The organism is Pseudooceanicola aquaeponti (assembly GCF_050897975.1).
Lineage (GTDB): Bacteria > Pseudomonadota > Alphaproteobacteria > Rhodobacterales > Rhodobacteraceae > Pseudooceanicola.
This window is the reverse complement of sequence record NZ_JBPAXY010000003.1, coordinates 113,465-224,833: the sequence shown is the minus strand read 5'-3', so window position 1 is coordinate 224,833 and position 111,369 is coordinate 113,465. Positions and strand designations below refer to the sequence as shown.

The following is a 111,369-nucleotide window of genomic DNA, read 5'->3' as shown; positions in this document are numbered from 1 at the left end:
CCGGTCTCGGCCAGCACCACCTCTTCGAAGGTCTTGGCGGCAACGCCATAGTGGCTGTCTTCCGCCAGGGCGTAGCCGATCTTCACCTCGGTCTGAGCCGCCGCCGGCAGGGCGAAGGCAACAAGGGCGCTGGAGGCAAGCAGCGCGCGGGTCACGATGGTCATTGGGTATCCTCCCTTAGAACTCAGCCCTGCGGCGCCTGAAAAAGCGCCGCAGATCCGACAGGATACGTACCACAACGGACGGCAGGGAAAACCCCGTGGCTTAGCTTTTCGGCAACTTTCGAAAGAATTTTACCAGCTCCGGGACATAGGCTTGCGCGTGACCGGCCTCGACCGTTGCGGAAAGTGCCGAAGAGATACCATCGGCGATGGTCTGCTGGGCGCCTGCGGCCTCGGACATGGCGCGGTAATAGTCGATGTCCTTCTGCGCGTTGGCCACCGCGAAAGGCAGCGCGTCGCGGTTGCCTTCGGTGATATAGGGTGCCAGCCGGTCCAGCGCCGCCGAGGCGCCGCCGCCATTGGCCAGCACATCGACGAAGGCCTGCGGGTCGACCCCCGCATCCGCCGCCTGGGCCGCGGCCTCGGCCAGCAGGGTCATGAAACCGACCGAGACGTAGTTGTGCAGCAGCTTCATCCGGTGGCCGTGGCCCAGGGGGCCCACATGATCCACCGCCTCGGTGAAGGAGACCAGCACCGGACGGACCTGTTCCAGCACCTCGGCCTCGCCGCCGACCAGCAGGTTGAGGGTGCCCGCATGGGCATGGACGGCGGTGCGGGTCATAGGCGCGTCCAGGTAATGGCCCCCGGCGGCGGCCACGATCTCGCCCATGCGCTGCGTCGACTCGGGCAGCGCGGTCGAGCAGTCGACCACCACCGCGCCGGGTTTCAGCGCCGAGGCCAGGCCGGTCTCGCCGGTGACGATGGCCTCGACCTGGGGCGAGCCGGTGACGCAGAGGATCACCACATCCGACACCGCCGCCACCTCGGCGGGGGTGGCGCAGGGGGTGGCGCCCAGGCCGGTGATCTCATCCACCGGCTGGTTGCCGGGATGGTCCAGGAAGCTCAGTTGAAAGCCGCCGCGCCCCAGGACGTTGCGGGCGATGCCATGGCCCATGAGGCCGACGCCGATGATACCGACATGCATGTGATTTCTCCTCGTTCGGGCGCGGGACCTTGAGGCCCGGCGCGGGCGGGACGCACAGCCCTTGGCGCGCGTCCCGTCGATGCTTGGACGGCAGGGCACCCGCCCTGCCCCGACCTGGTTTCCGGGCGCGGGGCGCCCGGGCGGCGATCAGTCCGCGTTGATCCAGATCGCCTTGGTGTCCAGGTATTCCTCGACGTGCTGGCTGCCGCCCTCGCGGCCATAGCCCGACATCTTCATGCCGCCGAAGGGCACGGCGGGGTCGATGGCGTGGTACATGTTCACCCAGACCGAGCCCGCCTTCAGGCGATGCGCGAGCTTGTGCGCGGTGCCAAGGTGGGTCGAGAAGACCCCGGCGGCCAGGCCGTAAGGCGTGGCGTTGGCACGTTCGACCACCTCGTCCAGCGTGTCGAAGGGCATCGCCGAGATGACGGGGCCGAAGATTTCCTCGCGCGCGATGGTCATCTCGTCGGTGACGCCGCCAAAGACGGTCGGGTGGAAGAAGTGACCGCCCGCGAACTTCTCGCCCTCGACCCGGGCGCCGCCGGTCATCACCTGGGCGCCTTCATCGGGACCGACAGAGAGGAAGCCCGAGATCCGTTCCGCCTGGCGGGCCGAGATGATCGGGCCGATCTCGGTCCCCTCTTCGATGCCGTGGCCGATGCGCAGGTTGGCGGCGTATTCGGCGACGCGGCGGGTGAACTCGTCGTGGATCTCACGCGCCACGAAAAGCCGCGAACCGGCGATGCAGATCTGGCCCGAGTTGGCAAAGACGGCCATGGCGGCGACCGGCACGGCCTTCTCGATATCCGCGTCGCGGCAGACGATGACGGGCGACTTGCCGCCCAGTTCCAGCGAGACATGCTTCAGGTTGCCGGTGGCCGCGCGTGCAATCGCCTGGCCGGTGGCCGTCGAGCCGGTGAAGACGATCTTGTCGACGCCCGGGTGTTCGGCCAGGGCCGCGCCCGCGTCCGAGCCATAGCCCGTGACGATGTTCAGCACCCCATCGGGCAAGCCGCACTCCTGCATGATCCGAGCGATCATCAGCACGGTCAGCGAGGCCTCTTCCGAGGGTTTCAGCACAACGGTACAGCCCGTGGCGATGGCCGGGGCAATCTTCCAGATCGAGCCCGCGATCGGGGCGTTCCACGGGATGATCGCGCCCACGACACCCACAGGTTCGCGCACGGTCTGGGAATAGATCTCGCCCGGGAAGGAATTGGGGATGGTCTGGCCGTGGATCGACACCGCCTGCCCCGCGTAGAAGCGCAGCATCCCCAGCACCCGGCGGCTGTTGCCCAGGGTCCGTTGCAGCGGCATCCCCATGTCCAGCGTGTCCGACAGGCAGAGGCTTTCCCACTCGGCCTCGAAACGCTCGGCGATCTTCAGCAGCAGGTTCTGACGCTCGAACGGGGTCCATTTGGCCCAGGGGCCCTCGAAGGCGCGGCGGGCGGCGGCGACGGCGGCGTCGATGTCGGCCTTGCTGCCCTTCGGCACGGTGGCCAGAAGCGTCCCATCGGCGGGGTTGCGGGCATCGAAGGTCTCGCCCGTCTGCGCCGCGACCCACTGGCCGTCGATGATCATCGGGCGGAACCCGCCGTCGTAAAGCGCCGCAGCCGCGGCTTTCCAGTCTTTCATCGTCTTTCCTTCCGTCTCGCGGCGCGCCCTTGCGGGGGCCGGGCGATCCCTATGCATAGGGACCGTCTTCGCGCCATGTCTAAGCAGAGCGGCGGCGGATTGACCAGAGCAAAGCGGACGGGCCTGTCGCCGCCCCCTGCCCCGCCGTCAACCGGCGGGGCGGCGGTCGGGAAGGGCCAGGGCCGGGTCAGCCGCGCGCGGCGCGCCAGGCGGCCAGGGCCTCGGGCTCGTCGGTCTGGAAGACGGTAACCCCCGCCGCCATCAGCGCGCCCCAGATCGCATCGGGATCTTCCAGCGCCGCCGCGTCGGTCAGCCCGCATTGGGCGACGGGCGTCAGCGTGTTGACCCACAGGGTCAGACCGGCCTCGGCAAAGGCCGCGCGGTTGTCGGCGATGGTGGCCAGGTCGTCGAACTCGGTCTCTACGACGCGGGCGCCGGTGCGGGCCAGCCGGGCGATGCGTTCGGCCACGATGTCGGCGGTGAAACGGGTCATCGGCATGACCATCACACCGTACTGCGCCTCCAGCGCCGCCAGGCGTTCGGCGTCGGCGTCGCTGTGCACAGGGATCTTGATATCGACGTAGTCCTGCATCCCGGCGGCAGCGATGGCGGCGCCTGCGGCCTCCATGTTCTGGGCGGGGGATTTCACGTCCACGTCCAGATAGATGCGCCCGTGGGCGGCCTCCAGCGCCTCTTGCAGGGTCGGGATGCGGTGCTCGGTCGGTGCCGCATCGCCCCGCCCGTCGCCCGCCCGCAGCGCCAGGGCGCTCAGCTCGGCCCAGGTCAGCGACTGCGCCTCGACCGCCAGGCCGGTCATCCGCGTCAGGGTCTCGTCATGCATCAGGAACAGCACGCCATCGGCGCTGCATTGCACGTCGATCTCGACCACCTCATAGCCCGCCTCGGCGGCGCGCAGGATCGAGGCGACGCTGTTTTCCGGCGCCAGGTGCCAGGCGCCCCGGTGGGCGATGATGGCCGGGCGCAGCGGCAGGTCGGAGACGAAATCACGATAGGTTTTCACGGGACTTAGCTTTCGATGGAGAGAAGGGAAACGGGCGGCGGATCAGCCCAGGGTGACCCAGAGGGGCCAGTGGTCCGAGCCGGTGGCGGCACTGTCGATCCGGGCGGTGCGCACCTGCGGCGCCAGATCCGGGGTCAGCAGGCAATGGTCGATGCGAGTGCCGCCCTTTGGCGAGGTGGCACCCGCCGCCTCGGGCTGACCGGCGGCGACCCAGGCATCGACCAGCCCGTCGCGCGGGCAAAGGCGGCCATGACGCGGCACCACGGGGCCGACCAGGGCGGCATATTCGGCGCTGTCATGGGTAAAATTCAGATCGCCCATCAGGATGGCGGCGCCAGGCATCGGCGGCTCGGCCTCCTCGATCCAGCCGCTGGCGGGATCGGGATGACCCCCGCACCAGGCGCCGCCCTCGGCGGGCGCCCGGGCCAGGATGGCGCGGATTGCCTCGACCTGCGGCAGACGCGTCGCCATACCCAGGTGGCTAAGGTGGGCGGAATAGAACCGGATGGGGCCAAGGGGCGTGGCAATCACCGCCTCCAGCATCCCCTGCTGGATCGAGTGGTGCCGCCGGTCGCCCCATTTCGGCAACAGGTGGTTGCGGCTAGACAGGATCGGCCAACGCGACAGGATCATCGTGCCAAACTGCTTGCGGCGAGAGATGACGCGGGCGCCGTCCTCGAAACTCGCATCCATATCGAGGTTGGCCCCATAGACCCAGTGGTGGCGCGGCAGCGCCCGGGCCAGCACCTCGGGGCCGTCCACCATGCCAGAGCGGCGCCAGAAGCGGTCAACCTCTTGCAGGGCGATCACATCGGCGCCCGCGACCTCGGCGGCGATGCGGCCCAGGTCATAGCGGTCATCGGCGCCCAGACCGTATTGGATGTTATAGGTGACAAGCTGCACGATCGGGGATCCTGAAAAGGGAACGCCGCCCACGCGCTACGGCGCGGGCGGCGTCGGGGGTCTTAGCGCTCCAGCGCGACGTGCTCGATGAAGGCCTGACGCAGTTCGGTGTTGAACGGGTTGGCGGGCGAGCTGACGGCGCGGGCGCGCATGTCGTTGGGGATCAGCGCGTGGCTGTCATCGGCGGCCGAGTTCATCGGCGCGGCCCCGAAGACCTCGTTGAACTTGGTCTGGGTTTCCGGGCTCGACACCCAGTTCATGAAGACCAGGGCGGCGGCGGGATGCGGCGCGTTGGCAGGGATGACGTTGACGTTGCCGCCACCGGTCATGCCGAACTCGGGGATGTAGAACTTGATGCGGTCCGACACTTCCTTCTCGCCTTGCAGCTTGAAGAGGTGATCTTCCCAGGCCGGCACCAGGGCGAATTCGCGGTTCGACAGACGGATCAGGCTGTCGGTGTTCGAGGCGGTGATGACGTAGCCGTCGGTATGCTCCAGGAAGAAATCCCAGGCCGGTTGCAGGGCGTCCATCTTGGCCTCGGTCACGTCACCGCTGGTGAAGTCGGCGTCGGTCAGGTTGCGGGCGACATGGGTGAAGAACGAGGGGCCCGAGCCGCCGTTTTCGTAGTTGAAGCCGAAGCGGCCCGGGTTGGCGTCCCAATAGGCGGCGAAGTCTTCGACGGACTGCGGCAGGTCGGCTTCGTCGATGGCTTCGGGGTCGTAGGCGATGCCGGTCTGGTTGCCCCAATAGGCCCAGGCATAGCCCAGACCGTCGAACCCGCCCACTTCGGTGGTCATGGTGGCGGCGTTCGGCAGCACCTCGGCCAGCGGGCCGGCCAGGGTGTCGAGGTTGAACAGCTCGATCCGGTCGGCGCCCATGGCCAGCAGGTCGACATCGCCGGTTTCGCGGCCCGTTTCGGCCAGAACCTTGTCGATGTTGCCCTCGTGGGTGCCCTCGGGGATCATCACGTCGATCCCGTATTCGGCGGTAAAGGCCTCGGCCAGTTCACGGTAGCGCGGCTGGAAGTACCAGACGAACCAGTTGACCGAGCCTTCTTCCTTGGCCTGGGCGACGATCTCGTCCCAGGATTTGGACATCAGGTCGTCCTGGGCCTGTGCGCCCGAGGCCAGGCCAATGGCGGTGGCGGCGATCAGAAGTTTGCGAAGCATCACGGGGTGTCCTTTCAGACGGTTTGTGCAGTGAGAAGTGACGGTGGCGGGGGTCATCCCTTGACGCCCGACTGGGCGGGATTGGCCGATTTCAGCAGCCGCTCGAGCCCGAGCATCAAAAGGACATTCGGGATCACCAGAACCAGGCTGACGACAGCGGCGTTCGGGCGGACGAAATTGTATCCAAGGTAGGAATAAAGGATCGACGGAATGGTCACGAAGTTGGGCGCGCCGACGATGAAGGCGACGGCGAATTCCTCGATCGACTGGATGAAGACGATGATCAGCGAGGCCAGGATCCCCGGCGCCAGGGCGGGCAGATAGGCCACCCGGACCCGCGCCCAGGGGCTGGCGCCCAGATCACGCGCCGCATCCACCAGGTCCATCCGCACATTGGCGAAAGAGACCGTCATCAGCCGGATCGCGTAGGGCAGGAACAGCACCGAATGGGCCAGCAGGATGGACAGAAAGCGCGAGTAGATCCCCAGCGAGAAGATCAGCGCCGAAAAGAAAATCGCCAGCACGAAGCCCGGGATCACCAGCGGCAGCAGGGTCAGCACCTGAAGCGCGCCCTTGCCGGGAAAATCGTAGCGGGCAAAGGCATAGGCCGTGGGCGAGGCCAGGATCAGCGTGGTCACCGCCACCGTGGGCGCCAGGATATAGGAATTGCGCAGCGCCATGGGCAGCGAGGTTGTGTTCCAGACCTCGATCCAGCGCGCGAAGGACAGCGCGGGCGGCAGCACGTCGGGATATTCCCAGCGCACCGACGGGTCCAGCAGCGACCACAGTATGGCCATGCCGAAGGGCACCACCAGCCAGATCACGCAGACCAGCAGCAGCAGACCGATCAGGATATTGGAAATACTCAGCATCCGGCGCAGCCGGGGGCGCGGGCCGCGCGCCGGGCGGGCGCCAGAGGGGGTATCGGAGGGGGTATCGGACAGGCTTACCATTTCAGACCCTTCAGGCTCAGACGGGCCAGTCCGGCCAGACCCAGGGCACCCACCAGTGCCAGGCCCATCAGAGAGACCCCGACCACGGCCGCCTGGTTCCAGCGTCCGAAGCTTGTTTTCAGGAAGACCATGTATTGCGCCATGGACTGGACGTTCGTCGGCCCCGCGGTGACCTGGAAGGCAAAGTCGCCGGCCGCGCCGATGAAGATGATGATCAGCGCCGCCTGCATGGCCTGCACGGTCAGCGGCGCAATCACCTTGCGAAAGCGCGCCAGCGGCCCGGCGCCCAGATCCCGGGCGGCGTCGATCACCTCGTCCGAGATCCCCTGCACCGCCCCGCTGAGCAGCAAAAGCGCCATCGGCATGTTCTTCCACAGTTGCAGGAAGATGACGCCATAGCCGTCCCGGTCGTTCTGGAACCGGATCGGCGCCTCGGTCAGGCCGGTCCACATCAGGAACTGGTTCAGCACCCCGTGATAGGCGATCACGTTCAGAAAGAGGAAGGCCGCCACCAGCCCCGGCACGAAAAGCGGCGCCTTCAGCACCGAGCCCACCACCAGCGAGCCCCGGAAGGGTTTGCGCAGCCAGATGGCCAGCGGATAGGCCAGCACGATGGAGCCAAGCGCGCTGGTGATGGCGATATAGGCCGAATAACCCAGCGAGCGGCCAAACTGTTTCGAGCCCAGCACGTCGCGCCAGTGCTCCAGCGAGAAGCCGCTTTCGCCCGACAGGTTGTAGTAGCCAAAGCTTTGCGCCACGGCGATGTAGAAGACCGAGCCGATCATGATCAGGATCAGCCCCAGCCCCGGCGTCAAGAGCGCCAGCAGGGTCAGATTGCGGCGCCAGGTCATGCCAGCGCCCCACGCACAAAGCGGATCCGCTCGGGCGGCAGGCGGAAGGTGACCTCGGCCCCCTCGGCGGGTGCAGCCCCCGCCACATGCAGCCGTTGCAGGCCCAGATGGGCCTCATCGGCGGCGGCCACGTGCAGCTCGGTATGGGCGCCCTGATAGGCGCGGTCGCGTACCACGCCGCGGATCAGGTTCTCGGCCTCAGTGGGTCCGCTGATCAGCTCCACATCCTCGGGGCGCCAGCAGATGAAACTGGCCTCGGGCGCGGGTGGCACCTCGGCCTGCAACACGCCCAGGGGGGTGCGCACCCGGCCCTGGCCCAGATCCTCGAAGGGCACCAGATTGGCGGCGCCGATGAAGTCGGCGACGAAGGCGGTTTCGGGGCGGGCGTAGATCTCTTCCGGGCTGCCGATCTGATCGACCCGGCCGCCCTGCATCACCACCACCCGGTCCGACATGGCCAGGGCCTCGGACTGGTCATGGGTCACGTAGATGGCGGTAAAGCCGATCTCCTTTTGCAGTGCGCGGATCTCGCGCCGGACCTGGTCGCGCAGCTTGGCGTCGAGGTTCGACAGCGGCTCGTCGAACAGCACCACCGCCGGGCGCATGGCCAGCGCCCGGGCCAGGGCGACACGCTGCTGCTGGCCACCCGACAGCCGATTGGGCAGCTTGTCGCGGTGCGCCTCCAGGTCGACCTGGCGCAAGAGGCCTTCCAGGCGCGCGCGGCGCTCGGCCTTGGGCACGCCGGCCTGGCGGGGGCCGAAGTCGATGTTCTCGGCCACGCTGAGGTGCGGAAACAGCGCGTAGGACTGAAAGCACATGGCGGTGTCGCGCTTTTCGGGGGGGGCGGCGGTCACATCGGCGCCGCCGATCTCGATCGTGCCGGTGGTCGCGTCGTAAAAGCCCGCCAGGGTCTTCAGCAGCGTGGTCTTGCCACAGCCCGAGGGCCCCAGAAGGGTGACGAATTCGCCGGGCTCGACCACCAGGTCAATGTCGCTGAGGGCCCGAAACCCGTCTTCGAAGACCTTGCTGATCCCCTTGGCTGCCAGTGACGCCATTTTCTCCGCTTTCCTGTCCCGGAACCGGCTTCCCAGACGGGGCGATTCCAATTAAGTTCACGGCGTAAATAAAATTGACGGGTAACCGGTCAGTGACATCAACACGAAAGATTTGTGACCCCGGCTCGATGGCCGCGCTGGCCGATCTGACCGCGTCGGAACGGGCCATCCTGTCGCTGTTGCGCCGCCGCCCCGGGGCCAGCCGGGCCGAGATCGCGGCCGAGCTGGGCCTGTCGCCCGCCCTGTTGACCAAGGCCGTGGCCACCTTTCTGGAGGCCGGGCTGGTGGAAGAGGAACGCGCCCGCACGCCGCGCGGCCGGGGCCAGCCCGCGCGCCACCTGCGCCTGCGGGCGGGTCAGGTGGCGGGTTTCGGCGTCAGCCTCTCGACCCGGGGGATCACCGTCGCCGCCCAGGATCTGACCGGCGCCGCCCTGGCCCGGCGCTGGCTGCCGGTCCCGGCCACCGAGACCGACGCCGCCCTGGCCGCCACCTGCGCCGCCCTGGACGAGATGCGCGCCCTGACCCGCAGCGCCGCGGGCATCGGGGTCTGGCTGCCCGCGCTTCAGGATCTGTCGGGCGCGGTGGTCGAGGTGACCCCCTCGCAACGCGCCATCGACCATGCCGCCTTCTGCGACCGGCTGACCCGACAGTTCGACGCCCCGCTGTGGCTGGAATCCAGGGCCTCGGCCTATCACGAGGCGCTGCAACCGGGCGAGGAAGAGCGGATCGTCTACATGCTCTACCTCGACTATGGCATCGGCGGCAGCCTGATCGACCAGCTGCGCCTTTATCGCGGCAGCTTCGGCGAGGCCTCGAATATCGGCGCCATGATGCCCGACGCGGGGCCGCGCCCCTCGTTGCCCGATCTGACCGCCTATCTGGGTCTGGCCCCGGAAGGGCTGAGCGACGATCTGTTGCAAGAGCTGGGCCGGGCGCCCACCCCGGCCCTCACGCGCTGGATCGAAAGCCGGGGCGCGACGCTGTCGCTGCCCCTGTCGACGGTGGTGCATCTGCTGAACCCGGCGGTGATCATCCTCGGCGGTCTGTTCCCGCGCCCGATCCTGGAAGGGCTGGCGCGGCAGGTGCGGCTGGATCTGCTGGATCACCCCGGGCGCCGCCCGCTGACCAAGCCCGAGCTGCGCGTGGCCCAGGCCTGCGGCCCGGGCGCCATGGGGGTGGCCGCCGCCTCGGTGCCGCTGGTGCACCGCCTGGCGCCGTCGCGCCGCAACCGCCAGTGGATCGTCCACTAGGCCCGCGCAGGGGCCCGGGCCCCACAGTTTGCAAAGCGCGTGATCGCTTTGGTTTGCAAATTCACCGCCCCGCCCCCTGTGGGCCGTCAAACCGTTGAAACACGAGGCATCCATGCTAGGTCGGAAAGGACCGACCGGGCGACGCGCGCGCAGGCGCCCCGCCCTTCGCAGCCATGGGACAGCAGATGCGTTTTCAGATCGACCTCGACCTGCACTATCAGTTCGACCAGGCCAACACCGTCTTCCTGGCGGTCGAGGCCGCCTATTGCCCGGGCCAATATGTCGAAAGCGAAGAGATGCAGATCGACCGCGCCGAGCTGAGCCGGATTGCCGGCGATGACGGGCTGGGGCAGCGGATCTGGGCCCAGGTGCCCGCGGGCGAGATGATGCTGCGCTATCGCGCCACGCTGGACGTCACCCGCCCCAACCTGGCGCTGGAGGGGATGGCGGCGGCGCCCCTGCACCAGATCCCCGGCCCCGTCGCCCCCTATCTGCGCCCCTCGCGCTATTGCCAGTCGGACAAGTTCGGCGCCTTCGTCGGCAACCAGTGGGGCCATCTGGCGGGCGGCACCAAGGTGGCGGCGATCCGTCAGTGGATCCAGGACGAGCTGTCCTATGTGCCCGGCAGTTCCGACAGCGACACCCATGTGCTGGAGACTTTCGCCAGCCGTCAGGGGGTCTGTCGCGACTATGCCCATATGATGTGTACCATGGTGCGGGCCGCCGGGATCCCGGCGCGCATGGTCGCGGTCTACAGCCCCTTTGTCACCCCGCAGGATTTCCATGCGGTGGCCGAGGTCTGGCTGGACGGCGCCTGGCATCTGGTCGATGCCACCGGCATGTGCCTACCCGCCGACATGGCAGTGATCGCCGTCGGGCGCGACGCCTATGACGTGGCCTTCATGGACAGCCAGGCCCCGGCCCGGATGCTGGGGCAATCGGTGCAGGTCAGCCTGCTGTAGCGCGCCGCCCCTCGACCCGTCGCACCCCGCAACAAGAAACCCGCAACAAGAAAGGGGTGCCGCATGGCACCCCTTTCCCCGTCCCCTGACGAAGGCCAACCTTTCAGCTGGCCACACAGACCGGCGCGTTCGGGCCGCGCCGGTCGGACCGTCTCAGGCGGCGCAAAGCACCCCACCCGAGACGGCATCCGCATCCGCAAGCACCGCCACACCGCCGCGCCGCCGCAGGGCGGTACGGGCCGCCACGACGCCGCTGTCGCGCAGGACCGCTTCGGCACATCCGGCCTCGGCACCGGCCAGTTGTGCCATCGCGGCATCCACCGCGTCAGTCAGCGATTGCAGCGAAGCGGGGCGACGGGTGGACAGGGTCTTGCGCATGGGTGGGGTCCTTTGCGTGATCAGGGGGGCGGCGGCGACCCGGCTCTCTCTCGGGTACCGCCCTGTTACCAATCTTTTACAGGGCCGAACGCCTGTATGCAGGCACACAACCGGACAAATCCGCGCCCTTCTGGATAGCCCCCTATCCCTTCGGATAGGTCCCCCTCGCCCGGTGTCCCGCCCTGCCCCGGGACATGCAACCACAGCGATAAAGCCCGCAATCCGACACCCGCGCGGCCGGGGCCGCCCGGGCGACTCGGGTGCCTGCCCGCCCCGCCGTGCAGCGCGGGCGCGCGGGCCTGCCCGTCGGACGGGCAGCGGATGCGCGTTCTCCGCCTGTGCTGCGGCGCAGCGCTTGACCCCACCCCGCCGCCCATGGTCTTTGACCGGCGAAGCGGGCGCCGCGCCCACGCCCCCGGCCCCGGCCCCGGCCCTGCCCGAGAAGGACATCAGCCCCGTGATCAGACGGCTTTACGACTGGACCATCCGCATGGCGGATCACCCGCAGGCGCTTTGGGTCCTGGCCCTTGTCTCTTTCGCCGAAAGCTCGGTCTTTCCGATCCCGCCGGACCTGCTGATGATCCCGATGATCCTGGCCCGCCCCTCGCGCGCCTTCATCGTCGCCGCCGTGGCCATGGCGGCCTCGGTCGCGGGGGGGATGCTGGGCTATGCCATCGGCGCTTTCGCCTTCGACAGCATCGGCCAGCCGATCCTGGAAAGCATGGGCAAGGCCGACGCCATGGAGGAGTTCAACGCCACCTTCAACGGCGCGGGCTTCTGGGCCGTGCTGGGGGCGGGCGTCACCCCCTTCCCCTACAAGGTGATCACCATCATGTCGGGCTGGACGGGAATGCCGCTGACCACATTCGTGGTGACCTCGATCGTGGCGCGCGGCCTGCGCTTTTTCATCGTGGCGGGTCTATTGTGGAAATTCGGGTCACCCGTTCGTGACTTCATCGAACGCCGCCTCGGCCTTGTCTTCACCGCGTTTTTCGTCATCCTGATCGGCGGTTTCCTGCTGGTGAAGTACCTATGACATTCAAGATGAAAAGCGCCCTTGCCGGGGCCGGATCCGCCGCCCTGCTGCTTGGGGCCTGGGGCTCGCAATTTATCGGCGGGCTGGCGCCCTGCCACCTGTGCCTGGTGCAGCGCTGGCCCCATGCCATCGCGGTGCTGATCGCGCTGGCCGCCGTGGCCACCGGCCAGCGCGCTCTGGCCCTGCTGGGCGCCCTGGCCGCCGTGGCCACCGCCGTGGTGGGGATCTACCACACCGGGGTCGAGCGTGACATCTTCGAGGGGCCGACCACCTGCACCTCGGGCAGCGCGGGCGCGCTGACCCCCGACCAGATGTTCGATCAGATCATGAATGCCCCGCTGATCCGCTGCGACGAGGTGGCCTTCGAGTTCCTGTCGCTGTCCATGGCCAGCTGGAACGCGATCCTGTCGCTGGTCCTGGTCGGTGTCTGGCTCTGGGCCTGGCGGCGCGGCTGAGCAGCAGGGGCGCCGGGCAGCGCCCGGATGCCCCGCCCATGCGGTACTGGCTAACAGAAGAACGGATCTCGGCATGAACGGGACTGAGCGCCGAAGCACTCGGGCAGTTGCCGAAACATGAGTTAGAGATCCCATAGAGCCCGACAAGCCCCTGCCACGCCCGCTCACGCAATCGCGATCCCCCCGCCTCGGCTTTGCCACCCTGCAAAAGAAAAAGGGGAGGCTTGCGCCTCCCCAAGGGTGATCTGACCGGGCTCTCTTATTCGCCTGCTCGATTATGACTTGCCTGTCCCGGTCAGCGTGCCGTGTGGTCCGGGGGCGACGCCGCGCCGCCCCCTGTCTCGCTCAAGTTCGCATTGGCTCAGCTACAGCCAGAGGTGCCGCCGCAGGTGTTGCACTTCATGCAGGTGCCGTTGCGCACCAGGGTGTAGTTGCCGCATTCGCCGCAGGCCTCGCCTTCGTAGCCCTGCATCTTGGCCTTGGCGCGGGCGTCCATCGTGGTGGTCGAGGCGCTGATCGCGGTGGCCGAAACGCTGGTGACCTGGGTCGCGACGGCGCCGGTCGGGGCCATGCGCGCGCCCTCGCCGAAGCCGCCGTTCATCACCAGCAATTCCTGCGGCACCCGCTTGCGCAGATAGCCGGTCGAAGAGATATGTTTCAGCACTTCCAACGACTTGCTGGCCGCGGTTTCGCTTACTTCGCTGACATTGGCCTCGACCTGCTCCTCGCGCTTGTCCAGATCGTCGAAGCTGGCGCCCTGGGGTTTCACATGGGCCAGGTCGGTCCGGTCGAGATAGGAGACGGCCAGTTCGCGGAAGATGTAGTCGAGGATCGAGGTGGCGTTCTTGATCGTCTCGTTGCCCTGCACCATCCCTGCCGGTTCAAACTTGGTGAAGGTGAAGGCATCGACGAATTCCTCCAGCGGCACGCCGTATTGCAGGCCCACCGAGACGGCGATGGCGAAGTTGTTCATCATCGCGCGGAAACCGGCGCCTTCCTTGTGCATGTCGATGAAGATCTCGCCCAGCGAGCCGTCCTCATACTCGCCGGTCCGCAGGTAAACCTTGTGCCCGCCCACGCTCGCCTTCTGGGTATAGCCCTTGCGGCGCATCGGCATCTTCTCGCGACCGCGCGCCACTTCTCGCACGACGATCTTTTCGATCACCTTCTCGGCCAGAACGGCGGCCTTTTCCTGCGGCGTGCCGCTTTCCAGCACCTCGGCGGCCTCGTCGTCATCCTCGACCAGGGCGGCGGCCAGGGGCTGTGACAGCTTCGACCCGTCGCGATAAAGCGCATTGGCCTTCACGCCCAGGGAATGCGACAGCTCATAGGCCGCCTTGCAGTCCTCGATCGTGGCATCGTTGGGCATGTTGATCGTCTTCGAGATCGCCCCCGAGATGAAGCTTTGCGCCGCCGCCATCATCTTGATGTGGCTGTCGACCGAGAGGAAGCGTTTGCCCTTCTTGCCGCAGGGGTTGGCGCAGTCGAAGATGTGGTAATGTTCGACCTTCAGATGCGGGGCGCCCTCCAGGGTCATGGTGCCGCAGACGTGGTCGTTGGCCGCCTCGATCTCGGCCCGGGTAAAGCCCAGGTGGCGCAGCATGTCGAAGCTGGGATCGGTCAGCTTGGCCGCCGGAATGCCCAGGGTCTGGGTGCAGAACTCTTCCCCCAAGGTCCACTGGTTGAAGACGAAGCGGATGTCGAAGGCCGATTTCAGCGCGCCGTCGATCTTTTTCAGCTCTTCGGGGCCGAAGCCGTGACCCACCAGCGAGGTGGTGTTGATGCCCGGGCAGTTGCCCAAAGAGGCATGGCCCACGGCGTAGGAGACGATCTCCTCCACCTGCGCCGGACCATAGCCCAGCTTGGTCAGCGCGGCGGGAACAGAACGGTTGATGATCTTGAAGTAGCCGCCGCCCGCCAGCTTCTTGAACTTCACCAGGGCGAAGTCGGGCTCAATCCCGGTGGTGTCACAGTCCATCACCAGGCCGATGGTGCCCGTGGGGGCAATCACGCTGGTCTGGGCGTTGCGGTAGCCGTGCTTTTCGCCCAGGCGCACCGCCTCGTCCCAGCTGGCCATGGCGACCTTCACCAGCTCGGGCTCGGGGCAGTTCGCCAGGTCCAGCGGCACCGGCTTCACCGCCAGACCCTCGTAGCCTTCGGTGGCGCCATAGGCGGCGTTGCGGTGGTTGCGCATGACCCGCAGCATGTGCTGCGCGTTGCGGTCGTAGCCGGCGAAGGCGCCCAGCTCTCCGGCGATCTCGGCCGAGGTGGCATAGGCGACGCCGGTCATGATGGCGGTCAGCGCGGCACCCATGGCGCGGCCCTCGTCGCTGTCATAGCCCAGCCCCATGTTCATCAGCAGGCCGCCGATATTGGCATAGCCCAGACCCAGGGTGCGGAAATCGTAGGAAAGCTGCGCGATTTCCTTCGAGGGGAACTGCGCCATGGTGACAGAGATTTCCAGGGTCAGGGTCCACAGGCGCGTGGCGTGGATGTAATCCTCGGTCTGAAAGGCGCCGTCCTTGAGGAAGGTCAGCAGGTTCATCGACGCCAGGTTACAGGCGGTGTCGTCGAGGAACATGTACTCGGAACAGGGGTTCGAGCCGCGGATCGCCCCGTCTTCGGGGCAGGTGTGCCAGGCGTTGACGGTGTCGTGGAACTGGATGCCGGGATCGGCACAGGCCCAGGCGGCGTGCCCGATGTCTTCCCACAGGTCGCGGGCCTTGATGGTCTTGGCCACGGACCCGTCGGTGCGGTTGATCAGCGCCCAGTCGTCATCCTCCTGCACCGCCTTCAGGAAGGCATCGGTGACCCGGACCGAGTTGTTCGAGTTCTGCCCCGCGACGCTGGCGTAGGCCTCGCTGTCCCAATCGGTGTCATAGGTGGGAAACTCGATGCTCTCATAGCCCTGGCGGGCATAGTCCAGCACGCGCTTGATATAGGTCTCGGGGATGGCGCATTTCTTGGCGTCGCGGATGGCGGATTTCAGCGCCGGGTTCTCGGCCGGTTCATACTGATCGCCATCGGCCCCGTCGAAGCTGCGGATGGCGGCGAAGATGCCGTTCAGCTTCTCTTCGTGCATCTTCGAACCGGCGACGATCGAGGCAACCTTCTGCTCTTCCTTGACCTTCCAGTTGATGTATTCCTCAATATCCGGGTGGTCGGCATCGACGATCACCATCTTGGCGGCGCGCCGGGTGGTGCCGCCCGACTTGATGGCGCCTGCCGCGCGGTCGCCGATCTTGAGGAAACCCATCAGGCCCGAGGATTTGCCGCCGCCCGACAACCGCTCGCCCGCCGCGCGCAGCGAGCTGAAGTTGGTGCCGGTGCCCGAGCCGTATTTGAACAGCCGCGCCTCTCGCACCCACAGGTCCATGATGCCACCCTCGCCCACCAGATCGTCGGCGACGGACTGGATGAAACAGGCGTGGGGCTGGGGGTGTTCATAGGCCGACTTGGACTTGGTCAACTTGCCGGTCTTGTAATCGACGTAGTAGTGACCCTGCCCCGGCCCGTCGATGCCATAGGCCCAGTGCAACCCGGTGTTGAACCACTGCGGGCTGTTCGGCGCGGCGCGCTGCGTGGCCAGCATGTGGCGCATCTCGTCGTAATAGGCGCGGGCGTCTTCTTGGGTCGTGAAATAGCCGCCCTTCCAGCCCCAATAGGCCCAGGCGCCCGCCAGCCGGTCGAAAACCTGCTTGGAGGAGGTCTCGCCCCCCAGCTCGGCGCCCTCGTCCGGGACCGAGCGCCAGAGGAACTCGGGCACATCCTTTTCGCGGACGCGCTTCAGCTTCGAGGGCACCCCGGCCTTGCGGAAATACTTTTGCGCGATGACGTCGCTGGCCACCTGGCTCCAGCTTTCTGGCACTTCCAGCTGATCGAGGTGGAAGACCACGGTGCCGTCCGGATTGCGGATCTCGCTCGTGGTGGTGATGAAGGAGATGCCCTGGTAGGCGTCCTGCCCGGCCTGCGTAAACTTGCGTTCGATCTTCATTCGTCTAGCGCCCCAAAAGCTATGTACCTGACACAATCGGGACCGCTGCCACCTGCCTAAGGCCACGCCCCCACGCGACGCCGGGGGGAGGGCAGGCAAAGCAAGGGTGATGACCGCCCAAGGGGCGGACCCGGGCACCAAACACGCGCCCTGACTGACCTTTCAACTTTGCCCGCGAGGTCACAATATCTAGTGGATCCCCAGCCTGCCGGAACAGTCTGTGGTAAAGTCGGGCATTTTTCAACGCGGTTTTTACGTGAATTTGATCTTGACGCGCTTGCCGCCGGACGGGCCGATTCCCGCATCTCGGGGCCAGCCGGGAAAAGCCTTTCGGCACAGGGGGATTGGCCGATCCCCTCACCCACAGCCTGAGGTCGCGCAGGTGTCACCCAGAGGTCACCCCGCCCCGGCCCGAGGCGGGGTGACCACCATATGCACAGGGTCTATGCCATAAGAACCACCACATATGGCGAAAGGCGCCCTTGCGAATATGCGGCCCCGCGCCCCCGGGGACGCGAGGCGGAGAATCGCTCAATGCGGATCAGCCGATCATCCGTGCCATGACGTCATCGCGCTTGACCCGCTTGTGCCAGATCGCGGCGCCCGCATGGCCCAGGATCAGCAGCAGCATCAGCAGGGCCAGCGGCCCATGGGCGGCCGCAGGGGCCGTGGCCCAGTCGATCGCCACCTCGCGCGGGGCGAAGACCTGGACGCCGAAAACCTCCAGCCCCCGGGTGCCACCCCAGGCCCGCAAGAGCGCCACCGCGGGCACCAGCAGCATCAGCAGGTACAGAAGGCCGTGGCCCGCCTTGGCCAAAAGGCCCAGGGGGCCGCGCTCCTGCGCCGGACGGCGGGCGGCGTTCAGCACCGCCCAGATCAGGCGCAGCACCACCAGCACCATCAGGAGCACCCCCAAGGGCTGGTGCGTCGGCCCGACAAAGGCCGCCACCGCCGAGCTGCGCCCCAGGGCGTTCGAGGCCATCATGCCGATGATCTGATAGAGCAGCAGCGCCGCCATGGCCCAGTGGAACAACCGGCTGACCAGGCCGTAGCGGGTAGGATCGTCCATCAATCCCGGTCGTCGTGTCGGTGCAGGCATTTCATCCTCCATGCCGTGGCTGCGCGTCTCCGGGGGTGATACGTACACCCCCGGATTTTCCGTCGCAGAAATCGGCCCCCGGCGGAGGAGGACATGGGCGCGCGGGTCAGTTGGCCGCAGGGGCGCCCGCCGGGGTCTGGCCCGGGGTCAGGGCGGCCTGGATCAGGCGCAGCTGCGCGGGGTGGGCACGGGCCATCTCTTCGGGGTGCCATTGCACCGCCAGGATGTGGCGCGCCGCATCCTCGACCCCCTCGACCAACCCGTCGCCAGTGGTCACGGTCGCCCGGAAATTCCCGGCCAGACGCGCCACGCCCTGGCGGTGAATGCTGTTCACGCCGAAGGGTGCGGGGCCAAAGATCTCGGCCAGGCGCCCGGCGCGGGCCTGCACCTGATGGGCGATGGCGTCGCGCGGCAGATCGGGGCGATGCGCGTCCTGCCAGGGACCGGCGGCCAGGTTCTGGCTCAGGCTGCCGCCGAAATAGACGTTGAGGAACTGCATCCCCCGGCAGATCCCCAGGATCGGCAGGCCCCGCGCCAGCGCCTGGTCGGCCAGGGCCCATTCGGCGGCGTCGCGCGGCTCGTCCACCGCCTTCTTGATCGCCGGGTCCAGATCCTGGCCGAAGCGCGCCGGATGCACCGCCGCGCCGCCCGCAAAGACCACCCCCGCGATCTCGGGGGCCAGGACCGACGGCCCCTGCCCCGGCACCATGGGCACCGGGGCAAAGCCCGCGAGTTCCAGCGCCTCGACATAGGGGGTGACCGGCGTGGACGCCCCGACCGAAACCGCGATCTGCGCGCGCTGTGCCATGCTCTTGCCTGCCTTTCCTGCCCGGGGTCCGGCCCCGGATGGTATCGCAAAACTGAATACATTGCCGACTGGTCCGACCCGGCCATCGCAGCGACGGCGGGGCCCTCCAGCCCGCAGGCAAGGCCGATACCGCGCCCCGTCCTGCCCGCCGGTGATCGGGCAGCGCGACACCAAGGGCAATCCTATTGAGAAAACTTATGGATCTACCCTGTTTCTCAATAAGGTTTTCGCCCCTCGCGCCGCCCCCTAGACCGGGGTCATGCCCTCCGGTGCGTCCGGGCGGCGCAAGACCGAAGGAGAGACCCCGTGCAAGCCGATCCCCACCCCGTCGCAGAGGCCCCCTGGCTGCCGGTCACGGTCACCTCTCCGGCTGCGCCGCGCCTGCCGCTGATCGTGTCCTTCCCCCACAGTGGCGAGACCTATCCCGCCGATTTCGGCTATCGCGCCGAGCTGACCCGCGATCAGATCGACTATCCCAACGACAAATATGTCGACGAGCTGTTCGGGGCCGCCAGCGCCCTGGGCCTGGCCACGGTAAAGGCCAACTTTCCGCGCACCTATGTGGACGTGAACCGCCACCAGCACGACATCAGCGCCGCCATGCTGGAGGATCCCGACAGCTGGTACGGGCGGCTGCAACCCACCGCCGAGGCCTCGGGCTCGACCCTGTTCTGGGCCCAGGCCAATGACGTGCCGATCTATGACCGCAAGCTGAGCCAGACCGAGGCCAAGCGGCGCATCGCGCGCTATTTCGTACCCTATCACCAGGCGCTGACCCGGCTGATCGAACAGACCCGGCTGACCTTCGGCGCGGTCTATCTGCTGGATTGCCATTCGATGATGCGCCGCGACAGCGCCGCCCGGGGCGGCGCCGAGCGGCCCCAGGTGGACATCGGCACCCGCCATGGCCAGTCCTGCGCCCCCGAGATAGCCGAGGCCCTGGCCCAAAGCTTCCGCGCCCAGGGCTATGACGTGGGCGCCAACCGGCGCTTTGCCGGCGGCGAGATCACCCTGCGCTACGGCTGGCCCGAGCTGAATCAGCACGCCGTCCAGGTCGAGCTGCGCCGCGATCTCTACATGAACGAAACGACGCGAGAGCGGTCCGACCGCTTCGCCAAGATGCAGATGCACTGCACAGAGGCCCTCAAGAGCCTGATGGACGCCGTTGCCCGACGAGAAGGCATTGACCTTGGCGCCCGGACCCTTCCTTCCACCTGATATCCAACACAGAGACCCCCGATGAAGACACGCCATATCGCCCCCCTTTTGCTGACCACCGCCCTGGCCGCCGCCCCCGCCGCGGCCGAAACCCTGCGCCTGGGCTATGCCACCGCCCCGGTCAGCGCCGATCCCTTCCCCTTCAGCGACACCCAGACCGCCAGCCTGGCCGAACATGTCTTCGAGATGCTGGTCGACCTGGACACCCAGCCGATGCTGGCCACCGAATGGGAGTGGGAAAGCCCCACCACCTTCGTGATGAAGCTGCGCGAGGGCGTGACCTTCTCCAACGGCGCGGCCTTCACCGCGCGCGACGTGGTCTTCAGCACCTGCCGGATGATGTACCGCGTCGATGGCCGCCCGAACGTGCTGACCTCTTCGCTGGGGCCGATCACCAATGTCGAGCCGGTGGATGACCTGACCGTGCGCTTCACCACCACCGCGCCCTACCCGATCCTGATCCAGAAGCTGAAGTTCCTGAAGATCCTGTCGGCGGAAACCTATGGCGTGACCGATCCGATCGCCTATACGCGCGACGGCGACTGCAGCATTGCCGACCAGTACCCGACCCAGGCCGAGTTCGAGCAGGGCGAGGCCGCCATCGGCACCGGCCCCTATGTCTACGAAAGCTTCCAGCCCAGCGGTGATGCCGATCTGGTCGCCAATCCGACCTACTGGGGCGCGGCCCCCGAATGGGACCGGGTCGAAGTGCGCTCGGTCCCCAATGCGGGCGCGCGCACCGCGGGCCTGCTGGCCGGGGATTACGACGTGATCGACAAGCCCTCGGCCGAGGATCAGGCGGTGATCGCCGCCGACGCGGATTATGCCGTGACCTCGACGCCCGGTCTGCAAACCATCTTCTTGGTGCTGGACACCAACCCCGAGGGCGCCGTGGGGGTGACCGCCGCCGACGGCTCGGCCCCGCTGTCGGACGTGCGCGTGCGCCGCGCCCTGTCGATGGCCATCGACCGGGGCGCCATCGTGGACCGCCTGTTCCAGGGAAATGCCACCGCCGCCAACCAGTTCGCCCCCAGCTATCTGGCCGGCGCCGCGCCGGACATGCCCGATCTGGCCTATGACCTGGACGCCGCCAAGGCGCTGCTGGCCGAGGCGGGCTATGCGGACGGCTTCGCGATCCAGCTGTCGGCCCCCAATGCGCGCTACGCCAACGGCACCACCGTGGCCCAAGCAATCACCCAGTACTGGACCCGCCTTGGCCTTGACGTGACCCTGAACACCCAGCCCTGGGCCGGGTTCCGCAGCGAACGCGCCGATCACCAGCTCGGCGCCTTCATGTATGGCTGGGGCCACCCGCAGGGGCCGGGCCAGCTGATCTCGGGCGCCTTCGCGCAGCGCGATGCGGATCTGGGCCTCGGCTCGGCCAACTTCTCGTCCTATGACGATCCGACCTTCGAGGAACCGATCCGCGCCTGGGCGGTCGAGACCGACGCCGCCGCCGCCGATGCGCTGCTGGCCGAGGCCATGCAGGTGGCCATGGATCAGCTGCCGGGCATCCCGCTCTACTACAACCACGAGACCTGGGCGCATCGCGCCGATCTTGAGGTGACCAACGGCACCGCCGGGCGCACCCTGGCCAGCATGGTCCATTCGAAGTAAACCCACGACCCGCCCCCGCCCGCGCGCGCCGCGTGGCGGGGGCGATCCCCACGGAGCCCGGATCTGAATGCTGACCTACATCGCCCGGCGGATCGGACAGAGCCTTGTGCTGCTGCTGATCATGTCCGTCCTCGTCTTCTTCGGCATGTATGTCGTGGGTGACCCGGTCGAGGTTCTGGCCTCGGACGATTTCAACCAGTCCGACCGCGAGGCCCTGGCGGCGGCGCTTGGCCTCGACCGCCCGCTGCCGCTGCAATACCTGTCCTTCTTGGGCAATGTCGCCCAGGGGGATTTCGGCCAGTCCTTCGTCTATAACCGCCCAGTGCTGGAACTGATCCTTGAACGGCTGCCCGCCACCGTCGAGGTGGTGATGCTGGCCATGACCCTGGGTCTGGTGATCGGCGTGCCGCTTGGCATCTACTCGGGCCTGCGCCACCGCAGCCCGGCCACCAAGGCGATCAGCCTGGGCACCACGGTGGGCTATTCCATTCCGAACTTCTGGCAGGCGCTGCTGTTCATCCTGATCTTTGCCGTCTGGCTGCGCTGGCTGCCCGCCTCGGGGCGCGGCGACACGGTGACCCTGCTGGGCATCGACTGGTCCCTGTTCACCCGCGACGGGTTGAGCCATCTGTTCCTGCCGGCGCTGAACCTGTCCATCGCCATCATCTGTATGCAGACCCGCCTGACGCGATCCGGCACGCAAGAGGTGATGCACCAGGATTTCATGATCTACGCCCGGGCCAAGGGCATCCCGCGCCGCCGCCTGATCGGGCGCCACCTGATGCGCAATATCCTGATCCCCATCGTCACCATCACCGGGCTGGAGTTCGGCACGCTGATCGCCTTCTCGACGGTGACCGAAACGATCTTCTCCTGGCCGGGCATCGGCAAGCTGCTGCTCGATTCCATCTACAATGCCGACCGGCCCGTGGTCGTGGCCTACATGATCCTGATCACGCTGATGTTCGTGATGATCAACCTGGCGGTCGACATCCTTTACGCGCTGCTTGACCCGCGCATCCGTCATGCCTGAGGCCCCGATGTCCGACACCCCGTCCCCGATCCTCGGCCGCGCCCGCAAGACCTTTGGTCGCCATCCCCTGGCTCAAGCCGGGCTGGCCGGGCTGCTGGTGATCCTGGCCCTGGCCCTGCTGGCGCCCTGGATCGCGCCCCAGGATCCCTACGACCAGATGCAGCTGGACATCATGAACGGCCTGCTGCCGCCGGGGGCCGAAATGATGGACGGCTCGGTCGCCCGGCTGGGTACCGACTCGCTGGGCCGCGACATCCTGTCGGCGGTTCTCTACGGCAGCCGCACCTCGCTGCTGGTGGCGGTGATCTCGGTGCTGATCGGCACCACGGCGGGGGTCCTGCTGGGGCTCTTGTCGGCGCTGAAGGGGGGCTGGGTCGATAGCGTGATCATGCGGGCGGTGGACCTGACGGTCAGCTTTCCCGGCGTCCTGCTGGCCATCATGCTGCTGGCGATCTTCGGCGCGGGGATCGACAAGGTGATCCTGGCCCTGTCCATCGGCATCTGGGCCCAGGCGGCGCGGCTGGTGCGCGCCGTGGGCCAGTCTGAAATGAAGCGCGACTACATCGCCGCCGCCCGCCTGGGCGGGGTGGCCGAATGGCGCCTGCTGCTGCACTTCCTGCTGCCCAATTCCATCGCGCCGGTGCTGGTGCTGCTGCCCATGGCCTTTTCCGGCGCGGTGATCGCGGAATCCACCCTGTCCTTCCTGGGCGTCGGCGTGCCGATCACCCAGCCCTCGCTGGGGCTGCTGATCTCCAACGGCAACGACTACCTGCTGTCGGGCAAATGGTGGATCTCGATCGTGCCGGGCCTGGCCCTGCTGGCCATCGTTCTGTGCATCAACGTCGTCTCGGACCGGATCCGCGAACAGGCCAACCCCTATCTGCAAGGCAAGGAATGACCCGATGAGCGCGCTGCTGGAGATCGAGAACCTGACGATCCGCTACCGCCTGGCCGAGGGCGCGGCCTTTACCGCCCTGAACGCCCATTCCCTGACCCTGGCGCGGGGCGAGGTGCTGGGCGTCGTGGGCCAAAGCGGGGCGGGCAAATCCACCGTGGGCAAAGCTATCCTCGGACTTCTGGAAGAGAACGCCCGCATCACCTCGGGCCGGATCCTGCTGGACGGCCGCGACATCCGCCGCCAGGGCGCCCGGGCGCAAGAGGCGCTGCGCGGGCGGCGCATCGGCTATATCTACCAGAACCCGATGACCGCGCTGGACCCGGTGCTGACCATCGGCGAGCAGCTGCTGGAATCGATCCGCGCCCATACCGACAAGCGCGGCGCCGCCGCCCGCGCCTATGCCATCGAGCTGCTGACCCAGGCCGAGGTGCCGCAGCCCGAAAGCCGGTTGTCGAAATACCCGCACCAGCTGTCGGGCGGGCTGTGCCAGCGCATCGTCTTTGCCATCGCCATCTGTGCCCGGCCCGACCTGCTGATCGCCGATGAGCCGACCACGGCGCTGGACGTGACGGTGCAGAAGGCGGTGCTGGGCACACTGGAACGGCTGGCCCGGCGCGAGGGGATCGCCATCCTGTTGATCACCCATGACATGGGCGTGGTCGCCCAGATGTGCGACCGGGTGCAGGTGCTGCGCCATGGCCAGCTGGTCGAGGAAGGCGAGACACGGCAGATGCTGACCGCGCCGACGCAGCCCTACACGCAACAGCTGATCGCCTCGATCCCGCCGATGGACCGCCGGATCGAACGCTTCGACGTGCTGGAACAGCAGCAGGAGACCGAGGGCCGCGCGCGGGGCCTTGCCTATCTGAAGGCCGGCATCGCCGAGACCCCGGGCGGCGACAAGGCGGGGCCGCTTCTGTCGGTGGCAGGCCTGTCGAAGACCTATGCCCCCGACCGCGCCACCCCCGGCGCGGCACCCTTTCAAGCCCTGCGCGACGTGGGCTTCGAGGTCCGCCCGGGCGAGGCCCTGGGCATCGTCGGCGAAAGTGGCTCTGGCAAATCGACTATCGGGCGCTGCATCCTGCGCCTGCAACAGCCCGACGCGGGCGCCGAGATCCGCTTTGCCGGGCGCGACATCGCCAGCTATCGCGGCCGCGCGGGCACCCGGGCCCTGACCGGGGCGTTGCAATGCATCTTCCAGGATCCCTATTCCTCGCTCAACCCGCGCATGTCGGCGGGGCGCAACATCACCTATGCGCTGACCGCGCGCGGCGATCTGGGCCGGGCCGAGGCGCGACAGCTGGCGGGCGACCTGATGGAGGTGGTCCACCTGCCCCGCGCCGCCGCCGACAAGATGCCCCATGCCTTCTCGGGCGGCGAACGTCAGCGCATCGGCATTGCCCGCGCCCTGGCCATGCGGCCCCGGCTGATCTTCTGCGACGAGCCGACCTCGGCGCTGGATGTCACCGTGCAGGCCGAGGTGCTGAACCTGCTGAAGGACCTGCGCCAGGCCCTGGGCCTGACCATGGTCTTTGTCAGTCACGATCTGGCGGTCGTCCGTCAGATGTGCGACCGTGTGCTGGTCATGAGGGCGGGCCAGGTGGTCGAAGAGGGCCCGGTGGACGAGGTTCTGGTCTCCCCCGCGCAGCCCTATACGCGCGACCTGCTGGCCTCGATCCCGCGCCTGCGGTCCGCCTGAGCGGCCCCCAAACCGGCACGCCACCCGACCCGGCACTCGCCCCGAACGCAGCAAGTCCCCCCGTGCAGACCCGCAACATCCGCCGCCTGAAATATATCGAGGCCTTCACCGCCGTCATGCACACCGGCTCGATCTCGGGGGCGGCGCGCCAGATGGGCATGTCGCAACCCGCCGTCAGCCAGCTGATCGCGAATTTCGAAGAGGCCCTGGGCGCCCCCCTCTTCGTGCGCCGCAATGGCGCCATCTATCCCACCAGCCGGGCCGAAACCCTGCTGGATGACGCCCTGGATCTGCTCAGCCTGATCGACCGCATGGAAATGCGCATGGCGTTGAAGACCGACCGGCCGCTGTCGCATCTGCGCATTTCGGCCACCCTGTCGTTCATCAGCGAGGTTCTGCCCCGGGTCATCGCCGAGATGCGCGCGGCGGAACCCGAGCTCAGCTGTTCCGTCGCCTCGCACGCGGTGGACGAGATGACCCAGGCGGTGGCCGAGGGGCAGATCGACTTTGCCTTTCACACCCGGCCGCTGGAACATCCCGGCATCGTCAACATCCGCCAAAGCGACCAGCCCCAGGTCTGCATCATGCGCGCCGACCACCCGCTGGCGGAAAAGACCCGGCTGGAGGTGGCCGATCTGGGCGGCAATGCCTTCATCATGCCGTCGCGCCGCGATCCCTATTACCGCTACTACCGAGAGCTGTTCGCCCGTCACCGGGTCAACTACACCGTCGCCCTTCAGGCGCCCTTCGCCCGCTTCGCCATCGAAATGGCCGGGGTGCTGAACGCGCTGTCCTTCAACAGCGCCCTGATGGCGGCACTGGCCTGCGAACGGAACCCCGCCCTGACCTGGCGCCCGATCGAGGGGCTGGATGCGCGCACCAGCTATTACCTGTCCTATCCGGCGCTGATGGAGGGGACCCCGTCGCAGACCCTGATCCGCGATTGTTTCGCCCGGGTCCTGGATCGCGTCCACCCGGGCCTGAGTCCCCGCTAGGGGCCCCCCGCGCCGGATTAGACCTGCGCCCGCGGCGAAACCTGGGGCGCGCCCGAAACCGGATCGGCATAGACCTCGGCCTGGATGTCATAGACCCGGGACAACATGGCGGGGGTGACCACCTCGTCCGGGGCGCCCGCGACCTGCACCGCGCCGTCCTTCATCACCACCAGATGATCGGCGTAGCGCGCCGCCTGGCCGATGTCGTGCCGCACCACCACCACGGTGCGCCCGGCGGCGGCCAGCTCTGCCAGCAACTCCAGCGTGTCGTATTGATAGCGGATGTCGAGGAAGGAGGTCGGCTCGTCGAACAGCATCACCGGCGTGTCCTGGGCCAGGCACATGGCGATGAAGGCCCGTTGCCGCTGGCCGCCCGACAGGGCGCTAAGCGGGCGATGGCGCAGCGCCTCGACGCCTGCGCGGGCCAGGGCGCTGGCCACCGCCGCGTGATCGTCCGGGCGGCGGAGGCCCAGAAGGTTCTGATAGGGCGCGCGGCCATAGTGCACCAGCTGCTCGACCCGGATGGCGGGCGGCACCACCGGCGATTGCGGCAACAGGGCGACGTGGCGGGCAATCTGCCGCGGCCGGGCGCGGGCGATGTCATGGCCGTCGATCTCGATCCGGCCCCGGCGCAACGGCAAGAGCCCCGCCATGGTGGAAAACAGGGTCGACTTGCCACAGCCGTTCGGCCCGATCAGCGCCGTCAGCTTGCCCTGCGGCAGCTCCAGGCTGATGTCGCGCAGAGCAAAGTCGCGGTAGCCCGCGCTGACGCGGTCCAGGGTGATGGTCATGAGGCGGCCCCGCGTTTGCTGAGCAGAAGGAAGACGAAGAAGGGCGCGCCGAAGAGCGCCGTCAGGATCCCGGCCGAGATCTCGATCGGCGGCGCCAGGGCGCGCCCGGCGGCATCGGCCAGCACCACAAGGACCATGCCGGTCAGCATCGCCACCGGCAGCAACCCGCGGTGATCGCCGCCGACCAGCTGGCGGGCGATATGCGGCGCCATGAGCCCGACGAAGCCAAGCGCGCCGACGCTGGCGACCGAGACGGCGGCCAGCGCCGTGGCCAACAGAAGCAGCACCGCGCGCTCGACGCCCACGTTGACGCCCAGCCCGCGCGCATGGCGGTCGCCCAGCCGGATCAGGTCCAGCCGATAGCTGAGCGCCAGGGCGATCAGGGCCAGCGGCAGCAGCACCGGCGCCACCGTCGTCACATCCGCCCAGCCCCGCGACCACAGGGATCCGGTCATCCAGACCAGCGGCGCCGAGAACTGGTAATCGGGCGCGGTGACCAGCAGGTAGTCGACAGCGCTGTCGCACAGGAAGCCCACGGCGATCCCGATCAGCGCCAGCCGCGCCGGGCTGGCCCGGCGGCGCAGCGAGGCCAGCCAGACGATCAGCGCCGCGATACAGCCCCCGCCCGTGGCCAACAGCGGCAACCAGCCGGGCGACAGCCCCGCGATCACCCCCAGACACACAGCCAGCGCCGCGCCAGAGTTGATGCCGATCACCTTCGGGCTAGCCAGGGCGTTGCGCAACAGGGCCTGAACGATCGCCCCCGACAGGGCCAGTGCCCCGCCGGTGACCAGCGCCAGCACGGTGCGCGGCAGGCACGAATTCCAGATGATGAAGTCCTGGCGCGGCCCGTCGAGACCAAAGAGCGTATTGCCGATCACCGCCCAGGGCACCCGCACCGCCCCCGCCGAAAGCGACCAGGTGGCGGCCAGCATCAGCAACAGGGTCAGACCCGCGGCGACAACCAGCGCCCGGGCCGCGCCCGGCACGCGGACCTCGATTTCGGGGTCGATCCGGGCCGCGCTCATTCCAGCGCCTCCGAGGTGATGGTGAGATAGAGGAAATAGGGCGCGCCGATCAGCGCCGCCACCAGGCCCACGGGCACTTCGGCGGGCGCGGTCAGCCATTTCGACAGCCCGTCGGCCACCAGCATCAGCGCCGCGCCCAGGGCGGCCGAGGCCGGCACCAGCACCCGGTGATCGCCGCCGAAAAGGGCGCGCGCCACATGCGGCACCACCAGGCCCACAAAGGCGATGGGACCGGCTACCGCCACGCTGGCCCCGGTCAGCGCCGCTGCCGCCAGCGCCCCCAGGACCAGGGTCAGCCGCGGATCGGCCCCCAGCCCCCGGGCCGAGGCATCGCCAAGCGCCATCATGTTCAGCCGGTGCGACAGCAGGCCCGTCAGGGCGGCGCCGCCCAGGCTCCACCCTGCCAGGGCGCGGGCGTCGGACCAGCGCATGTCGCCGATGTCGCCCACCGTCCAGCGCAGCACGTCGCGCGCCAGGTCATCTTCCAGCGTGTAGGCAAAGCGCACCGTGGCATAGGCGAAAGCGCCGACCGCGACCCCGCCCAGCACCATGCGCACCGGGTCGATCCGCCCGGAAAAGCCCCCCGCGATGGCAAAGGTGGCCAGCCCGGCGCCCAGGGCGCCGCCGATGGCCAGCGCGTCCAGCGCCAGCCCGGTGGCCGCCGGAAAGGCCAGCGCCACCACCAGCCCAAGGGCCGCGCCCTGGTTGACGCCCAGGATCGCCGGAGAGGCCAGAGGATTGCGGGTGATGGCCTGCAACAGCACCCCGGCCAGGGCCAGGTTGGCGCCCAGAAGGGCCGCGACGGCGGCCCGGGGCAGCCGGATGTCGCGCATCGTCGCCAGGGCCAGGTCCTCGCCACCGCTGCCGGTGATCAGATGCCACAGCGTCGCCAGCCCGACATCGGACCGCCCGCCCGTGGCCAGCGACCCGGCGGCGCCCGCCAGCAGGATCAGGATAATCAGGGCGACGGGGCGCAAGGCCCCGCCACGCGGCCGCAAGGGCTCAGCTGTCGCCGTCGTCATCCCCGCCCACGATCTGAAGGATATCCGCCGCCGTCAGCTCGGCCGCGACCATGCCGCGCAGGCGCGACCAGTTGTTGGCGGTGACGTAATGCACCTGATCGCTCTGCACCGCCGTCAGCGCCTGCCACAGGGGTTCCCCGGCCCATTCGTCGGTTTTCGAGGGATCGGTATATTCGCCCAGGATCAGCAGGTCGGGGTCCAGTTCGGACAGCTGTTCCAGGGTGGTTTCCACGTAGTTGGTCTCATAGACGCCGCCCTCGCCCGGGGTCATCTTCGAGGAGAAGCCCAGCATTTCCAAGAGCGAGCCGTTGTAGGAGACCGGCGAATGCAGGTAGAGGCCGGTGGCATTCACCACCCCGAACTGCGCCGCCACGCCCGCCGCATGGGGGGCGATCTTGGCGGCGTAATCGGCCATGGTGGCCTTGTGCGCGGCGATCCGCGCCGCCATCTCCTCGGGCTTGCCGATGGCCTCGCCGATAAGCTGCATCTGCGCGACCGATGCGTGATAGTCGCCGCCCAGGCTGTCCAGCACGATGGTGGGCGCGATCTGGCCCAGGGTCCCGTAGGCGGCGCTGTGGCGAGTGGTGTCGGCGATGATCAGGTCGGGCTGAAGCGAGGCGATCACCTCGAGGCTGGGGGTCTTGCGGGTGCCGACCGAGGTCCAGCCCTCGCCCAGAACCTCGCCGTAGACGCCCATCACCCGCTCGGCCTTGTTGTCGTCGGCGATGCCCACGGGCACCATGCCGACCGAGGCCAGCGCGTCGATGAAGCTGTATTCCAGCACCACCACCCGCTGCGGCGCATCGGGCACCTGGGTCACGCCAAGGTCATGGGTAATCTCGCCCGCCAGGGCGCCCTGGGCAGAGCCGAGGGCAAGCCCGGCGAGGGTGGACAGCAGGATGGTGCGGCGCGTCAGCATGGGGCGGACCTCTCCGGTGCGAAAGCGTGAATGACAGTCGGCTGGCGAGGCCCCTGGGCGCAGGGCCGGGGCTTGGCTAATTCCTGACAAAAAGAATTATCTTTCTTGACCGCCCCTGTCAAAGCGGATTTTTTGGCCCCCGACCCGCCCCGCCGCCGATGCCCCGCCCGATCAAGGATCTCCCATGCCGCCCCGCAGCTTTTGTTCGCAGTTCAGCCAGCTGGCCCGGGAAGAGGCCGCCGGAACCGGGGCGCATCCGGCGCGGATGATCCTGATCCTCTGGCCCAAGGGCCGCTGGATGCACCCCATGAGCCAGGCGCGCGACATGGCCCCGCCCCTGTCGGAGGCCATCGCCCGGGTGCGGGCGGCGGGCTGGCGGGTGAACCTGATCGACCGCAAGACCGGCCCGGCGCCCCAGGGCCAGGCGATGGTCTTTCCCGAGGGGTTGCACTACGCCACCACGCCCGAAACCCTGCCCGCCCTGCTGGACGCGCTTGCCGCCGAGGCCCCCGCCCCCCTGGCTGCCACGCCGATCTCTGCCCCGCCGATCCTGTGCTGCACCCATGGGGTGCATGACGCCTGCTGCGCCAAGTTCGGCCATGCCACCTACCGCGCGCTGGAGGCCGCCGCCCAGACCAGCGGCGCGCCGGTCGAGATCTGGGAGACGACCCATCTGGGCGGCTGCCGCTTCTCACCCAATGTGCTGGTGGTGGGGGCGATGCGCAAATATGGCCGGGTCATGCCCCGCGATGCGGCGCCGCTGCTGGCGGCCGAGGGCGCGGGCCGCGCCTACCTGCCCTGCCTGCGTGGCAGCGCCCATCTCTCGCCCGCCGCCCAGGTGGCCGAGATCGCCGCGCTGCGCCATCACGCGGCGCCCGGCGACACGGCGGCCCCGGCGCAGCGGGTGGATCAGTTGCACCTGTCGGCGGGTCAGGCCAGGTTCCGGGTGGAGACCGCCCAGGGGCAGATCGAGGTCACCTGCACCGAGGTCACCGTCGACAGCCACGATTCCTGCGCCGATCTGATGGCCGAAGAGGCGTTGAAATCGCGCCGCCAGTGGCGTCTGGCCGGACTGCGCGCCCTGTCTGATTAGCGATAACGCGGCGGCGGCGCGGGGGGAAAGCGATCCAGCCGCAACCGGTGGCGGGCATCGGTGGCACGGAAGGCCAGGGCGAAGGCCGCCGCCAGCACCGCCAGCCCGCTGGTGCCCGCGATCAGGAACATGATCAGCATCTGGAACTTCGCCGCCTCGATCGGATCGGCCCCGGCCAGGATCTGGCCGGTCATCATGCCCGGAATGGTCACCAGCCCGATGGCCGCCATATTGCTGATCGTCGGCAGCATCCCGGCGCGCACCGCGTCGCGCAGCACCGGCCCAAGCGCCTGGAACCGGGTCTGGCCCAGAGCCAGCCGCGCCTCGACCATGCGCCGGTCGGCAAAGAGCCGCGCCGTCATCGTGTTCAGCGTCAGCGCCACGCCCACCATGGCACCCCCGGCCACCATGCCGAACATCGGAAGCGCCACCCGGGGCGCCAGCCAGGGCTCGGCGCGCAGGATCCCCGCCAGGGCAGGCAGCACCACCAGCCCGCCCGCCGCCAGCATCACCGAGGCGCCAAGGCCCCCGGTCCACCAGCGCCCCGGGGCGCGCTCTTGCCGCAACAGCACCTCGTAGCCCGCGAAACAGGCCATCAGCGCCATGGCCGCCAGGGTCACCAGGGGCGAGGACAGGGCAAAGAGCCAGCGCAGCACCAGCGCCAGCAGGATCAGCTGCGCCACCATCCGCAGCGCGGCAATCGCCAGGGTCCGCGCCAGACCCAGCGACAGCGCCATCGAGATGGCGCCGTTCACCAGCAGCACCAGCGCCGCCAGCATCACCTCTTGCGGGCCCAGCACCGGGGTCATGACGCAGCCGCCCCCTGCCCCGACCCCGCCCCACGCCCGGGCACCAGCGCCAGCCGGTCGCTGGCCAGCCGCGCCACCTGGGCCGCGTCATGGGTGACCAGGACGATCCCGCCCCCGGCGCCCAGGAAGTCGCGCAGCAGCGCCTCGACCGCCTCGGTGGCCTGCGGATCCAGAGCCGAGGTCGGCTCGTCCAGCAGCAACACCCGCGGATCCCCCGACAGGGCGCGTATCAGCGCGCCGCGCTGGCGCTGGCCGGTCGACAGCCGCTCGACCGGGGCGGCCAGCAGATCGGGACCCAGCCCGACGCGCGCGGCCCGGGCGCGGCCCTCGGCGTCCAGGTGATCGCCCAGGGTGGGATGCCAAAAGGCGGTCTCGGCGGCGACATAGCGCACCCGGGCGCGCCAGGCGGGGGCGGCCAGATCGACCCGCGCGCGCCCGTCCAGCCAGACCTCGCCGGGGCCGGGGTCCAGATCGGCAATGGCCCGCAGCACCAGCGTCTTGCCCACCCCCGACGGCCCGGTCAGCGCCAGACAGCCCCCCGGGGCCAGCGCCAGATCGACGCAAAGCCCGTTGGCGGTGCCAAGATGACGGGTCTTCAGCAAAGGAGGGTCCTTCAGCATCGCCCCCTTTCGGGGCGCCTGCCCCGGTTCTTTCCCATTGTCTGTCCCATGTCCAGCGCCGCCCTGGAGAGCCGACGGCGCCCCGCGCGGATCTGCGAAAGGATGGTTGACCTCTGCCCCGCCAGGGCCGAAGGATCGCGGCGAAAGGATCCCTCTTTGCGCCTGATCTGCCTTCTCTGCGCCCTTGCCTGGCTGGCCGCCGGTCTGGCGCCGCTTCATGCGGCGGGGATGGCGGTTGCGGGGCATCACGCGTTTTGCTGCCCCGAAGAGGCAGGAGCCGCCCATGAGAATAGCCACGGCGGCGATGGCCCGGAGCTGCCGGGCGGGTCGGTCTGCGATCATGCCTCGCTCTGCCTCGGCCTGGTGCTGCCGCCGCAGCCCCCCGGCCCCCTGTCGGACCTGCGGCCCGCCAGCCTGCACTGGCCCGACGGCGGCCGGATCCCCGAGAGGATGCCGCAAGCGGCCGATCCGCCGCCGCCGCGCCCCTGACGTTGCGCGCCGCCGGGCCGCCCGGCCCGACACCCCGGGGCAGATGCCCCTTTTCCGAACGTCAGGACGACCTTATGAAACGCATCCTCTCTGTCTCCCTGGGCCTTTGCGCCCTGGGCGGTCTGGCCTATCTTGCGCTGCCCGCGCAAAGCCAGACGCCCCCGCCCGCCGCCCTGCCCCCCGAGGGCGCCGCCCTGGTGGCGGTCACCCTGCCCGCCCGGCTGTCACCAACCGCAGAACGCGGCCAACGCGCCTTCGACGCGGTCTGCGCCGACTGTCACGGGTCCGGTGGCGCGGGCAAGATGGGCTATGGCCCGCCGCTGATCCACCCGATCTACGAACCCTCGCACCATGGCGACATGGCCTTTGTGATCGCCGCCGCCCGCGGGGTGCGGGCGCATCACTGGCCCTTCGGCGACATGCCGGCCCAGCCGGACGTCACCCCCGAAGAGGTGCAGGCGATCATTGCCTATGTCCGCGAGGTGCAGCGCGCCAACGGCATCCACTGATCGCCGCCCCCTTCCGGCACCCAGGCGGCGCCCTTCCCGGCGGGGTCCACCGATCCCGCCGGACAGCCCGAGCACCGAGATCAACCGTGTCGCCCAGCCAGGTTTTAGGTTAAGTAGAAGAGATGACGACGCAGACCCAAGCCGCCCCGCCTGCCGATCCCCTGGCCACCCTGCGGGACGAACTGGCCGATTTCAGCGCCCACCAGACCGCCGAGGCCCGGCACCACTTCCTGGGCGGCATCGCCGCCTTGATGCACGCCCATAATGCGACCTGGATCGCCGCCGTGCGCATGGACGCCCTGCCCGAGGGCGACCCGCTGAACGGCTGGCGCCCGCGCCTGGTCGAACGGCTGAACGCCGACAACGACACCCGCGCCTTCCTGAAGGCCAAGGCCAAGCAAGTGCATGACGGCAAGCCCGATCCTGTCACCATCCGGCGGGTGACCGGGGCCGGCACCTTCCGCGTCCACCGGCTCTGCGACATCGCCCCCGAGGGCTGGCAGCAGTCCGACTATTATCAGGCGAACTACCTCGACCGGGGGCATCGCGATTCGATCTGGGGGGCGATCCCGATCAGCCATGACCTCGAGATCTACGTGGGCGCCTTCCGGGCGCTCGACCAGCCCTTCTTCAGTGCCGCCGAGGCCGCCACCTTCGCCACCGCGCTGAAGGGGATGAAGTGGTTCCACCTGCAACAGGTTCTGGGCGAAGGCATCCGCGCCGCCTCGGCCCCGCTGTCGCCGGGGGAACGGCGGGTGCTGCACGGGCTGTTGCAGGGGCTGAGCGAACAGGAAATCGCCTTCGAGCTGTCGAAAAGCCCGCATACGATCCATGACCAGGTGAAAAGCGTGTTCCGCAAATACGGGGTGCGTAGCCGCCCGGCTCTGATGGCGCTGTGGCTGGGCAAGGCGCTGTCGAGCCAGAAGCTGGAAGACAGCTGAGCGCAGGGCGCGCCCGGGCGGCGGAGGCCCGATCCGTCGCGGGGACGGATCGGACTGCCTGCGGTTACAGGATGGCGCCGATGGTCTTGGCCTTCTCGACCGTCTCCTGCCATTCGGTGGCGGGGTCCGAGGCCTCGACGATGCCGCCCCCCACATGCAGGAAGATCTGGTTGCCCGAGATGCTGGCCGACCGCAGATTGACGTAAAGCCGGGTGCCCCCGTCCAACCCGCGCGGGCCCAGGTAGCCGGTATAGAACCGGCGCGTCGGCCCCTCTTCGGCCCGGATGAAGGCCCGGGCCTCGGCCTTGGGCATCCCGCAGACCGCCGAGGTCGGATGCAACCGGCCAAGCAGCCGCCCGAGTGCCTCTTGCTGGCCCGCCGGGGCGCTGAAGTCCGAACGCAGGTGGCAGAGGTTGGCGGCGCGCACCGTGTAGGGGGCTGTTTCCTCGACCTGGTCGAAGCCTTCGGCGGCAAAGGCCTCGCGGATGTAATCGGCCACCAGGGCCTGTTCATCGACGATCTTCTGCGGCCAGGTCAGGCTGGCAATATCGGTGCCCGGCTCGGGCCATTGGGTGCCCGCCAGGGCCATGGTGCGCAGCCCGTCATCGTCGTTGGCCAGCAGGATTTCGGGCGTTGCGGTCAGCCATGTACCCGTCGGCCCCGAAGAGACCAGGCAGACGAAGGCATGGGGGTGCAGCCCGGCCAGGCCCTCGGCCAGGTCCAGCAGGTCGCGATCCTGCGGCAGGTCGCGCGGATCAATGCGCGACAGCACGATCTTTTCGCAATCGCCCGCGCGGATGCTGGAGACGGCGCGCTGCACGCGGCCCATGTAGGCGTCGCGATCGGTCGGCTCGGGGCTTTCGCCCTCGGGCGTCTTGAGGCTTGCCGGGATGTCGGCCGCCGGATCCGTGATCTGCCGCTGCGCCGCGCTTACCGGCTGGTCGACCAGCGCCAGCCCGTCGCGATAGCGCGCGCCCTCCTCTGAAATCAGCACATCGGCCAAGAGGGTCCAGGCCTGGCTGCCGTCTTCGGTATCGAAGGGCGCCATGACGAAACCGGGGGCTGTGCGGTCACCGAAAACCGGCCCGATGTCCGGCTGCGTGGTCGAGACCAGCACCGTGAAGGAGGACCCGAAGGGATCGCGCCACACGGCAAAGGGCAGCCCGGCGGCGCTGGCGCGTTTGCAGGCAGCGCGCTGCATGTCATTGATTGGCAATGGAAACCTCCTCGTTCGTCGGAGGGGAACTTGCGCGCGGGCGCCCCCTGTCGTCCAGAGCTAAGACTATGGCGAACCATAGCGCCCGGCTATGAGGCCCACCTGTCCGCTAGGTTTCATCCGGCAGACCCAGCTCTGTCGCGGCCTGCAACAGGCAGCGCCGGGCCTCCTGCACCTCGATGTTTTCGGCATTGTCCGACCGGCAGTGCAAAGAGATCGGCTGGCGCTGCGCCCCGGCCAGCGGCAGCACCTTCAGGGCGGGGTTGGTGACCCCCATGGCCGACAGCTCGTCCTGAAGGGCGATGCCGAACCCCTCGCGCATCAGATGCGGCGCGGTTTCGGCAAAGCGGGTCTCGATCGAGATGTTGGGCTCGATCCCCGCCTCCTGGAAGATCTGCCGCACCAGGGCGCCATGGGGCGTGTTGGGATGGAAGAAGATCAGCGGTTCCTCGGCGATGTCATGCACCGTCACCTCGCTTTTCGCCGCCAGCGGGTGATCCTGCGGCACCACGCAGACCATCCCCGCCGAGGAGATCCGGAAAGAGCTGATGCCGGGATCTTCCAGCGGGAAGATCGTGACCGTGCAGGTCCCCTCTGCCATCCACAGGTAATCGCGGTTCTGCTTCATCGACAGGGTGTCCATGCGCAGCTTCACCTCTGGCCTGCGACGGCGGAAGATCGACAGGCTGCGCGGCGCCAGGGCCTGGCTGACCGAGGGCGAAACACCCATGCGGAACATGGTGCCCTTGCCGCGCACCATGTCGTTGACCCGGTCGGTGATCTGCTCGAAGGCGGTCATCGAGGGGGCCGCCACGTCGAAGATCTGGCGGGCCAGCGCCGTGGGCCGCAGACGGGCGCCGGAACGGTTGAACAGCTGCACGCCCAGCACGTCCTCCAACCGGCGGATGGTGTTGGTCACCGTGGGCTGGGCGATGCCCAGCTGATGCGCCGCACCGCTGATGGATCCGGTCAACATGACCGCGCGAAAGACCTCAAGTTGCCGGAATGAAAGCAATTTCTGCCCCGTCTTCTGTCGCCTGCGCGAGGGGATGGTGGAAAAGTCTCTGTCTTGACAGAGATCTCACATTAGGACGTTCTGCGCGGCGAAGTAAATTCCGAGGTGCCCCGACATGCCCAGTTCCCCGACCGCCGCCGCCCGCCTGGCCTATATGATCGGTCATCCGATCGCCCACACGGCCATGCCTGCGGGCGTCAACGCATGGGCCCATGACAGCGGCACCGACGCGATCATGGCCCCCGTCGACGTGGCGCCCGAGGCCCTTGCGGGCTTCATCGCCGCTCTGCGCGGCACCGCCAATTGCGACGGCGCGGTGGTGACCGCGCCGCACAAGGTGGCCATGGCGGCGCTGGTCGACGATCTGACCCCGGCGGCCCGGCTGGTCGGCGCGGCGAACGTGGTGATCCGGGGCGCCGATGGCCGGTTGACCGGCGACAATACCGACGGCGCCGGATTCGTCGCCGCCCTGCGCGAGGCCGGGGCCGATCCGGCGGGACAGCGGGCGCTGCTGTTTGGCTGCGGCGGGGCTGGCGCCTCGATCGCCGCGGCGCTGGTGGCCGCGGATGTGGCCCGGCTGGAGCTTGTGGACCCCGACACCGCCAAGGCCGAGGCCCTGGCGCGGGCCCTTGGCCCGGCGGTGCAGCCGGTCTGCGTGCCCGACAGCGTCGCGGCCCATGACCTGGTGATCAACGCCACGGCCATCGGGCTGGACGGCCATTCCTCCGTGCATCCGCTGACCGGCCTGCGCCCCGAGGCCACGGCGGGGGACGTGGTGACCAAGCCGCCGGTGACGCCCTTCCTGCGCCAGGCCGAGGCCATGGGCGCCCGGATCCAGCCCGGCAGCGCCATGGCCCTGGCCCAGATCCCGCTTGTCCTGCGTCTCTTCGGCTGGACCGAGTGACGCCAATCCGATGCAAAACCATAGCCTCACGCTATGGGCTTCGACTGAGTCCGGGCTTTTCGTTCCCGCGGGGCTGGTCCAATGTTGTGCTCCCTGCCGGGGCGTCCTATCGCCCTGGCATCGAAAATAAACTCTGGGAGGAGTTCCATGACTTTCGCTAACATGACCCGCCGGGCCTGGCTGGCCGGCGTTGCAGGCCTGTCGCTGCTGTCCGCGACCGCTGCCACCGCGCAGGAAAAAGACGACGTCGTGCTGGGCGCGCTGCGCTTCACCAGCCACGGGGCCGGTTTCGTGGCCTTCGAAAAAGGCTATTTCGACGAGGAAAACCTTAACGTCTCCTTCGAGTTCTTCCAGGCGGCGCAGCCCATTGCCGTGGCCACCGCCAGCGGCGACGTGGACTTTGGCCTGGCCGGTGTGACCGGCGGCATGATGAACCTGGCCGAGAAGGACGCGGTGCGCATCGTCGGCGGCGTCCTGCATGAGAAGAAGGGCGTGGACGGCATGATGGTCATGGCCTCCAACCAGGCCTATGCGGACGGGCTGGACACGGTGCCCGAGATCAAGGGCCATTCCATGGCAATGACCCAGGTCGGGTCCACCTTCCACTACATGACCAGCCGGATCGCCGACGCCGAGGGCTTCGACATCTCCGACGTGCGCCTGGTGCCCCTGCAAAAGGTCGGCGCGATGGTCGCGGCCCTGAAATCGGGCCAGGTCGACGCCATGATCATGGTGCCGCATATCGCCAAGCCGCTGGTCGAGGCGGGCGCCGCCAAGGAACTGGGCTGGCTCTATGACTATGCCGAATACCAGATCTCGACGCTCTTCACCTCGGTGGACAACATCGAGAACAACCGCGACATGGTCGAGCGGTTCATCCGCGCCTACGCCAAGGGCATCGCCGATTTCAACCGCGTCATGCTGGCCGAGAACCCCGACCCGGCCGAGCTGGACGAGATGACCCGGATGATCGCCAAATACGTGGCGCCGGACAAACCCTATGAAGAGGCGATGGCGTCGATCCAGCAGGGCGCGATGAACCTGAACGAGGGTCTGGCCCTGAACATGACCGACGTCGCCGCGCAAATGCAGTGGTTCAAGGACCAGAACCTGGTCGACAGCGACCTGGCCGTGGACCAGCTGGTCGACGACAGCTTCGTCGAAACCTACTGATCTCTGAACGAGGCTGATGACATGGACCTTCGCGTCGAGAACCTTTCGCATTCCTACAATGATCTCGAGGTGCTGCGGGATCTCAACCTGACCATTCCGCATGGCGAGATCGTCTGTGTCATCGGCCCGTCCGGCTGTGGCAAGTCCACCCTCCTGCGTCTGCTGGGCGGGCTGGAGAAACCCAGCAAGGGACAGATCCTGCAACTGGGCGAGGCGCCAAGCGGCTCGCTCAACCCACTGACCTACGTGTTCCAGGACTTCGCCCTGCTGCCCTGGCGCACGGTCGAGGGCAACATCTCGCTGGTGCTGGAACCGCACGGCCTGACGGCCGAGGAAAAGGAACGCCGCATCGCCGACGTGCTGGAGCGCACCCGGCTGAGCGATTTCCGCAAGGCGGTGCCCAAGCAGCTGTCGGGCGGCATGAAACAGCGTGTGGCCATTGCCCGGGCGCTGGCGGTGAACCCCGCCGTGCTGCTGATGGACGAGCCGCTGTCGGCGCTGGACAGCCAGACGCGCGAGCTGCTGATGGACGACCTGGTAGGCCTGTGGCAGCGCGAGCCCTTCACCTCCTGCTACATCACCCACAACCTGAACGAGGCGGTCCGCCTTGGGCACAAGGTGGTGGTGCTGTCGCGTCGCCCCGGCCTGATCCGCGAGATCGTCGACATCGACATCCCCCTGTCCGAGCGCGACGTGTCCAACCCCAAGCTCGCCGCGCTGCAACAGCAGCTGTGGGAGATGATGCGCGACGAGGCGCAGACCGCCGACATGGAGCTGGCGGCGGGCTGATCGCCCCGGCGCCGACCGACCGACACCGACACTTGGCCCCGGGCCAGGCGCACCGCCGCCGCCGCGCGCCCCGGACCACCGCCGGACAGACCCGCCCCCTACCGATCCGGGGCCGAGGACGTCCGCCATGCCCTTTCGTGAAAGGAACCCTTCATGAGTGACATTTCCACCCTGCCGGGCCAGGCCCCGGCGCCCGCAAGCCCAGAGGCCGAAAGTGCCAAGCCGGTCGTCTTCCGTGGCGGCGGCTTTGCCCCGAAACCGCGCAAGCTGGTGGGTCTGGCCGTCTTCGTCGTGCTGATCGCCCTGTGGGAACTGGGCTCGCGCTCGGGCGTGATCTCCTCGCTGGTGCTGCCCGCCCCCTCGGAGGCCTTTGGCGCCTTCATGGATCTGGCCAATTCCGGCAACCTCTGGCGGCACCTCTCGGCCTCGCTGCAACGGCTGGTGATCGGCTTTGCCTGCGGCGTCAGCCTGGGGCTGATCTTCGGCACCGCTGCGGGCCTCTCCTCGGTGGCCCGCGCCGCGATCACGCCGCTGGTCTCGGCCATCTTCCCGATCCCCAAGATCGCCCTGCTGCCGCTTTTCATCATCTGGTTCGGCATCGGCGAGGGTTCGAAGGTCGCCACGATCCTCTTCGGCTGCTTCTTCCCGATGGTCATCGCCACCTACAGCGCCATCGACAACGTCGACCGCACGCTGATCCGCATGGGCCAGAGCTTTAGTCTGTCGCGGGCCCAGATCATCTGGAAGATCGTCCTGCCCGCCGCCCTGCCCGGGATCCTGTCGGGCACCCGCATCGCGGCCTCGATCTCGATCATCCTGCTGGTGGCAGCGGAAATGATCGGCGCGGAATACGGCATCGGCGCCTATGTGCTGCTGGCCGGCAACCTGATGGCCACCGACCAGCTGATCGCCGGCGTGGCGATCCTGTCGCTGCTCGGGCTGACGGTGAACTGGCTGATCTCGCGCCTCGAAAACAACTTCCTCGGATGGAGAAACTGATGCCCCGTCACGAAACCGATTACGACGTTGTCATCGCCGGGGGCGGCGCAGGCGGCATCGGCGCGGCCCTTGGCGCGGCCAAGGCCGGGGCCCGGGTGGCGCTGGTCGAGAAATACGGCTTCCTCGGCGGGGCCGCGACCAACGCCCAGGTGCTGGCCTACTGCGGCTTCTACCATCAGGGCGGCGAGCCGGTGCGCGCGGTCTCGGGCGCCGGGGAACAGGTGCTGGAAGAGATGCGCGGCATGGGCGTGGCCTGTGATCCCTACCGCTCTCCGACCACCAACAACTGGATCGTCCTGCTGGATCCCGAACGCCTGAAGGTGGCGCTGGACCGGGTCCTGGCGGCCCATGGGATCGACGTCTTCCTGCATTCGCGGGTGGCGGCGGCCAGCCGCACCGCGCGGGCACTGGAAAGCGTGACCGTGGCCGGCATGGACGGGCGGTTCCGCCTGATCTCCGAAAGTTTCGTCGATGCCAGCGGCGACGCCAACCTGGCGTTGGTGGCCGGTGTGCCCATGCGGACCGGCGACAGCCAGGGCCGCATCCAGGCCTATACCATGCCGATCCGTGTCGGCGGCCTGGCCCCCGACACCAAGATCGACCGCGCCCTGATGCAGGCCGCGATTGCCGAGTTCAACGAGAGCTCGCCGCACAAGATCCACCGCACCGACGCGGGCATTTTCACCCGCGTTCCGGGCACCACGGATTTCTGGTGGCTGGTGGTCGACCGCGACATGCCCGACCTTTCCTCGAACAGCTTCACCCGGGCCGAGCAGACCGGGCGCGAGATGTCCCTGGGCCTGGTCGAGATCCTGCGCGCCCGGGTGCCGGGGTTCGAAAACGCCTGGCTGGCCCAGACCGGCCCGCAGATCGGGGTGCGCGAAACCCGCCACCCTGCGGCGCGCTACGACATCACCCATGACGACGTGTTGCAGGGGCGCCTGCGCGCGGACGGCATCGCCCGTGGCGCCTGGCCGATCGAGCTGCACTCGGAAGCGGGCAAGCCGATCTACGAACACGTCGGCGGCGCGGGCTATTTCCACGTCCCCTACGACGCGATCCACGCCCGCGACCTGGACAACCTTTGGTACGCCGGGCGGGTCATCGGCGCCGATGACTACGCCTATGGCTCGATCCGGGTCATGGGGACCGCCTTCGCCACCGGCGAGGCCGCGGGCGTTGCCGCAGCCCTGAACGCGACGGGCAAAAGCCCGGTGACCGCCGAGGCGGTGCGCCAGACCCTCCAGGGCAACGGCGCGCTGATCTAGGGCCCGCGCGCCCGATCTTGGGCCCAAGCCTCCAAAAGCGAGGCTTGGGCCAAACCGGCCTGCCGCCTGCCGCTCGGGCGCAGGCCGTCACGCCCGGATCCATGCGCTTCTTGCGGAGCGGCTTCAGTACTGCGGGAAGGTCTCCCGCATGATCCGGTTTTCCTGCCGAATACGCGCAATCAGAAGCACCAGGTAAAGCGGCAGACCGAAGAAGAGCGTGGCCCAGGCTTGCAGGACAATGGCGAAGCCGACGAGTTCCGGCACGATATTCAGGACGTAGTTCGGGTGTTTGATCCTGCGGAAGACCCAGTTCGTTTCCAGACGGTGATCCGGGGCGATGTAGAGCTTTACCGTCCAGAGGCGGCCGAGGGTGGCAATGACCCAGAACAGAGCGCAGATCGACAGGGCGTAGAGGCCGAGCCCAAGGCCTGTGAGCCAGCTGGGATCGCTCTGTCGAAGGGTGCTTTCCGCTATGGCGACGAGGTAATAGAGGACATGGGCGGCGGCGAGCGCCCTGGAGGTCCGGGCGCCGTGCTCGACTGCGCCGATGCTGCGCAATGCACGCTCATTTCGCTTGGAAATAGACAATGAGACCAGCCGTATCGCCACGGCCGCTGCACTAAAGATCGTCGTCAACATCTATTGCCCCCTGAGAGCAGTTTGCCCCCTCGCCTTTGACAGGGCGAGGTTCCTCTTTCGGTCTGGCGACACTTCGATCCCCAGCGAGTTGGCCTGGGGAAAGGGCGCACCGGCCCTCTCACCCGATTGCCTGAATGGCGCAGCTTACCCTGCCTTGGAAATCCGGGCGTAGATGATGTGCCGGTTCTCACCGAAGAACAGTTCGGTCTCGACCTCGAGCCCGGTGGTCGCCGCGTCGACGATCTCGCGCATCTGCGCTTCGTCTCGCAGCAGGAGGGACCAGTTCATGAAGGTTTCCATGTATCCCGCCGGGATGACCTCGGTGCTGAAGTTGCCGAACAGCAGCGTTCCGCCGGGCCGCACGGACGACAGCAGACGGCGCGTGACCGCGGCGGCGACGTCGAAGGGCAGATAGTCGTAGACGCCGGCGGAATAGACCAGGTCGAAGGCGCCGATGTCGTATTGCTGGGACATCAGGCCTTTGACGCTGCCGAACATCGGCTCGACCACGGTTCCGGCCAGATCCCGGGCGATGACCGCAAGGTTCGCCTCGTCCTGGTCCATCGCGATCCAGCGCGACAGCCGTTTGTCCGCCAGCGCCATCGACAGCTCGGCCTCGCGCAAATGACCGCTCGCGACGGTCAGAACATCGGCGTCCGGGCGACGGTCGGCGGCCTGGTCCACGAACTGCGCAAGGATTTCGCGCCGCTCCTGCACCGCAAGCGCGCTGGAGGACACGCTGGTATAGGCGTAGATGTCCTGGCCGAACGCGCTGCTGCCCTGCACCTCTGCCTGGGCGGCGGGGTGACGATAGAGCAGATCCAGAAGCACCCCATCCCCCGAGTAGCCGCGCGGTTTGGTGAAGGACCGGCGGGTGAAGGGATCGGCCATCAGCTTTTCACGGATCGGGTGGGCCTGCGCCATGGGGATCAGGCGGGCCCAGGTGTCAGCCGGGCAATCGCTTCGCAGGTCATGCAATTGCAGAACAAGGCATTCGACCAGATGGCCCGCGTCTTTCCCGCCGTTGAGGAAGAAGAGCGCCGTGTCGAGGATTTGCGACAGCTCGTCAGCCATCTCTGCGGGATTGTCGGGTTCGCTGATCGAGGCGGCCCGTTGCCTTTGCTCGCCCATTGCCTGGCGTTTTTGCCGATCCGAAAATTTCGCTGCCGTTTCCAATACACTGGTCTGCAAGTTGTTCGAGCGCATGGGCACTCCTTTCAATGTCGTCATGTTCCAGATGGGCGGCACCTAAGGTCACAACGTGTGCTCAAGCGTTGTCACCAGCGTGGTAGTTCACCGGAGCACCGTGTTTTTTGAGCGGGATCACGGGATCGTCATTGCCGCCCGCCGCAGCAAGCGTGTGGGAGGCAAGAGAGAGGGGAAAAGACGCGACCGAGGCCCAGTCCGTCAGCCTGGGCGGGTTGTTACGACGTCGAAACGCCCGATCCCGCCGCTCCAAACCCCACGCGCGGGCCGTGACAGGCGGATGAAACGGGGCGGCAGGTGCCCAACGGTCGTTTTCGCACGGGCGTCTTTCCGCCAAAGCCGATTGCGAGATGAAGTCGTTGGGTGATACGTGCCCAAAAACCTATACTTTTGAATCTATTTGGAGTCGCTTTATGCAAGTGACCTTGATCGGCGAGCTTCGCGTTTCTGATGAGGGACAGGACGCGCTGCTGCCTGCATCACGCAAGGCGCGTGCGCTTCTGGCTTTCCTCTTCGCAACGGCCCGTCCGCACCGGCGCGAGCGTTTGTGCGAAATGTTCTGGGATCTGCCCGACGATCCCCGTGCGGCGCTTCGCTGGGCCCTTTCCAAGCTGCGCCCAATCGTCGACAGGCCCGACCGCCTCCGGATCATTGCAGACCGGGAACGGGTGGAACTGGATACGGCCGATGTCGACGTCGATCTTTGGACGATCCACGACCGTATGCGCTCGCTCGATCAGGCGACGGTTCCCGAGCTTGAAGAGATGGCCCGGTTGTTCGATCAGACGCTATTTGACGGCCTCGACGGGGCGGGCAGCGATTTGTTCGACGCCTGGTTGCGCAGCGAACGCGAGGATGCCGAGGCGGCACGTGTCGCGATCCTTCAACAGCTGGCGACACACCCCCAGATCAGCGAGATCGCCGCGAAGAAATGGCGCCGCCTCATGGACACCGCCGGGCAGCTCCCGGCGAAGGCGCAGCGCCTCTTCGACCCAGGTCGGGAAGGAGCTGGGCGAATTGGCGATCACCAGCCCCTTCAGCCCGGCGGGGCGACGGACGGCATGTTCCGCCGCCAGCATCCCGCCCCAGCTTTGCCCCAGAAGACAATAGCGGTCGCGCAGACCAAGGTGATCCAGCAGCGTATCGAGTTCGTCGAGGAACAGTTCCACCGTCCAGAACTCCGCCCCCGCCTCGGGCAGATGGGTGGAGCGGCCATTGCCAAGTTGGTCATAGTGCACCACGGCCCGACCCGTTTCGGCAATGGCGCGGTAGGCATCGACATAGTCGTGGGTACAGCCCGGCCCGCCATGAGCCACGATCAGCGGCGGCGGCCCGGCGCGCAGGTCGCCCGTCACCCGATACCAGGTCCGGTGCCCCCGGAAGGGGCAATAGCCCTCTTCGCTGATCATCTGCTGCGGCATCCTGCCCTCCTTCGTTCCATCCCCCGATCCTGCGCCAACCGGCCCCGACCGCGTAAGCTGCAAGATCTTGCAGGCTGCCAGGGCCCGGCGCCGCCGCTAGCCTTGCGCCAAAACGGAGCCGATAGGATGCCCCCTTCCGACAGATCCCTGCGCCTGACCCTGCTGGGCGGCACGCCCCTGGCAGGCGCCTTCCTCTTTCTCGGCGCGCCGGACGTGGCAGAGGTGATGGCCGGTGCCGGGCTGCCCCTGCTGATCGTCGACCGCGAACATGCGGCGGCCGACCTCTCTGGCGCCCTGCATGAGTTGCGCGCCATCCGCTCTGTCTCGGACGCCTTCGTCCTGGCCCGCGCCCGCGACGGATCGCCCGGGGCGATCAAGCCGCTGCTGGATGCGGGCTTCGACGGGGTGATGGTCGCCGACGTGCGCAGCGCGGCCCAGGCCCGCGCCATCGCAGAGGCGGCGCGCTATGCGCCCCTGGGCCGGCGCGGGGCGCAGTTCACCGTGTCGCGCGCCGCAGGTTACGGGGCCGAAACGGGCCACCCCGCGCGGGCAAACGCCGGGCTGCTGGTGGCGGTGATGATCGAAAGCCGCGCCGGGCTGGAGGCCATCCCCGAGATCGCCGCCGTGCCCGGCATCGACCTGCTGTTTCTCGGCCCCTTGGACCTGACGACGGACTACGGCACCTTCGGCGACCTCACCTCGCCCGAACTGACGGGCGCCCTGCGCCGGGCCGAGGCGGCGGTCCGGGCCAGCGGCAAGATGCTGGGGGGCGCCTGCCTGCCCGGCGAAACGGCACAGGACCTTTTCGCGCGCGGCCATGCCCTGGTCTCTGCCACCTCCGACGTGGGCCTGCTGCGCGAGGCGGCCAACCGCGCGGTTCAGGCGATCCAGCCCTGACGGGTGGCCAGCGCCACCGCGTGAGAGCGGTTGCGCGCCCCCAGCTTGACCGCTGCCGCCTGAAGGTGCTTCACCACCATGCTTTCGGACCGCCCCAGCACATGGGCGATCTGCTTGGCCGACAGCCCTTCGGCGGTATGGCCCAGGCATTCCGCCTCGCGCGGAGACAGCGGCCCCCGCCCCGAAATCGAGCCGATCCGGTCCTGCAACCCGAAGGCCATCAGGGCAAAGCGCGCCAGCGCCGCCTCGCCGACCTCCGTCTCGACGAAGGCCGTCAGCGTGGCGAAGCCGCGCCCGGGCAGGTGCAGAGGCACCGTCATGCCGCGCCCCAACCCCCAGGACAGCAGCCGGTCCCGCACCTCGCCAACCTCGGGCCGCTCAAGATCGGCGGCGATGCGCGACGGCTCTCCGGCGTGATAGCTCCAGACGAAGGGTTGCAGCATCCGCGCCGCCCGCCCCTGCACCGGATCCGCCCGGTAAAGCGCCCGGCCACACCAATCCGCCACCAGCTGCTCGGCGCTGCCGCGCGCCTCGATCACCTCGGGCAGGACGAAATGGGCCGGGTCGGGGCTGAAGGGCTGCGGGGAATAGTCGTAGACCAGCCCCCGCACCCCCGCCCCAAGGGCCGCGAAGACCCGATCGACCTGCGCCCCCGCCGCGCCCATCAGGCAATTTCCTCGGCGCGGGCGGTCACCATCTCGCTGGCGCCGGACAGCTCTCCGATGGGGCGGCCCTCGACCACGCCAGCGATGGTGCGATCGGTCAGCGCCTGAAGCGCCTCGGCCTTTGCCAGCACGCCGTCCAGTTCTGCCACATGCAGGCTGACGACGCCCAGATCATCGGCCAGGATCGCGTCACCTGCCAGGACCGGCACGCCGCCGACCGAGACGGGACAGTTCAGCGCGCCCCCCTGCCCGGTCAACCGCGTGGTCAGCGCCGCGGCGCCACGACTGAAGACCGGCAGGCCAAGCTCTGCCAGTTCCTGCGTGTCGGTGTGGCAGCCGTCGATCACCACCCCGGCCGCCCCGGCATTGCGGATCGCCCGGGCCACGCCACCGCCCAGGCAGGCCGCGCGCCGGTCGCCGCGCCGGTCGATCACCAGCACGTCCCCCGGCCGCAGCAGGCCCGCCGCATGATGCAGAAGCGTGGAATCGAACCCCGGCAGGCAAAGCGTCACCGCGGTTCCCACCAGCCGCGACACCGGCGCCACGGGACGGATCTGCGGCGCCATCACCCCACGGTCGAGGAAATGCCCCAGCAGAACGGTCTCGAACCGGGCCAGTTGCCGAAGCCTGTCGGCGGCGATCATGGCGGGCATGGGAGCAAGGGAATAGGTCATGGGATCTCCAACTCGTTTTCCCTATCACGCAATAGAGACGCTGACCGGGTCCACTTGAAATAGCTGATCCACTCGATAGAGTTTTTCGATCACATCGGAGACCTCATGCAGATCCACAGCCTGCGCACCTTCTACTGGGTCAATCGCCTCGGCAGCTTCCGCAAGGCGGCAGAGGTGCTGAACATCTCGCAGCCCACCGTCTCGGCCCGGATCCGCGGGCTGGAGGAAGAGCTGGGCGTGCCGTTGATGCTGCGCGATGCGGGTCTCAGCCTGACCCCCCAGGGCGCAGAGCTGCTGGACTATGCCCGTCAGGTGCTGCGACTGACCGACGACCTGTCCTTCCAGAACGCCCCGCAGTCCCGGGCGACCCGGCTACGACTGGGCGCCAACGGGCCGGTGGCGGCCACCTGGCTGATGGCTCTGGTCGACCACATGGAAACGCGGCACCCCACCCTGCGGCTGGAGATCGAAGTGAACCAGAGCGCGACCTTGCTCAGGCATCTGGCAAGCGGTCAGCTCGATCTTGGCTTCCTCTCGACTGCGACCGCGCATCCCGAGCTGAAGCTGACCCCACTGGGGCAGTTCCCGATGATCTGGGTCGGTGCCCCCTCCCGCTACGGCGACAGGCTCGATGACGAGGCCCTCTCCCGCTCGCCCATCATCGGCTACAATTGGGACTCCCCGATCCACGACAGCACCCGCGCCCCGGCATTCGGCGCTGACCGGCATCATCGGTTCACGCACTCCGACAGCCTTTTCATGATGATCCGCCTTGCCGTGAACGGCATGGGCCTGGCGCTGGTGCCCGAACATTCGGTCCAGCAGGAGCTGGAAAGCGGCCAACTGACCCGGATCACCGTCGAACGCCCCCCCGCCCCCCTTGAGGTGTCCGCGGCGTCCCGCAGGGAAACCCTGTCTGCCCCGGCCCAGGACGCCCTGGCCTTCGCCTGTCGCGCCATGCCCCCGCGATAGATCACTCTTGGCCAGGCGGGCTTTGCCGTGATTTTCAGCCCCGTGCGAGTTGGCGTGAAAGGTCGCGCCCATGTCGGGGCCAGAGGGGCGACCGCGCAAGACAGACGCCAGGGTCGTCTTCGGATGGCGTTCCAGGGGGCGCAAGATGGCCTGCGCCGCCTCAGATCAGCTCCAGAAACGTCTTCTCGGCCAATGACAGGTGCCGCTCTTTGTGGCGCAGCATGTGGAACAGGCGCGGGGGCAGCTCGAACGCGACCGGGACCAGCCGGCCTGCGGTGATCGCCGGCGCCACCACCAGGGTGGATATGATCGCGGCACCTGCACCGGCCTCGACCGCGACGCGCACGGCCTCGTTCGATGGCAGTTCAAAGGCCACCTCGACATCCTCAATGCGCAGACCGCGTCCCGCCAGCGCGGCCTCACAGACCGCGCGGGTGCCCGATCCCGCTTCGCGCATCACCCAAGGCCCGGCCTTCAGATCCTCTGGGCCCGTGGGCGGCTGGACGGCCCAGTCATGCCCGGGCGCCACCACCAAGGCCAGCCGGTCCCCGCTCATGCTCTGGATGGCCAGCGCGGGGTCGCTGATCTCTCCCTCGACGAACCCCAGATCGACAGTGGCGGCATGAACCATCTGCGCCACGTCGCTGGTGTTGCCGACGGCCAGTTCCAGCACGACGCCCGGATGGTCACGGCGGAACCTCTGCATGAGCGGCGGCAGCCAGTAGTTCGCGATCGTCTGGCTGGCGGCGAGGCGCAGCGTGCCGCGTTTCATCCCGGCAAGATCGCCCAGCAGTCGCGTCGCCTGCTCGGCCCGGGCCAGGACGGCGCGCGCCTCGCCCAGAAACAGCCTGCCTGCGTCGGTCAGCACGATGCGCCGCCCGATCCGATCGAACAGCTGCACGGCATGACGCTCTTCCAGCGCGGCGATGGCGGCGCTGGTCGCGCTTTGGGTCAGATTGAGATGGGCCGCCGCTTGCGTGACATGCTCTCGCTCGGCGACGGCGATGAAAATGCGGAGTTGTTCGAGCGTCATGCGAGCCCCAGGATCAGGACGAGACTGAAAAGCGAGATGAAGACCCAAGCCCCGGCGCCCAGTAGCGCGGGACGCAGGCCCTCGGCCACCAGCTTTCGGAAATCCGTTTCCAGACCCATTGCGGCCAAGGCGGTGGCCAGAAGGAATTGGGTGATGCCGGTGGTGACACGACCGATCGCCTCGGGCACCCATCCCGTGCTGGCCAGACCGACCATGGCAACGAATCCCAGTACGAACCACGGCACAGGCGGGACCGCACGACCGACGTCCCCCCCGTCGCGGTGCAGCCTGCGAAAGACAGGCAATCCAAGGCCCAGCACCATCGGCGCCAGCATCATGACACGGGTCAGTTTCGCGATCGTGCCGAACTCTCCGGCGTCCTGCCCGCGGGCATAAGCGGCGGCGACGACCTGTGCGACCTCATGGATCGAGCTGCCGGTCCACAGGCCGAAGGCCTGCGCCTCCATGTCCAGCAGCCCACCAATCAGCGGCATCAGAACCATCGACAGGGAACCGAAGATCGTGACACAGGCGACCGCATAGGCGACGTCCTGATCCCGGGCACGGGTCACGGTGTTGACGGCAATCACGGCCGAAGCGCCACAGATCGAACTGCCTGCCGCGATCAGCTGGGTCAGGCCTGCGTCCACCCGAAGCACCCCTCCAAGCCAGGTGGTAAAGGCAAAGGTGGCCAGCAGGGTGGCAAGGATGATCACGACGCCGACACCGCCCACGGCGATAACCTGCTGCACGGTCAGTTGCAGCCCCAACAGGATAATCCCCGCGCGCAAGACCCGCTTGACGCTGAAGGCGGTGCCCGCTGCGGCGATGGCGGGGGTACCGATCAGGTTGCGAAACGTCATGCCAATCAAGATGGCAAGGATGAGAGGGCTCAACATGCCAATCGCAGGCATGTGGCGCAGCCCGAACGCCAGCCCCGCGATCAGAGCTGCAAGGACAAGGCCCGGCAGGACACGGCCAGGCCCCGAGTTCATCCATTGCCGCAAGACGCTGCGGGCCTTGCCCCGCCGGGGACGGAAATGTGCCAACTGAAGTTCCTCGCAAATCGTTCTGAGGCGTCGTTAGGCGGTCGCACCTTAACACAAAAGACGATTATTTTTGTCGAAACAATCGACAAAATCGAACAATAGAGCGGCGTCGGGATCATCTTGAGCCTGCCCCACGCGACAGACGCCGTCATCGACGCAAGGCGAAGCTTCACCAAAGAAGGGGGGGAAGGGCCAGGGACCGGGGCAAAGAAGACCGGGATGCGCTGCCCCAGGCGCTGACGCTCATGCCCCCGCGCCGCAGCCTTGGCAGAGGCAAGAGCATCGGCTTCGCAGCGTTCGATTTGCGCGATGGTGGCCAGCATTGGCAGGTCTTGAGCACAGATCCCCCGCGACCGGCGCGAAGCGAACGTGAAGGGGGTGAAGCTGTGGCGACGTCAGGAAACGGCCGGTCTGACGTCCGCTTCGACAAGCCAGCCCGTCTTGACGGAGGCGCCTTGCGCGTCATCGAGAAAGTGGTCGGGGCGGCGAGATTCGAACTCACGACCCCCTGTACCCAAAACAGGTGCGCTACCAGACTGCGCTACGCCCCGGACCGTGCGCCTCTCTAGCCGCTCGGGGCCGGGTTGAAAAGGGGCAGTTGCACCTGCCCCGGCAGCGGGTCCGAGGAAAGCCGCGCGGCCCTCACTCGCAGGGCGCGGCGGCCAGGCTCTGATCAATCGCCGGATGGCGCAGCACCGCGCCCTCGCCGATGCCCATGCGGGCCGCCAGACCGCCGTTGATCTCCAGCACGTACTGGCTGATGCCGCCGGGCAGGCTGGTTTCATCCAGCGGCTTGCCCTGCTGGATCGTGACCAGCGTGCCGGTGGCGTCGAAGAAAAGGATATCCAGAGGAATCAGCGTGTTACGCATCCAGAACGCCAAGGGCCCCTCGTCCTGGAAGACGAAAAGCATCCCCGCGCCCAGCCCCATGCTTTCGCGATTCATCAGACCCTGCGCGCGCTCGGCGGGCTCGTCGGCGATCTCGACGCGAAAGGCCTGCACCGCCCCATCGGGGCTGACGATCTCGGCCCGGTCCGCATAGCAGGCGGCCGAGGCCAGGTTGGCGCTGGTCAGAAGGGCCGCGAGGGCGGCGGAAAGACGTGCTGAAATCCGGGGCACTGCGAAGCTCCTCTCGCTGGGTCGGGCGGACCCTGCCACGGACGGCGCCCCCTGACCAGAGGCCCGACCGCAGAGCGGCGTCACGCCTGCGCGAGAGCGTCAGGGGCAAGGGCCTGGCTGGGGGCGGGCTGTTCCGCAGTCTGATCGGTCGTCTGGAGGCCATCGCCCGAAGTCAGCTAACGACTGGCGGCCTCCCAGGCGCAGATCTCGGTGGCCATGCGGCCGCGCTTGCCATCGATGACGCGCATCGCCACCGCCTCGCCCGGGGCCAGATCGGCCAGGCCAGAGGCGCGCAGCACCTCGACATGGATGAACACATCCTCGGTCCGGCCAAAGACATTGGCAAAGCCGAAGCCCTTGATCTTGTCGAACCACTTGACCCGTGCCGGCTCCATCGGAATGGCGTGCAGCACCTCCGGGTCCAGCGTCTGAAAATCCTCAAGCACGGCGGCGCCCGCCCCATCAGGTGGCGCGATCTGCAACACCTCGATGGCCTGGACCCCCCTCAGGGTCTTCTGGATCAGGATCTCCACTTTAGCGCCATCGGCGACCGAGCTTTGCCCGAAATTCCGCAACACATTGGCGTGCAACAGAATATCCGGCCCCCCTTCATCGGCGACAACGAAGCCAAACCCCCGCGCCGGGTCGAACCATTTCACACGGCCCTCCAGCTTCCGGGTGCTATCGTCCAGCTGATTCACAACATTCCCCGCATCTTACCGGTGCAGCCTGTCCCCACAGTAGCCGCTCCGGCACCCACATATTCCTTAACAACTACATTCACGTACCATCGGCAAGACTCTTCCCGCCAATTCTTTAACTCCTCAAACACCCTTTCGGACCCGTCGCCTGTGGCTCGGGCCCCTCAGGGGTTCAGCCGCTGCACCGTCCAGGCGCGTCCCGGCGCCTCTCGGGTCCAACGGAACCGGTCGTGCAGACGGAACGCACCGTCCGCCCAGAATTCGATCTCCACCGGGCTCACCTTGTACCCGCCCCAGAACGGCGGACGCTTGGGCCGGGGGCCATGCTGCGCGGTCACCTTGGCGACCTCGGCCATCAGGGCCGCCCGCGAGGCCAGCGGTCGCGACTGGCGCGACGCCCAGGCCCCCAGCCGGGACTTCAACGAGCGCGATTCGTAATAGGCGTCCGCCTCGGCCCCGTCAAAACGGGTCACCGGACCGCGCACACGAATCTGCCGCCGCAAACTCTTCCAATGCATGACAAACGCAGCTTTCCCTGCCACGTCAAGTTCATTGGCCTTGCAACTTTCGTAATTCGTATAAAAAACAAACCCGTCGTCCAGGATGTCCTTCAGAAGAACCATCCGCACATTCGGCAGGCCGTTGGCGTCGACGGTGGACAGGGCGATCGCATTGGGGTCGTTCACCTCGGCCCCCTCGGCCTCGGCCAACCAGGTGCGCGCCAGGGCGAACGGGTCCTCACCGGCAAAAATTCCCTCACGATCCGACATTGCTGGCTCCTTCTGTGCACAGGCGGTCACGGGCGGCCGCCTTCGGCGCGGGCAGGCTTGAAGCGCCCCGACCTATCGCTTAAGGGAGTTTGACCGAAAGTTACAGGGCGGAGCGCGACAATGCCGAACACTCTCATGGCGGGCAAAAAAGGTCTGATCATGGGCCTGGCCAATGACAAGTCCATTGCCTGGGGCATCGCCAAGGCCCTTGCCGATGCCGGGGCCGAACTGGCGTTCACCTATATGGGTGAGCAATTCAAGAAGCGGGTCATCCCGCTGACCGAACAGCTTGGCTGCACCCATCTTTACGATTGCGATGTCTCTTCCGAGGAAAGCATCGACGCCGCCTTCGAGGCGGTGAAGGCGGATCTGGGCGAGATCGACTTCATCGTTCACGCCATCGGCTTCTCGGACAAATCCGAGCTGCGCGGTCGCTACGTCGACACCAGCCGCGAAAACTTCAAGATGACCATGGATGTCTCGGTCTACAGCTTCACCGCCGTCGCACAGCGTGCGGAAAAGCTGATGCCGAACGGTGGTTCCATGCTGACCATGACCTATTACGGCGCCGAACAGGTGATGCCGCATTACAACGTCATGGGCGTGGCCAAGGCCGCTCTGGAGGCCTCGGTGAAGTACCTGGCCGAGGATCTGGGCAAGGACGGCATCCGCGTCAACGCCATCTCTGCCGGCCCGATCAAGACCCTGGCCGCCAGCGGTATCGGCGATTTCCGCTACATCCTGAAATGGAACGAGCTGAACTCGCCCCTGCGCCGCAACGTGACCATCGACGATGTGGGCAAATCGGCCCTCTACCTGCTGTCCGACCTGGCCTCGGGCGTGACGGGCGAAAACCTGCACGTCGACTCGGGCTACCATATCGTCGGCATGAAGGCCGTCGACGCCCCCGACATCGACAAGACCTGATCCGCGCGGCCCGACCGCCCGATCCCGGATGGAAACGGAGGGGCCCCGGCTCCTCCGTTTCGCGTTTTCCCAGCCCCTGCCCGCCCCTCTCTATCTGCCTGAGGCCTGCCCATGCTCTCTGTTCTGCTGACCGTCTTTGCCGTGCATCTGGTGGCCGCCATCTCGCCCGGCCCGGCGGTGCTGATGACCATGCGCACGGCGATCACCGGCGGCTTTGCCCGGGGCGCGGGCTTTGCCCTGGGCGTGGGCCTGGGGGCCGTGGCCTGGGCCGCCGCCGCCGTGCTGGGCCTGGCGACCCTCTTCGAGGTGGCGCCCCGCCTGCTGATCGCGCTGAAGATCGCGGGCGCCGCCTATCTGCTGCACCTGGCCTGGAAGATGTGGCGCGGCGCCGATCAGCCGCTGGCGCTGACGCCCGGCTGTGGCGCCACAACTGCCCCGCAGGCCCCAGGGGCCCGCGCCCTGGCGCGACTGGCCCTGCGCGGGTTGACCACCCAGCTGGCCAATCCGAAACCGGCGATCTTCTTTGGCGCGGTCTTCGTGACCATCGTGCCCCGCGACGCGGGCCCGGGCCTTTTCGCCGCCATCCTGGCCGTGGTCTTTGCCAACGAAGTGCTGTGGAACCTCGCCGTGGCACGGATTTTCTCGCTTGATCGCGCGCGCGCAGGCTATACACGTCTGAAATCCGCGATCGACCGCGGGCTGGGCGCGGCACTTGCCGCCCTGGGCCTCAAGGTCGCCGCCTTCTGACACAGCCGCCCCGGACCGCCGGGCGCCGCCCTGACGAAAAGGATCACCGATGGTCGACAACCGCCTGCCGCATGAAAAGGGTTTCCACGTTTCCTGGGACCAGATCCATCGCGATTCCCGCGCCCTGGCCTGGCGGCTCGACAATCAGGGCCCGCTGGACGGCGGCGCCTGGAAGGCGGTGGTGGCCATCACCCGCGGCGGCATGGCCCCCGCGATGATCGTCGCGCGCGAGCTGGACATCCGCACCGTCGACACGATCTCGGTGAAATCCTACCACTCGGGCGGCGGCAAGGCCGATCAGCGCCGCGACGCCGAGGTGCTGAAATCCCCCGACCCCGAGATGATGGGCGACGGCACCGGCATCCTGATCATCGACGACCTGGTCGATACCGGCAAGACGCTGGAACTGGTCCGCGCCCTTTACCCCAAGGCCCATGTGGCCACGGTCTATGCCAAGCCCCAGGGCCGGCCGCAGGTGCAGACCTTCATCACCGAGGTCAGCCAGGATACCTGGATCTTCTTCCCCTGGGACATGGCGCTGCAATACGTTGAACCCTACCGCGGCAAGGACTGACCTGCCCCCTTTCCAATAGCCAAACGGGCGCCCAACCGGGCGCCCGTTCGCATTTCGCCTCGCAGGCCCGCCCGCGCGGCGCGCTCGGATCAACGCGCCCCGCCCCCTCTTCTCGTTTGCCAAAAATATCCCGGGGCTGAGCCGCATCTCGGAAATCGTCCAGTGGACGATTTCAGCGGCGAAGGGGGCGGAGCCACGGAAGAGCCCGCGAGGGCTCAAGAGGGGGCAGAGCCCCCTCCCGCCCGGTCTCAGGCCAGCGCCGCCTTGACGCTGTCTTGCCAGGGCGTCGACTTGCGCCCGATCAGCCCTTCCAGCGTGGCGCCGCTGGCCTCCAGGTCGCCGTTCGCCGCATGGGCGGAACTGTCGGCCAGCATATGGGCCACCACCTCGGGCAGGCCCGCGCTCAGGTAGATCTCTTTCAGCTCGGCCTCGCTCATGTCGGCATAGGCCACCGGCTTGCCAGAGACGCGGGCCACCTCGGCGGCGAATTCGGCCATGTCGAAGCTCTCGCTGCCCGCCAGCTCATAGGTGCCCGCGGGCTGATCCGAGACCAGCACGGCGGCGGCGGCCTCGGCGTAATCGGCGCGCGACGCCGGGCTGTAGCGCCCGCTGCCGCTGGCCCCGATGATGGCGCCCGACTCGATCGACTGGCCCAGGGCGCCGGTCAGGTTCTCATTGTACCAGCCGTTGCGCAGCAGGGCGACGGGCAGACCGCTGGCGCCGAGCAGCTTTTCGGTGCCACGGTGATCCACCGCCAGCCACAGCCCGCTGTCATCGGCGCGCAGGATCGAGGTATAGGCCACCAGCTCGACGCCCGCGTCTTTGGCCGCGTCGATCACGCTCTTGTGCTGGCCGACGCGGTCGTTGCCCACTTCGCTGCCCGAGATCAGCAGCACCCGCGCGATGCCCTGCATCGCCGCCGCCAGGGCCGGGGCGTCGCCGTAGCTGCCGAAACGCACCTCGACGCCCTTCGCCTCCAGCGGTGCCGCCGCCTCGGGGCGGCGCACCAGGGCCACCACCTGATCAGCCGGCACCTTGGCCAGCAGGCTGTCCACCACCAATGCGCCCAGTTGTCCCGAGGCGCCCGTTACCAGAATCTTGCCGTTCATGATCTTGTCTCCTGTCCCCTGCCGATGGCCTTTCCAACGGTCTCTTGTCGGGGTATGGTCTCTTATCTAGACCGACCAACCGGCCCCGTGAAGGAGGCACTATTTCATGACAAGGGAACATCCGGGTAACCCCGTCATCCTGGACGCCGCCGCGCGCCAGATCCTGCAAAGCTTCTCGGAAAAGGCCGCCGCCCTGACCGGCCCCGACACCGCCGCCGCCGATCTGGCCAACTGCCCGGTGCGCGACGTGCTGGGCCGCATGGGCGATAAGTGGAGCCTGCTGATCCTCGTCGCCCTGTCGCAACAGCCGCACCGCTTCTCGGCGCTGCAACGGGCGGTTGGCGACATCTCGAAACGGATGCTGACCCAGTCGCTGCGGATGCTGGAACGGGACGGGCTGGTGTCGCGCCAGGTCTTCCCGACCAAGCCGCCCTCGGTGGAATACGCCCTGACGACCCTGGGCGAAGCGGCGCTGGTGCCGGTGGCCGGGCTGATCGACTGGGCGGCGGGCGCCCATGACGCGATCCGCGCCGCGCGCCTGCGCTATGACGCCGAGGCGGGCGCCTGAGCGGTCAGCGCATCAGCCAGCTGAAAGAGCGATGGATCAGCCCGCGCGCGCCCTGGCTGACCAGCGGCCCGTGGGCCATCAGCAACTGATCGGCGCGCCAGTCCAGCACCTGCCCAATGGCGGCCCGCGCCGCCTTGCGGTCGAGGAAGGACAGCCGGAAGCGCCAGGGCACCCGGGGATCCTCGCCCAGGATCCCGTCCAGCCGGGCGATCTGCTCGCGCCAGCCGCCGAACCAGCCGCGCGGCAGGTTCTGCATCAGATCGGCCACCAGCACCGTGCGGCTGAGCCGGTGATAGAAGACAACTTCGGTGGTATAGATATTGCCCGGCACCGGCACCTGGTCGATCTGCCCGGCCCAAAGCGGCGGCGCCTCGGGGCCCAGCTCCTGGCTTTCCGGCAGGTCGGGGCGGCGTTTGGCGATGCCCGGCGCCATGTAGATCCCGGCCTGCGGATAGGCCCGGGCCCAATCCGCCATCCAGCGTTCATGCAGATGATTGGGCGAGACCAGCGCGGTCACCTCGCCCAGCCGGTCCACATCGCGGCGCATCTTGTCGCTGAGCGGGGTCGGCGACCAGACCCAAAGGCCGCCATCGGCCAGCTGCGCCACCGCCATCCGCGTGGGATAGACGAAGCCCGCCAGGGCCGGGGCAACGGGCCCTTCATCGGTCCACAGGCCGTGGCCAAACGGCACAAGCATGTCTTTTCCCTTACGTCACCGTCGCGTCTGTCCCTCTCTTACCGCGCTTTGCCGCAGCGCGGCAAGGTTGCGGCGCACAACGTTGCGCAGCGCGCGCGGGTCTTCGCCGCCTCTTTTCCTTGCCCGGCGCCGCTGCTAGCCTTCCCGGCAACCCGCCGCCGCGCTGCCGCCGCTGCGGCCCCCAGCACACCGCGGCACCCCGGAGGGTCGGAATGTCATCCATCACGCGTACCAAGGCCACCTTTCTGCCCCCGGTGATGGAGGCGCGGCGCTGGCTGGACGGCGTCGATTTTCCGGCCGAGCGCCCGCTGATCAACGTCTCGCAGGCCGCCCCCGTGGCCCCGCCGCCGCCGCCGCTGATCGCGGCGATGAAAGAGGCGATGGACCGCCCCGAAACCCACCTTTACGGCCCCGTGCTGGGCCTGCCGGGCCTGCGCGCCCGCATCGCCGCCGACTGGTCGGCGGCCTATGGCGGCACGGTTTCCGAGGCCCAGGTGGCGATCACGGCGGGCTGCAACCAAGCCTTCTGCGCCACCATCGCCGCGCTGACCGGCGAGGGCGACGAGGTGATCCTGCCGACGCCCTGGTACTTCAACCACAAGATGTGGCTGGACATGCAGGGGGTACGCGCCGTGCCCCTGCCCTGTGAGGCCGACATGATGCCCGATCCTGCGCGCGCCGCCACGCTGATAACGGCCCGCACCCGCGCCATCGTGCTGGTCACCCCCAACAACCCGGCGGGCACCGAATATCCGCCCGCGCTGATCGCCGCCTTCCGTGACCTGGCGCGCGCGCGGGGCGTGAAGCTGATCCTGGATGAGACCTACCGCGACTTCCACAGCTCGGACGCGGCGCCGCACGACCTGTTCACCGATCCCGACTGGGACAATACGCTGATCCAGCTTTACTCCTTCTCCAAGGCCTACCGGCTGACCGGGCATCGCACCGGGGCCATCGTCGCCTCGGTCAAGCTTCTGGAAGAGATGGAGAAGTTCCAGGACTGTGTGGCCATCTGCGCGCCGCAACTGGGCCAGATCGCGGCGCTTTGGGGGATGGAGAACCTGGGCCCCTGGCTGGCGGGCGAACGGGCCGAGATCCTGGCGCGGCGCGATGCCATGCTCGCGGGCACGCAGCAGCTGGCCGCCGCCGGCTGGACCCTGCATTCGGCGGGCGCCTATTTCGCCTATCTGTCGCATCCCTTCGCCGAAAGCGCGGCCAGCCTGGCGCCGCGCCTGGTGCGTGACGCCGGTATCCTGATGCTGCCCGGCACGATGTTCACCCCCCCGGGCGATGACAGCGGCACCCGCCAGATGCGTGTCGCCGTGGCCAATCTGGACCGCGCCGGGATCACCGCCTTTCTGGACCGTGTCACCGCCTTCGCCAGCGCCTGAGGGCCGCGCTTGCCCCTTGCGAGGCAAGGCTTTAACAAGGCCGCAACGCTTTGGGCCCGCGCCCAGGGCCCCATTTCCGCTTGTCCGCGCAAACCCTTGCGCGCACAGCAAAAACCGGAGGTTGCCGCATGGCGAGCAAGAAATCCAACGGGCTGGTCTGGATCCTGATGGCCCTGCTCATTCTCGGGCTCGGGGGCTTCGGCGCCACCAGCTTTACCGGCTCGGTCAGCCGGGTTGCCTCGGTCGATGGCAAGCCGGTGCGCATCGACAGCTATTCGCGTGAATTGCAGGGTCAGATGAACCAGCTCGGCCAGCAGCTTGGCCAGGTGATGACCTTCGAACAGGCCCAGGCCTTCGGCCTGCCCGAGGCGGTGCTGTCGCGGCTGGTGGCCAACCGCGCCCTGGACGCCGAGGCGGACAAGCTGGGCCTGTCGGTGGGCGACGGCACGCTGCGCGACCAGATCGTGCAGATCCAGGCCTTCCAGGGCCCCGATGGCAGCTTCTCGCGCGACAACTACACCTTCGCGCTGCAAAATGCGGGCCTGAGCGAAGAAGAGTTCGAAACCGACCTGCGCGCCGAAACCTCGCGCTCGATCCTTCAGGCCGCCGTGGTGTCCGCCACCGAGATGCCCGCGATCTATGCTGATACCCTGGTGGGTTTCCTGGCCGAGACCCGCGCCATCAGCCTGGTGCGCCTGGGCGTCGATGCGCTGGATGCGCCGATCCCGGCCCCGACGGAGGCGCAGCTGCGCGCCTTCTATGACGAGAACATCGCCGACTACACCGCCGCCGAGAAAAAGCGCATCACCTATGCCATGCTCTCTCCCGACAGCCTGGTCGATGCCATGCCGGTGGACGACAGCGCCATCCGCCAGATCTATGAAGAGCGGATCGACCAGTTCGAACAGCCCGAGCGCCGCCTGGTCGAACGCCTGCCCTTCGCCGATGCCGAGGCCGCCCAGGCCGCGCGCGACCAGCTGGACGCGGGCGAGACCGATTTCGAGGCCCTGGTGGCCGGGCGCGATCTGACCCTGAACGATGTCGATCTGGGCGATGTCTCGCGCGAGGATCTGGGCGCCGCCGCCGAGGCCGTCTTTGCCGCCACCAGCGGCGACATCGTGGGCCCGGCCGACAGCGATCTGGGGCCCGCGCTTTACCGGGTGAACGGGGTGCTGGCTGCGACCTCGGTCGACTATGGCACCGCCGCGCTGATGATCCGCGAAGAGCTGGCCGCCGATGCCGCCCGCCGCGCCGTGCAGGCCCAGTCGGAACCGGCCGAGGATCTTCTGGCCGGGGGCGCCACCCTGGAAGAGCTGGCCGCCGAAACCGACATGGAGCTGGGCCAGATCGACTGGTACGCGGGCCTGTCCGACGGGATCGCCGCCTATGCCGATTTCGAGGATGCGGCCTCTGCCCTGACGGCCGAGGATTACCCCGAGGTGATGCAACTGGACGATGGCGGCATCTACGCCATGCGCCTGGACGAGATCGTGCCCCCCGCCCCCGAGCCCTTCGAGGATGTGGCCGAGCGCGTGGCCGACAACTGGGAGGCGGCGCAGACCGACGCCGCCCTGACCGCCAAGGCCCAGGCCATGATGGACCGCGTCGCGGCGGGCGAGACCCTGGAAGAGGTGACCACCGATCTGGGCCTGTCGCTGGCCCAGGAACCCGCCGTCACCCGCAACGGCGCCGTGCTGGGCACGCCCGCGGGCTTCAACGCCGAGGTCTTCGATCTGGCCCCGGGCGAGATGACCCTGTCGCAGGGCTTCGGCGCGGTGATCCTGGCCCGGCTCGACAGCGTCACGCCCCCGGCCGAGGACGACCCCCGCGCCAGCCAGCTGCGCGACCAGATCACCGCCCAGGTCTCCGGCGCCCTGGCGCAGGAGGTCTATGACGCCTATGCCACCCAGGTCCGCGCCAGCAAGGATGTGCGCATCGACCAGGAAGCGCTGAACGCGATCCACGCGCAGTTCCGCTAAGGCGCGGCCCTACACCTCGGGGCAGCGCGCCCCGGGCAGATGATCCAGAAACGCAAAAGGCGGGGGCCACAAGCCCCCGCCTTTTTCATGTCCGCTCGTGCGTTCTGCCCCGCTGGCCTGCCTGCCTCAGGGCGCCAGCCCTTCGGTCAGCACCGCCGAGACCGGCACCAGATGCACCTGATCGGCCCGGTCGGCCAGGCCCCAGACCAGCAGCGCCGAGACCGTCTCGGGGCGCAGCCGCCCGACCATCACCACGCCACCTTCCTGCCCGGCCTTCAGCGCCGCATAGTCCAGGAAGCGGCGGATCACCCGGTCATCCTCGCCCTGGGCGTCGAAATCGCGGAACAGCGTCGCGGCGGGCACCCCCTCGCGCAGCGCCAGCTTGCGCGCGGTGTCCAGCCCCTCGGGATACAGCAGCAGACCATGGCCGCTGGCGGCCAGCGCCTCGGCCAGCTGCTCGGAGGTGGCGCTGCCCCGTTGCAGCAGGCTCGGCCCCTCTTCCATCACCGCCACCGCCTCGGGCACCTGGGCGCCCCAGGTCTGGGCGGCGTTTTCCACATCCGCAGGGGTGGCGCCCTCGGGCAGATCGGCGCGCAACAGCACCTCGAAGCCCGCGGCGCGGTAGGCCTGCATCGCCAGGGCCGCGTCGGGGCGGCTGGCGTCGATGGCAAAGCTCAGCGGATAGGGGAAGCTGCGCAGCGAGTTGATGCTGACCCGGGTGTCGCCCTCGTCGATCAGCACGATGGCCATGCGCGGGCGCGGGTCGGCGGCGTCATAGGGGGCGGCGAAGGCCTCGATCGGCGGCAGAGGTACTGCTGCGGCGGCGGTATCAGTGGCGACAGCATTGCCCCGTTCGGTCAGCGGCCCGCTGGCCCCCTGTCCCGGCAGGCGCGGCGCGGCGCTGGCCTCTTCCTCGGGCGCGGGCGTCTGGATCTCGGGCGCGTCATCGCCGATCTGCGGCAGGCGCGGCGGCGCCACCGGCTCGGCGGCGGGGCTGGGCAAGGCGGCAGGGGCCGCAGCCCCCGCGCTTGGCGGCCCGGCCGTGATCGCGTCCAGATCTGCTTGGGGGAAACCTGCGGCGGGCAAGGTGATCTGGCCCTCGGGCGGCGTCGGATCCTGGGGCACGGCAGCGGTGCCTGTCTCATTGCCGACCTCGGTGCCTGTCTCTGCGCCCTCGGGCGTGGGCTCGGGCTGCGCCCCGGGCGCAGGGGCGCTGACCTCGGGCGTGGCGCCTGCGGGGCGGGCGGGATCGGCGGCGCCTTCCAGCAGCGGCGCGGGTTCGGCGCCGCCTTCGGTGCCCTGCGGCTGCGCCAGCGCCTGGGCCACGTCGGGCGCGGGCGCGCTGTCCGATTGCGCGGCGGGCGGGCTCGCCTCGGGGGCCGTCACCAGCGGGCGCGGCGCGGCGCTGCCCGGGTCCGTGGCGTCGCCTTCGGGCAGGACCGGCAGGGCATCGCCCGCGTCGCGGTTGAACTCGGACCCCGGCGCGACCTCGGCGGCGCCAGCCTGGGGCGGGGTTTCCGACGTGCCCTGACCGGGGCTGTCTTCGCGGGCTGCCTCGGCGCCCTCTTCCGGCGCGGGCGGAGTGGCCGTCGCGCCCTCTGCGGCGGGGTCCGCCTCTGTCGCCTCGGGCGTCCCGGCGCCGCTCTGCGGCGGCTGGCTGCGCGCCGGGGCGGGCAGGTAGCCCGGCGGCGGCGAGGTCAGAGACGCCGTTGCCAATGCCATACCGGACAACAGGGTGCCCCAGACGAAGCCTGAAATCGTGCCGCGTGCCACGTTGTCTCTCTCGCTCTCTCCGGGTCTTCCGCCCGGGCCTTGGTCGGGGATCCCCCCGTCTTGCGCGCCGATCCCCCTCTGGCCCCCTCTGGCGGCGGCGCCCGCCCGAACGGGCCTTGACGCTGCCCGGCTGGCGCGGGATCAATGCAACGCCCCGTCCCTTGGGGCGCGCCGAAACTATACCACCATATGCGCCCTCGGAAAGGGGGTGAGGAGAGCCCCAATGTCCGACGCCCTGAAGCCCCTCATCGCCGCCGCCGCCGACCGCGCCCTGTCGCGCGAGGAGGCCGGGCAGGCCTTCCAGATCCTGTTCGACGGCGAGGCGACCCCGGCCCAGATCGGCGGCTTCCTGATGGCCCTGCGCACCCGGGGCGAAACGGTCGAGGAATATACCGCCGCCGCCGCCGTGATGCGCTCGAAATGTCACCGGGTGACGGCGCCCGAGGGGGCGATGGACATCGTCGGCACCGGCGGCGACGGCAAGGGTACGCTGAACATCTCGACCGCGACGGCCTTCGTGGTGGCGGGCGCGGGCGTGCCGGTGGCCAAGCATGGCAACCGCAACCTCAGCTCGAAATCCGGCGCCGCCGATGCGCTGTCGGAAATGGGGGTCAAGGTGATGGTCGGCCCCGAGGTGGTCGAAAAGGCGCTGGCCGAGACCGGCATCGCCTTCATGATGGCGCCGATGCATCACCCGGCCATGGCCCATGTCGGGCCCGCGCGGGTCGAGCTGGGCACGCGCACGATCTTCAACATCCTGGGCCCGCTGACCAACCCGGCGGGCGTCACCCGCCAGCTGACCGGCGCCTTTTCCCGCGAGGTGATCCGCCCCATGGCCGAAACCCTGGGCGCGCTCGGGTCCAAGAAAGCCTGGCTGGTGCATGGCTCGGACGGCACGGACGAGCTGGCGATTTCCGGCATCTCCTGGGTCGCGGGGCTGGAGGAAGACGGCACGGTGCGCGAGTTCGAACTGCACCCCGAAGAGGCGGGCCTGCCCACCCACCCCTTTGAAGAGATCATCGGCGGCACCCCCACTCATAACGCCGCGGCCTTCCGCGCCCTGCTGAACGGTGCGCAATCGGCCTATCGCGACGCGGTGCTGCTGAATGCCGCCGCCGCCCTGGTGGTTTCGGGCCGCACCAAGGATCTGAAAGAGGCCGCCGGCATCGCCGCCGAAAGCATCGACAGCGGCGCGGCCCTGGCCAAGGTCGAGGCCCTGGCCCGGCTGACCTCGGCCGCATGAGCAACGCCGCAACCGATCCCCCCGCCCTGCCCCAGGGCCAGCCCGCCGCGCCCGGTCCCTGGGCCGATCTGCGGTTCTTTGCCGAGGACTATCCGCGCATAGCCGCCGCCCTGGCTGCGGACACGCGCCAGATCCTGCCGCCCGCGCCGCAACGTTTCGCAGCCCTCGCCGCCTGCCCGCCCGAGGCCACCCGGGTGGTCATCCTGGGCCAGGATCCCTATCCGACCCCGGGCCATGCCCACGGGCTGGCCTTCTCGGCAGAGCCGGAGGTGCGCCCGCTGCCGCGCTCGCTGGGCAATATCTACAAGGAAATGCAGACCGATCTGGGCGGCTGCCCCGCCAATGCCGATCTGCGGTTTCTGGCCGCCCAGGGGGTCTTGCTGCTGAACACCGCGCTGACGGTGCCCGCGGGCGCTGCCGGGGGCCATGCCAAGCTGGGCTGGTCCGCCCTGACCGCCCAGGTGCTGGCCCGCCTGTCGGACCGCCCCCGCGCCTTCCTGCTGTGGGGGAAACCCGCGCAGGGGTTTGCGCGTTATATCGCCGGGGAGGATCATTTGATCGTGATGTCCCCGCACCCTTCGCCCCTGTCGGCGCGCCGGGGATTTTTCGGCTCGCGCCCATTTTCAAGCGTCAACAACTGGCTTAGAGCGAGAGGGGAAGGCGAAATTGATTGGACCGGCGCCAGGTCCGCGACCGAGGGAGCCCAGAGATGAGCGAAACCGTTCTGGACCGCATCAAGGCCTACAAGCTGGAAGAAATCGCCGCCGACAAGGCCGCCAAACCCCTGGCCGAGGTCGAGGCCGAGGCGAAGGACGCCCCTGCCGTGCGCGGCTTTGCCGATGCGCTGCATGAGGCGTCACGCTCGGGCTATGGGTTGATCGCGGAGGTCAAGAAGGCCTCGCCGTCGAAGGGCCTGATCCGCGAGGATTTCGACCCCGCCGCCATCGCCGCCGCCTATGCCGAGGGCGGCGCCGCCTGCCTGTCGGTGCTGACCGACACGCCCTCCTTCCAGGGCGCCAAAGAGTTCCTGGTGCAGGCGCGCGAGGCCTGCGACCTGCCGGTGCTGCGCAAGGATTTCATGTATGACACCTACCAGGTGGCCGAGGCCCGCGCCCTGGGAGCCGATTGCATCCTGATCATCATGGCCTCGGTCAGCGACGCCCAGGCGCTGGAGCTGGAGGACGCCGCCCAGCACTGGGGGATGGATGCCCTGATCGAAGTGCATAACGAGGAAGAGCTGAGCCGTGCCGCCGCGCTGAAAAGCCGCCTTCTGGGGATCAACAACCGCAACCTGAAGACCTTCGAGACCTCGCTGGACACCACCCGCAAGCTGTCGCGCCTGGCCCCCGAGGACCGGATCCTGGTGGCCGAAAGCGGGCTGACCGGCCCCGAGGATCTGGCCGACCTGGCCCGCTACGGCGCCCGCTGCTTCCTGATCGGCGAAAGCCTGATGCGCCAGGACGATGTGGCCGCCGCCACCCGCACCCTGCTGGCCCAGCCGACCGGCGGCGGTCTCTGACGCCCGCCCACGCTCTCATAGCCACGCAGGACCAAGGCCCCAAGGAAGGAACCGCCCGATGGCACTGACCCATTTCGACGGCAAGGGCGACGCCCATATGGTCGATGTCTCTGACAAGGCGGTGACGGCGCGGATCGCCACCGCCGCCGCCTGGGTGAAGATGCAGCCCGAGACGCTGCGCCTGATCACCTCGGGCGAGACCAAGAAAGGCGACGTGGCGGGCATTGCCCGGCTGGCGGGCATCATGGGGGCCAAGAAGACCGCCGATCTGATCCCGCTGTGCCACCCGCTGCCGATCACCAAGGCCAGTGTCGAGATCACCCCCGACGCGGGCCTGCCCGGCCTGCGGATCGAGGCCACGGTGAAGACCTCGGGCCAGACCGGTGTCGAGATGGAGGCGCTGACCGCCGCCTCGACCGCCGCGCTGACGGTCTATGACATGGTCAAGGCGGTGGATCGCGGGATGGAGATTGGCGGGCTGCGGGTGCTGCTGAAGGACGGCGGCAAATCCGGCCGCTACGAGGCGGCGGCCCAATGATCTCGGTCGAAGACGCGCTGGCGGCGCTGTTCGCCCTGGTCGAACCGCTGGGAACCGAAAAGCTGCCCCTGCGCCAGGCCTCGGGCCGCGTCATGCGCGCCGATGTCCGCGCCTTCCGCGATCAGCCCCCCTTTCCCGGCTCGGCCATGGACGGCTATGCGCTGATCGCCGCCGAGGCCCAGCCCCACGCCATGTTCCGCGTCATCGGCGAAAGCGCCGCCGGCGCGCGGTTCGAGGGGCGGGTGAAGCCCGGCCAGGCGGTGCGCATCTTCACCGGCGCCCCGGTGCCCGAGGGCGCCACCCGCGTGGTGCTGCAAGAGGATGTGACCCGCACGGGCGATCTGATCACCCTGACCGACAGCCTGGACACGGGCCCGCATATCCGCCCCGCCGGGGTGGATTTCCGCCAGGGCGACACTTTCGCCGCGCCGCGCCTGCTGCGCCCCGCCGATGTGGCCCTGCTGGCGGCGATGAACCAGCCCGCCGTCACCGTCTCGCGCCGCCCAGAGGTGGCGCTGATCTCGACCGGGGACGAGCTGGTGCTGCCCGGCGAGGATCCGGGGCCCGATCAGATCGTGGCCTCAAACACCTTCGGGCTGGAGGCGCTGTTTCGCGCCCATGGCGCCCGCACCCGCATCCTGCCCATAGCCCGCGACAACCGGGCGTCCTTGGAAAGCGCCTTCCGTCTGGCCAAGGGCGCCGATCTGGTGGTGACCATCGGCGGCGCCTCGGTGGGCGATCACGATCTGGTGGGCCGCGTGGCCGCCGATCTGGGGATGGAGCAAAGCTTCTACAAGGTCGCGATGCGCCCTGGCAAACCGCTGATGGCGGGGCGCATGGGGGCGGATCTGGGGGGCGCGATGATGATCGGCCTGCCCGGCAACCCGGTCTCGGCCATGGTCTGCGGCCATGTCTTCGTGGTGCCGGTGCTGCGCGCGTTCCAGGGCCTGCCGCCCGCACCCGCGCCGCGCGCCCATGCGCCGCTGCTGGCGGCGCTGCCCGCCAATGGCCCGCGCGCCCATTACCTGCGCGCGCGCCTGGCGCCCGAGGGGCTGACCGCCTTCTCCAGCCAGGACAGCTCGCTCTTGTCGATCCTGTCGGAGGCCAATGCGCTGATCCTGCGCCCGCCCGGGGCCCCCGCCGCCACACCGGGCGAGATCCTGCCCTATCTGCCGATCTAGGCGCCCTGCAATCCTGCCCCGGGTCCATGTTCCGCTTTTGCCGCCCTGTTGACACAAAACGGGAACAGCAGTAGAACAAACCCTAGATGTAGTGCAGGAGCGCCCTTATGCTGACCAGAAAACAGCTCGACCTGTTGGAATTCATCCACAAGCGGGTACAGCGGGACGGCGTGCCCCCGTCTTTCGATGAGATGAAAGAGGCGCTGGATCTGCGCTCGAAATCCGGCATTCACCGGCTGATCACGGCACTGGAGGAACGTGGGTTCATCCGCCGCCTGGCGCATCGCGCCCGGGCGATCGAGATCGTCAAGCTGCCCGACAGCCTGGCCGCGAAAGAGGCCGCCACCGGTGGTGGCTTCCGCCCCAAGGTGATCGAAGGTGGTGCCGGAGCCGCGCCTGCCGCCCGGGCCGCTGCGCCTGCCCCCGAGATGCCCCATGCGATGGAGCTGCCGGTGATGGGCCGCATCGCCGCCGGTGTCCCGATCGAGGCGATTTCCGAGGTTGCGTCGCATATCACCGTGCCCGACGCGATGCTGTCGCGCGGCGGCAGCCATTTCGCGCTGGAGGTGAACGGCGATTCGATGATCGAGGCCGGGATCAATAACGGCGACGTGGTGATCATCCGCGAAGGGGCCACCGCCGACGATGGCGACATCGTCGTGGCCCTGGTCGAAGAGCAGGAAGCGACGCTGAAGAAGATCTACCGCAAGTCCGGTTCGGTCGATCTGGTGGCCGCCAACCCCGCCTATGCCACCCGCACCCTGCCCGCCAACAAGGTGCGCGTTCAGGGCCGTCTCGTGGGTCTGATCCGCACCTACTGAAGGCGCCGAGGCCCTCCTCGCTCGGGCCTGCGGCCCGCGCTCCTCGGGGGTGGCATCGCGCTGCGTCTGGTCTCGTCGGTGACAGTCCTCGGACTAGGGAAGACTGGATCAGGGGCGAGACCATCTGTTTCACCCGGGCTATTTCGCCCGGGTCCGCGCGCGCCTCTCACGTAGCCCCCCGGCGCCGGGGCGTCTTGCCCGGTGCCACCTCCTCTGCCCTGTCCTGCCGCCCGGCCTGCGCGTCATCCGACGCGTCCTTCATCGAGGGACGCGCGGCAGCCTCTGCCGTCTCAGTTCACACGCCCTTGCCCCGGCCCTTGCGCGCCCGTCCGCCCCCCGCCACACATCAGGCTGCGCAGGGCCCAGCCCTGCGGCGCCTCGGCCTCGCGGCGCAGATCCGGGGTGTTCCACAGACGCTGGCCGCTCCGCTCTTCCGCCGTGACCAACCGGCGAGCCGCGCCCTGGCCGATCACCGCCACGGCGCCGGTGCGGCGCAGGCGGGCCGGGTCGTAGATGTCGCAGCCCCGGGCCCCCGGCGCCTCGACCGCCGCCACGTTCAGCACCAGGATCTCGCCCGGGGCGCAGGGGCCTTCGGCCGCCGCCGCGCGCTTTCCCGTGGCGTGGCGCACCCCCGGCGGGGCCTGCCAGCGCGCCGCGGCCTGCGCCTGATCCGCCGGATCGCCGTCGTTTTCCAGCCAGACCCGGGCGGCGAAGCTTTCGGCGCGCTCGCGCGACAGGGCGCGGCCCCGCTCGGTCATCACCCCGACCAGCCCGCCGGTCTCGGCGATCAGCAGCGCGGGCCGCTCGACCCGGGCCCACAGCAGCGCGGCCAGGGCCATGGGCAGCAGCCCGGCCCAGCGTCCGCGCCCGACCCACAGCATCACCACCAGCGCGCCAAGGGCCAGAAGCGGCAGGGTGGCGGCGGGTGGCGTGGGCACCGTGCCGCGCGCGCCCTCCAGCCCGGCCACGGCCTGGGCGACGCCCAGGATCCAGTCCAGCCCCAGCCCCATGGCACGGATCGCCAGCCCCTCCAGCCCGAGGGGCATCAAGAGCACCGCGATCAGGGCGGCGGGCATGACCAGCGTGCCCATCACCGGCACCGACAGCAGGTTGGCGATCAGCCCGTAGTGGGCCACCTGGTTGAACTGCGCCGCCGCCACCGGCGCCGTGGCCAGCCCGGCGACGGCCGAAGACAGCACCAGGGTCAGGGCCCGCCCCCGCCAGCCGCGCCCGGGCCAGTCGCGCCCCTTCAGCAGGGAAAAGACCCAGACCAGCGACAGTGTGGCGGCAAAGGACATCTGGAACCCCGGCGACAAAAGCGCCTCGGGGCGCAGCCCCAGCACCACCAGCGCCGCCAGGGCCACCGCCCGCAGGGTCAGCGCCCGGCGCAGGGCCATGGCCGCCACCAGTGCCACCGCCACCATGACAAAGGCCCGTTCCGTGGCGATCGAGCCCCCCGACAGCGCCAGATAGACACTGGCCACCGCCAGCGCCGCCGCCGCCGCGATGGACCGGACCGGCCAATAAAGGGCGGCGTGGCGCGACAGCACCAGCCCGCGCCGCACCGCCAGAAAGACGAAGCCCGACAACAGCCCCATATGCAGCCCCGAGATCGCCAGCAGATGGGCCAGGTTCGACACCCGCAGGTCCTGCACCACCTCCTGCCCCATGGCAGAGCGGTCGCCCGCGGTGATGGCGGCGGCAAAGGCGCCGGTCTCGCCCGGCAGACGCGCCCGAAAGGCCGCCGAAATCGCCATGCGGGCGCGAAACACCCGTGCCTCGCCCGGCGCGGGCGGGGCCACCGACAGCAGGGCGACGCGGGTATAGCCCAGCCCGCCCAGACGCTGGAACCAGGCGTGGCGGCGAAAGTCGAAGCCGCCCGGTTCCACCGGCCCGCCCGGGGGCGACAGAAAGGCCGTGGTCATGACCCGGGCGCCGGGGCGCGGCAGGGTGCCCTCGGGGCCATGTAGAGAGATCCGAACACGGGCCGGGGTGTCTTCGGGCGCCATGCGGTCCAGGCGCACCCGGTCCAGGGTCAGCCGGGGCGCGTCCGAGGCCGAGCGGTCAATGCCGATGATCCGCCCTTCGACCGGCCCGTAATAGCGCCAGCCCAGCACCGGCCCCGCCACCGCATGGGCCCGGGCCGAGGCCAGGGCCACGCCCCCCGCCAGAAGGGCCAGGCCAAGGGCTGCGGGCTGCAACAGCGCCCGGCCCCGTGCCCCGGCCCAAAGACCAAGCGCGAAGAGGGCCGCCGTCAGCCCCCAGAGGCCCGCGCGGGCGCCGGGGCCTGGCTCGACCGGCAGGGCGAAATAGGTGCCGATGCCGCAGGCCAGCGCCACTGGCGCCCAGTGAAACAGATGCCCCCGCTGCGCCAGGGCTGCCTTGCACAGGGTGTCGCCAAGCTGCCGCACTTGTCTCGCCTCCGGCCCGCCGATAGACAATGCCCGGAACGCTACACAGCGCATGGTTAATCAAACGTTAGGATCGTCGCCTTGTCCGAGCAGATCGTCACCCGCTTCGCGCCCTCGCCCACGGGCTTCTTGCATATCGGCGGCGCGCGCACCGCGCTGTTCAACTGGCTTTATGCCCGCGGCCGGGGCGGCAAGTTCCTGCTGCGGATCGAGGACACCGACCGCGCCCGTTCGACCCCCGAGGCGACCCAGGCGATCATCGACGGGCTGGCCTGGCTGGGGCTGGACCATGACGGCGAGATCGTCAGCCAGTTCGACCGCGCGGACCGGCACCGCGAAGTGGCGCTGGAGCTGCTGGAGAAGGGCCAGGCCTACAAGTGCTTCTCGACCCAGGACGAGATCGAGGCCTTCCGCGAGGCGGCCCGGGCCGAGAAGCGCTCGACCCTGTTCCAGAGCCCCTGGCGCGATGCCGACCCGGCGACCCACCCCGACGCGCCTTACGTGATCCGCCTGAAGACACCGCTGGACGGGCAGACGGTGATCGACGACCAGGTGCAGGGTCCGGTGACGATCCGCAACGACCAGCTGGACGACATGGTGCTGCTGCGCTCGGACGGCACGCCGGTCTACATGCTGGCGGTGGTGGTCGATGACCACGACATGGGCGTCAATACGGTGATCCGGGGCGATGATCACCTGAACAACGCCGCCCGCCAGATGGGCATCTACACCGCCATGGGCTGGCCCCTGCCGACCTATGCCCATATCCCCCTGATCCACGGCCCCGACGGCAAGAAACTGTCCAAGCGCCACGGCGCCCTGGGGGTCGAGGAATACCGCGACATGGGCTATCCGGCGGCGGGTGTGCGCAACTATCTGGCGCGCCTCGGCTGGTCCCACGGCGACGATGAATTCTTCACCGATGCCCAGGCGATGGCGTGGTTCGGCTTCGACGGGATGAACAAGGCCCCGGCGCGGTTCGACTTCAAGAAACTGGCCAATATCAGTGGTCAGCACATCGCCGTGAGCGAAGATGCTGCACTGCTGCAAGAATTGCAGGGCTTCCTGGCGGCCACCGGGGCTGATCCTCTGACGGAACAAAAAATTTACCTTTTGGGAAAGGCCATGCCCTTCCTGAAGGAGCGGGCCAAGACCTTCCCTGAACTGCTTGAAAAGGCTCAGTTCTGCCTGGCTGAACGCCCGCTGGACGTGGACGAGAAAGCGGCCAAGAATCTGGACGCAGTATCCATCGGTATACTGACTGAATTGACGCCGCACTTGCAAAGTGCTAGCTGGACGCGTCAGGATCTGGAGGGGAAACTGACCGTATTCGCCGAGGATCGTGAGATGAAATTCGGCCAGCTTGCCGCGCCCCTGCGTGCAGCACTGGCCGGGCGCACCGCAACCCCGAGCGTCTATGACATGATGCTGGTTCTGGGCCAGGAGGAAACCCTCCTGCGACTTCAGGATGCCAGCAAAGGTGCCGATTAACCCTTCGTTGAGAAGCACCGTGAAAAGAAGGGGCGCCGGGCGGCTTGCAAGCGGGCCGGTGCGGGAACAGAGGAAGGGATAATATAATGTCTGAACCTACCAAGACGGCGACTTTGTCCGTCAACGGCCAAAGCTACGACTTCCCCGTGCTTTCGCCCTCCGTCGGGCCCGATGTCATCGACATCCGTAAACTCTATGCCTCCACCGGCATGTTTACCTACGACCCGAGCTTCACCTCTACCGCGTCCTGCGACTCGACCATCACCTATATCGACGGTGAAAAGGGTGTGCTGCTGCACCGCGGCTACCCGATCGACCAGCTCGCATCGAAATCGCATTACCTCGAAGTCTGCTACCTGCTGCTCTACGGCGCGCTGCCCGATGCCGCCCAGCTGGAAGATTTCGAAAGCCGCGTGACCAAGCACACCATGGTGCATGAGCAAATGCACCGGTTCTTCACCGGCTTCCGCCGCGACGCGCACCCGATGGCCATCATGGTCGGGGTCGTGGGCGCCATGTCCGCCTTCTACCATGACAGCACCGACATCAACGATCCCTGGCAGCGCGAGGTCGCCTCGATCCGCCTGATCGCCAAGATGCCGACCATCGCCGCCATGGCCTACAAGTACACGATCGGCCAGCCCTTCGTGTATCCGCGCAACGACCTGGACTATGCGTCCAACTTCCTGCGCATGTGCTTTGCCGTTCCGGCCGAAGACTATCAGGTGAACCCGATCCTGGCCCGCGCCATGGACCGTATCTTCACCCTGCACGCCGACCACGAGCAGAACGCCTCGACCTCGACCGTGCGTCTGGCGTCGTCCTCGGGGGCCAACCCGTTTGCCTGTATCGCCGCCGGCATCGCCTGCCTCTGGGGCCCCGCCCACGGTGGCGCCAACCAGGCCTGCCTGGAGATGCTGAAGGAAATCGGCACCCCGGACCGGATCCCCGAGTTCATCGCCCGCGCCAAGGACAAGAACGACCCGTTCCGCCTGATGGGCTTTGGCCACCGCGTCTACAAGAACTTCGATCCCCGCGCGACGGTGATGAAGGAATCCGCGGACGAGGTGCTGGAACTGCTGGGTGTGGAAAACAACCCGATCCTGGCCACCGCCAAGGAGCTGGAGAAGCAGGCCCTGGCCGATCCCTACTTCGCCGAGAAGAAGCTGTTCCCGAACGTGGACTTCTATTCCGGCATCATCCTCGAGGCCATGGGCTTCCCGACCTCGATGTTCACCCCGATCTTCGCCCTGTCGCGGACCGTGGGCTGGATCTCGCAGTGGAAAGAGCAGATCGAAGATCCGGGGATGCGCATCGGCCGTCCGCGTCAGCTCTATGTCGGCGAGACCATGCGCGACTACGTGGATGTCGAAAACCGCTGATCGGCGGGACAGTGATAGCGGAAAAGGGCGGCCCTCGGGTCGCCCTTTTTCCTTGGCGGCCACGGGGTCGCGGGAGGGCCTAGCCCTGCCCCTCGCCCATGGCCCGAGGGCTCAGCGCCACCGCCAAGGTGACCGCCGCCATCGCCAGGGTCACCGCCACCAGCGCCGCCCCCAGCGAGACCACCGCCAGGACGCCACTGGCCAGGATCACCCCCAGCAGATTGGCCGTGCGCAGCACCGAAAAGGCCTCGGCCCGTCTGTGGACAGGCACCAGGCGGTCCATCAGCAGCATGTAGGTGGTGCCCAGGGGCGGCAGCACTGCCCCCACCATCACCGCGCCCGCGATGGTCAGGCCCAGCGACAGCCCCGTCGCGGCCAGCAGGCAGCCAAGCGCCATCACCGACAGCTGCGCCACCACCGCCGCGCGCCCGGCCATGCGGTTGCGCCAGCTGACCCACAGCCCGCCACAGACCGAGGCAATGCACAGCGGCACGGTGATCAGGATCGCCATTGTCGGCGCATGGCCAAAGTGCAGCGCCAGGGCCACCGCCCCGATCTCCAGCGTGGCCACCGCCGCGCCCCCCGCCGCCGCACAGGCCAGCCACAACAGCACCGCGGGCGACAGGATGCCCCGGCGGTCCGCCGCAGGCCCGGTGCCGGGGGCGGCCGCCACATCGGGCACCAGAAGCGCGGGCAGCCCGCCCAGCAGGCTAAGCGCCACCACCGCCAAGAGCGGAGAGATGCCGCCCAGCCCCGCCGCCAGCACCGGCGAGGCCACGAAAGAGACCTCGTTCAGGGTGGCCGCGATGCCCAGGGCGCGGGGATAGCGGTCTTCGGGGGTCAACTGGTTCAGCAGGGCGCGCAACATGCCGTAGGCCGCGCCGCTGACCGAGCCCGACAGGCCCGCGCAGACCGCCAGCGCCCAGAAGGGCCAGCCGAGGGCCGCGCCCAGGCACAGCACCAGCAGCGCCAGGGTGCGCAGCCCGATCAGCGCGCGCATGTAGGGCGCGGCGCGGAACCGCGCGCCCAGCCGGGTGAAGGGCACGGCGCCCACCACCTGCGCCAGGGTCATGGCCAGGATCAGGGCGGCGCCGCCGCTTTCATCCCCGGTCAGCGCCAGGGCCAGCAGGGAGAAGGCCACCGGCCCGGCGGCCTGGGGCACCAGCAAGGTGGCCGAGGCGCCATACCAGCGGATCAGCGGCCAGTCGGCGCGCCGCCCGCGCCCGTCGCCCTGGGCCAAATCTGTCTGCATCCTGCCTGCTCCCCTGCCCGGACACGCGAAAGGGGCGCCCGCTGGCGCCCCCCTGCTATCCCCGTCCGGGCCAAAGCACCAGCCCGCAGACGGTGCGCGCCATGAGGCTCAGCGGCCCTCGAAATGCGGCGGACGTTTCTCCAGGAAGGCCACCACGCCTTCGCGGAAATCGCGGCTTTGGCCGCAGCGACCCTGGGCCTTGCCCTCGGCGTCCAGCTGGCCATCCAGCCCCGGCTCTTCCCAGGACCCACGGATCAGCTGTTTCACCTCCGCGTAGCTAGCGGTCGGCCCCTTGGCCAGATGGGCGGCGCGGGCCTTCCAGGTGGCCTCGAAGGCGTCATCGGCCACCGCTTCCCAGATCATGCCCCAGTCGTCGGCCTGGCGCGCGGTAATCTTCTCGGCGAAAAGCGCGGCGCCCATAGCCTTCTGGCTGCCGATGGTGCGCGGCAGGAAATAGGTGCCGCCGGCGTCGGGCACCAGGCCGATGCGGGTGAAGGCCTGAAGGAAATAGGCGCTTTCCTTGGCGATCACCACATCGGCGGCCAGGGCCAGGTTGGCCCCTGCCCCGGCGGCCGCGCCGTTGACCGCGCTGATCGTCGGGATCGGGCAATCGACGATGGCCTTCAGCATCGGCACATATTCCTCGCGCAGGGTGCGTTCCATGTCGGGCACCGCCGCCGAGGCCCGGTCGCTGAGGTCCTGGCCAGAGCAGAAGGCCCGGTCCCCGGCGGCGGTCAGCACCAGCACCCGCGCCTGGCTGCCTGCTGCGCGCGCCGCATCGGCGATCTCGGCCCGCATCCGCGTGTTCAGGGCGTTCATCACATCGGGACGGTTCAGCCGCAGCACGGCGATATCGTCTGCGATCTCCAGCGTGATCGTCTCATAGGTCATGGGCGGGCCTCCTCCTGTCTTCCGTTGGCGCAACAGAAGACGAAGGCGGCCCCGCCGTCAAAGGGGAACATCACGTCAGTCTTTCAGAATTTCCCGCAGCCGGGCCTGTTCCGCGTCCGACAGGCTATCGGCCTCGCCCGCGGCCCGGGCCTGGCCCCGGCGGCGGATATAGCCCAGGCCAAGGCCCAGACCCAGCAACAGCATCACCGGCCCGGCCAGCCACAGAACCATGTTGGACCCGCCCGCGCGCGGCTTCAGCAGCACGTATTCGCCGTAGCGGGCGACGATGAAATCCACGACCTCTTCGTCGCTGTCCCCCGCCACCAGCCGTTCGCGCACCAGCAGGCGCAAGTCACGGGCCAGGTCGGCGTTGCTGTCGTCGATATTCTCGTTCCGGCAGACCAGACAGCGCAGCCCGGTCGAGATCTCGCGGGCGCGGCTTTCCAGGGCCGGATCGGCCAGGATCTCATCGGGTTGCACCGCCTGGGCGGGCAGCGCCAGGGTCAGCAGCAGCAGCCAGAGGGCCGGTCGGGGGAAAAGGCGCAGGGCGCGCAGGATCCAGGCTGTCATTCCGCTGGCACCCCCTGCACGCGGGTCTGTTTCGCGGCCCCTGCGGCCACGCGATAGCGCCGGTCGCTGAGCGACAGCGCGCCGCCCAGGGCCATCAGGATGGCGCCGCCCCAGATCCAGTTGGCCAGGGGTTTGACATAGCTGCGCATGGCCCAACCCCCGCCCGGCTGCGGATCGCCCAGGGCGATATAGACATCGCGGAAAAAGCCATTATCCAGCGCCGCCTCGGTGGTGGGCATCCCGGCGACCGGATAGACCCGTTTTTCGGGATGCAGCGTGCCGATCTGGCGCCCGTCCTTGGCCAGGGTGACCTCGGCCATGGTCGAAATATAGTTCGGCCCCTGCACCTGCTCGACCCCGCGCAGAGTGATGTCATAGCCCGACAGGGCCACCGTATCGCCGACCTGCACCACGCGGATATCCTCGCTTTGCCAGGCCAGCATGCCGGCGATCCCGGCCATGGTCACGCCCAGCCCCGCATGGGCCACCACGCGCCCCCAGTCGGCGCGCGGAAGGCGCAGCAGGCGGGAGGCGCCGCTGTTGCCGGTGCGGCTCCACAGATCCGCCAGGCTGCCCGCGACAAGCCAGGTGCCCAGCATCAGACCCACGGGACCCAGGGCCGAACGGTCGGCCTGCATCGCCCAGACCAGCGCGCCGACCGCCAGGGCCAGCACCGCCGCCGGGGCCAGTTTGCGCGCCACGCGGCCCAGCTTGGCCCGTTTCCACGGCAGCATGGCCCCCAGGGGCAGGATCGCGCCCAGGGCCACCATGAAGGGGGTGAAGGCCATGTTGAAGAAGGGCGCGCCCACCGACAGCTTCCGCTCGAAGGCCATTTCAGAGACCAACGGCCAGATGGTGCCGACGAACACCACGAAGGCCGCGACCCCCAGCAGGATATTGTTGAAAACCAGCGCCGATTCCCGGCTGATCAGGGCAAAGACCCCTTTCGAAGCCATGACCTCGGCCCGCAGGGCAAAAAGCGACAGGGCGCCGACCATGAAGTAGAGCGTGATCAGCAGCAGGAAGACGCCGCGTTCGGGGTCGGTGGCGAAGGCATGAACCGAGGTGATGATGCCCGAACGGGTGATGAAGGCCCCGACCAGCGAGAAGCCGAAGGCGATGATCGCCAGCAGGATGGTCCAGGCCTTCAGGCTTTCGCGTTTCTCCACCACGATGGCCGAATGCAGCAGGGCCGCGGCCACCAGCCAGGGCATGAACGAGGCGTTTTCCACCGGATCCCAGAACCAGAACCCGCCCCAGCCCAGCTCGTAATAGGCCCACCAGGATCCAAGGGCGATGCCCACGGTCAGGAAGACCCAGGCGGCCAGGGTCCAGGGCCGCACCCAGCGACCCCAGGCGGCGTCCACCCGACCTTCCAGCAGCGCGGCGATGGCAAAGCTGAAGGACATCGAAAGGCCCACGTAGCCGAGGTAGAGGAAGGGCGGATGGAAGGCGAGGCCCGGATCCTGCAACAACGGGTTCAGATCCTGTCCGTCGAAGGGCGGCACGGCCAGGCGCAGGAAGGGGTTCGAGGTGAACAGCAGGAAGGCCAGGAAGGCCACACCGATCATTCCCTGTACCCCCAGGACGCGGGCCCGCAGGCTGGGCGGCAGATTGCCCCCGAAAAGCGCTGCCGCCGCGCCAAACAGCGCCACGATCAGCACCCAAAGCAGCATCGAGCCCTCGTGATTCCCCCAAACACCGGTGATTTTGTACAACATCGGCTTGGCGGAATGGCTGTTGGCCCAGACCAACCGCAGCGAGAAGTCCGAGGTGACAAAGGCCCAGGTCAGCGCCGCAAAGGACAGTGCGACCAACCCCGCCTGGACCAGCGCGGCCGGTTCGGCGGCAGCCATCCAGCCGGGCCAGCGACGCCAGGCGCCGACCAGCGGCACCACAGTTTGGAACAGGGCGACCGCGAAGGCCAGGATCAGGCAAAAATGACCGAGTTCAGTAATCATGGCCCGGTTATAGGGGAAGGGTTCGGGCAGGCTCAATTCAAATGAATGAAAAGAGGCGCGACAGATTTGCCGCGCCTCTGGGTGTGTCAGTTGGGATCGGGGTCTCAGGCGGCGCGGCGCCAGGCCTCCAGCGCCGGATTGGGATCTCGGACGGGTGCCGGGGCCGCCGGGGGCGGTGCCCCCTCGCCCTCCAAGGTGCGCAGCGCGCGCAGGTTGGTCACCACCTGCGGGGTGCGCGCCATGGTCTGGGCGATCTCGCGCTGAAACTCCTGCCCCTTCACCTGATGGCGCGCCCCGAAATAGAAGCTGACGACCGCGCCCAGAAGCCACCACAGCGCCTCGGGCACCAGGGCAAGGCCCTGCATCCGCTCGGAAAACCAGACCGGATCGCTCATCGCGGCGACGAAAAGGCCGATCGCCCCCAGGGCCATGGCCGGGCGCGGCAGCCGGTTCAGCCCGTCAATGAAACGATCAAAGCCCGAGCGGTTGTCACGGAACTCGGCCCCGTGCTGGGCCAGCGCGGCCTCGAAGGCCGCCAGGTCGCGCTGATCCACCCCTTCGGCATTGGCACGAAAGACCTCCGCCGTTTCGCGGATCACGTTGCGCCCGCCGCCAAAGATCGCCTCTAGCAGTCCGGTGATCAGCCCCATGCCGCGACCCTCTCGGCAAATTCCGCCTCGCTCAGGTGATAGCGCGGCGCGATGAACTCTTCCGCGCGGCGGATCCAGCCGCCCTTGCCGCCCGCCCGGGTGCGGACGTATTTGCGGCTTTGCACCCGCCCGTCGGCCAGGCGGAAGTAATAGTTGCGCCGGGCAATGCCGTAGGCGTCGACCATGTGATCTGCGGCGGCGGCGAAGGCCTCGGTGGTGGCGCGGATCGTCTGCGGCCCGATGGCCCCGTCAACGCCCACCGTCCAGCCCATGTCGCAGAGCAGGCGCTGTAGAATTTTCACAGCGTTGTTGCCGGAATTCACATACATGTCGAAGACCGTCGGCCACAGCAGTTCCGGCAGCTCGGCGATGCGCGGCCCGTGGAAGTAGTGTTCCAGGAAGATATCCAGCGCCTGAGCCCGGCTGAGGCGCTTTACGTCCGCCGCATCGACATGCCCGTCGCCATCCAGATCCAGACCCAGACGGCGCATGGTATGCACCGTGACCCCGTGATTGGTCGCCCCGCCCGGGTCATCAGGGTCGTTCACATAGCCCCCCTCGCGGGCCACGATTTCCTCGGCGATCTGCCGCACATCCCGTGCCATCGGCCTGCCTCCTGTTGCTGCTGCTCAGGGGAAAGCCTGCCGGGGCAAAGATTAAGGCTGCGCTCGGGCACCGAACGCAGCCTCTGGTTCACCTCGGCCCAAGGGCACGGGTCAGCTTTCGGGGGCCTCGTAGACGCCCTGTTCCTTCAGCGCGTCAATGACCTCTTTCGGCATGTAGTTTTCATCGTGTTTGGCAAGGATTTCAGTAGCTTCGAAAACACCGTTCACATAGCGACCGGTGCCGATCATCCCCTGGTTCTCGGCGAAGAGGTCGGGCAAGATGCCGACGAAACTCACCGGCACCGAGGCGCCGCCATCGGTCACCACAAAGCGGATCACCTCGCCGCGTTCCAGCGTGCCTTCCTCGACTAGCCCACCGAGGCGGAACACCTCTTCCGGGCCGGGGGGCGCCTCGGCCACCTGACTGGGCGAGCGGAAGAAGTTGATCCCGTCCTGGAAGGCATAGCCGATCAGCCCAGCCGACAGCGCCAGCGCGGCGAAGGCCAGGACGATGATCTGAATGCGCCTCTTTTTCTTCAGCCCCTTCATGGACTTACCCCCCAAACCTCAGACATTACGGGAAGACGGGCGCCGCCGTCAGCCCCATGGTTTCCTCAAGACCCAGCATCAGGTTGGCGTTCTGCAACGCCTGCCCCGAAGAGCCCTTGCACAGGTTGTCCAGCGCCGTGACCACGATCGCCCGCCCCGGGATCCGGTCGCCCGTCACCCCGATATGCACATAGTTCGAGCCGCGCACATGATGGGTCGAGGGGGTCTCGCCGAAGGGCAGAACCTCGACGAAGGGCTCGCCGGAATAGGCCTCGGCCAGGGTGGCGTGCACCTCTGCCGCATCGCCCGAGACATAGCCGGTGGACAGGATGCCGCGGTTGGCGGGCACCAGATGGGGCGTGAACTGGATCCTCACCTCGCGCCCCGCGATGGCGCTGAATTCCTGGTCGAACTCGCCCTGGTGCCGGTGCGTGCCGCCGACCGCATAGGCGTTGTAGCCCTCGCTCAGCTCGGCGTGCAGCAGGTTTTCCTTCAGCGACCGGCCCGCGCCCGAGACGGCGCATTTCATGTCCAGGATGATATCGTCCAGCCCGATGACCCCCGCCGCGATCAGCGGCCGCAGGGTGAACTGGCCGGTGGCGGCGTTGCAGCCGGTGCCCGCGACCAGCCGCGCGGCGGCGATCTCATCGCGGTAGAACTCGGTCAACCCGTAGACCGCTTCCGCCTGCATCTCGACCGCGGCATGGTCATTTCCGTACCATTTCTTGTATTCCGCCGGATCGCGCAGCCGGAAATCGGCGGAAAGATCGACGATTTTCAGCGTCTTGGGAAGATCGCGGATCACCTCCTGGCTGGTCTTGTGCGGCAGGGCGCAGAAGGCCAGGTCGATCTGGGAAAAGTCGATCTGATCCACGGTCACCAGGTCCGGCAGGTCCAGGTGGCGCAGGAAGGGGAAGACGGCGGCCATCGACTGCCCCGCCTTGGAATTGGCGGCCAGGGCGGCGATCTCGATCCCCGGATGGGTCGAAATCAGCCGGATCAGTTCCGCCCCGGTATAGCCCGAGGCCCCGATGATGGCGATTTTCTTGGTCATGTGCATCCTTTCGGCGGGGTCGCGCGCCCGCCCGTCTGTCTATCTAGGGAAGATGGCCCATTGCGGGAATGAGCGAGATCAAATTGTCGCGGGGTCACGCCCCGGGCCGCCCGAGCTCAGGCGGCGTGAAAATCGATCCGTCGTCGCAGGAATTGCGTCGCGTGGTCCGACACCCGCCCCGGATCGCCGGTGGTCAGGAACATCGACACCTCGCCAGGGCCGCGTTTTTCCGGGTGCCGGCCCAGGTAGTCGGCCAGGCTGGCCGCCACCAGATTGGCCTGGGAATAGACCGTCACATCGGCGCCCAGGGCCGCCTGGAAGGCCTCTTCCATCAGCGGATAATGGGTGCAGCCCAGGATCGCGGCCTCGGGGTGCGGCATCTTGCGCTTCAGCGCCTCGACATGGCTGCGCACCAGCGCCTCGGCCAGGATCATGTCGCCCTCTTCGATCGCATCGACCACGCCGCCGCAGGCCTGGGCCTCGACATCCACGCCGATGGCGCGGAAGGCCAGTTCGCGCTGGAAGGCGCGGCTGGCGACGGTGGCGGGGGTAGCGAAAAGGGCCACATGTTTCACTGCAACCTCGCGCGGCGGGGAATTGTCGCCCCATTGCCGTTCGGTCAGCGCCTCGATCAGCGGCACGAAGACCCCCAGCACCCGCTTGTCGGCGGGCACCCAGCTTTCCTGCATCCGGCGCAGGGCGGCGGCGCTGGCGGTATTGCAGGCCAGGATCACCAGGTCGCAGCCCGCGTCGAACAGGCGCTGCACACCGGTCTTGGTCAGCTCGAAGATGTCATCGGCATCGCGCACGCCATAGGGCGCATGGGCGTTGTCGCCCAGATAGACGAAGGGCACGTCGGGCAGACGCGCGGCGCAGGCGTCCAGCACCGTCAGCCCGCCCAGACCCGAATCGAAAATACCAACCGCCATGGCCTTTCGGACCCTTCCGGGCCCGCCCCTGCTGCGCCCGGGGTCAGCCCCGGTGCTTTGCCTCGAACTCATAGCCGTAAGCGTAGGAATCCAACGGCTTCGGGGAAAGCTCATACGTCGCTTTGCGCAGGAAATCCATCATTGCTTTGGTATCGCCCGCGCGGGCGCGCAGGGCCTCGGCGGGGATCGGCGCACCGATCACCACGCGCACCGGGCCGTCGACCCGGGCGCGAAACTCTTTCAGCAACAGGCCCATGCGCAGGGTCTGGTGCAGATGGCTGGCCAGCTGGAACAGCCGCGAGGTGGTGCCATCGAAGAACACCGGCACCACGGTGGCGCCGGATTTTGCGATCATCCGCGCGGTAAAGCCGCGCCAGCCGGGATCCATCGGATGCGAAAAGGGCCGTGCCGCGGTCGAGACGGTGCCACCGGGGAAAACGCCGATACAGCCCCCCTCGCCCAGATAGCGCAGCGCCTCGCGCCGGGTCTCGATATTGGTCTGCACCGCCTCGCGCGTCTCGTCGAAACTGATCGGCAGGATCACCCGGTCCAGGTCGCTGGCCTTACGGAAGACGCGATTGGCCAGGATGCGGAAATCGCCGCGCCGCTCTTGCAGGATATGGCCCAGCATCAGCCCGTCCAGGATGCCGTAGGGGTGGTTGGCGACCACCACCAGGGGCCCGTCCTGGGGCAGGTTCTGAAGGCTGCCGCCGGCGATCTGAAGGTCCAGCCCGTAGCGCTCGACGATCACCGACCAGAAGTCGCGGCCGGCGCTGACATCCTCGTCATAGCCTTCGGCACGGCGGATCAGCGAGGGACGGCCCAGGGCGTTTTCCATTACCCGGATGACCATCCGGCCCGACCGCGTCTCGGCGCTGGAGGCATAGGAAATGTCCCGGGCGATCTGCCGCTGGCTCGGCGGCAACGGATTGTGCTGCGAAGGCAGAATGCTGGCGGTCATGTGTCGGTCCCCGAGGATTGCGCCTCCTTAGCGAGGGCGTCGGATTCGATCCAGTCTCTTGCCGGGCCTGCGACGCGATATGTTGCACAGGCAGCGCGGGCCTGCGCCCGTGCTGCCCACGCCATCGAAGCGCAGCGTTCTTGCCATTCAGTTAAGCATGGTCCGATGCAGCCCCAAATCGGCGGCAGAGGGACCGGCAAGAGGGCGCCGAAGCGCCCCCTCTCACTCGGCGGCGGCGCGCAGCGGGCCGTCGCGCAACTGCGCCAAGAGGCCTTCGCGGGTCTTGGCCGCCCGCGCCTCGTTGGCCGCCTTCACCGGGCCGAAGCCCCGTATCGACAGGGGCAGCTCGGCCAGGGCCACGGCAACGTCCTTCAACTCCGGATCGTAACCCTTTGCGATCTGGCCCATATCCGCTTCGTACTGGGCCAGAAGCGCGCGCTCCATCCGGCGTTCCTCCAGGCGGCGGAACGGGTCCAGAACGGTGCCGCGCAGACCCTTCAGATGGGCCAGAAGCCACAGGGACCGCCGCATCCCCTCGCCGAAGGCGCGCTTCACCGGGCGGCCATCGCTGCCCATCTTCTCGAAGATCGGCGGGGCCAAGTGATAGGTCATGCGGAAATCGCCGTCGAACTGTTGCGCCGCCTTGGCGCGGGTGTCCAGAAGCAGCCGGGCAACCTCGTATTCGTCCTTTACGGCCAACAGCTTGTGATAGCCCTTGGCCACCGCCTCTTGCAGCGCCGGATCGGTGAAACGCTCGACGAAGGCGCGGTATTTCTTCGCCAGCCGCCGGTTCTGGTACTGGCGCAGATGGTCGGCGCGGAAGGCGATGATCTCTTCCAGCGTCCGCGGCTTGGCCTCTTCGACCTGCGGCGCGGCCAAACGCTCGGCCTCGCGCAGGTTCAGCGCCGCCCAGCGACCGATTTCGAAGGCGCGCAGATTGCGCTCGACCGCCGCCCCGTTCAGCGCGATCGCCTGGGCAATCGCCTCCTGGCTCAGCGGCACCAGGCCGCGTTGCCAGGCGGCGCCCAGCACCATCATGTTGGAGAAGATGGAATCCCCCATGGTCGCCCGGGCCAGTTCGCTGGCATCGAACAGCACCAGACCTTCCTTAAGTCGCGCCTGAAGTTGCAGCTCCAACCTATCAGAAGGAATGGAAAATTCCGTGTTTCGGGTGAAGTCACCGGTGACGATGTCATGGCTGTTGACCACCGCCCCGGTGCGCCCGGTGCGGGTCAGGCCCAGGGTCTTCGACCCGGCGCTGACCACCAGATCGCCGCCGATCAGCGCATCCGCCTCGCCCGTTGCGACGCGTATTGCACTGATATCGCCGGGCTTTTCGGCAATCCTCAGGTGGATATGCACGGCGCCGCCCTTTTGGGCCAGGCCCGCCATCTCCATCATTCCCGCCCCCTTGCCGTCGATCTGCGCGGCCTGGGCCAGCACGGCGCCGATGGTCACAACCCCGGTGCCACCGACCCCGGTGATGACGATATTATGGGTGCCCTGGATCTGCGGCAGCGTGGGCAGCGGCATATCCTCGGGCAGGTCCAGATGGGTCCCGCTTTCCTTCTTCGGCGTGGCCCCTTCCAGGGTCACGAAGCTGGGGCAGAACCCTTTCAGACAGCTGAAGTCCTTGTTGCAGGCCGACTGGTCGATGGCCCGCTTGCGGCCCAGCTCGGTCTCTTCGGGGACGATGGCGACGCAGTTCGACTGCACCCCGCAATCGCCGCAGCCCTCGCAGACATCGGTGTTGATGAAGACCCGCTTGTCGGGGTCCGGGAACTGGCCGCGCTTGCGCCGCCGCCGCTTTTCCGCCGCGCAGGTCTGCACGTAAAGGATCGCCGAGACCCCTTCGACCTTTGCGATATTCTCTTCAACACGTAGCAGATCGGCCCGTTCGGCAACCTCAATCCCTTGCGGCACTTGCGAAAGATCGACATTTTCCTTTTCGTCGTAGACCAGCGCCACATGAGACAGGCCCATGGCCATCAGCTCTGCCGCGATGCGATAGGCGGTCAGCCCGCCCTCGTTCTTCTGGCCGCCGGTCATGGCCACGGCGTCGTTGAACAGGATCTTGTAGGTGATGGTGGTCCCCGCCGCCTGGGCCGCGCGGATCGCCTGGATGCCCGAGTGGTTGTAGGTGCCATCGCCCAGGTTCTGGAACACATGGGGCCGGGTCGAGAAGGGCGCCTCGCCGATCCAGTTCGCGCCCTCGGCCCCCATATGGGTAAAGCCGCTGGTTTCGCGGTCCATCCACTGCACCATGTAGTGACAGCCGATCCCGGCATAGGCGCGGCTGCCCTCGGGCAGCTTGGTCGAGGTGTTGTGCGGGCAACCGGCGCAGAAATAGGGCAGCCGGGCCGCGATATCCGTGACATTGTCGTTGCGCCGCACCTCGCCCAGGGCCTGCAGCCCGGCACGAATGCGATCGCTGTCGCGCCCCTCCTCGATCAGGATCTGGCCGAGTTTCTCTGCGATCTCAACGGGATCCAGGGCACCCTTGACCTGGAACAGCTCGTCCGAGCCAAGCCCGCCCTTGCGTGCCCCATAGACCCGGCGCCCCTGGCGGTCGTCAAAGATCGCCTCCTTGATCTGCACTTCCAGCAGCTTGCGCTTTTCCTCGACCACCACGATCAGGTCCAGACCCGCCGCCCAGTCGCGGAAGCCCGCCATGTCCAGCGGCCAGACCTGGGCCACTTTGTATGTGGTCACGCCCAGCCGTTCGGCCTCCGCCTCGTCGATGCCCAGCAGGGACAGGGCATGAACCACGTCGAGGTAATTCTTGCCCGCCGAGACGATGCCGATCCTGGCCCCCGGCTTGCCCCACATGCGGTTGTCGATGCGGTTGGCGCGGGCGAAGGCCTCGGCGGCGAAGCGCTTGTAATCGACCATCCGCGCTTCCTGCTCGACCGGGCTGTCGCCCAGGCGGATGTTCAGCCCGCCCTCGGGCATCTCGAAATCCTGCGGCAAGACCAGCTTCATTCGGTGCGGATCGCCATCCACGACCGAGGTCGCCTCGACCGTGTCCTTCATCGTCTTCAGCCCGACCCAGACCCCGGCATAGCGGCTCAGCGCCCAGCCGTAGACGCCCAGGTCCAGGATCTCTTGCACCCCGGCGGGGCTGACGATGGGCATATAGGCATCGACCAGCGCCCATTCGGACTGGTGCAGCACGGTCGAGCTTTCGCCGGTGTGGTCGTCGCCCATGGCCATCAGCACTCCGCCATGGGGCGAGGTGCCGGCCATGTTGGCATGTTTCATCGCATCGCCCGAACGGTCGACGCCCGGGCCCTTGCCGTACCACAGGCCGAAGACGCCGTCGTATTTCCCCTCGCCGCGCAGCTCGGCCTGTTGCGCGCCCCACAGAGCGGTGGCGGCCAGATCCTCGTTCAGCCCCTCCTGAAAGCGAATCGAGGCGGCGTTCAGCAACCGCTCGGCGCGGTGCATCTGCATGTCGACCGCCCCCAGGGGCGAGCCGCGATAGCCGGTACAGAACCCGGCGGTGTTCAGCCCCTGGGCGCGATCACGCGCCGCCTGATGCAGCATCAGGCGCACCAGCGCCTGTGTGCCATTCAACAGAACCGGACTTTTGGTGATATCGAAGCGATCGTCGAGCGAGATCCTCTGATGGGTCATGGCTGCTCCTCCTCTGCCTCACCATACGGCAGGTTCGGGTCAGAACGAATGACCTATCCCCGGAATTCCCGACTTTCTCCTATCCCTCGTTTCGGGCTAACGTTAAGACAAGCGCCACGAAAACGATGGTATTTAGTTTCTCAAACCCGCACGGGTCACGACAGGCAGTTTCACCATGGATTGGGACAAGCTAAGAATCTTTCACGCGGTCGCGGATGCGGGCAGCCTCACCCATGCCGGTGATGCGCTGCACCTGTCGCAGTCGGCAGTTTCCCGCCAAATCCGCGGCCTGGAAGAGAGCCTGAACACCACCCTGTTCCACCGCCACGCGCGGGGGCTGATTCTCACCGAACAGGGCGAGTTGCTGTTCGACGCGACCCGCGCCATGGCCAAGCGCCTGGAAACCGCCACCGCGCGGATCCGCGACAGCGAGGAAGAGGTGTTCGGCGAACTGCGGGTGACCACCGCCGTGGGCTTCGGCACCCTGTGGCTGGCGCCGCGCCTGCCCAAGCTGTACGAGCAGTATCCCGATCTGAAGATCGACCTGATGCTGGAAGAGCGGGTGCTGGACCTGCCCATGCGCGAGGCCGACGTGGCGGTGCGGATGAAGGAACCCAGCCAGGCCGACCTGATCCGCAAGAAGCTGATGTCGATCCGAATGCGCTGCTATGCCTCGGCCGATTACATCGCCCGCTACGGCAAGCCCGAAACCATCGAGGATCTGTCGACCCACCGTCTGATCTGCCAGACCCCCGCCGCGCCGCAGGTGGCCGCGGGCGGCGCCCTGGTCAACCAGCTGATGAGTTCCGACGTCCGCTCGACCCTGACGGTGAATAACTACTTCGGCGTCTTGCAGGCGGTGATCCACAACCTCGGCATCGGCGTGCTGCCCGATTACATCGTCGAGGATTTCCCGACCCTGGAGCGGATCTTCCCCGACATCGAGTCGGGCGAAGTGCCGGTCTTCCTCGCCTTCCCCGAAGAGCTGCGCCACTCGAAACGCGTCGCCGCCTTCCGCGATTTCGTCCAGGACGAGATCATGGCGCACCGCCGCACGATCCGCGAGTTGCGCGACCGCGACTCTGACTGACCCCGCCGATCAGGCAAACCACGACGCCGCCGCGCCCGGGCCAGACCTCGGCGCGGCGTCGCTTTTCCCCTGCGATCCGTCGCCTGTGAACGCTGGCGAAAGGGCCCTGCATTGCTTGCATAGCAGCAATGTAGAAAGCAGGGCACTTTGGGGCTTGATCGTTTCAACTCCGACCAATATCTGGGCACTCGATGGTGATCGCGCCTAGCGGCGCATCATCTTCATACCTCCCTGTTGGACTTGGCCGGACTTTGTGTCCGGCCTTTTTTTTGCCCGCGCCTGCAACGAACGTCCTGCCCCCGCCCCCCCCTTTTCTGCTTTCTCTCTGGAGAGAGCCTCCGGCGGGAGTATTTTCAGCCCGGTGATGATGGGAAACATTGCCCTGATGGGCGGCCTCCTTCCGGTTCAGGAGCGTGCCACGCTCTTCATGGCAGAAGGAGGGAGCCATTCCGGGTCTTGTCCCGCATCATCACCGGGCTGAAAATACTCCGGGGGAGTCCGCCCCGGCGGACGGGGGCAGAGCCCCCCACCTCCCCTTTCCGCCCGTCGCCTCCGGCAACGAGGGCAGCGCCCGCCGAGCCGCCCAGTTGCCGCGCCATCCCCCACAGTCCATGGGAAATCGCCCTGCCCCCCTTCCCCAAAGCCGCGCTCTGGCGTAAATCCCCCCCAACGTCACCCAGGGGGATCCCATGCAAGAGCCGGACATCACCGAAGACCTGATCGCAAGCCACGGCATCAATGACGAGGAATACGCCGAGATCCTGCGGATCCTGAACCGGGCCCCCACCTTCACCGAGCTGGGCATCTTCTCGGCCATGTGGAACGAACACTGCTCCTACAAGTCGTCGAAGAAGTGGCTGCGCACCCTGCCCACCGAGGGCCCCCAGGTGATCTGCGGCCCCGGCGAGAACGCGGGCGTGGTGGACATCGGCGATGGCCAGGCGGTCATCTTCAAGATGGAAAGCCACAACCACCCCTCCTACATCGAGCCCTACCAGGGCGCGGCCACCGGCGTGGGCGGCATCCTGCGCGATGTTTTCACCATGGGCGCCCGGCCGATCGCGGCGATGAACTCGCTGTCCTTCGGGGAAAAGGACCACCCCAAGACCCGCCAGCTGGTGCATGGCGTGGTTGAAGGCGTGGGCGGCTACGGTAACTGTTTCGGCGTGCCGACCGTGGGCGGCGAGGTCCGCTTTGACCCCGCCTATAACGGCAACTGCCTGGTCAACGCCTTTGCCGCCGGTCTGGCCGATGCCGACAAGATCTTCTACTCCGCCGCCTCCGGTGTCGGGATGCCGGTGGTTTACCTCGGCGCCAAGACCGGCCGGGACGGCGTCGGCGGCGCCACCATGGCCTCGGCCGAGTTCGACGATACCATCGAAGAGAAGCGTCCCACCGTCCAGGTCGGCGACCCCTTCACCGAAAAGCGCCTGATGGAAGCCTGCATGGAACTGATGCAGACCGGCGCCGTGATCTCGATCCAGGACATGGGCGCGGCGGGTCTGACCTGTTCGGCGGTGGAAATGGGCGACAAGGGCGGTCTGGGCATCCGGCTCAACCTCGACGACGTGCCGCAGCGCGAGCCGAACATGACCGCCTACGAGATGATGCTGTCGGAAAGCCAGGAGCGGATGCTCATGGTGCTGAACCCCGAGCTGGAAGCCGAGGCCCGCGCCGTCTTCGAGAAATGGGATCTCGACTTTGCCATCGTCGGCGAGACCATCGCCGAGGACCGTTTCGAGATCCATCATCAGGGCAAGATCTGGGCCGATGTGCCGCTGTCGAAACTGTCGTCCTCGGCGCCGGAATACGACCGCCCCCATGTGCCCACCCCTGCCGCCGAGCCGCTGACGGATGAGGATATCCCCGCCGTCGACGCCATCGACGGGCTGAAGGCGCTGATCTCCTCGCCCAACTACTGCTCGCGCCAGTGGGTGTACGAGCAATACGACAGCATGGTCATGGCCGACACCACCCGCGGCCCCGGCTTCGGATCGGGCCTGCTGCGGGTGCATGGCACCGACAAGCTCTTGGCCTTCACCAGCGACGTGACCCCGCGCTACGTCAAGGCGAACCCGGTCGAGGGGGGCCGCCAGGCCGTGGCCGAGGCCTATCGCAACCTGACCGCCGCCGGCGCCAAGCCGCTGGCCTCGACCGACAACCTGAACTTCGGCAACCCCGAGAAGCCCGAGATCATGGGCCAGTTCGTCGGCGCCATCCAGGGCATCGGCGAGGCCTGCCTGGCGCTGGATATGCCGATCGTTTCGGGCAACGTCTCGCTTTACAACGAAACCGACGGTTCGGCGATCCTGCCCACCCCCACCATCGGCGCCGTGGGTCTGATCAAGGACGCAAGCCAGGCCATCACCGGCCAGGCGCGCGACGGCCATGTGGCCCTGCTGATCGGCGACACCACCGGCCACCTGGGCCAGTCGGCCCTGCTGGCCGAGGTGTTCAACCGCACCGACGGCGACGCGCCCCATGTGGATCTGGAGGCCGAGAAGCGCAACGGCGACTTCATCCGCGACAACACCGACTGGATCAAGGTCTGCACCGACCTCAGCGACGGCGGCCTGGCCCTGGCGGCCTTCGAAATGGCCGAGGCCGCAGGCGTCGGCGTGACCCTGGACGACACCGATCAGGGCCAGCTTTTCGGCGAGGATCAGGCGCGTTACCTGGTGGCCTGCAACTTCGACCAGGCCGAGGCGCTGATGGTCAACGCGGGCAAGGCGGGCGTCACCGTCACCACCGTGGGCAAGTTCGGCGGCGACATGGTCACCCTGGGCGGCGTCTCTGCCCCGCTGGCGGAACTGTCGGCCCTCTATCGCGGCGCCTTCGGCGCGCATTTCGCCTGACCAGGGCACCCGGTCGCCACAGGCGGCCAGACAGGGATCAAGGGGGCGGCGCCGGGCAGACCGGCGCCGCCCTTCGCCTTTCTGGCGCATTCCCGCCCCCCGGGCCCTCTCCCCGGCCGATCACGTTTTGCGCAGCGCTGTCGTGCCTCCGCGAAAGCTGTCATATAAGCGCGACAAAACCGTCACAAACTGGGGTCAGATCATGCCCGCCGCCCTCTCGGACCTCATCCCGCTTTCCGACCGGATCCCCCTGGCAAAGGGCAAGGAAAGCCTTGTCTACCAGCACCCCGATGCCCCTGACGTGCTGCTGAAGGTGCCGCGCCGCCAAAGCCGCCATTTCCGCAATGCCGCCAAACCCGGGCTGAAACGCTTTGCCGTCTGGCGCTATCGCGGGCTGGTGAACTGGTATCGTGAATACGAGGAATACCTGGCGGCCCTGGCGCGCAACAACGAGGTGCCGCGCTTCCTGCCGCTGCTCTTCGGCTTCGCGCGCACCGATCTTGGCCCCGCCTTCGCGGTCGAGCGGATCGCGGGCGCCGATGGCGCCCCGGCCCCCACCTTGGTGGACCTGGCGCGCGCGGGCCGGGTCGACGGCACGTTGCTGGCGTTGATCGACGAGCTGTTCGAGCAGATCGCCACCAGCGGCCTGGTCACCCAGGACCTGCACCCGGGCAATATCGTGCTGTCGGGCCCGCCCGAACGGCTGGTGCTGATCGAGGGGTTGGGCGACCGGGTGCTGATCCGCCTGCGGATCTTCTCGCGCCGCGCCCGGCTGCGCCATCTGGCCCGCGACAAGGCCGCCCTGCTGGCCCGGCTGGAGGCCTTCGCGCCCGCGCCCTAAGCTGCCCCCGCGTGCACATCGCTTGCGCGGCCCCTCCCCTTGCGAGCCCGCCGCCCCTCGCATACATTCTGTCCGAACGACCCAACGGAGCGACACATGGCGATTCAGGCCTCGGATATCGAAGCCCTTATCCGTGAAAGTTTTCCCGACGCGAAGATCGTCGTGCAAGGCGATGACGGGCAGCATTTCTCGGCCATGGTCGAGGATGAAAGCTTTCGCGGCATGAACCGCGTACAGCAGCAACGCGCCGTGAATGCGGCGGTGAAGGCCAAGCTGGACAGCGGCGAACTGCACGCCCTGGCGCTGACCACCCGGGCGCCCTGACCGAAAATGCAGCCGTGATCGGCGCCCGGCTGGCGCGCCGCCCCTTACGGCTTTCGTGAAACACGGCCCGCGCAACTGGCGGGTGCGGCGCGCGCAAGGACGGCGCGCCTACCGAAGGAGCAAGACATGACCGACGCCAAGACCCGTATCGACGAGACCGTCAAAGCCAATGACGTGGTGCTTTACATGAAAGGCACCAAGACCATGCCGCAGTGCGGCTTCTCCAGCCGCGTGGCGGGGGTGCTGAACTACATGGGCGTCGATTACACCGACGTGAACGTGCTGGCCGATGACGAGATCCGCCAGGGCATCAAGGAGTATTCCGACTGGCCGACCATCCCCCAGCTTTACGTCAAGGGCGAGTTCGTGGGCGGCTGCGACATCATCACCGAGATGACCCTGTCGGGCGAGCTGGACGGCCTGTTCGACGAGAACGGCGTCACCTACGACAAGGACGCCGCCGAAAAGATCCGCGCCGCAAACGCTTGATCTTCAAGGGGTTTCCAGAGGCCCAGACCTCGGACCAGAAAAGCAAAACCGGAGCGGAAGAGACCTTCCGCTCCGGTTTTTCATCTCTCGGGTCTGTCTGGACCGGCCCGATAGCGGACCGGGCTCAGCCCTCTGCCTCGGCGGCCTTTTCCTCGACCCGGTCGGCCAGGGCCTCGGCCCGGGCGGCCAGTTCGGCCAGGGTGTCGGTGACCGCATCGGGCACCACCGGCACCTCGATCACCCGCGGCTCGGGCGGCGGCGCGGTGCGCAGCGCCTCCAGCTCCTGCTGCATCTGCGCCAGCTGCTCTTGCAGCACCTGCACCTTGTCTTCCATCCCGGCGGTCCGGTCGGCCAGCATCAGCCCGGCCATCAGCAACATGCGGCTTTCGGGAATGCGCCCGGTCTGCTGCACCAGGGTCACCGCCTCGCGGTCCAGAAGACCGGCGGCGGTTTCCAGAAAATGCTCTTCGCCTTCCTGGCAAGCCACGTCGAAGCGGCGACCGCCGATAGAGATTTCCACCTCGGGCATCAGACCCCTCCTTCTTCTGCACCAGCGCCTGCGGCCTCGGGCACCTCGGCCACCAGCGTGGTGAGCGCCGCCAGGATCGTGGCCGCCTCGCCCTGGGCCGCGGCATGATCGGCGCGCAGCGCCTCCAGCTCGGTGGCCAGGGCGGCGTTCATCAGCTCATAGGACGCCTTGCCCTGGGCCTCGCGCAGCAGGCGGTTGTTGTCGCGCAGGGCCGCATTGGCGGCGCGCAGCCGCGCCATGTCCTCGTCCATACGGGCCAGGGCGCCCGCCACCTCGGGGTCGGGGCCCCTGGGCGCCTGCGCCGCCTCGGCCAGGGCCGCCTCCATCTCTTCCAGGCGAAGATGCAGCGCCTTCACCCGCTCGTCCAGCTGGGCCGTGACGGTGCGCTCATCCTCCAGCTGCTGGCGCAGCTCCTCGGGGCTTTCGCCCTCGGGCCAGCTGGCCACCGGCGCGGGCGCCGCCAGCCCTTCGACACCGGCCCCGATCCGCTCCATCGCGGCCAGGATCCGGCCCTGCAAATTGTCCAGGTTACTCATAAGCTCGTCTCACACAGCCCGTTTCGGGGGCCTTTCGGCCCGTTTGCCCGCCTCTGGTCGTTTGTCGCGCTGTCATGCCCCCTCCTTCGCCCGTCATACCGCCCGGGTCCAGCCAAAAACCGCATTTCCCGGCAACAGCGGCCCGGGGGGCGGTCCTTGCATGAACCCTTCGGCGCAGGGCCTTGGCAATACAGGCGAATCACAGCTCCGACCGTTGTTCGCACGAGTGTAACGAAACCCGGGGCCTTTCCCAAATACGCTGCGAAAAGCGGCGGAATGGGCCTGCTACGCTTGCCTTTCGCGCCGCGGCTGCTATGAGCGCGCTAACATCAGATGCCTGACCTGCGAGAGGAACCCGACGTGGATATCGACGCGCTGCGCACCGCACACCCCGACCATTGGTCCAAGGCCACCGCGATCCGGGCCCTGACCCTCGACGCCGTCGCCGCCGCCAATTCCGGCCATTCCGGGATGCCCATGGGCATGGCCGACGTGGCCACCGTGCTGTTCGAAAAGCACCTGAAATTCGATGCCACCCAGCCCAACTGGGCCGACCGTGACCGGTTCATCCTGTCGGCGGGCCACGGCTCGATGCTGCTCTATTCCCTGCTGCACCTGACCGGCTACGAGCAGTTCCCGATCGAAGAGATTAAGAACTTCCGCCAGTGGGGCGCCCGCACCGCAGGCCACCCCGAGAACTTCCTGGCCAACGGGATCGAGACCACCACCGGCCCGCTGGGTCAGGGCATCGCCATGTCCGTGGGCTTTGCCATGGCCGAGGAAATGCTGCGCGCCCAGTTCGGCAAGAAGCTGGTCGACCACTACACCTATGTCATCGCCGGCGACGGCTGCCTGATGGAAGGCGTGTCGGAAGAGGCGATCTCGCTGGCGGGCCGTCACGAGCTGTCGAAGCTGATCGTGCTGTGGGACAACAACAACATCACCATCGACGGCACGGTCGAACTGTCCTCGAAGACCGACCAGGTCATGCGCTTCAAGGCCAATGGCTGGCATGTGCAGGAAATCGACGGCCACAACCCCGATGAGATCGACGCGGCCCTTGAGGCGGCGAAGAAGGCGGGCAAGCCCTCGATGATCGCCTGCAAGACCCATATCGCCCTGGGTCACGCCGCCCAGGACACCTCGAAGGGGCACGGCGCGCTGACCAACGCCGAGCAGCTGGAGGCCGCCAAGGCCGCCTATGGCTGGAACTACGGCGCCTTCGAAATCCCGGCCGATGTGAAATCCGCCTGGGAAGAGATCGGCCGCCGCGGCGCCGAGGAACGGTTCGCCTGGGAAGGCCGCCTGGGCAACCAGACCGAACGCCGCCAGCAGGAATTCCAGCGCCGCTTCGAGGCCGAGATGCCCAAGAAGCTGTCGGCGGTGGTGCGCGCGCTGAAAAAGCAGATCTCGGAAACCCAGCCCAAGGTCGCGACCCGCAAGGCGTCGGAAATGGCGCTCGAGGTGATCAACCCGGTGCTGCCCGAAACCATCGGCGGCTCGGCCGACCTGACCGGATCGAACAACACCAAGACCGGCGACCTGGGCATCTTCGACACCGACAACCGCAAGGGCCGCTTCGTGCACTGGGGCATCCGCGAACATGGCATGGCCGCCGCGATGAACGGCATGGCCCTGCATGGCGGGATCAAACCCTACTCGGGCACCTTCTTCTGCTTCACCGACTACGCCCGCCCGGCGATGCGCCTGTCGGCCCTGATGCAGGTGGCCCCGGTCTATGTCATGACCCATGACAGCATCGGCCTGGGCGAAGATGGCCCCACGCACCAGCCTGTGGAACATCTGGCCATGTGCCGCGCCACCCCCAACACCCTGGTCTTCCGCCCCGCCGACGCGGTGGAAACCGCCGAAGCCTGGGAGATCGCGCTCAGCCAGAAGGGCACCCCCTCGGTGCTGTCGCTGACCCGCCAGAACCTGCCCACCCTGCGGACCGAGCACAAGTCGAAGAACCTGGTCGCCCAGGGCGCCTATGTCCTGGCCGAGGCCGAGGGCAAGCGTCAGGCCATCGTCATGGCCACCGGGTCCGAAGTGGCCATCGCCATGGAGGCCAAGGCCCTGCTCGAGGCCGAAGGCATCGGCACCCGCGTCGTCTCGATGCCCTGCTGGGAACTCTTCGAAGAGCAGGACGAGAAACTGCGCCGCCGCGTCCTGCCCGCGGGCCCGGTCCGCGTCGCGGTCGAGGCCGGTGTGCGCCAGGGCTGGGACAAGTGGCTTCTGGGCGAGCGTGGCCGCGAGGCCAAGGCCGGTTTCGTCGGCATGTCCAGTTTCGGCGCCTCGGCGCCTGCGGAAGAGCTTTACGAAAAGTTCGGCATCACCGCCCAGGCCGTGGCCGACCAGGTCAAAGCCCTGCTCTGAGCGCCAGATCCCTGATCTGCAAAGGCCGGTCGCCCCCGTGGCGCCCGGCCTTTTTCTTTGCCCGCCCGCCCCTCCGGGCGCCGCCCCCCCCCTCATCCGACAGCCGAAAATACTCCGGGGGACGCGCGGCACGCGCGGGGGGCAGCGCCCCCTGCCCGGCCAGCCACAGGCGATTCCCCCCGCCCGCCCCGCGACGCCGCAGCGCAGCACCTGTTAGCGCGAACCCGTATTACGGTTAGCGCAACCAGCCCCGACCCTCGGGATGTTTTCGCTAACATACTGGCTAAAAACAGTTTTCTCCCTACCCCTGGGGGCTCCCTTCGGCTATGGACAGCGCAGGTTTTTCAGCAGGAGCTATCGGCATGACGGTCACTCTCGGCATCAACGGTTTCGGTCGCATCGGGCGCTGCACGCTCGCCTATATCGCCGAGGCCGCCCGCAATGACGTGCAAGTCGTCAAGATGAACGCCACCGGCCCCATCGAGACCAATGCGCATCTGCTGAAATACGACAGCGTCCATGGCCGCTTCGGCAATGAGGTCAAGATCGCGGGCAACACGATGGACATCGGTCGCGGCCCGATGGAGGTCTTCTCGACCTACGATCCCTCGGAACTCGACTGGGAAGGCGTTGACGTGGTGCTGGAATGCACCGGCAAGTTCAACGACGGCGAAAAGGCCAAGGTCCATATGGAACGTGGCGCCAAGGCCGTGCTGATCTCGGCCCCGGCCAAGAACGTGCAGAAGACCATCGTCTTTGGCGTCAACCACCGCGACCTGGTGGCGGGCGACAACATGATCTCGAACGGGTCCTGCACCACCAACTGCCTGGCGCCCCTGGCCAAGGTGCTGAACGATGCGATCGGCATCGACTCGGGCATCATGACCACGATCCACAGCTACACCGGCGACCAGCCGACCCTGGACCGCCGCCATGGTGACCTGTACCGCGCCCGCGCCGCCGCCATGAGCCAGATTCCCACCTCCACCGGCGCCGCCAAGGCCCTGGGTGAGGTGCTGCCCGAGCTGAAGGGCAAACTGGACGGCTCGGCCATCCGCGTGCCCACCCCGAACGTTTCGGCCGTCGACCTGACCTTCATCGCCAAGAAGGACGTCACCGTCGAGGATGTGAACGAGGTGGTGCGCGAAGCCGCCGCCGGTCACATGGGCCATGTGCTGGGCTACGATCCCGAACCCAAGGTCTCGATCGACTTCTGCCACACCGAGCAGTCCTCGATCTTTGCCCCCGATCAGACCAAGGTCACCGGCAAGCGTCTGGTGCGCGTCCTGGCCTGGTACGACAACGAATGGGGCTTCTCGGCGCGCATGGCCGATGTGGCCGCCGCCCTGGGCCGCCTGCAAAAGTAAATCCCGGGCGCGCCGCACCGTCGCGCCGCCCCAGCCCAGCCTCTGAACCCCGCCGGTGAATTCCGGCGGGTTTTACGTATTGTGCCATGCCTTCCCTTGACCTTTGCCGCCCGGAGGTAGAGTTTGCGGGCGAAGTTAGCGCTAACCGTTCGCGTGTCGCGCTGAGCCATCCCTCGTGAACCCCGATGTCACCCCTTCCAGCAAAGGACCTCAGACCATGGTTACCACAGTCGCCATCAACGGTTTCGGACGGATCGGACGCCTCGTCCTGCGCGCCATCGCCGAAAGCGGTCGTGAAGATCTGCAAGTCGTGGCCGTCAACGATCTGACCGATGTCGAGACCAACGCCCATCTGTTCCGCTACGACAGCGTCCATGGCCGCTTTGGCGGCGAGGTGGCCACCGGCGCCGACTGGATGGATGTGGGTCAGGGGCCGATCAAGGTGACCGCGCTGCGCAACCCCGAAGAGCTGCCCTGGGGCGACGTGGATATCGCGCTGGAGTGCACCGGCCTCTTCACCAAGACCCGCGAAGGCTCGGCCAAGCATCTTGAGAACGGCTCGAAACGGGTTCTGGCCTCGGCGCCCTGCAAGGGGGCGGATATCACCGCCGTCATGGGGGTGAACCATCAGGACGTGAAATCCGAACACCTGGTGATCTCGAACGCCTCCTGCACCACCAACTGCCTGGCCCCCGCCGCCAAGGTGCTGGACGATCTGGTGGGGATCGAGAAGGGCTTCATGACCACGGTCCACAGCTACACCGGAGATCAGCCGACCCTGGACCGGGGCCATTCCGACCTTTACCGCGCCCGCGCCGCCGCCATGTCAATGATCCCCACCTCGACCGGCGCCGCCAAGGCCGTGGGTCTGGTGCTGCCCGACCTGCTGGGCAAGCTGGATGGCGTGGCGATCCGCGTCCCCACCCCCAACGTCTCTTGCGTCGACCTGACCTTCACCGCAAAGCGCGCCACCTCGGCCGAAGAGTTGAACGAGGCCTTCATCGCCGCCGCCGCCTCGGGCCCGCTGAAGGGCATCCTGGGGGTGACGGACCGCAAGCTGGTCTCGGTCGACCTGAACCACGACGCCCATTCCTCGACCATCGCGCTGGATCAGACCCGGGTGATGGACGGAACCCTGTGCCGCGTCCTGGCCTGGTACGACAACGAATGGGGCTTTTCCAACCGCATGGCGGACATGGCGGCCACCATCGCCAAGACCCTCTGAGGCCCGGCCTTCAGAACGGACAGACCGGGGGCCGGGCGGGATCACCGCCCGGCCCCTTTCGTTTCGCCCCGGCCCGGCCTTTCGGCCCGGTCCCGCACCGCGCGCCAGCCCGGCCACAGGCAAGGAACCGCCCCCTGATGCGGCCTCGCATCACCCCGCCCCCCGAGCCGGGCCGCAACGCTTGAAACACAGGGCATCCTCGGGCATAGGGAACCCCAGTCGCCGCATCGGAGGAGCCTGCGTGACCAACCGGACCGCGATAATCATCGGTGTCGTCATCCTGGCGCTTCTGGTGCTGGACAACGGCTTCGGAGAGGGGGAAAATACCCTGTTCCTGATGCGCAAATTCGCGGATTTCGTGGAATGGCTGGCCTTTTGGCGATAGGGCATTGAACGCGGTCGGGGATGGGTGGCCCCGCCGCCAATTGGGTCTGAAGAATGTACGTGTTTCTGGGGCTTGTGAGCCTTCTTCTGCTTTGCGGCGCGGGCCTTGCGCTGAATACATACCTGTGGAAACGCCGCGCCGAACAGGCGGTGCCGCCGCGCGGCAGCTTCACCCGCATTTCCACCGGGCGGCTGCATTACCTGGACGTGGGCGCGGGCCCCGAAATCCTGCTGATCCACGGCCTGGGCGGCCAGATGGGCAATTTCGACTGCGGGCTGATCGACAACCTGGCGCGTGACCACCGGGTGATTGCCATCGACCGGCCCGGCATGGGCTATTCCGAACGGCCCCTGACACAGCCCTGCGCGCCCGACGACACCGCCGCGCTGATGTTCGAGATCATGGACAAGCTGGACATCAAGGCGCCGCTGGTGGTGGGCCATTCCCTGGGCGGTGCCATCGCCCTGGCCATGGCGGTGCAAAACGCCGAACGGCTGCGCGGCCTGGCCCTGCTGGCGCCGCTGACCCTGCGCGCGGGCCGTCCGGCGCCGGTGTTCGACGGGATGAAGATCCGCTCGGACTTCCTGCGCTGGCTGGCCGCCTGGACGGTGGCGACGCCCGCCGCCCTGCGCCAGGCCAGTGCGGTGATCGACCAGGTCTATGGCCCCGAGGAGATGCCGCCGAACGCCCCGATCCAGGGCGGCGCCATGCTGACCCTGCGACCCAGCCATTTCTACCATAGCAGCCGCGACTACATGCAGTCCGGCGACGGGCTGGAGGAGATGTCACGCAAGTATGCCGGGCTGACCGTGCCCGTGCGCCTGCTTTACGGCACCGAGGATCGCATCCTGGATCCGCAGATCCACGGCGCGAAACTGGTCGGGCGTCACCCGCAGATGGGTCTGAAGCTGGTGCCGGGGGGGCATATGCTGCCGCTCACCCAGCCGGTGGTCTGCGCGGAGTTCATCCGCGACGCCTCCGAGAAGATGCGCGGCAGCCTGACGATCAAAAGAGCTTCGCCCGAAGTTTATCGTTGACGTTGGGGGTGACGAATTTCGACACGTCGCCCTCCAGTCGGCAGATCTCTTTCACCAGCTTCGACGCAATCGCCTGGTGGCCGGCATCGGCCATCAGGAAGACCGTCTCGACCGAGGCGTCCAGCGCCCGGTTCATGCCGACCATCTGATATTCGTATTCGAAATCAGTGACCGCGCGCAGGCCGCGGATGATCAGCGAGGCGCCCACGTCATGGGCGCAATGGATCAGCAGATTCTCGAAGGGGTGCACCACGATCTCGACACCGCTTTCCCGGGCCAGCGGGCCGATCTCGGCCTCGATCATCTCGACCCGTTCCTCCAGGGTGAACAGCGGGCCCTTGTCGCGGTTGATCGCCACGCCGATGACCAGCCGGTCGACCAGCGCCGTGGCCCGGCGGATGATGTCGATATGGCCGAGCGTGACCGGGTCAAAGGTGCCGGGGTAAAGGCCGATACGCATAGGGTTCTCCTCCGCTTGCACGTGCAGCGAACGCAACAATATTGCGCGCCGGAATGCAAGCCGGAAGCGTGTGTTCTGTGAGGTTTCCGCAAATGCCGCACCGATGCGGCACCTGCGAAGGACCCGGGGTCAATGCCCCATGATCATGCCCTGCAAGGCGTCCTTCTCGGCCGCAAGCTGGGTCAGCCGCGCCTTGACCACGTCGCCGATGGTGACGATGCCGACCAGGACCCCGTCCTGAACCACCGGCATGTGGCGGAAGCGGCCCTCGGTCATCTTGGTCAGCACCTGGTCCGAGTTCATCTCGAGCGAGCAGCAGATCGGGTGCTTGGTCATCAGATCCGCCGCCGTCAGGCCCAGAATCCCCTCGCCCCGGCTGGCCAGCGCCCGCACGATGTCGCGTTCCGACAGGATCCCCTCGGCGGCCTCGCCATCGCTGCTGACCACCACGCCGCCGATCCGCTTCTCGCGCAGGATCTGCGTCACGTCGCCGATCGTGACCTCCGGTTTGACGGTGAAAACGCCTTCAGTGTCCTTGGCCTTGAGAATCTGCTGAACCAGCATCTGGTCTCCTCCCTGGGTTGAACCGGTCTCCTCGGCTTCAAGCGTCCTCTGGTTGCGCTAACCTGTCAAGAGAGCCCTTCCTTGCGGTTAATCTCGGCCCGTAGCCGCTCGGACAGAAGGGCGGCAAAGCTGTTCAGGCGTTCCAGCCGCGCATCGTCCTGGTGGCGCACCAGGTAGAAACTGCGCGTCAGGCGCCGCTCTGGCAGGACGCGGACCAGGTCGGGGTGATGCGGCAGCGAGAAGTCATGCAGGATGCCCAACCCCGCGCCCCCGGCGACCCAGTGGTACTGTACCGAGACCGAGTTCGAGGCCAGCTTGACCCGGCTGACCCCGATCTCCTCGAGATAGTCCAACTCCTTGTCGAAGATCATGTCGGGGATATAGCCCACCATGCGGTGGCCGCGCAGATCGTCCAGGGCACGGATCGGCGGGTGCCGGTCCAGATAGGCGCGGGTGGCAGCCAGGGTCAGGTGATAGTCCGAGACCTTCTGCACCAGAAGCCGCCCGGCGGTCGGCGCGCTGACGGTGACGGCCATGTCGGCCTCGCGCCGCGAAAGGTTGAACAGACGCGGCAAGGCGACGATCTGGATCTCCAGCTCGGGGTTCTCGTCGAGGATCCGGGCGCAGACATCAGGCAGCAGAAAGTTCGCCACCCCGTCCGGCGCGCCGATGCGGATCTGCCCCGACAGGCCCTGCGCCCCCTGCCCGGCCACCTCGGCCTGGCCCGCCAGCAGCGCCGCCTCGGCCTGTACCGCGTGCGCCATCAGCCGCGCGCCCGCCTCGGTCAGGGCGTAGCCCTGGGGCGACTTGGCAAAGAGCACCGCGCCGGTCTCCTCTTCCAGCCGGGCAATGCGGCGGCTGACCGTCGCCGGGTCGATGCGCAGCCCCCGCGCCGCCGCCGACAGGCTTTCGCGGCGGGCCACCGCCAGAAACACCCGCAGATCATCCCAATTCATCGCGCCCCCTTGCCGGTACCGGCATTTTCGCAAAACCTCTTTGCCGTTTTTCCTCTTCAACCGGCATTTACGCAAGGCTAACCTGCCCCCAAATTCTCAGGAGGATCCTATGCAGGAACTGACTCATTTCATCGACGGCGCCCATGTGAAGGGCACCTCGGGCCGTTTCACCAACGTCATGAACCCCGCCACCGGCGAAGTGATCGCCAAGGTGCCGCTGGCCACCGTGGAAGAGCTGAACGATGCCGTGGCCCGCGCCGCCGAGGCGCAGGTCAAATGGGCCGCCACCAACCCGCAGCGTCGCGCCCGGGTGATGATGAAGTTCGGCGACCTGATCAACCAGCACATGGACGAGCTGGCCGAACTGGTCAGCCGCGAACACGGCAAGACCCTGCCCGATGGCCGGGGCGACGTGCAGCGTGGCCTTGAGGTCGTCGAGGTCTGCATGGGCGCGCCGCACATGCTGAAGGGCGAATACATGAACGACGGCGGCCCGGGCATCGACCTTTATTCGATGCGCCAGCCCCTGGGCGTGGTGGCCGGTATCACGCCGTTCAACTTCCCCGCCATGATCCCGCTGTGGAAGATGGCCCCCGCCCTGGTGGCCGGGAACGCGATGATCCTGAAACCCTCGGAACGCTGCCCCTCGACCTCGCTGCGCCTGGCCGAGCTGATCAAGGAAGCGGGCCTGCCCGATGGCGTGCTGCAAGTGGTCAACGGTGACAAGGAAGTCGTGGACGCGATCCTGGATAACGAGACCGTGCAGGCCGTCGGCTTTGTCGGTTCGACCCCGATCGCCCAGTACATCTACGGCCGCGCCGCCACCAACGGCAAGCGCGCCCAGTGCTTCGGCGGCGCCAAGAACCACATGATCATCATGCCCGACGCGGACATGGACAAGGCCGCCGACGCCCTGGTGGGCGCCGGTTTCGGCGCTGCCGGCGAACGCTGCATGGCCATCTCGGTGGCCGTGCCCGTGGGCAAGGAAACCGCCGATACGCTGATCGAAAAGCTGATCCCGCGCATCGAGAAACTGAAGGTCGGCCCCTACACCTCCGAGGATGAGGTGGATTACGGCCCCGTCATCACCGCCGCCGCGAAAGAGCGGATCGAGGGGCTGATCGCCTCGGGCGTGGATCAGGGCGCAACCCTGGTGAAGGACGGCCGTGGCATGACCCTGCAAGGTTATGAGAACGGCTTCTACGTGGGCCCGACGCTCTTTGACAACGTCACCGCCGACATGGACATCTACAAGGAAGAGATCTTTGGCCCGGTGCTGAGCCAGGTGCGCGCAGAGACCTACGAAGAGGCTCTGAAGCTGACCATGGACAACCAGTACGGCAACGGCACCTCGATCTTCACCGCCGATGGCGACACCGCGCGCGACTTCGCCAACCGGGTGAACGTGGGCATGGTCGGCATCAACTTCCCGATCCCGGTGCCGCTGTCCTACTTCACCTTCGGCGGCTGGAAGAAATCGGCCTTCGGCGACCTGAACCAGTACGGCCCCGACGCCCTGCGCTTCTACACCAAGACCAAGACCGTCACGGCGCGCTGGTTCTCGGGCATCAAGGAAGGTGGCGAGTTCAACTTCAAGGCCATGGACTGATCCATCGGGGGCGGCTTTCGGGCCGCCCCTTTTCGTCTGCCCTCAGGCCTGGCCGCGCAGCGGGGACAGGCCCAGGGCGGCGATGACCTCGGGCTCGGGCACCTCGTCCGGGGTTTCGGGCAGGGACACGGGCGGCAGGCGGATCGCATCGGCCTGCACCATCCGGTGGGCGCGCGAGCGGCCACATTCGAAAGACCCCGCGCGGAAGGCGCGACAGGCCGTGGGCCGGGCGTCATAGACGGCGCAGGCCAGGCCACCGCCGGGCAAGGGGGTCAACTGGGCGCAATGCCCGTCGGACATCCGCATGAAGCGGGCGTCCCCGTCCTGAACCCAGGCCGTATCGGGCAGGCCCCGGGCGTGGTCTTCGGGAAAGAGGCGGATATAGCGGTCGTGGGCGCCGAAACAGCAGGCGCCGCAGGACAGGCAATCAGGGGCTGTCTGGGTCATGAGGAGGGCTCGGGAAGCGCCGGTCGGCAGCTACGGGACTGACGGCGATGCGCTGGCTGCCCGTTACACCGCCGCCGCGTCGGCGGGAAGAGGGAAAAGAGGGCCGCCCCGGCATTCGGGCGCCAGGCCCGAACAGGGAGAGAAAGGGAGGAGAGCGCCGACCCCCGCGAGGGATCCGGCCCCAGGGATGCATGACGTCGCGTGTGCCATTCGCCCCCGTGGACGAACGCCACAGGGCTGCTACACATTGGGAACCCATTCCCCGTGACCCGACAGGGGGGCGCACCGATGTCCTGTAGCTATCAGATCCTGAAGCCCTTCGGCCTGGCCTATGTGCGCCTGGCGGGACTTGTACGCCCCGGCGACAGCCTGCGCGCGCTGACCGACTTCGCCCGCGACCCCGAGGCGCGGCCGGATCTGAACCAGCTGCTGGACATGCGCGACGTGACCGGGATGAAGCTGGACGTGCTGGATCTGTTGCGGATGCACGCGCGCAAGGCCGAGATCTTCGCGCCTTCGGAACACGACCGGCTGTTCGTCCATGTGGCGCCGACGCCGATTGCGCGCAAGGTGGCCGGCCATGTGGTGAAAAGCTGGAGCAAGGTGCCCGGCATCACCCACCGGGTCGTGCCGGACGAGGAACAGGCCCTGGATATTCTGGGGCTGCGACAAAGAACGATAGACGCCCTGATCCACCAGCAAAGCGCCTGAGGAGAGGCGCCGCGCCGGGCAGAGCGGGCAAAAGGGAGGAAACCGATGGATTTCGCACTCAGCGAGGAACAGCAGGCCATTTTCGACATGGCCCATGGCTTTGGCCAGGACAGGATCGCGCCCCATGCGGGCGCCTGGGAAGAGGCAGGCGAGATCCCGAAAGACCTCTGGCCCGAAGTGGGCGAGCTGGGCTTCGGCGGCCTTTACGTGCGCGAGGAAAGCGGCGGCGCGGGTCTGACCCGGCTGGACGCCACCCTGGTCTTCGAGGCCCTGTCCATGGCCTGCCCCTCGGTGGCGGCCTTCCTGTCGATCCACAACATGTGCGCCAAGATGATCGACGCCTTCGCGGGCGACGCCCTGCGCGACGAGGTGCTGGGCGATGCCATCGCCATGCGCCGGGTCCTGTCCTATTGCCTGACCGAACCGGGCAGCGGCTCCGACGCCGCGGCGCTGAAGACCCGGGCCGAGCGGACCGAGGCGGGCTATGCCCTGACCGGCACCAAGGCCTTTATCTCGGGCGGGGGCTATTCCGACGGCTATCTGGTCATGGCCCGCACCGGCGGCGAAGGGCCCAAGGGCATCTCGACCCTCTATATCGCCGACGGCACCCCCGGCCTCAGCTTCGGCGGGCTGGAGCGCAAGATGGGCTGGAAAAGTCAGCCGACCCGCCAGGTGCAGATGGACGGCTGCGCAGTGCCCGCCGCCAACCTGCTGGGCGAAGAGGGGCGCGGCTTTACCTATGCGATGATGGGCCTCGACGGCGGGCGGCTGAATATCGCCTCCTGTTCGCTGGGCGCCGCCCAGGCCGCACTGGACGCCACCATCGCCTATATGAACGAGCGCCGCGCCTTCGGGAAATCCCTGACCGAGTTCCAGGCCCTGCAATTCCGCCTGGCCGACCTGGAGATCGAGTTGCAGGCCGCCCGCGTCTTCCTGCGCCAGGCGGCGTGGAAGCTGGACCAGGGCGCGCCGGATGCCACCAAGCACTGTGCCATGGCCAAGAAATTCGTCACCGAGGCCGGGTCGAAGATCGTCAATCAATGCCTGCAACTGCACGGCGGCTACGGCTATCTTGCGGATTACGGAATCGAGAAACTGGTGCGGGATCTGCGCGTGCACGAAATCCTCGAAGGCACGAACGAGATCATGCGCCTCATCACGGCAAGGAGCCTTCTGTCCTCATGAGCGATCTGTCCATTCGGCGCGACGGGCGCGCCGGGCGTATCACCCTGACGCGGGAAAAGGCGTTGAATGCGCTGTCGCATGAGATGGCGCTGGAGATCGAAAAGGCGCTGCTGGCCTGGCGGGACGACCCCGAGGTGGCCCTGGTGCTGATCGACGCCGAGGGCGAGAAGGCCTTCTGCGCCGGGGGCGACATCCGCGAGATGTACGAGACCGGCCGCGCGGGCGATTTCGACTATGGCCGCCGCTTCTGGCGCGACGAATACCGGATGAACGCCCTGCTGGCCGAATATCCCAAACCCATCGTCAGCTTCCTGCATGGCTTTGTCATGGGCGGTGGCGTGGGCGTCGGCTGTCACGTCTCCACCCGGGTGGTGGGCGAAAGCGCCCGGATCGCCATGCCCGAATGCGGCATCGGCCTTGTGCCCGACGTGGGCGGCTCGCTTCTGCTGGCCCGCGCACCGGGGCGGCTTGGGGCCTATCTGGGCCTGACCGGCGCCCGCATGGGTCCGGGCGATGCGATCCACGCGGGCTTTGCCGATCTGTTCCTGGCGGAAGAGGAATGGGACGCGGCCAAGGCCCAGCTTTGCGCCAGCGGCACCATCGAGGCGCTGGAAGAGGCCGGGCATTTCGCCCCCGCCTCGCGCCTGGCCGAGAACCAGGCCTATCTGGATGCGCTCTTCGCGGGCGACAACCTGCCCGAGATCGTCGAGGAACTGGCCGCCGAAGAGGGGGACGACCTGGCCGATCGCGCGCTGAAGGCGATCCGCGCGGGCTGCCCGCTGTCGATGGCCGCCACGCTGGAGATGCTGCGCCGCCTGCACGATGACGCGGGCATCCGCGACGCCCTGGCGCTGGAATACCGCTTCACCTTCCGCTCGATGAGCGAGGGGGATTTCATCGAGGGCGTCCGTGCCCAGATCATCGACCGTGACCGCAAGCCGGTCTGGCGCCACGGGCTCGACATCGCCCGCGAGGAGGCCCTGGCGATGCTGGCCCCGCTGGCAGAGGAACTGCGCTTCGACGGGCCGTAAGGCGCGCCGGGCAGAAAGACGATTAGGGAGGAGAACAGGATGAAGATCGGTTTCATCGGGCTGGGCAACATGGGTGCCCATATGGCCCGCAACCTGGCCAGCGCCGGGCATGAGGTGACGGGCTATGACATGGCCCCGGTGCGAGTGCCGGGGGTGCCGCTGGCCAATACCGCCGCCGATGCGGCCCGGGGGGCCGAGGTGGTGATCACCATGCTGCCCAATGGCGAGATCCTGCGCCAGGTCTCGGAACAGATCCAGCCGGTGATGCAGCCCGGCGCCTGTCACCTGGATTGCTCGACCGTGGATGTCGACAGCGCCCGCGCCGTGGCCGACAGCGCCAGCGCCCGCGGCCTTCTGGCAATCGACGCGCCGGTTTCGGGCGGCACCGGCGGCGCCGATGCGGGCACGCTGACCTTCATGGCGGGCGGCTCGGAAGAGGCCTTTGCCCGTGTCTCGCCGCTGTTCGACATCATGGGCCAGAAGGCCGTGCATTGCGGCGGCGCGGGCAATGGCCAGGCGGCCAAGATCTGCAACAACATGATCCTGGGCGTCACCATGATCGCCACCTGCGAGGCCTTCGCCCTGGCCGATCAGCTGGGGCTGGACCGGCAGGCGATGTTCGACGTGGTCTCGACCTCGTCGGGCTACAGCTGGTCGATGAACGCCTATTGCCCGGCGCCGGGCGTGGGGCCGAAATCGCCGGCCGACAACGACTATCAGCCCGGCTTTGCCGCCGCGCTGATGCTGAAGGACCTGCGCCTGTCGCAGCTGGCCGCGCAAAGCAGCGGCGCCGAGACCCCCATGGGTGCTGCGGCCGAGGCCCTCTACTCGACCTTCGTCGAAGAGGAGGGCGGCGGCGACAAGGACTTCTCGGCCATGCTGCCGCGCTTCTCGCGCCGCAACCAGGGCTGAGCCAGCCCCAGACGGCCCCCGCGCTTGTCTCTCTCCCCTGCCCCCACTAGGCTTTGCCCGGGGGCAAGGGACCGACAATGCTGACATTCCTGGATTTCGACCGCGACCTGGCCGAGGCCTGCGCCGCAGAGTTCCTGGCCGCCCACGAGGGGCGCGCCCTCTTCCCGACACCCCCCGACAGCCGCCGCCCCGCCTTCCTCCGTATCGACAATGCCTCGGGCGGGCCCCTGCCGCGCTTTGTCCTGAAGATGGAGCTGGGGGGCCAGGTCTTCGTGCTGAAACTGAACGCCGAGGCCGCCCAGGACGGACGACTGGCGCTGGAATTCCAGGCCCTGCGGCGGCTGGAGGCCGCCCTGGCGGATAAGCCCGACCTGGGCGTGGTCCATCCGATCTACCTGTCGCCCGACGGCGGCTTCATGGTGACCGATTACAACGACGAAGAGACCGCCTGGTCCCGGCTGATCTCGGGCGAAGACCCGGCGCCGGTCTTCCGTCTGGCCGGGCGCTGGCTGGCGGCGCTGCATGGGCAGGGCCCGGCGGATGTGTCGCCCTTCTGGCCGAAGTGGATCTTTGCCAAGCTCGACGCGGTGCAGGCCGGGGCCACCCCCCAGGCCGCCCCGAAGGCCTATCGCCCGATGCTGCGCGCCCTGCGCCAGCAGGCAGGCGCCCTGCGCGGCCGGGTCTCGCGCCGCTGCCTGTGCCACGGCGACTATCACCCCGGCAACCTGCTGATTGGCCCGGCAGGCGCGCGCGGCCTCGACCTGTCGGAAGAGCGGCGCAAGCTGGCGGTCTACGACATGGTCGATTTCCTGAAAACCGATGTGCAATGCGACGGGCCGGAAAGTCAGATTGGCCCCGGCGGCATCCTGCACAGCTCGCGCGCGGCCTTCCTGGAGGGCTACGGCCAGGAGGTGGACGGCCCCTTGCTGGACTTCTGCCTGCGCGCCCGGCTGCTGATCACCTGGATCAGCATCGACCAGGCGCGCTATGCCCGCTCTGACTTTCAGCGCGACAAATGGGCCCGGCTGGAGCGGCGGCTGGCACTGGCCTTCGACCTGGCGTGAGGCGCGAAGGGCCGGAGGTTTCCCCCGGGCCCCTTTGCCCTGCGTCCGGTCGCTCCCTATTCGGCGGCCACCTTCGCGCCCTTCAGCATGTCCTTCAGGTAGTGCCCGGTGTGGCTGCGCCCCACCTCGGCCACCTCTTCCGGCGTGCCGATGGCCACCACCTCGCCGCCGCCATCGCCGCCCTCGGGGCCGATGTCGATGATATGGTCGGCGGTCTTGATGACGTCGAGGTTATGTTCGATCACCACAACGGTGTTCCCCTGCTCGACCAACTCGTGCAGCACCTCCAGCAGCTTGCGCACATCCTCGAAATGAAGACCCGTGGTCGGCTCGTCGAGGATATAGAGGGTGCGGCCCGTCGACTGGCGGCTCAGCTCCTTCGACAGCTTCACCCGCTGCGCCTCGCCCCCCGACAGGGTCGTCGCCTGCTGGCCCACCTTGATATAGCCCAGACCGACGCGCACCAGCGCGTCCATCTTCGAGCGGATCGAGGGTACAGCCTGGAAGAACTCCTGCGCATCCTCGACGGTCATGTCGAGGACGTCGGCGATGGACTTGCCCTTGAACTTGATCTCCAGCGTTTCGCGGTTGTAGCGCTGGCCCTTGCAGGTTTCGCATTCGACGTAAACGTCGGGCAGGAAGTGCATCTCGATCTTGATGACCCCGTCGCCCTGACAGGCCTCACACCGCCCGCCCTTGATGTTGAAGCTGAAGCGCCCGGGCTTGTAGCCGCGCGCCTTCGACTCGGGCAGCCCCGCGAACCAGTCGCGGATCGGAGTGAAGGCGCCGGTATAGGTCGCCGGGTTCGACCGCGGCGTGCGCCCGATGGGCCGCTGGTCGATGTCGATCACCTTGTCGAGATGTTCCAGCCCCTTGATCGTCTCGCAGGGGGCGGGCGTCTGGCGGGCGCCGTTCAGCCGCATCGAGGCGGTCTTGAACAGGGTTTCGATGGTCAGGGTCGACTTGCCGCCCCCCGAGACGCCCGAGACGCAGACGAACTTGCCCAGGGGGAAATCGACGGTCACGTCCTTCAGGTTGTTGCCGCTGGCCTTCACCACCTGGATTTTCTTGCCGTTGCCCTCGCGCCGGACGGCCGGAACAGCAATCTCGCGGCTGCCCGACAGGTATTGCCCGGTCAGGCTGGCCGGATCGGCGGCAATCTCTTCGGGTTTGCCCTTGGCGATCACCTGGCCGCCATGCACCCCGGCCCCGGGGCCGATGTCGAAGACGTAATCGGCCTCGCGGATCGCCTCCTCGTCGTGTTCCACCACCAGGACCGAGTTGCCCTGATCGCGCAGCCCCTTAAGCGTGGACAGCAGCCGCCCATTATCGCGCTGGTGCAAGCCGATCGAGGGTTCATCCAGCACATAAAGCACGCCGGTCAGGCCCGAGCCGATCTGGCTCGCCAGGCGGATCCGCTGGCTTTCCCCGCCCGACAGGGTGCCCGAGGCGCGCGCCAAGGTCAGGTATTCCAGCCCGACGTTGTTGAGGAACCCCAGGCGTTCGCGGATCTCTTTCAGGATCGGGCGGGCGATCTCGGCCTTCTGTTTCGACAGGGTGTCGCCAGCGGCGCCGATCCACTCCAGCGCCTCGCGGATGGATTTCTCCACCACATTGCCGATGTGATGGCCGTCGATCTTCACCGCCAGCGGTTCGGGCTTCAGCCGGTAACCGTTGCAGGTGCCGCAGCGGCGGTTGTTCTGGTAGCGCTCGAATTCCTCGCGGACCCAGTTGCTGTCGGTCTCGCGATAGCGCCGTTCCATGTTGGGAATGACGCCCTCGAAGGCGCGGGTGATGTTGTAGACGCGGCCGCCCTCGTCATAGCGGAAGGCGATCTCTTCCTTGCCCGAGCCGTAGAGGAAGACATCCTGCACCTTCTTCGGCAGATCCTTCCAGCGGGCGTTCTTGTCGAACTCATAGTGCTTCGCGATGGCGTCGATGGTTTGCAGGAAATAGGGCGACTTGCCCTTGCGCCAGGGGGCAATGGCGCCGTCGGCCACCTTCAGCTGGCCATCGGGCACCACCAGGCGTTCGTCAAAGAACAGCTCCATCCCCAGCCCGTCGCAATGGGGACAGGCGCCATCGGGGGCGTTGAAGGAAAACAGGCGCGGTTCGATCTCGGGGATCGAGAAGCCACTGACGGGACAGGCGAATTTCTCGGAGAAGGTGATCCGCTCAGCCTCGCCCTCCTTCGGTGCGGTCTCCAGCACGGCGATGCCGTCGGCCAGGTCCAGGGCGGTGCGGAAACTGTCGGCCAGCCGGGTTTCCATGCCCTCGCGCACGACGATCCGGTCGACCACCACGTCGATGTCGTGGCGGTACTTCTTGTCCAGGGTCGGCGGCTCGTCCAGCTCGTAAAACTCGCCATCCACCTTGACCCTCTGGAAGCCCTGCTTGCGCAGCTCCAGGAATTCCTTGCGGTACTCGCCCTTGCGGTCGCGGATGATCGGCGCCAGCAGATAGCCGCGCGTACCCTCTTCCATGCCCATGACCCGGTCGACCATGTCCTGCACCTGCTGCGCCTCGATGGGCAGGCCGGTGGCGGGGCTGTAGGGGGTGCCGGAGCGGGCGAAGAGCAGGCGCAGGTAATCGTAGATCTCGGTCACCGTGCCAACGGTCGAGCGCGGGTTCTTCGAGGTGGTCTTCTGCTCGATGGAAATCGCCGGGCTGAGGCCGCTGATATGATCCACATCGGGCTTTTCCATCATGTCCAGGAACTGCCGCGCATAGGCCGACAGGCTCTCGACATAGCGCCGCTGCCCCTCCGCATAGATCGTGTCGAAGGCGAGCGACGACTTGCCCGAGCCGGACAACCCGGTGATCACCACCAGCTGGTCGCGGGGGATGTCCACGTCGATGCCCTTCAGGTTGTGCTCGCGCGCGCCGCGGACCTCGATAAACTTCTGCTCGGCCATATTCGCCCCCGGGAAACCACTGGGTGTAGAGATAGGCGAGACGGAACGCCTGTCCAAGGGGAAAGTGAGAACATTAGGGAAACATTAACCTGCGCCCATTCACAATACGGCGCCGCATCCCCATCTTGGGGCCATCGCAGGCAGTT

106 protein-coding genes and 1 tRNA gene (1 of these 107 running past the window's edge) are annotated in these 111,369 nt (G+C 67.8%); 51 read left to right on the top strand and 56 right to left on the bottom strand.

What is annotated here, in order from left to right; all coding sequences use genetic code 11:
- The 9 genes from ACRARE_RS07800 to ACRARE_RS07760 form a co-directional block, all read right to left on the bottom strand.
- Positions 1-164, bottom strand: the beginning of a protein-coding gene (locus ACRARE_RS07800) for a TRAP transporter substrate-binding protein (RefSeq protein WP_432655865.1). The gene continues 817 nt to the left of window position 1, outside the view; 164 of the gene's 981 nt are visible here — the first part of the coding sequence; its start codon is at positions 162-164; its stop codon lies off the left edge, out of view.
- A 100-nt stretch (positions 165-264) separates the two neighbouring features.
- The gene (locus tag ACRARE_RS07795; RefSeq protein ID WP_432655864.1) at positions 265-1,245 is read right to left on the bottom strand and encodes an NAD(P)-dependent oxidoreductase; all 981 of its coding nucleotides are present in this window, start codon (positions 1,243-1,245) and stop codon (positions 265-267) included.
- Positions 1,246-1,293: 48 nt separating this feature from the next.
- Positions 1,294-2,781, bottom strand: coding sequence for an aldehyde dehydrogenase family protein (locus ACRARE_RS07790; protein WP_432655863.1), 1,488 nt, complete (start codon positions 2,779-2,781; stop codon positions 1,294-1,296).
- Between the two features lie 187 nt (positions 2,782-2,968).
- A complete protein-coding gene (locus tag ACRARE_RS07785) occupies positions 2,969-3,802 on the bottom strand; it encodes a glycerophosphodiester phosphodiesterase family protein (protein WP_432655862.1) in 834 nt (277 codons plus the stop codon).
- A gap of 42 nt (positions 3,803-3,844) precedes the next feature.
- A complete protein-coding gene (locus ACRARE_RS07780; protein WP_432655861.1) occupies positions 3,845-4,705 on the bottom strand; it encodes an endonuclease/exonuclease/phosphatase family protein in 861 nt (286 codons plus the stop codon).
- 62 nt (positions 4,706-4,767) lie between these two features.
- Positions 4,768-5,874 (bottom strand): extracellular solute-binding protein, encoded by a 1,107-nt coding sequence (locus ACRARE_RS07775; protein ID WP_432655860.1) that lies wholly within the window; start codon positions 5,872-5,874, stop codon positions 4,768-4,770.
- Between the two features lie 53 nt (positions 5,875-5,927).
- Positions 5,928-6,827, bottom strand: coding sequence for an ABC transporter permease (locus ACRARE_RS07770; protein WP_432655859.1), 900 nt, complete (start codon positions 6,825-6,827; stop codon positions 5,928-5,930).
- Positions 6,821-7,678 carry an ABC transporter permease gene (locus ACRARE_RS07765; RefSeq protein ID WP_432655858.1) on the bottom strand — a complete coding sequence of 286 codons (858 nt, stop codon included), beginning with the start codon at positions 7,676-7,678 and terminating at the stop codon, positions 6,821-6,823. Before ACRARE_RS07765 ends, ACRARE_RS07770 begins: the two co-directional genes overlap by 7 nt.
- A complete protein-coding gene (locus ACRARE_RS07760; protein WP_432655857.1) occupies positions 7,675-8,733 on the bottom strand; it encodes an ABC transporter ATP-binding protein in 1,059 nt (352 codons plus the stop codon). Before ACRARE_RS07760 ends, ACRARE_RS07765 begins: the two co-directional genes overlap by 4 nt.
- Before the next feature lie 92 nt (positions 8,734-8,825).
- Here ACRARE_RS07760 and ACRARE_RS07755 point away from each other — a divergent pair, with 92 nt between their 5' ends.
- Both ACRARE_RS07755 and ACRARE_RS07750 read left to right on the top strand, forming a co-directional pair.
- A complete protein-coding gene (locus tag ACRARE_RS07755) occupies positions 8,826-9,983 on the top strand; it encodes an ROK family protein (protein ID WP_432655856.1) in 1,158 nt (385 codons plus the stop codon).
- Between the two features lie 185 nt (positions 9,984-10,168).
- Entirely contained in the window at positions 10,169-10,945 is a 777-nt protein-coding gene (locus tag ACRARE_RS07750) for a transglutaminase-like domain-containing protein (protein ID WP_432655855.1), read from the top strand.
- Between the two features lie 153 nt (positions 10,946-11,098).
- Here ACRARE_RS07750 and ACRARE_RS07745 read toward each other — a convergent pair whose 3' ends face one another.
- The gene (locus ACRARE_RS07745; protein ID WP_432655854.1) at positions 11,099-11,323 is read right to left on the bottom strand and encodes a hypothetical protein; all 225 of its coding nucleotides are present in this window, start codon (positions 11,321-11,323) and stop codon (positions 11,099-11,101) included.
- Positions 11,324-11,780: 457 nt separating this feature from the next.
- Between ACRARE_RS07745 and ACRARE_RS07740 the strand changes: the two genes are divergently transcribed.
- Both ACRARE_RS07740 and ACRARE_RS07735 read left to right on the top strand, forming a co-directional pair.
- Positions 11,781-12,359 carry a YqaA family protein gene (locus ACRARE_RS07740; protein ID WP_432655853.1) on the top strand — a complete coding sequence of 193 codons (579 nt, stop codon included), beginning with the start codon at positions 11,781-11,783 and terminating at the stop codon, positions 12,357-12,359.
- A gap of 8 nt (positions 12,360-12,367) precedes the next feature.
- A complete protein-coding gene (locus tag ACRARE_RS07735; RefSeq protein WP_432655852.1) occupies positions 12,368-12,814 on the top strand; it encodes a disulfide bond formation protein B in 447 nt (148 codons plus the stop codon).
- Between the two features lie 361 nt (positions 12,815-13,175).
- On the opposite strand, the gene ACRARE_RS07730 is transcribed toward ACRARE_RS07735, so the two are convergent.
- From ACRARE_RS07730 to ACRARE_RS07720, 3 genes are all read right to left on the bottom strand, one after another.
- Entirely contained in the window at positions 13,176-16,808 is a 3,633-nt protein-coding gene (locus ACRARE_RS07730) for a vitamin B12-dependent ribonucleotide reductase (protein ID WP_432655851.1), read from the bottom strand.
- Positions 16,809-17,349: 541 nt separating this feature from the next.
- Positions 17,350-17,877 (bottom strand): cytochrome b, encoded by a 528-nt coding sequence (locus tag ACRARE_RS07725; protein ID WP_432655850.1) that lies wholly within the window; start codon positions 17,875-17,877, stop codon positions 17,350-17,352.
- Positions 17,878-18,013: 136 nt separating this feature from the next.
- The gene (locus tag ACRARE_RS07720) at positions 18,014-18,715 is read right to left on the bottom strand and encodes a gamma-glutamyl-gamma-aminobutyrate hydrolase family protein (RefSeq protein ID WP_432655849.1); all 702 of its coding nucleotides are present in this window, start codon (positions 18,713-18,715) and stop codon (positions 18,014-18,016) included.
- A 306-nt stretch (positions 18,716-19,021) separates the two neighbouring features.
- Here ACRARE_RS07720 and ACRARE_RS07715 point away from each other — a divergent pair, with 306 nt between their 5' ends.
- The 6 genes from ACRARE_RS07715 to ACRARE_RS07690 all read left to right on the top strand — a co-directional run bounded on the left by ACRARE_RS07715 (position 19,022) and on the right by ACRARE_RS07690 (position 26,175).
- Complete coding sequence (locus ACRARE_RS07715) at positions 19,022-19,933, top strand: N-formylglutamate amidohydrolase (protein WP_432655848.1); 912 nt, start codon at positions 19,022-19,024, stop codon at positions 19,931-19,933.
- Positions 19,934-19,954: 21 nt separating this feature from the next.
- Positions 19,955-21,550 carry an ABC transporter substrate-binding protein gene (locus ACRARE_RS07710; protein ID WP_432655847.1) on the top strand — a complete coding sequence of 532 codons (1,596 nt, stop codon included), beginning with the start codon at positions 19,955-19,957 and terminating at the stop codon, positions 21,548-21,550.
- Between the two features lie 67 nt (positions 21,551-21,617).
- The gene (locus ACRARE_RS07705) at positions 21,618-22,583 is read left to right on the top strand and encodes an ABC transporter permease (RefSeq protein WP_432655846.1); all 966 of its coding nucleotides are present in this window, start codon (positions 21,618-21,620) and stop codon (positions 22,581-22,583) included.
- Positions 22,584-22,590: 7 nt separating this feature from the next.
- The gene (locus ACRARE_RS07700; RefSeq protein ID WP_432655845.1) at positions 22,591-23,481 is read left to right on the top strand and encodes an ABC transporter permease; all 891 of its coding nucleotides are present in this window, start codon (positions 22,591-22,593) and stop codon (positions 23,479-23,481) included.
- Between the two features lie 4 nt (positions 23,482-23,485).
- Positions 23,486-25,180, top strand: coding sequence for a dipeptide ABC transporter ATP-binding protein (locus tag ACRARE_RS07695; RefSeq protein WP_432655844.1), 1,695 nt, complete (start codon positions 23,486-23,488; stop codon positions 25,178-25,180).
- 62 nt (positions 25,181-25,242) lie between these two features.
- Positions 25,243-26,175: a LysR family transcriptional regulator gene (locus ACRARE_RS07690; RefSeq protein WP_432655843.1), complete on the top strand. Its 933-nt coding sequence runs from the start codon at positions 25,243-25,245 to the stop codon at positions 26,173-26,175.
- A 17-nt stretch (positions 26,176-26,192) separates the two neighbouring features.
- On the opposite strand, the gene ACRARE_RS07685 is transcribed toward ACRARE_RS07690, so the two are convergent.
- From ACRARE_RS07685 to ACRARE_RS07670, 4 genes are read right to left on the bottom strand one after another with little or no spacing between them, the layout of a single operon-like run.
- The gene (locus ACRARE_RS07685) at positions 26,193-26,966 is read right to left on the bottom strand and encodes an ABC transporter ATP-binding protein (protein ID WP_432655842.1); all 774 of its coding nucleotides are present in this window, start codon (positions 26,964-26,966) and stop codon (positions 26,193-26,195) included.
- Positions 26,963-27,994 carry a FecCD family ABC transporter permease gene (locus ACRARE_RS07680; RefSeq protein ID WP_432655841.1) on the bottom strand — a complete coding sequence of 344 codons (1,032 nt, stop codon included), beginning with the start codon at positions 27,992-27,994 and terminating at the stop codon, positions 26,963-26,965. Before ACRARE_RS07680 ends, ACRARE_RS07685 begins: the two co-directional genes overlap by 4 nt.
- Positions 27,991-28,971, bottom strand: a complete 981-nt coding sequence (locus ACRARE_RS07675) for a FecCD family ABC transporter permease (protein ID WP_432655840.1) — start codon at positions 28,969-28,971, stop codon at positions 27,991-27,993. The genes ACRARE_RS07680 and ACRARE_RS07675 overlap by 4 nt, the downstream gene beginning before the upstream one ends.
- 25 nt (positions 28,972-28,996) lie before the next feature.
- Entirely contained in the window at positions 28,997-29,935 is a 939-nt protein-coding gene (locus ACRARE_RS07670) for an ABC transporter substrate-binding protein (RefSeq protein ID WP_432655839.1), read from the bottom strand.
- A gap of 184 nt (positions 29,936-30,119) precedes the next feature.
- Between ACRARE_RS07670 and ACRARE_RS07665 the strand changes: the two genes are divergently transcribed.
- Complete coding sequence (locus ACRARE_RS07665; RefSeq protein WP_432655838.1) at positions 30,120-31,028, top strand: sucrase ferredoxin; 909 nt, start codon at positions 30,120-30,122, stop codon at positions 31,026-31,028.
- Here the strand turns inward: ACRARE_RS07665 and ACRARE_RS07660 are convergent.
- Together ACRARE_RS07660 and ACRARE_RS07655 are read right to left on the bottom strand one after the other, a co-directional pair.
- Entirely contained in the window at positions 31,025-31,837 is an 813-nt protein-coding gene (locus ACRARE_RS07660; RefSeq protein WP_432655837.1) for an ABC transporter permease, read from the bottom strand. The two genes, ACRARE_RS07665 and ACRARE_RS07660, sit on opposite strands and share 4 nt — an antisense overlap.
- On the bottom strand, positions 31,834-32,439 hold the full coding sequence (locus ACRARE_RS07655) for an ABC transporter ATP-binding protein (RefSeq protein WP_432655836.1): 606 nt from the start codon (positions 32,437-32,439) through the stop codon (positions 31,834-31,836). Before ACRARE_RS07655 ends, ACRARE_RS07660 begins: the two co-directional genes overlap by 4 nt.
- Positions 32,440-32,613: 174 nt before the next feature.
- On the opposite strand from ACRARE_RS07655, the gene ACRARE_RS07650 reads away from it, so the two are divergent.
- The 3 genes from ACRARE_RS07650 (at position 32,614) to ACRARE_RS07640 (ending at position 34,396) form a co-directional block, all read left to right on the top strand.
- Complete coding sequence (locus ACRARE_RS07650) at positions 32,614-32,946, top strand: hypothetical protein (protein WP_432655835.1); 333 nt, start codon at positions 32,614-32,616, stop codon at positions 32,944-32,946.
- A 74-nt stretch (positions 32,947-33,020) separates the two neighbouring features.
- Positions 33,021-33,455, top strand: a complete 435-nt coding sequence (locus ACRARE_RS07645) for a c-type cytochrome (RefSeq protein ID WP_432655834.1) — start codon at positions 33,021-33,023, stop codon at positions 33,453-33,455.
- Between the two features lie 122 nt (positions 33,456-33,577).
- On the top strand, positions 33,578-34,396 hold the full coding sequence (locus tag ACRARE_RS07640; RefSeq protein ID WP_432655833.1) for a response regulator transcription factor: 819 nt from the start codon (positions 33,578-33,580) through the stop codon (positions 34,394-34,396).
- A gap of 64 nt (positions 34,397-34,460) precedes the next feature.
- Here the strand turns inward: ACRARE_RS07640 and ACRARE_RS07635 are convergent, their stop codons facing one another.
- Positions 34,461-35,612 (bottom strand): chorismate-binding protein, encoded by a 1,152-nt coding sequence (locus ACRARE_RS07635; RefSeq protein WP_432655832.1) that lies wholly within the window; start codon positions 35,610-35,612, stop codon positions 34,461-34,463.
- Between the two features lie 109 nt (positions 35,613-35,721).
- A complete protein-coding gene (locus ACRARE_RS07630) occupies positions 35,722-36,627 on the bottom strand; it encodes a LysR family transcriptional regulator (RefSeq protein WP_432655831.1) in 906 nt (301 codons plus the stop codon).
- A gap of 115 nt (positions 36,628-36,742) precedes the next feature.
- Between ACRARE_RS07630 and ACRARE_RS07625 the strand changes: the two genes are divergently transcribed.
- The 5 genes from ACRARE_RS07625 to ACRARE_RS07605 all read left to right on the top strand — a co-directional run bounded on the left by ACRARE_RS07625 (position 36,743) and on the right by ACRARE_RS07605 (position 41,760).
- Positions 36,743-37,531 carry a shikimate dehydrogenase family protein gene (locus ACRARE_RS07625; protein WP_432655830.1) on the top strand — a complete coding sequence of 263 codons (789 nt, stop codon included), beginning with the start codon at positions 36,743-36,745 and terminating at the stop codon, positions 37,529-37,531.
- Between the two features lie 147 nt (positions 37,532-37,678).
- The gene (locus ACRARE_RS07620) at positions 37,679-38,704 is read left to right on the top strand and encodes an ABC transporter substrate-binding protein (protein ID WP_432655829.1); all 1,026 of its coding nucleotides are present in this window, start codon (positions 37,679-37,681) and stop codon (positions 38,702-38,704) included.
- Between the two features lie 21 nt (positions 38,705-38,725).
- A complete protein-coding gene (locus ACRARE_RS07615; protein WP_432655828.1) occupies positions 38,726-39,493 on the top strand; it encodes an ABC transporter ATP-binding protein in 768 nt (255 codons plus the stop codon).
- A gap of 153 nt (positions 39,494-39,646) precedes the next feature.
- Positions 39,647-40,492, top strand: coding sequence for an ABC transporter permease (locus ACRARE_RS07610; RefSeq protein WP_432655827.1), 846 nt, complete (start codon positions 39,647-39,649; stop codon positions 40,490-40,492).
- Positions 40,492-41,760: an FAD-dependent oxidoreductase gene (locus ACRARE_RS07605; protein ID WP_432655826.1), complete on the top strand. Its 1,269-nt coding sequence runs from the start codon at positions 40,492-40,494 to the stop codon at positions 41,758-41,760. The genes ACRARE_RS07610 and ACRARE_RS07605 overlap by 1 nt, the downstream gene beginning before the upstream one ends.
- A gap of 123 nt (positions 41,761-41,883) precedes the next feature.
- Here the strand turns inward: ACRARE_RS07605 and ACRARE_RS07600 are convergent, their stop codons facing one another.
- The 4 genes from ACRARE_RS07600 to ACRARE_RS07585 all read right to left on the bottom strand — a co-directional run bounded on the left by ACRARE_RS07600 (position 41,884) and on the right by ACRARE_RS07585 (position 45,026).
- Complete coding sequence (locus ACRARE_RS07600) at positions 41,884-42,399, bottom strand: isoprenylcysteine carboxyl methyltransferase family protein (RefSeq protein WP_432655825.1); 516 nt, start codon at positions 42,397-42,399, stop codon at positions 41,884-41,886.
- 144 nt (positions 42,400-42,543) lie between these two features.
- Complete coding sequence (locus ACRARE_RS07595) at positions 42,544-43,605, bottom strand: class I SAM-dependent methyltransferase (protein WP_432655824.1); 1,062 nt, start codon at positions 43,603-43,605, stop codon at positions 42,544-42,546.
- Positions 43,606-44,084: 479 nt separating this feature from the next.
- Positions 44,085-44,321: a hypothetical protein gene (locus ACRARE_RS07590; RefSeq protein ID WP_432655823.1), complete on the bottom strand. Its 237-nt coding sequence runs from the start codon at positions 44,319-44,321 to the stop codon at positions 44,085-44,087.
- Between the two features lie 72 nt (positions 44,322-44,393).
- A complete protein-coding gene (locus tag ACRARE_RS07585; RefSeq protein WP_432655822.1) occupies positions 44,394-45,026 on the bottom strand; it encodes an alpha/beta fold hydrolase in 633 nt (210 codons plus the stop codon).
- A gap of 126 nt (positions 45,027-45,152) precedes the next feature.
- Here ACRARE_RS07585 and ACRARE_RS07580 point away from each other — a divergent pair, with 126 nt between their 5' ends.
- Positions 45,153-45,923, top strand: a complete 771-nt coding sequence (locus ACRARE_RS07580; RefSeq protein ID WP_432655821.1) for an HpcH/HpaI aldolase family protein — start codon at positions 45,153-45,155, stop codon at positions 45,921-45,923.
- Here ACRARE_RS07580 and ACRARE_RS07575 read toward each other — a convergent pair.
- Positions 45,905-46,588 carry a helix-turn-helix transcriptional regulator gene (locus ACRARE_RS07575; protein WP_432655820.1) on the bottom strand — a complete coding sequence of 228 codons (684 nt, stop codon included), beginning with the start codon at positions 46,586-46,588 and terminating at the stop codon, positions 45,905-45,907. The two genes, ACRARE_RS07580 and ACRARE_RS07575, sit on opposite strands and share 19 nt — an antisense overlap.
- Positions 46,588-47,262 (bottom strand): RraA family protein, encoded by a 675-nt coding sequence (locus ACRARE_RS07570; RefSeq protein WP_432655819.1) that lies wholly within the window; start codon positions 47,260-47,262, stop codon positions 46,588-46,590. Before ACRARE_RS07570 ends, ACRARE_RS07575 begins: the two co-directional genes overlap by 1 nt.
- A 105-nt stretch (positions 47,263-47,367) precedes the next feature.
- Between ACRARE_RS07570 and ACRARE_RS07565 the strand changes: the two genes are divergently transcribed.
- Positions 47,368-48,234 carry a LysR family transcriptional regulator gene (locus ACRARE_RS07565; RefSeq protein ID WP_432655818.1) on the top strand — a complete coding sequence of 289 codons (867 nt, stop codon included), beginning with the start codon at positions 47,368-47,370 and terminating at the stop codon, positions 48,232-48,234.
- Between the two features lie 160 nt (positions 48,235-48,394).
- Here the strand turns inward: ACRARE_RS07565 and ACRARE_RS07560 are convergent, their stop codons facing one another.
- The 7 genes from ACRARE_RS07560 to pdxH all read right to left on the bottom strand — a co-directional run bounded on the left by ACRARE_RS07560 (position 48,395) and on the right by pdxH (position 52,906).
- Positions 48,395-49,267 carry a LysR family transcriptional regulator gene (locus tag ACRARE_RS07560; RefSeq protein ID WP_432655817.1) on the bottom strand — a complete coding sequence of 291 codons (873 nt, stop codon included), beginning with the start codon at positions 49,265-49,267 and terminating at the stop codon, positions 48,395-48,397.
- A complete protein-coding gene (locus ACRARE_RS07555; protein WP_432655816.1) occupies positions 49,264-50,316 on the bottom strand; it encodes a YeiH family protein in 1,053 nt (350 codons plus the stop codon). The genes ACRARE_RS07560 and ACRARE_RS07555 overlap by 4 nt, the downstream gene beginning before the upstream one ends.
- Entirely contained in the window at positions 50,259-50,639 is a 381-nt protein-coding gene (locus ACRARE_RS07550) for a hypothetical protein (protein WP_432655815.1), read from the bottom strand. Before ACRARE_RS07550 ends, ACRARE_RS07555 begins: the two co-directional genes overlap by 58 nt.
- A 151-nt stretch (positions 50,640-50,790) precedes the next feature.
- Positions 50,791-50,867, bottom strand: a tRNA-Pro gene (locus tag ACRARE_RS07545).
- A gap of 91 nt (positions 50,868-50,958) precedes the next feature.
- Positions 50,959-51,435 (bottom strand): DUF192 domain-containing protein, encoded by a 477-nt coding sequence (locus ACRARE_RS07540; protein WP_432655814.1) that lies wholly within the window; start codon positions 51,433-51,435, stop codon positions 50,959-50,961.
- A gap of 176 nt (positions 51,436-51,611) precedes the next feature.
- A complete protein-coding gene (locus ACRARE_RS07535) occupies positions 51,612-52,136 on the bottom strand; it encodes a cold-shock protein (RefSeq protein ID WP_432655813.1) in 525 nt (174 codons plus the stop codon).
- A gap of 164 nt (positions 52,137-52,300) precedes the next feature.
- Positions 52,301-52,906, bottom strand: a complete 606-nt coding sequence (pdxH, locus tag ACRARE_RS07530) for a pyridoxamine 5'-phosphate oxidase (RefSeq protein ID WP_432655812.1) — start codon at positions 52,904-52,906, stop codon at positions 52,301-52,303.
- A gap of 120 nt (positions 52,907-53,026) precedes the next feature.
- Here pdxH and fabI point away from each other — a divergent pair, with 120 nt between their 5' ends.
- The 3 genes from fabI (at position 53,027) to gpt (ending at position 55,154) form a co-directional block, all read left to right on the top strand.
- Positions 53,027-53,833 carry an enoyl-ACP reductase FabI gene (gene fabI / locus ACRARE_RS07525; RefSeq protein WP_432655811.1) on the top strand — a complete coding sequence of 269 codons (807 nt, stop codon included), beginning with the start codon at positions 53,027-53,029 and terminating at the stop codon, positions 53,831-53,833.
- A 111-nt stretch (positions 53,834-53,944) separates the two neighbouring features.
- Entirely contained in the window at positions 53,945-54,580 is a 636-nt protein-coding gene (locus ACRARE_RS07520; RefSeq protein ID WP_432655810.1) for a LysE family translocator, read from the top strand.
- A gap of 49 nt (positions 54,581-54,629) precedes the next feature.
- Entirely contained in the window at positions 54,630-55,154 is a 525-nt protein-coding gene (gene gpt / locus ACRARE_RS07515; RefSeq protein WP_432655809.1) for a xanthine phosphoribosyltransferase, read from the top strand.
- A gap of 248 nt (positions 55,155-55,402) precedes the next feature.
- Here the strand turns inward: gpt and ACRARE_RS07510 are convergent, their stop codons facing one another.
- Entirely contained in the window at positions 55,403-56,263 is an 861-nt protein-coding gene (locus tag ACRARE_RS07510; RefSeq protein ID WP_432655808.1) for an SDR family oxidoreductase, read from the bottom strand.
- A 106-nt stretch (positions 56,264-56,369) separates the two neighbouring features.
- Here ACRARE_RS07510 and ACRARE_RS07505 point away from each other — a divergent pair, with 106 nt between their 5' ends.
- On the top strand, positions 56,370-56,831 hold the full coding sequence (locus tag ACRARE_RS07505; RefSeq protein ID WP_432655807.1) for a winged helix-turn-helix transcriptional regulator: 462 nt from the start codon (positions 56,370-56,372) through the stop codon (positions 56,829-56,831).
- Between the two features lie 4 nt (positions 56,832-56,835).
- Here ACRARE_RS07505 and ACRARE_RS07500 read toward each other — a convergent pair whose 3' ends face one another.
- Positions 56,836-57,528 (bottom strand): DUF4336 domain-containing protein, encoded by a 693-nt coding sequence (locus tag ACRARE_RS07500; protein WP_432655806.1) that lies wholly within the window; start codon positions 57,526-57,528, stop codon positions 56,836-56,838.
- A gap of 212 nt (positions 57,529-57,740) precedes the next feature.
- Between ACRARE_RS07500 and ACRARE_RS07495 the strand changes: the two genes are divergently transcribed.
- A complete protein-coding gene (locus ACRARE_RS07495) occupies positions 57,741-58,919 on the top strand; it encodes an aminotransferase (RefSeq protein ID WP_432655805.1) in 1,179 nt (392 codons plus the stop codon).
- Positions 58,920-59,047: 128 nt separating this feature from the next.
- The gene (locus ACRARE_RS07490) at positions 59,048-60,898 is read left to right on the top strand and encodes a SurA N-terminal domain-containing protein (RefSeq protein WP_432655804.1); all 1,851 of its coding nucleotides are present in this window, start codon (positions 59,048-59,050) and stop codon (positions 60,896-60,898) included.
- Between the two features lie 126 nt (positions 60,899-61,024).
- Here the strand turns inward: ACRARE_RS07490 and ACRARE_RS07485 are convergent, their stop codons facing one another.
- Positions 61,025-62,671, bottom strand: a complete 1,647-nt coding sequence (locus ACRARE_RS07485) for a divergent polysaccharide deacetylase family protein (protein ID WP_432655803.1) — start codon at positions 62,669-62,671, stop codon at positions 61,025-61,027.
- A gap of 223 nt (positions 62,672-62,894) precedes the next feature.
- On the opposite strand from ACRARE_RS07485, the gene trpD reads away from it, so the two are divergent.
- The 6 genes from trpD to lexA all read left to right on the top strand — a co-directional run bounded on the left by trpD (position 62,895) and on the right by lexA (position 67,973).
- Positions 62,895-63,914, top strand: a complete 1,020-nt coding sequence (gene trpD / locus ACRARE_RS07480; RefSeq protein ID WP_432655802.1) for an anthranilate phosphoribosyltransferase — start codon at positions 62,895-62,897, stop codon at positions 63,912-63,914.
- On the top strand, positions 63,911-64,627 hold the full coding sequence (locus ACRARE_RS07475) for a uracil-DNA glycosylase (RefSeq protein WP_432655801.1): 717 nt from the start codon (positions 63,911-63,913) through the stop codon (positions 64,625-64,627). The genes trpD and ACRARE_RS07475 overlap by 4 nt, the downstream gene beginning before the upstream one ends.
- Entirely contained in the window at positions 64,624-65,433 is an 810-nt protein-coding gene (trpC, locus tag ACRARE_RS07470; protein WP_432655800.1) for an indole-3-glycerol phosphate synthase TrpC, read from the top strand. The genes ACRARE_RS07475 and trpC overlap by 4 nt, the downstream gene beginning before the upstream one ends.
- A 58-nt stretch (positions 65,434-65,491) precedes the next feature.
- Positions 65,492-65,971, top strand: a complete 480-nt coding sequence (moaC, locus tag ACRARE_RS07465) for a cyclic pyranopterin monophosphate synthase MoaC (RefSeq protein WP_432655799.1) — start codon at positions 65,492-65,494, stop codon at positions 65,969-65,971.
- Complete coding sequence (locus ACRARE_RS07460) at positions 65,968-67,152, top strand: molybdopterin molybdotransferase MoeA (RefSeq protein ID WP_432655798.1); 1,185 nt, start codon at positions 65,968-65,970, stop codon at positions 67,150-67,152. Before moaC ends, ACRARE_RS07460 begins: the two co-directional genes overlap by 4 nt.
- A 107-nt stretch (positions 67,153-67,259) precedes the next feature.
- Entirely contained in the window at positions 67,260-67,973 is a 714-nt protein-coding gene (gene lexA / locus ACRARE_RS07455) for a transcriptional repressor LexA (protein WP_432655797.1), read from the top strand.
- 290 nt (positions 67,974-68,263) lie between these two features.
- Here the strand turns inward: lexA and ACRARE_RS07450 are convergent, their stop codons facing one another.
- Positions 68,264-70,384, bottom strand: a complete 2,121-nt coding sequence (locus tag ACRARE_RS07450) for a ComEC/Rec2 family competence protein (RefSeq protein ID WP_432655796.1) — start codon at positions 70,382-70,384, stop codon at positions 68,264-68,266.
- A gap of 81 nt (positions 70,385-70,465) precedes the next feature.
- Here ACRARE_RS07450 and gltX point away from each other — a divergent pair, with 81 nt between their 5' ends.
- Positions 70,466-71,875, top strand: a complete 1,410-nt coding sequence (gene gltX, locus ACRARE_RS07445; protein WP_432655795.1) for a glutamate--tRNA ligase — start codon at positions 70,466-70,468, stop codon at positions 71,873-71,875.
- Positions 71,876-71,961: 86 nt separating this feature from the next.
- Positions 71,962-73,257, top strand: coding sequence for a citrate synthase (gene gltA / locus ACRARE_RS07440; RefSeq protein WP_432655794.1), 1,296 nt, complete (start codon positions 71,962-71,964; stop codon positions 73,255-73,257).
- A 79-nt stretch (positions 73,258-73,336) separates the two neighbouring features.
- On the opposite strand, the gene ACRARE_RS07435 is transcribed toward gltA, so the two are convergent.
- The 11 genes from ACRARE_RS07435 to ACRARE_RS07385 all read right to left on the bottom strand — a co-directional run bounded on the left by ACRARE_RS07435 (position 73,337) and on the right by ACRARE_RS07385 (position 86,315).
- Positions 73,337-74,509 carry an MFS transporter gene (locus ACRARE_RS07435; protein WP_432655793.1) on the bottom strand — a complete coding sequence of 391 codons (1,173 nt, stop codon included), beginning with the start codon at positions 74,507-74,509 and terminating at the stop codon, positions 73,337-73,339.
- Between the two features lie 108 nt (positions 74,510-74,617).
- Positions 74,618-75,400 (bottom strand): enoyl-CoA hydratase-related protein, encoded by a 783-nt coding sequence (locus ACRARE_RS07430; protein ID WP_432655792.1) that lies wholly within the window; start codon positions 75,398-75,400, stop codon positions 74,618-74,620.
- Positions 75,401-75,475: 75 nt separating this feature from the next.
- Complete coding sequence (locus tag ACRARE_RS07425) at positions 75,476-75,970, bottom strand: cytochrome c-type biogenesis protein (RefSeq protein ID WP_432655791.1); 495 nt, start codon at positions 75,968-75,970, stop codon at positions 75,476-75,478.
- Positions 75,967-77,931, bottom strand: a complete 1,965-nt coding sequence (locus ACRARE_RS07420; protein ID WP_432655790.1) for a heme lyase CcmF/NrfE family subunit — start codon at positions 77,929-77,931, stop codon at positions 75,967-75,969. The genes ACRARE_RS07425 and ACRARE_RS07420 overlap by 4 nt, the downstream gene beginning before the upstream one ends.
- Before the next feature lie 104 nt (positions 77,932-78,035).
- Positions 78,036-78,581: a holin family protein gene (locus ACRARE_RS07415; protein WP_432655789.1), complete on the bottom strand. Its 546-nt coding sequence runs from the start codon at positions 78,579-78,581 to the stop codon at positions 78,036-78,038.
- The gene (locus ACRARE_RS07410; RefSeq protein WP_432655788.1) at positions 78,572-79,186 is read right to left on the bottom strand and encodes a holin-associated N-acetylmuramidase; all 615 of its coding nucleotides are present in this window, start codon (positions 79,184-79,186) and stop codon (positions 78,572-78,574) included. Before ACRARE_RS07410 ends, ACRARE_RS07415 begins: the two co-directional genes overlap by 10 nt.
- A 111-nt stretch (positions 79,187-79,297) precedes the next feature.
- Positions 79,298-79,735, bottom strand: coding sequence for a cytochrome c maturation protein CcmE (ccmE, locus tag ACRARE_RS07405; RefSeq protein ID WP_432655787.1), 438 nt, complete (start codon positions 79,733-79,735; stop codon positions 79,298-79,300).
- Between the two features lie 25 nt (positions 79,736-79,760).
- Positions 79,761-80,789 (bottom strand): N-acetyl-gamma-glutamyl-phosphate reductase, encoded by a 1,029-nt coding sequence (gene argC / locus ACRARE_RS07400; protein ID WP_432655786.1) that lies wholly within the window; start codon positions 80,787-80,789, stop codon positions 79,761-79,763.
- Positions 80,790-80,905: 116 nt separating this feature from the next.
- Positions 80,906-81,718, bottom strand: coding sequence for a glutamate racemase (locus ACRARE_RS07395; RefSeq protein WP_432655785.1), 813 nt, complete (start codon positions 81,716-81,718; stop codon positions 80,906-80,908).
- Positions 81,719-81,761: 43 nt separating this feature from the next.
- Positions 81,762-82,679, bottom strand: coding sequence for a lysophospholipid acyltransferase family protein (locus ACRARE_RS07390; RefSeq protein ID WP_432655784.1), 918 nt, complete (start codon positions 82,677-82,679; stop codon positions 81,762-81,764).
- 222 nt (positions 82,680-82,901) lie between these two features.
- Entirely contained in the window at positions 82,902-86,315 is a 3,414-nt protein-coding gene (locus ACRARE_RS07385; RefSeq protein WP_432655783.1) for an indolepyruvate ferredoxin oxidoreductase family protein, read from the bottom strand.
- 175 nt (positions 86,316-86,490) lie between these two features.
- Here ACRARE_RS07385 and ACRARE_RS07380 point away from each other — a divergent pair, with 175 nt between their 5' ends.
- From ACRARE_RS07380 to grxD, 5 genes are all read left to right on the top strand, one after another.
- Complete coding sequence (locus ACRARE_RS07380) at positions 86,491-87,405, top strand: LysR family transcriptional regulator (RefSeq protein WP_432655782.1); 915 nt, start codon at positions 86,491-86,493, stop codon at positions 87,403-87,405.
- Between the two features lie 689 nt (positions 87,406-88,094).
- Positions 88,095-90,260 carry a phosphoribosylformylglycinamidine synthase subunit PurL gene (gene purL, locus ACRARE_RS07375; RefSeq protein WP_432655781.1) on the top strand — a complete coding sequence of 722 codons (2,166 nt, stop codon included), beginning with the start codon at positions 88,095-88,097 and terminating at the stop codon, positions 90,258-90,260.
- Between the two features lie 202 nt (positions 90,261-90,462).
- The gene (locus tag ACRARE_RS07370) at positions 90,463-91,101 is read left to right on the top strand and encodes a YrbL family protein (protein WP_432655780.1); all 639 of its coding nucleotides are present in this window, start codon (positions 90,463-90,465) and stop codon (positions 91,099-91,101) included.
- Positions 91,102-91,197: 96 nt separating this feature from the next.
- Complete coding sequence (locus ACRARE_RS07365; RefSeq protein WP_432655779.1) at positions 91,198-91,425, top strand: BolA/IbaG family iron-sulfur metabolism protein; 228 nt, start codon at positions 91,198-91,200, stop codon at positions 91,423-91,425.
- A gap of 126 nt (positions 91,426-91,551) precedes the next feature.
- Positions 91,552-91,914: a Grx4 family monothiol glutaredoxin gene (grxD, locus tag ACRARE_RS07360; RefSeq protein ID WP_432655778.1), complete on the top strand. Its 363-nt coding sequence runs from the start codon at positions 91,552-91,554 to the stop codon at positions 91,912-91,914.
- A gap of 124 nt (positions 91,915-92,038) precedes the next feature.
- On the opposite strand, the gene ACRARE_RS07355 is transcribed toward grxD, so the two are convergent.
- Together ACRARE_RS07355 and ACRARE_RS07350 are read right to left on the bottom strand one after the other, a co-directional pair.
- Positions 92,039-92,443 (bottom strand): cell division protein ZapA, encoded by a 405-nt coding sequence (locus tag ACRARE_RS07355; RefSeq protein WP_432655777.1) that lies wholly within the window; start codon positions 92,441-92,443, stop codon positions 92,039-92,041.
- Entirely contained in the window at positions 92,443-92,979 is a 537-nt protein-coding gene (locus ACRARE_RS07350; RefSeq protein ID WP_432655776.1) for a hypothetical protein, read from the bottom strand. The genes ACRARE_RS07355 and ACRARE_RS07350 overlap by 1 nt, the downstream gene beginning before the upstream one ends.
- 360 nt (positions 92,980-93,339) lie before the next feature.
- On the opposite strand from ACRARE_RS07350, the gene tkt reads away from it, so the two are divergent.
- The 5 genes from tkt to ACRARE_RS07325 all read left to right on the top strand — a co-directional run bounded on the left by tkt (position 93,340) and on the right by ACRARE_RS07325 (position 99,369).
- Positions 93,340-95,355, top strand: coding sequence for a transketolase (gene tkt, locus ACRARE_RS07345; RefSeq protein ID WP_432656242.1), 2,016 nt, complete (start codon positions 93,340-93,342; stop codon positions 95,353-95,355).
- A gap of 362 nt (positions 95,356-95,717) precedes the next feature.
- The gene (gene gap / locus ACRARE_RS07340) at positions 95,718-96,722 is read left to right on the top strand and encodes a type I glyceraldehyde-3-phosphate dehydrogenase (protein ID WP_432655775.1); all 1,005 of its coding nucleotides are present in this window, start codon (positions 95,718-95,720) and stop codon (positions 96,720-96,722) included.
- A 217-nt stretch (positions 96,723-96,939) separates the two neighbouring features.
- Entirely contained in the window at positions 96,940-97,947 is a 1,008-nt protein-coding gene (gene gap, locus ACRARE_RS07335) for a type I glyceraldehyde-3-phosphate dehydrogenase (RefSeq protein WP_432655774.1), read from the top strand.
- A gap of 241 nt (positions 97,948-98,188) precedes the next feature.
- The gene (locus tag ACRARE_RS07330; RefSeq protein WP_432655773.1) at positions 98,189-98,332 is read left to right on the top strand and encodes a hypothetical protein; all 144 of its coding nucleotides are present in this window, start codon (positions 98,189-98,191) and stop codon (positions 98,330-98,332) included.
- Positions 98,333-98,406: 74 nt separating this feature from the next.
- A complete protein-coding gene (locus ACRARE_RS07325) occupies positions 98,407-99,369 on the top strand; it encodes an alpha/beta fold hydrolase (RefSeq protein ID WP_432655772.1) in 963 nt (320 codons plus the stop codon).
- On the opposite strand, the gene coaD is transcribed toward ACRARE_RS07325, so the two are convergent.
- From coaD to ACRARE_RS07310, 3 genes are all read right to left on the bottom strand, one after another.
- On the bottom strand, positions 99,338-99,829 hold the full coding sequence (coaD, locus tag ACRARE_RS07320; RefSeq protein ID WP_432655771.1) for a pantetheine-phosphate adenylyltransferase: 492 nt from the start codon (positions 99,827-99,829) through the stop codon (positions 99,338-99,340). The two genes, ACRARE_RS07325 and coaD, sit on opposite strands and share 32 nt — an antisense overlap.
- Positions 99,830-99,958: 129 nt before the next feature.
- The gene (locus ACRARE_RS07315; RefSeq protein ID WP_432655770.1) at positions 99,959-100,393 is read right to left on the bottom strand and encodes a CBS domain-containing protein; all 435 of its coding nucleotides are present in this window, start codon (positions 100,391-100,393) and stop codon (positions 99,959-99,961) included.
- A 65-nt stretch (positions 100,394-100,458) separates the two neighbouring features.
- Positions 100,459-101,349, bottom strand: coding sequence for a LysR family transcriptional regulator (locus tag ACRARE_RS07310; RefSeq protein ID WP_432655769.1), 891 nt, complete (start codon positions 101,347-101,349; stop codon positions 100,459-100,461).
- Between the two features lie 109 nt (positions 101,350-101,458).
- Between ACRARE_RS07310 and ACRARE_RS07305 the strand changes: the two genes are divergently transcribed.
- On the top strand, positions 101,459-102,958 hold the full coding sequence (locus tag ACRARE_RS07305) for a CoA-acylating methylmalonate-semialdehyde dehydrogenase (RefSeq protein WP_432655768.1): 1,500 nt from the start codon (positions 101,459-101,461) through the stop codon (positions 102,956-102,958).
- A gap of 42 nt (positions 102,959-103,000) precedes the next feature.
- On the opposite strand, the gene ACRARE_RS07300 is transcribed toward ACRARE_RS07305, so the two are convergent.
- Positions 103,001-103,405, bottom strand: a complete 405-nt coding sequence (locus ACRARE_RS07300) for a YkgJ family cysteine cluster protein (RefSeq protein ID WP_432655767.1) — start codon at positions 103,403-103,405, stop codon at positions 103,001-103,003.
- A gap of 288 nt (positions 103,406-103,693) precedes the next feature.
- Here ACRARE_RS07300 and ACRARE_RS07295 point away from each other — a divergent pair, with 288 nt between their 5' ends.
- From ACRARE_RS07295 to ACRARE_RS07275, 5 genes are all read left to right on the top strand, one after another.
- The gene (locus ACRARE_RS07295; RefSeq protein WP_432655766.1) at positions 103,694-104,116 is read left to right on the top strand and encodes a hypothetical protein; all 423 of its coding nucleotides are present in this window, start codon (positions 103,694-103,696) and stop codon (positions 104,114-104,116) included.
- A 45-nt stretch (positions 104,117-104,161) separates the two neighbouring features.
- Positions 104,162-105,301 (top strand): acyl-CoA dehydrogenase family protein, encoded by a 1,140-nt coding sequence (locus ACRARE_RS07290; protein ID WP_432655765.1) that lies wholly within the window; start codon positions 104,162-104,164, stop codon positions 105,299-105,301.
- Complete coding sequence (locus tag ACRARE_RS07285; RefSeq protein ID WP_432655764.1) at positions 105,298-106,332, top strand: enoyl-CoA hydratase/isomerase family protein; 1,035 nt, start codon at positions 105,298-105,300, stop codon at positions 106,330-106,332. Before ACRARE_RS07290 ends, ACRARE_RS07285 begins: the two co-directional genes overlap by 4 nt.
- A 39-nt stretch (positions 106,333-106,371) precedes the next feature.
- Positions 106,372-107,244, top strand: a complete 873-nt coding sequence (gene mmsB, locus ACRARE_RS07280) for a 3-hydroxyisobutyrate dehydrogenase (RefSeq protein WP_432655763.1) — start codon at positions 106,372-106,374, stop codon at positions 107,242-107,244.
- Between the two features lie 77 nt (positions 107,245-107,321).
- A complete protein-coding gene (locus tag ACRARE_RS07275) occupies positions 107,322-108,308 on the top strand; it encodes a phosphotransferase family protein (protein ID WP_432655762.1) in 987 nt (328 codons plus the stop codon).
- Positions 108,309-108,364: 56 nt separating this feature from the next.
- On the opposite strand, the gene uvrA is transcribed toward ACRARE_RS07275, so the two are convergent.
- Entirely contained in the window at positions 108,365-111,223 is a 2,859-nt protein-coding gene (gene uvrA / locus ACRARE_RS07270; RefSeq protein ID WP_432655761.1) for an excinuclease ABC subunit UvrA, read from the bottom strand.
- Positions 111,224-111,369: the final 146 nt, after the last annotated feature.

What these genes read in the sequence shown, in the direction of transcription:
- ACRARE_RS07790 (WP_432655863.1), bottom strand. Translation starts at nt 2,781, where the DNA reads ATGAAAGACTGGAAAGCCGCGGCTGCGGCGCTTTACGACGGCGGGTTC.
- ACRARE_RS07775 (WP_432655860.1), bottom strand. Translation starts at nt 5,874, where the DNA reads ATGCTTCGCAAACTTCTGATCGCCGCCACCGCCATTGGCCTGGCCTCG.
- ACRARE_RS07770 (WP_432655859.1), bottom strand. Translation starts at nt 6,827, where the DNA reads ATGGTAAGCCTGTCCGATACCCCCTCCGATACCCCCTCTGGCGCCCGC.
- ACRARE_RS07765 (WP_432655858.1), bottom strand. Translation starts at nt 7,678, where the DNA reads ATGACCTGGCGCCGCAATCTGACCCTGCTGGCGCTCTTGACGCCGGGG.
- ACRARE_RS07760 (WP_432655857.1), bottom strand. Translation starts at nt 8,733, where the DNA reads ATGGCGTCACTGGCAGCCAAGGGGATCAGCAAGGTCTTCGAAGACGGG.
- ACRARE_RS07750 (WP_432655855.1), top strand. Translation starts at nt 10,169, where the DNA reads ATGCGTTTTCAGATCGACCTCGACCTGCACTATCAGTTCGACCAGGCC.
- ACRARE_RS07745 (WP_432655854.1), bottom strand. Translation starts at nt 11,323, where the DNA reads ATGCGCAAGACCCTGTCCACCCGTCGCCCCGCTTCGCTGCAATCGCTG.
- ACRARE_RS07735 (WP_432655852.1), top strand. Translation starts at nt 12,368, where the DNA reads ATGAAAAGCGCCCTTGCCGGGGCCGGATCCGCCGCCCTGCTGCTTGGG.
- ACRARE_RS07730 (WP_432655851.1), bottom strand. Translation starts at nt 16,808, where the DNA reads ATGAAGATCGAACGCAAGTTTACGCAGGCCGGGCAGGACGCCTACCAG.
- ACRARE_RS07725 (WP_432655850.1), bottom strand. Translation starts at nt 17,877, where the DNA reads ATGGACGATCCTACCCGCTACGGCCTGGTCAGCCGGTTGTTCCACTGG.
- ACRARE_RS07720 (WP_432655849.1), bottom strand. Translation starts at nt 18,715, where the DNA reads ATGGCACAGCGCGCGCAGATCGCGGTTTCGGTCGGGGCGTCCACGCCG.
- ACRARE_RS07710 (WP_432655847.1), top strand. Translation starts at nt 19,955, where the DNA reads ATGAAGACACGCCATATCGCCCCCCTTTTGCTGACCACCGCCCTGGCC.
- ACRARE_RS07705 (WP_432655846.1), top strand. Translation starts at nt 21,618, where the DNA reads ATGCTGACCTACATCGCCCGGCGGATCGGACAGAGCCTTGTGCTGCTG.
- ACRARE_RS07700 (WP_432655845.1), top strand. Translation starts at nt 22,591, where the DNA reads ATGTCCGACACCCCGTCCCCGATCCTCGGCCGCGCCCGCAAGACCTTT.
- ACRARE_RS07695 (WP_432655844.1), top strand. Translation starts at nt 23,486, where the DNA reads ATGAGCGCGCTGCTGGAGATCGAGAACCTGACGATCCGCTACCGCCTG.
- ACRARE_RS07685 (WP_432655842.1), bottom strand. Translation starts at nt 26,966, where the DNA reads ATGACCATCACCCTGGACCGCGTCAGCGCGGGCTACCGCGACTTTGCT.
- ACRARE_RS07680 (WP_432655841.1), bottom strand. Translation starts at nt 27,994, where the DNA reads ATGAGCGCGGCCCGGATCGACCCCGAAATCGAGGTCCGCGTGCCGGGC.
- ACRARE_RS07670 (WP_432655839.1), bottom strand. Translation starts at nt 29,935, where the DNA reads ATGCTGACGCGCCGCACCATCCTGCTGTCCACCCTCGCCGGGCTTGCC.
- ACRARE_RS07665 (WP_432655838.1), top strand. Translation starts at nt 30,120, where the DNA reads ATGCCGCCCCGCAGCTTTTGTTCGCAGTTCAGCCAGCTGGCCCGGGAA.
- ACRARE_RS07660 (WP_432655837.1), bottom strand. Translation starts at nt 31,837, where the DNA reads ATGACCCCGGTGCTGGGCCCGCAAGAGGTGATGCTGGCGGCGCTGGTG.
- ACRARE_RS07645 (WP_432655834.1), top strand. Translation starts at nt 33,021, where the DNA reads ATGAAACGCATCCTCTCTGTCTCCCTGGGCCTTTGCGCCCTGGGCGGT.
- ACRARE_RS07640 (WP_432655833.1), top strand. Translation starts at nt 33,578, where the DNA reads ATGACGACGCAGACCCAAGCCGCCCCGCCTGCCGATCCCCTGGCCACC.
- ACRARE_RS07625 (WP_432655830.1), top strand. Translation starts at nt 36,743, where the DNA reads ATGCCCAGTTCCCCGACCGCCGCCGCCCGCCTGGCCTATATGATCGGT.
- ACRARE_RS07620 (WP_432655829.1), top strand. Translation starts at nt 37,679, where the DNA reads ATGACTTTCGCTAACATGACCCGCCGGGCCTGGCTGGCCGGCGTTGCA.
- ACRARE_RS07615 (WP_432655828.1), top strand. Translation starts at nt 38,726, where the DNA reads ATGGACCTTCGCGTCGAGAACCTTTCGCATTCCTACAATGATCTCGAG.
- ACRARE_RS07610 (WP_432655827.1), top strand. Translation starts at nt 39,647, where the DNA reads ATGAGTGACATTTCCACCCTGCCGGGCCAGGCCCCGGCGCCCGCAAGC.
- ACRARE_RS07605 (WP_432655826.1), top strand. Translation starts at nt 40,492, where the DNA reads ATGCCCCGTCACGAAACCGATTACGACGTTGTCATCGCCGGGGGCGGC.
- ACRARE_RS07600 (WP_432655825.1), bottom strand. Translation starts at nt 42,399, where the DNA reads ATGTTGACGACGATCTTTAGTGCAGCGGCCGTGGCGATACGGCTGGTC.
- ACRARE_RS07595 (WP_432655824.1), bottom strand. Translation starts at nt 43,605, where the DNA reads ATGCGCTCGAACAACTTGCAGACCAGTGTATTGGAAACGGCAGCGAAA.
- ACRARE_RS07585 (WP_432655822.1), bottom strand. Translation starts at nt 45,026, where the DNA reads ATGCCGCAGCAGATGATCAGCGAAGAGGGCTATTGCCCCTTCCGGGGG.
- ACRARE_RS07580 (WP_432655821.1), top strand. Translation starts at nt 45,153, where the DNA reads ATGCCCCCTTCCGACAGATCCCTGCGCCTGACCCTGCTGGGCGGCACG.
- ACRARE_RS07575 (WP_432655820.1), bottom strand. Translation starts at nt 46,588, where the DNA reads ATGGGCGCGGCGGGGGCGCAGGTCGATCGGGTCTTCGCGGCCCTTGGG.
- ACRARE_RS07570 (WP_432655819.1), bottom strand. Translation starts at nt 47,262, where the DNA reads ATGACCTATTCCCTTGCTCCCATGCCCGCCATGATCGCCGCCGACAGG.
- ACRARE_RS07565 (WP_432655818.1), top strand. Translation starts at nt 47,368, where the DNA reads ATGCAGATCCACAGCCTGCGCACCTTCTACTGGGTCAATCGCCTCGGC.
- ACRARE_RS07560 (WP_432655817.1), bottom strand. Translation starts at nt 49,267, where the DNA reads ATGACGCTCGAACAACTCCGCATTTTCATCGCCGTCGCCGAGCGAGAG.
- ACRARE_RS07550 (WP_432655815.1), bottom strand. Translation starts at nt 50,639, where the DNA reads ATGCTGGCCACCATCGCGCAAATCGAACGCTGCGAAGCCGATGCTCTT.
- pdxH (WP_432655812.1), bottom strand. Translation starts at nt 52,906, where the DNA reads ATGTCGGATCGTGAGGGAATTTTTGCCGGTGAGGACCCGTTCGCCCTG.
- fabI (WP_432655811.1), top strand. Translation starts at nt 53,027, where the DNA reads ATGCCGAACACTCTCATGGCGGGCAAAAAAGGTCTGATCATGGGCCTG.
- ACRARE_RS07520 (WP_432655810.1), top strand. Translation starts at nt 53,945, where the DNA reads ATGCTCTCTGTTCTGCTGACCGTCTTTGCCGTGCATCTGGTGGCCGCC.
- gpt (WP_432655809.1), top strand. Translation starts at nt 54,630, where the DNA reads ATGGTCGACAACCGCCTGCCGCATGAAAAGGGTTTCCACGTTTCCTGG.
- ACRARE_RS07510 (WP_432655808.1), bottom strand. Translation starts at nt 56,263, where the DNA reads ATGAACGGCAAGATTCTGGTAACGGGCGCCTCGGGACAACTGGGCGCA.
- ACRARE_RS07505 (WP_432655807.1), top strand. Translation starts at nt 56,370, where the DNA reads ATGACAAGGGAACATCCGGGTAACCCCGTCATCCTGGACGCCGCCGCG.
- ACRARE_RS07500 (WP_432655806.1), bottom strand. Translation starts at nt 57,528, where the DNA reads ATGCTTGTGCCGTTTGGCCACGGCCTGTGGACCGATGAAGGGCCCGTT.
- ACRARE_RS07495 (WP_432655805.1), top strand. Translation starts at nt 57,741, where the DNA reads ATGTCATCCATCACGCGTACCAAGGCCACCTTTCTGCCCCCGGTGATG.
- ACRARE_RS07490 (WP_432655804.1), top strand. Translation starts at nt 59,048, where the DNA reads ATGGCGAGCAAGAAATCCAACGGGCTGGTCTGGATCCTGATGGCCCTG.
- trpD (WP_432655802.1), top strand. Translation starts at nt 62,895, where the DNA reads ATGTCCGACGCCCTGAAGCCCCTCATCGCCGCCGCCGCCGACCGCGCC.
- ACRARE_RS07475 (WP_432655801.1), top strand. Translation starts at nt 63,911, where the DNA reads ATGAGCAACGCCGCAACCGATCCCCCCGCCCTGCCCCAGGGCCAGCCC.
- trpC (WP_432655800.1), top strand. Translation starts at nt 64,624, where the DNA reads ATGAGCGAAACCGTTCTGGACCGCATCAAGGCCTACAAGCTGGAAGAA.
- moaC (WP_432655799.1), top strand. Translation starts at nt 65,492, where the DNA reads ATGGCACTGACCCATTTCGACGGCAAGGGCGACGCCCATATGGTCGAT.
- ACRARE_RS07460 (WP_432655798.1), top strand. Translation starts at nt 65,968, where the DNA reads ATGATCTCGGTCGAAGACGCGCTGGCGGCGCTGTTCGCCCTGGTCGAA.
- lexA (WP_432655797.1), top strand. Translation starts at nt 67,260, where the DNA reads ATGCTGACCAGAAAACAGCTCGACCTGTTGGAATTCATCCACAAGCGG.
- gltA (WP_432655794.1), top strand. Translation starts at nt 71,962, where the DNA reads ATGTCTGAACCTACCAAGACGGCGACTTTGTCCGTCAACGGCCAAAGC.
- ACRARE_RS07435 (WP_432655793.1), bottom strand. Translation starts at nt 74,509, where the DNA reads ATGCAGACAGATTTGGCCCAGGGCGACGGGCGCGGGCGGCGCGCCGAC.
- ACRARE_RS07430 (WP_432655792.1), bottom strand. Translation starts at nt 75,400, where the DNA reads ATGACCTATGAGACGATCACGCTGGAGATCGCAGACGATATCGCCGTG.
- ACRARE_RS07425 (WP_432655791.1), bottom strand. Translation starts at nt 75,970, where the DNA reads ATGACAGCCTGGATCCTGCGCGCCCTGCGCCTTTTCCCCCGACCGGCC.
- ACRARE_RS07420 (WP_432655790.1), bottom strand. Translation starts at nt 77,931, where the DNA reads ATGATTACTGAACTCGGTCATTTTTGCCTGATCCTGGCCTTCGCGGTC.
- ACRARE_RS07415 (WP_432655789.1), bottom strand. Translation starts at nt 78,581, where the DNA reads ATGGGGCTGATCACCGGACTGCTAGAGGCGATCTTTGGCGGCGGGCGC.
- ACRARE_RS07410 (WP_432655788.1), bottom strand. Translation starts at nt 79,186, where the DNA reads ATGGCACGGGATGTGCGGCAGATCGCCGAGGAAATCGTGGCCCGCGAG.
- ccmE (WP_432655787.1), bottom strand. Translation starts at nt 79,735, where the DNA reads ATGAAGGGGCTGAAGAAAAAGAGGCGCATTCAGATCATCGTCCTGGCC.
- argC (WP_432655786.1), bottom strand. Translation starts at nt 80,789, where the DNA reads ATGACCAAGAAAATCGCCATCATCGGGGCCTCGGGCTATACCGGGGCG.
- ACRARE_RS07395 (WP_432655785.1), bottom strand. Translation starts at nt 81,718, where the DNA reads ATGGCGGTTGGTATTTTCGATTCGGGTCTGGGCGGGCTGACGGTGCTG.
- ACRARE_RS07390 (WP_432655784.1), bottom strand. Translation starts at nt 82,679, where the DNA reads ATGACCGCCAGCATTCTGCCTTCGCAGCACAATCCGTTGCCGCCGAGC.
- ACRARE_RS07385 (WP_432655783.1), bottom strand. Translation starts at nt 86,315, where the DNA reads ATGACCCATCAGAGGATCTCGCTCGACGATCGCTTCGATATCACCAAA.
- ACRARE_RS07380 (WP_432655782.1), top strand. Translation starts at nt 86,491, where the DNA reads ATGGATTGGGACAAGCTAAGAATCTTTCACGCGGTCGCGGATGCGGGC.
- purL (WP_432655781.1), top strand. Translation starts at nt 88,095, where the DNA reads ATGCAAGAGCCGGACATCACCGAAGACCTGATCGCAAGCCACGGCATC.
- ACRARE_RS07370 (WP_432655780.1), top strand. Translation starts at nt 90,463, where the DNA reads ATGCCCGCCGCCCTCTCGGACCTCATCCCGCTTTCCGACCGGATCCCC.
- ACRARE_RS07365 (WP_432655779.1), top strand. Translation starts at nt 91,198, where the DNA reads ATGGCGATTCAGGCCTCGGATATCGAAGCCCTTATCCGTGAAAGTTTT.
- grxD (WP_432655778.1), top strand. Translation starts at nt 91,552, where the DNA reads ATGACCGACGCCAAGACCCGTATCGACGAGACCGTCAAAGCCAATGAC.
- ACRARE_RS07355 (WP_432655777.1), bottom strand. Translation starts at nt 92,443, where the DNA reads ATGCCCGAGGTGGAAATCTCTATCGGCGGTCGCCGCTTCGACGTGGCT.
- ACRARE_RS07350 (WP_432655776.1), bottom strand. Translation starts at nt 92,979, where the DNA reads ATGAGTAACCTGGACAATTTGCAGGGCCGGATCCTGGCCGCGATGGAG.
- gap (WP_432655775.1), top strand. Translation starts at nt 95,718, where the DNA reads ATGACGGTCACTCTCGGCATCAACGGTTTCGGTCGCATCGGGCGCTGC.
- gap (WP_432655774.1), top strand. Translation starts at nt 96,940, where the DNA reads ATGGTTACCACAGTCGCCATCAACGGTTTCGGACGGATCGGACGCCTC.
- coaD (WP_432655771.1), bottom strand. Translation starts at nt 99,829, where the DNA reads ATGCGTATCGGCCTTTACCCCGGCACCTTTGACCCGGTCACGCTCGGC.
- ACRARE_RS07315 (WP_432655770.1), bottom strand. Translation starts at nt 100,393, where the DNA reads ATGCTGGTTCAGCAGATTCTCAAGGCCAAGGACACTGAAGGCGTTTTC.
- ACRARE_RS07310 (WP_432655769.1), bottom strand. Translation starts at nt 101,349, where the DNA reads ATGAATTGGGATGATCTGCGGGTGTTTCTGGCGGTGGCCCGCCGCGAA.
- ACRARE_RS07305 (WP_432655768.1), top strand. Translation starts at nt 101,459, where the DNA reads ATGCAGGAACTGACTCATTTCATCGACGGCGCCCATGTGAAGGGCACC.
- ACRARE_RS07300 (WP_432655767.1), bottom strand. Translation starts at nt 103,405, where the DNA reads ATGACCCAGACAGCCCCTGATTGCCTGTCCTGCGGCGCCTGCTGTTTC.
- ACRARE_RS07295 (WP_432655766.1), top strand. Translation starts at nt 103,694, where the DNA reads ATGTCCTGTAGCTATCAGATCCTGAAGCCCTTCGGCCTGGCCTATGTG.
- ACRARE_RS07290 (WP_432655765.1), top strand. Translation starts at nt 104,162, where the DNA reads ATGGATTTCGCACTCAGCGAGGAACAGCAGGCCATTTTCGACATGGCC.
- ACRARE_RS07285 (WP_432655764.1), top strand. Translation starts at nt 105,298, where the DNA reads ATGAGCGATCTGTCCATTCGGCGCGACGGGCGCGCCGGGCGTATCACC.
- mmsB (WP_432655763.1), top strand. Translation starts at nt 106,372, where the DNA reads ATGAAGATCGGTTTCATCGGGCTGGGCAACATGGGTGCCCATATGGCC.
- ACRARE_RS07275 (WP_432655762.1), top strand. Translation starts at nt 107,322, where the DNA reads ATGCTGACATTCCTGGATTTCGACCGCGACCTGGCCGAGGCCTGCGCC.
- uvrA (WP_432655761.1), bottom strand. Translation starts at nt 111,223, where the DNA reads ATGGCCGAGCAGAAGTTTATCGAGGTCCGCGGCGCGCGCGAGCACAAC.